The sequence below is a fragment of the Burkholderia sp. SRS-W-2-2016 genome (assembly GCF_001931485.1).
GTDB lineage: Bacteria > Pseudomonadota > Gammaproteobacteria > Burkholderiales > Burkholderiaceae > Paraburkholderia.
Genome location: NZ_MSDV01000046.1, coordinates 1 through 113,941 on the forward strand (window position 1 = coordinate 1; position 113,941 = coordinate 113,941).

A 113,941-nucleotide genomic window follows, 5' to 3' on the forward strand; every position below is an offset into this window, starting at 1 on the left:
GAAGTAGCGGCGGCGGAAGTAGCGGCGGCGGAAGTAGCGGCGGCGGAAGCAGCGGTGGTGGTAGCAGCGGCGGTGGCAGCAGCGGTGGCGGAAGCAGCGGCGGCGGCGGGAGCGGCGGCTGCGGTTGCGGAGGCGCCGGCGGCGGCCAGGGCGGCGGCTCCCGCGGTGGCGGGCAAGGCGGCGGTGGACATGGCGGTGGCTTCGGCGGTGGTGGCAAAGGCGGTGGTTTTGGCGGCGGCTTCGGTGGCGGGTTCGGCGGGGGCTTTGGCGGAGGCTTCGGCGGCGGTCACGGAGGCAAGGGTGGCGGCGGCAATGGCGGTGGCGGCAACGGCGGCGGGAACGGGCACTAGCAGTCGCCCGCTCGTTCGGTAAGGGCTGCGCGCCCTACCCGCCGGCGGCATGTCCCGGCATACTGTCCGCTATCCGCCGGCAACGGCGGTGACACTCGATCCCCCGGTCGAGCGTCACCGCCCGAGGCCGGTCGGAGCGGCCCGGCCGCCCGCGGCACCTGCGCCGACGGAGCCCCGCGGAGAACGCGCCTCAGACGCGTCCCGCGCCGTCACGCGCAGCCTGCCGCGAGCGCCGGGAACACAACCCCCATTGCGTGCGAGTGTTATGGAACCAATCCGAGACGACCGCCTCATATCAGATTCATCGTTCGATATGAGGGCCCACAACATGCAACGAAACGTCCCCCCTGCCGCGACACGCACGGTCGCCGCCGTGCTGATGGCTGCCGCGCTGGGCCTCGCATCGCTCGCCAATGCGCAAACGCCGGCGCCCAAAGCGCCGCAGCCGTTGGCGCAAACCCTGTCACAAGCCGCGCCGCCGGTCGACCCGAGCTTCTCCGCCTACTCGCTGATGCAGTCCTGCAAGCAGCGCACCGACAACGTCGCGCAAGCTCAATGCGTCGGCGCGATCCGCGGCATCATCCACGGCTATCAGTACGGCGTGCTGTTCCTCGGTCAACGCGGGACGCTGCCGGCGAACGAAACCCAGCGCGTGTCGCTGTGCCTGCGCGACGTGCCGGTGTCGTCGATCGTCGACGACTTCCTCGCGGACGCCGCCCAGGTCGACACGGAATCCCTGCAGCACACCCCCGCCGAAGTCGCGGTACTCGGCTCGGTGCATATGCATCACGCGTGCACCTGATCTGACGGCGTCGTTCGCAGCGCCTGGTTGGGTGGCCTGGTGAGGGCGCCTGGTTGGGTAGCCTCGTCAGGTAGCTTAGTAGCGTAGCCCGGTAGCTTAGCTGGGTAGCTCAGTCGGGTCGCTTGGTCGGATAGCTCAGGCAGGTCCCTCGGGCCATTCAGTTCGCATCCCGGCCCACTCAAGTCGCTCACACAGCTGACCCTCCGGGCGCCTTGCAAGCCGCCGCGCCACCCGGCGCGGCGGTCGCGCTTTCCTCTTCCCCACGACTTACAGCATTTCGAGCGCGCGCTTGCTGCGCGGCGGCTTGAAGTACGCATCGAGCGCGGCGAGCTCGTCAGTCCCCAACCGCAATTGCGATGCGCGATGGTTATCGCGCACGTGCTCGATGCGCCCCGACTTCGGAATCGCGCAGACCCCGGGCGTCAGCAGCACCCACGCCAGCGCGATCTGAAACACCGACACGCCGCGCGCGTCGGCGATATCGTCGAGCGGCGAGCGCTTCGGCAAGCGCGCATGATCGACCGGGCTGTACGCCATCGCCGGCATCCCGCGCGCGGCCAGCCACGGCAGCAGGTCGAACTCCGGGCCGCGCCGCGCGACGTTGTAGAGAATCTGATTGGTCGCGCATGCGTCGCCGCCCGGCGTGGCGACGAGTTCTTCCATATCGTCGGTGTCGAAGTTGCTGACGCCCCAGTGGCGGATCTTGCCGGCGCGGCGCAGCGCCTCGAAGCCGTCGATGGTTTCCGCGAGCGGCACCGAGCCGCGCCAATGCAGCAGATACAGATCGAGCCGGTCGGTCTTCAGACGCTTCAGACTCTGCTCGCACGCGGCGATCACACCGCGCCGGCTGGCGTTGTGCGGATACACCTTGCTGACCAGAAACAGCTGGTCGCGCAGACCCGCGAGCGCTTCGCCGAGCAGCGTTTCGGTCGCGCCGTCGCCGTACATTTCGGCGGTGTCGATCAGCGTCATCCCGAGCTCGACGCCGCAGCGCAGCGCGTCGATTTCGGCCGCGCGCCGCGCCGGCTGTTCGCCCATCTCCCACGTGCCCTGCCCCAATGCCGGAATGCGCTCGCCGCCTGGCAGGCTCACGCTTGCGATCTCGCTCGTCATACTGACTCCTCGAAGTAGTTCGGTTTGGTTTGGTTTGGTTTGGTTCGGTGCGCGGCGCCGCCCGGCCGGTCGACACGGGCGCTCAAGGCGGGCGCTCCAGATAACCGCTCGCGACGCGCGCCGCCGGCTCCCGGAAACATAGCGACGAGTGTAGCGATTCGGCGGCCCGGCGGCGGTGCGTCTGACGAAAGCCCGCTATAACGCGGCGCGCCGATGTTCTAGAATTGCCGCTTGCCCTTCTCGCGTTAGCCCCATGACCACTGCCTCGGAAGACCGCTGGCGCGATCTGCGCCCGGACCCGGAAAACGACACGCCGCTCTATCTGCAACTCGCCCGCAAGCTCGGCAGCGCGATTCACGAAAATCGCTGGAATGCCGGCGAAGCGCTGCCGTCCGAGCGCGTGCTGTCGGAAGCGCTCGGCGTGTCGCGCATCACATCGCGCAAGGCGATTGCGCTGCTGGTCGAGCAGGGCCTGATTCGCCGCACCCAGGGTGCGGGCAGCTTCATCACGCCGCGTTATGAAGATCCGCTGTCGCGGCTGTCGAGCTTCAGCGAAATGCTGCGGCGGCGCGGCTTCACGCCGAGCTCGCAATGGCTGTCGCGCGAAATTTCGCCGGCCAATCGCGACGAGGTGATCCAGCTCGGGCTGTCGCCGGCCGCGGCGGTCGCGCGGTTGCGGCGGCTGCGGCTTGCCGACGGGATCGTGATGGCGGTCGAGAACTCGACGTTTCCGGCCTCGGTGATTCCCGATCCGCAGGCGATCGGCGACTCGCTGTACACCTACCTGGAAAATCGCGGGCTGACGATCGTGCGCGCGTTGCAGCATTTCCGCGCGGTCAATGCGAGCGAGGAAATCGCGCAGCAGATGAGTATTGCGCCGAACGACGCGCTGTTGCTGATTACGCGGGTCGGCTATACGGCGGATCAGCGGGCGATCGAGTTGACCGATACGTATTGCCGTAACGATTACTACGATTTTGTGGCGGAGCTGCGGAAGTAGACGGCGGTCTGGGCATTAGGCTGCGTGCCGAACTCCGGCTGCGCGCTCGCCGATCGTCAGCTGGCAGTCCAAACGATTAGCGTTCGACGAGCTATTTGCCTGGCGGCTTGCCGCGCAACCATGCTCCCCCAGACACCGGCGGTGCCGTGCTTCGCCGCGGCGCCGAAGCGACCTTGCCACGCTCGCTGTCCGCTACAACCACGTCGCGTCGTGAGCGCCGACGCGCACCGGCGGCAACGCATAAAACGCCGGCGTCAATTCCAACTGCTCCGCCGGCTGCACCGCCAGCACACTGCCGAATTCCGACTGCACGCTCGCGACGCAATCGCGTACGTCGTCGAGCGACGGGTCCGCTGCCTGCTGGCCATTCTCAAGCAGCCCGAACGATTGCAGCCAGCGCCCCGTCTGCGCGAGCGACACCCTCACGTGCCAGCTGCCGCCCTCGCGAGCCCGGCGCGCGAGCGCGACCATCGCGCCGAACGCGGCCAGATAGCCGGTCGCGTGATCGAGCGCCTGACACGGCAGATGACGCGGCTCGTCCTCACCCGCCGCCGCGCGCTCATGCCAAGCGATCCCGCTCGCCGACTGCACGAGGCTATCGAAGCCGCGCCGCTGCGCCCACGGCCCGGTGTGCCCATACGCGCACACCGACACATAGACGATCCCCGGACGCACCCGCGCGAGATCGTCGGGACCGAAACCGCGCGCCGCCAGCGCGCCCGGCCGATACGCCTGCAGGAACACGTCGGCATCGCGCGCGAGTGTGCGTAGCGTGTCGCGGCCGGCCGCGTCGCGCAGATCGAGCAGCGCCGAGCGCTTGCCGCGGCCGTTGTCGATCACGAGCGGCGCGATGTTCGGCAGATGCGGCCCGTTGATCATCAGCACGTCCGCGCCATGATGCGCGAGCGCGCGGCCGGCCACCGGTCCCGCGATGATTCGCGACAGGTCCAGCACGCGCACGCCGGTGAGCGGGCGATCAACGATGGAAGCGGAGCCGGCGGCGGCGTGCCGCTCGGCATCGCGCGGCGGCTCGGGCGGTGCATCGCCGATGCGCTCGATTTCGAACAGCGGCAAGCCCGCGATCGCCTGCGCCTGTTCGAGCGCGGCCCATTCGTCCGGTATCCGAATCAATGCGGCGCACAGTCCCGCGTCGGCAAGCGCGCTATCGAGCGGCGCGCCGTCCCAGCCGCGAATTGCCGCGGCCACGGCCGCGCGTCCGTTGTCGCAGCCGAGTAGTTTGAGCACGCCTTGCAGATGATGCGGGAAATTCGTGTGCAGCTGAATCCAGCGACCATCGCGCGTTTCGTAGAAACCGGTGACCGGATCGCGCAGCGCGGGCGGCGGGCCGCCGTCGATGCGCAAATAGCGTTCGCTGCGAAACGCCGCCAGCGCGCGCCGCATCTGTACCGACACCTGCTGCCGGCGGCCGCTGCGCAAGCGCCAGTATTCGGCCGCGGCGAGTCCCGTCGCGGCGATCGTCGCCGACGCGAGAGTGCCGACCCGGTACACCGACGGCAACTCCGGGTCCGCGCCGCTCAGCGAAACCGAGTGCAGCGCGACCGGATCGCAGCCGGCGAGAGTCCAGATGTGTTTGAGAGCGAGTTCGGGCGTCATGGGATCGAACGCGTTCGTCACGCGGTCAGAGAGAAAGTGTCCCGAGTCTAGAATTGCCGATTGCCGCAATCAACCTTGATTATCATAATCAACATATATTGATTTGTTCGGTTTCCCCGACTCCTTATGCCCAACCCAAACTTCCTGACCGCCGCCGAAGCCGCCGCGACGCTCGGCGTCAGCGTGGCCACGCTGTATGCGTACGTGAGCCGCGGGATGCTCGGTTCATCGGCGGATGCGCACAGCCGGCACCGGCTCTACGATGCGGCCGAGGTGCGCCGCCTCGCGCGACGCAAGGCCGACGGCAAACGCGCCGGCAAGGTCGCGCAGAAGGTGCTCGACTGGGGCGTGCCGGTGCTCGAATCGTCGATCACGCTGGTCGCGGACGGTCGTCTGCTGTATCGCGGACACGATGCGATCGAGCTCGCGCGCGGCGCGTCGCTCGAAGAGGTCGCCGCGTTGCTGTGGGAATGCACCCCGCGACGCATCGCCGATGCGCCGCCCGTGCCGCTCGCGCCCGCGCAATGGGCCGCGTGGCTGAAGCTGTGGAGCGACAGCACGCCGCTCGATCGCGCGCTCGTGCTGTTGCCGGCCGCCGCCGCGCAAATGCCGCGCGTGTGGGCGCTCGGGCGCGACGCGCAACTCGACACCGCATGCGCGGTGATGCGCCTGCTGGCGGCCGCGATGCTGCCGGCGGCACCGTCGAACGAACCGCTGCATCGGCAGATCGCCGCGGGATGGGGAGTGCGCAACCGGCAACAAGGCGCTCTGCTGCGCGCGGCGCTGGTCGCCTGCGCGGATCACGAACTGAACGCCTCGACGTTCACGGTCCGCTGCATCACGTCGACCGGTACGCATCTGTTCGGCGCGGTCGCGGGCGGCCTCGCCGCGTTGGCCGGGCCGCGCCACGGCGGCGAGACGGTGCGGATCGCGGCGCTGCTCGACGAGGCTTCGCGCGCGCCCGACCTGGACCGTTACCTCGCGAATCGTCTCGCGCATCACGGACCCGGTGCGCCGGGCGCGGTGCTGTCCGGCTTCGGTCATCCGCTCTATCCGGACGGCGATCCGCGCGCGCGGCTATTGCTGTCGATGCTCGCCGACTGCGCGCCGGCCCGCTCGCCGCTCAATGACGTGCTGAATCTGGCGCGCGCGGTGCGCGACACGACCGGTGCGGAACCGACCGTCGATTTCGCGTTGGCCGCGCTCGAGCGCGTGCTTGGCCTGCCGGCGGGCGCCGCGTTCACGCTGTTCGCGGTGGGACGAGTGGTCGGCTGGATCGCGCACGCGATGGAGCAGACCCGCGACGGCCGGTTGATCCGGCCGCGGGCGCGGTATGTCGGGGAGTATCCGGCCGGGGACGCGGGGTAGCGAGAACGGGGGTTGTGCGCCCGGCACCGCGTCAAACCACGCCCGGCCGCCGCCCGAACCATCCCTGCAGCGCGCCGCCGAAAAGCGCGCTACCCACTCCGCGCGCGGAACCGCTCGCCAGCGCAAACCGCGCACCCGCCTGCCCCGCGCTGATCCACGCGGTCGCGCCGCGCGCGAGCTCGATCGACTGCCCCGTCGCGAGCCAATGGTCCTCGTGCTCGCCGGCGACGGTCAGCCAGATCTCGCCCGAGACCACCTTGAAAACCGACGGCCGCGCGACACGCCAGGCCGCCGCGGGCTCGCCATGTTCCAGCTCGAAAATCCGGACTTCTCGCATTGCCGCTCTCCTTGAAGAACTTTTCTGTTGTACCGATTATTGACGTGCGATGATCGGAGACCCATGAACAGTTCCGAACACTTTCATCGAAACTGTTCAGTCAAAAAACCGGACAGTTGGCATGCGGCGCTCGCCGCGCGATGCCTCGGCCGGATAAGGAAAGCCAGCCATGAAGCTCGATATTCAGCTCGATCGCGACAACGGCGTCCCCCTCACCGAACAGATCGTCGCGGGCGTCACTGCATGGATCCGCTCGCGCAATGCGCACCCCGGCTCGAAGCTGCCGTCGATCCGTCAGTTCGCCGCCGAGTTCGGCGTCAGCCGCTTCCCGGTGATCGAGGCTTACGACCGGCTGGTGTCGCTCGGCCACGTCGACTCGCGCCACGGCTCCGGCTTCTACGTCGCCGCTCGTCAGCCGGCCGACGAACGCTGCCAGGGCGCGTCGGACCCACGCCGCGCCGAAGTGGAATCGGGCCATCTGCTGCACGAGTTCAACTATCCGGGCGAAACGCTCAAGCTGAGCACCGGCTTCATCCCGGCAAGCTGGCGCGACATGGACAGCCTTGCGCAGGCGATCCGCCACGTGTCACGCACCGACCCGGCGAGCATGGTCGATTACGCGATGCCGATCGGTAATCCGGTCCTGCGCGAGCACCTGAGAACCCGCATCGGCCAATTGGGTATTCAGGCCGACACCTCGCAAATCCTGATCACCAACGGCGCGAGTCAGGCGTTCGATCTGCTGCTGCGCTACATGCTCAAGCCAGGCGACACCATCTTTGTCGAGGACCCCGGCTACTACAACCTGTACGGCCTGCTGCGACTGCACGGGATGAAGCTGATCGGCATTCCACGCACCCGCAGCGGTCCCGATCTCGACGTGATGCAGGAGCAGCTCAAGCTGCACCGGCCGCGGCTGCTGCTGATCAACACCGTGTTCCACAATCCGACCGGCACGACGGTCGCGCCGCAGGTCGCGTTCCGGCTGCTGCAACTGGCGCGCGAGCACGGCTTCCAGATCATCGAAGACGACATCTACGCCGATTTCCAGACCGACGTCACCGATCGCCTCGCCACGCTCGATCAACTCGAGCAGGTGATCTATGTGGGCGGCTTGTCGAAGACGCTGTCGTCGTCGCTACGGATCGGCTGCGTGGTGGCGAGCCACGCGATCATCAAGGATCTGGTCGATATCAAGATGCTGACGAGCCTCGGCGGCTCGCGCTTTGCCGAAGCGGTCGCGGTATCGATGCTGGAGCGCGGCGCGTACCGCAAATATCTGGAACGACTGCGCCGCCAGATGCGCGCGGCGCTGGGCTCGACCGTGCAGACGCTCGAGGACGCCGGCTGGGAAATTTTCGCGGAGCCGGCCGGCGGAAAATTCGTGTGGGCCCGCGTGCCGCATGTCGCCGATGCCGAGCGCCTCGTGAAGTGCGGCGAGCCGCTCGGGGTGACGGTGCTGCCCGGGCAACACTTCCGTCCGAACCGCGAGGTGAGTCCGTGGATCCGGGTGCATGTGGCCTTTGGCAACGAGCCGCGCGCGCTGGCTTTTTTCCGCGCGGCCGCGGCGTTGCCGCCCGACCAGTAAGCACACCCTGCCGCGTGGCCGCCGCAATGCATGACGGCGCGCGCACTCGCCCGCCGCGTGCTGCGCGGCGCCCCGCTTTTCCCTAGAATAGCGAGTCCCAGTCCGCCCCTGCGCGCCCAGCCGCCCGCCATGTCCACGACGCCGACTCCGCCCGCCCTCTCCCCCGACACCGAAACCGCTCCGGGCCCATCGCCCCGCTCGCTCACTGTGATGCTGTGGCTCGTCGCCACCGGCTTCTTCATGCAGACGCTCGACTCGACGATCGTCAACACCGCGCTCCCCGCGATGGCGACGAGCCTCGGCGAGTTGCCGCTGCGGATGCAGTCGGTGGTAATTGCCTATTCGCTGACGATGGCCGTGATGATCCCGGTGTCCGGCTGGCTCGCGGACAAGCTCGGCACGCGCCGCGTGTTCTTCAGCGCGATTCTGGTGTTCGCGATCGGCTCGCTGTTGTGCGCGAACGCGCACACGCTGAACCAGCTGGTGTGCTTCCGCATTCTGCAAGGCGTGGGTGGCGCGATGCTGCTGCCGGTCGGGCGACTCGCGGTGCTGCGGACCTTTCCGGCGGAGCGTTATTTGCCGGCGTTGTCGTTCGTCGCGATTCCCGGCCTGATCGGGCCGCTGATCGGGCCGACGCTGGGCGGCTGGCTCGTGAAGATCGCGTCGTGGCACTGGATCTTTCTGATCAACGTGCCGGTCGGCATTGTGGGTTGCATCGCCACGTTCATCTTCATGCCGGATAGCCGCAACGAACACACCGGCAAGTTCGACCTCGGCGGTTACCTGCTGCTCGTGGTCGGCATGGTGGCGATTTCGTTCGCGCTCGACGGCCGCACCGAGTTCGGCATTCAGCACGCGACCGTGCTGGTGCTGCTGATTCTGAGCCTTGCGTGCTTCGTCGCCTACGGCCTGCACGCGGTGCGCGTACCCGCGCCGATCTTCCCGCTCGACCTGTTCAAGATCCACACGTTCAGCGTCGGTCTGCTCGGCAATCTGTTCGCGCGGATCGGCAGCGGCTCGATGCCGTATCTGATTCCTCTGCTGTTGCAGATCAGTCTCGGCTATAGCGCGTTCGAAGCCGGCCTGATGATGCTGCCGGTCGCCGCCGCCGGGATGGCGACCAAGCGACTCGTGACCACACTGATTACCCGATACAGCTACCGGCGCGTATTGATGGCGAACACGATCCTGGTCGGGCTGATGATGGCGAGTTTCGCGCTGACCAGCACCAATCAGCCGTTGTGGCTGCGTCTCGTACAACTGGCTGTGTTCGGCGGCGTGAACTCGATGCAGTTCACCGCGATGAATACGTTGACGCTGAAAGACCTCGGCACCGGTGGCGCGAGCAGCGGCAACAGCCTGTTCTCGCTCGTGCAGATGCTGTCGATGAGCCTCGGCGTGACCGTAGCCGGCGCATTGCTGACAACCTTCACCGGGATCATGCACCGGGTGACCGCCGCCAATTCGCTGCCGGCCTTTCATGCGACGTTCCTGTGTGTCGGCATCATTACCGCGTGCTCGTCGTGGATCTTCGCGCAGTTGTCGCCGGACATCCGCACGCCCGCGAAGAAGACCGATCCTTCGGAGCGGACCTGAGGGTTTGGCGCGACGCCGCTGCGGATCGGAGCCGGAGCGCTCGCAAACGGCCTTCTCCGACGCGCACGCCCGCACACCGCCACCGACCCGCAACAGGGCATGCACCGCACCAGCACCGTGCGAGTCGTCGCGTTCGCACGCCGACGGGCGCACAATTAGCGTCTCGACGCACGGCAGCTGGACGCTCCGCCTGTGTTTGCGCACGCGCATAGTTCTTGCTCGCCTATCCTGTAAACTCTCGGCCGGCACGTGCGAAGCCGTGCCGAGCACTGCAAGCACCGCCACCTCCACACGACCGACATGATGAGCATGATCGAACTCGATCCTCCCGGCTTCCAGCCGCCACGCCCGATGGCCGGCGATGAAGGCTCGCGGCGTACCGTTCTGTACGGCGGCTACACCGTGTTCAGTGTGTTCCAACCGGTTTTCTCCGTGTCGCACCGGCGCGCGATCGGCTATCACGCGTCGCTGCGCGCGCACGACGAGCACGCGCGGCAAGTACCCTCGCACGAGGTCTTCACCCAGGCCGCGCGCCGTGGCGACCTGCTGGAGCTCGGGCGACTCGCCGAATCCCTGCACCTCGGCAATTTCAATGCGTTCGACAGCCACGACGAATGGCTCTTTCTGAGCCTGCATCCGGCCGCGTTGATGGACACCAGCTACGGCGACGCGTTGCTCGCCGGTCTGAAGGCACTCGGTCTGCCGCCGCAACGCGTCGTGCTCGAAGTCTCCGAACAGGCCGGCGGCGAAACCACGCGCTTCGCGGAAATCATCGATTCGCTGCGCAAGTCCGGCTTTCTGATCGCGCTCGACGGCTTCGGCGCGAAGCATTCGAATATCGACCGCGTGTGGAATCTGCGGCCGGACATCGTCACGCTCGACCGCTGCATCCTTGCGCAAGCTAGCGAACACTCGCATATCGAGCGCGTGTTGCCGGGTCTCGTTTCGCTGCTGCACGAGTCCGGGCAACTGGTGCTGATGGGCGGCCTGAGCACCGAACGCGACGCGCTGATCGCGCTCGAGTGCAACGTGGACTTCGTTCAGGGCACCTTTTTCGCGGGCCCGAGCGTCGAGCCGGTCAAACCGCAAGTCGCCGCCAGCCTGATGGATTCGCTGTCGGCGGCACTGCGTGAACGCGTTGCCGCTCGCGAAAAGGCACAATCCGCTCGCCTTGCACCGTATGTCACCGCACTCGAGACCGCCGCCGCGCAACTGCTTGCCGGCGAGCCGATCGCCGATGCCACCGCACCGCTGCTCACCCTCGGCGAGACGGCCCGCTGCTTCGTACTGGACGGCTCGGGCCGCCAGATCGGCGACAACCAGTTGCCGCCGGGCAGGACGTCGCAACGCGCGAAACGCTTCCGCCCGCTGCTGCATTCCGAAGGCGCGAGCTGGGAACGCCGGCCGTACTTCATTCAGGCGATGCGCCAACCCGGGCGCGTGCATCTGACGCCGCCGTACCTGTCGATCAACGAAGCACACCTGTGCGTCACCGCTTCGATTGCTGCGCATACTCCGCATGGCACTCAGGTGTTATGCGTTGACATCAACTGGGAAGTCGCGGCTCACCGTAACTGAAGCTGAAGCGCCCGGCTGGTCCCTGATCCGGGCCAGCAGTTGACGGACCGCTTCCCGCCCCAGCACCTGGTTGGCCGCCTGCAGGCGGGTGGCGCTGGTCACGATGCGCACCGACACGATCCGCGCGGACTCATCCGTTGCGCCGTCCGTCAGTACGTCGATCACGCCGACCACATCGCCGTCGCAAAACAACGCGATACACAGCGCCCCCGCCATCGACACCACCTCCGCGTGACCCGCTTGCCGCGCGAGCGCTGCGATCGCCCCCATCCATCCCGGGCCGCCAACCGGTTCGCTGCTGTGCGGCGATGCGGTTGCTGATGTGCGGGACAGCGCGCTGAGAGACGCGCTGCAGTTGACGCCAGCGGGGTCTTTCACCGACGGTTCGAACGGCGCGTGCAGTGGAGTACGTGCCGGCTCATGCAGTGGCGGAACCTGTGGAGGAACCAGCGACGCGCCCAGCGGCGCGTCGCTAATCAGTTCGGGCGTGTTGCTGAAGAGCCGCAGCAGGCCGGTCCGGTCCTGTGCTTCCAAAGCCGCGCGCAAACGCTCGACGATGCTCGCATGCACCACCGGATCGGGCCGCTCCAATGGCGCGCCCGCACGGCGCAACCGCGCCTTGGCCCGATGGACGATCTGCCGGCAAGCGGCCGGTGTGCGCTCGAGAATCGACGCAATCTCCGCATAGTCGCAATCGAACGCTTCATGCAGGACGAATGCCGCGCGTTCGTCGGGCTTCAGGTGCTCGAGCAGCAGCATCACGCCGTACGACATATCCGCCGCGCGCAACGCCAGCTCCTCCGCCGATGGCGCGACCTGATCGAGCCACGGTTCCGGCAACCAGCCGCTCGCCTGCGACGCGCGCTCGCGCTGCGCGTGCCGCAGCCTGTCGATGGCGGTGCGCGTGGTCAGTGTGGTCAGCCACGCAGCCGGCGTTTGCACCGCCTGCGTGTCGGTCAGATGCCATTTGAGCCACACGTCCTGCACCACGTCTTCCGCTTCCGCGCGGCTGCCGAGCATCCGGTACGCAAGCGCCAGTAACCGGGCGCGCGCCGCTTCGAAGCTGGATGCCTTGTCGATTCCCTGTTCCGTCATGCGTAGACCTCCAGATTCGTGCGGTGAAAAAGAAGCGGCTGCCTGGCCGCAGTGCAGTTCAGGCGCGCACCAGCGACGGCATTCCTGAGCTTGACGCGCCGGCTACTGGAGATGTGACAGCGAAACAGAAAAATAATCCTGTCACACGAGCGGCCGCTGCTTCGTCAAATGAACAACAACCGGCGTGCGGCGCGAGCAGTTCAGCGCCCGGCGCCGCCTGCGCGATCGCGCGCCCCAATCGCCATAGAACGAGGAGCCTATGTCGTTCAGCTATCCATCCATTTCCGGTCTGGGCCTCGTGCCAACCGTGATCGAACAGTCGGGGCGCGGCGAGCGCGCGTATGACATCTACTCGCGCCTGCTGCGCGAACGCATCGTGTTTCTGATCGGGCCGGTGAACGAGCAGTCGGCCAGCCTGATCGTCGCGCAACTGCTGTTTCTCGAATCGGAGAACCCGGACAAGGATATTTCGTTTTACATCAATTCGCCGGGCGGCTCGGTGTACGACGGCCTCGCGATTTACGACACCATGCAGTTCATCAAGCCGGAGGTCTCCACGTTGTGCACCGGCTTCGCCGCGAGCATGGGCACCTTCCTGCTCACCGCGGGTCAGCGCGGCAAACGCTACGCACTCCCGAACGCCCGGATCATGATTCACCAGCCGTCCGGCGGCGGTCAGGGCACCGCCGCGGACATCGAGATTCAGGCGAAAGAGGTGCTGTACACCCGCGCGCGGCTGAACGCGATGATGGCCGAGCGAACCGGGCGCAGCGCCGAGGAAATCGCGCGCGACACCGACCGTGACAACTTCATGTCGGCGCTCGAAGCGAGAAACTACGGGCTGATCGACGAAGTGCTGGAAACGCGGGCGGCGCTGGGCCCCGCACTTCGTCATGAACACGCCTGACGGAACGAACATGGGCCCGTTTGCCGGAGAGTCGCGCGCACCCGTCGGTGCGTTCCGACCACAAAAGCTGCTCACCTTCGCTGGAGTCGCTATCATGTCGCGATTCGTCGAGTTCGACGACCGCTTCAATGGAGAGATACATGGCGGCATCCAACGAAAACGTCAGCATGGCGCTGTTTTGCGACTTCGAAAACGTCGCGCTCGGCGTGCGCGACGCGAAGTACGACAAGTTCGACATCAAGCTGGTACTCGAACGCCTGCTGCTGAAGGGCAGCATCGTCGTCAAGAAAGCGTATTGCGACTGGGACCGCTACAAGAGTTTCAAAGGGGCGATGCACGAGGCCAATTTCGAGCTGATCGAAATTCCGCACGTACGCCAATCGGGCAAAAATTCCGCCGACATCCGGTTGGTAGTCGACGCGCTCGACCTCTGCTACACGAAATCGCACGTCAATACGTTCGTGATCATCAGCGGCGACTCGGATTTTTCGCCGCTCGTGTCGAAATTGCGCGAGAACGCGAAGCAGGTGATCGGCGTCGGCGTTCAGCAATCCACGTCGGATCTGCTGATCGCGAACTGCGACGAGTTCTTCTTTTACGACGACCTCGTGCGCGAAAGTCAGCGCGCGGTCGCGCGGCGCGAGTCGTCGCGCCAGCAGCCGAACGCGCAGCAGACAGCGAAACGCGCGCCGGACGAAGAAAAGGCCCGGCCGAAGGAAGACCTCGAAAAACGCCGCAGCAAAGCGGTCGAAATTGCGGTGCAGACGTTCGATGCACTCGCGTCCGAACGCGGCGACAGCGGCAAGATCTGGGCGTCCGTGCTGAAAAACGCGATCAAACGGCGCAAACCCGATTTCAACGAGACGTACTACGGTTTTCGCGCGTTCGGCAATCTGCTGGAAGAGGCCCAGGCACGCGGGCTGCTCGAATTCGGCCGCGATGAAAAGTCCGGTGCGTATGTGTACCGAAGCACGGCGGTGAGCGTCGCGGGCGAGGCCTCCGGTGAGACCTCGAATGAAGCCGCAAACGAAGCCGCAAACGAAGCAGCGAATGAAACCGTGAACGAGACGGTCGAAGCGCAAACGGATGAGCCGGCGGCGGTTCATCCGCATGAAGCTCAGAGCGCGCCAGCGGCGTCCTCCGAGTCGGGCGGCAAGCACAAGTCGCGTCGCAAGGATCGGGGTAATCGCAAGGCGGGTCGTGCGCAGCAGGAAGCCGCTCGTGACGAATCCGCTCGCGAGCAGCCTACTCATCGGGAAACCAGCGTTGTCGAGCCGGTTGTTGCCGCGCAATCAGAAGCCGCCGCAGATGGCGAACGTACTGAACATGTGACGCGCGTCCCGCAGCAGCAGGCACATCGGGACACGCACGAGCAGGCACCGTTCGCGGCGGACTTGTTAGCCGAGCACTCTGGAGCCCGCTCCAGCGCAGCAGAACGGGATGTTGCCGCGAAACCAGCCGCCATCGGTCACGAAGACGAAGCGGCCCCGCTCGCAGACGTCGGGCAGGCAGACCAACCGCAAACCGCGAAAAAACGCGCGCCGCGCAAAACGGCTGCAAAGAAGGTGAAGAAGAGCACGCCGCGAACGCTCGATGAAGTGCCCGAAATCGCTGCACCACCCGAGGACGCTCCTTCGGCGGCCAGTGCGAAACAGGCGTCCGCGGCGGCTAAAAAGACCGCTCGCAAGACCGCGTCGCGCGGTCGTCGTCCGCGTAAGGCTGCAGCAACGGACAACGCTGAATAAACGCGAAACAACGCGTTCGATAAGCTCCGCAACAAGCCGGACACCGCGCGCGCTTCGTCGCTTCGACATCCAAATTGGAGCGCGCGTGGTTCATTCAGGTTTCCGTAACAATACAAACTACAGGCGGCGCTACCGCTTCGCTTAGCGCCGACCTGCCAACTGTCAACGAGTCTTCGCAACGCCCGCTTGCCGCACTCCCCCGCGCCGATGAATCATCGTCCGGCGCGCAGCAGGCAGTTCTGTTACTCAGATCAGAAGAAAGAAATAACCGCTCAGTAGTACGGATAAGGCGAATACATGACCGGCGGCGGCGGCGCGTAATAAGGCCGGGGCGCGACGTACACCGGCTGCGGCGCGTAATACGGCTGCGGTTGCGCAATGGTGTCGCCCTTCGAGGTCATACACTGCGCGTAGGCCGCATCGTATTGCGCCTGCAGGCCGGAGGCCGAGTATTGGGCGCCATTCGCACCGTTCGCGCCACCGATCAGCAAACCGCTGCCCGCGCCGATCGCCGCACCCGCCCCCGCATTGCCCGCTGCCGCACCGAGCAGCGCGCCAATTGCCGCGCCGCCGAGCGTGCCAAGCGCCGCGCTGTTCACACTGTTCGTCGTGGCGGCCTGGGCGGCGCCGGACGAATTGGTCGAGTGGTTCGCGTAATCGCGACACTCGTAGTCGTGCTGCTGGAACTGGCTGAGCGGCTCGCCGCGGTACGGCATCGCGACCACGCTCGGGCCGCTCGGCGGCACCACCGCGCAACCGCCGAGTGCGAGCGCGACAACGGCGACGGGAACAGCGAGGCGAAGCGGTTTATTGCTGGAAATCATGGTAGTGCACTTCGAAGGATTGGAATTCAAACGTTAGGCTAATCGCTAAATTCCTTGGTTACCGCTTCGTTACAGAAAGTTTTTCGCTCACGCATCGTTGCGCGGCCTACGAGGCGAGAAAGCGCGGCGAACCCATGCGCCTGTCTTGCCCAACATGAAAGCAATTAGCAAGCTGACCAAAACAGGCGGGCTCGCCCGACCGCTTCGCTCCGCACGCCCACCCACCCGCAGTTACCAACTGTGACAATCTTCTTGCCGCTGGCGGCAAGAAAGATACCCGCAACCCACGCGCGCGCAAGCGCCGGCAACGCGTCAGGAAAATAAACGCCCGCCCAAAAAACAGAAAGCCCTCACAAGGAGGGCTTTCTCATGTTGCTGCCGCAATCGATCGCAACCGGCGAAATCAGCTCGAACCAGTCGAACCTCGCGTCATGTCACGATCGCGCGCGGCGCGCGGCAACCGGCTCTTACGCGAAGTTCTTCGCTGCGAAGTCCCAGTTGACGATGTTCCAGTACGCTTCGACGAACTTCGGACGCGCATTGCGGTAGTCGATGTAGTACGCGTGTTCCCACACGTCGATCGTCAGCAGTGCCTTCGCGTCGGTGGTGAGCGGCGTGGCGGCGTTGCTCGTCGACACGAGGTCGAGCGAACCGTCGGCCTTCTTCACGAGCCATGCCCAGCCCGAGCCGAACGTGCCGACCGCGGTCTTTGCGAATTCTTCCTTGAACTTGTCGAACGAACCCCACTTGGCGTTGATCGCGTCAGCGAGCGCGCCGGTCGGAGCGCCGCCACCTTGCGGCGACAGGCTGTTCCAGAAGAACGTGTGGTTCCACACCTGAGCCGAGTTATTGAAGATGCCGCCCGACGACTTCTTGACGATCTCTTCCAGCGACAGGTTTTCGAATTCCGTGCCCTTGATCAGATTGTTCAGGTTGGTCACATAGGTCTGGTGATGCTTGCCGTAGTGAAACTCGAGCGTCTCTTCCGACATGTGCGGTGCGAGCGCGTTTTTCGCGAACGGCAGCGGCGGGAGCGTATGTTCCATGGTGCTTTCCTTCTCTGTATCTGTTGTGGGGAGTCTGCGGATGACGCTTTCGAGCACTCGATTGTAGGCGAGTTGGAATAACCCCGCAAACCAACGGACTTTATGCCCAGCATGACAAACACGCGGTGCGTAAGGCCTCCGGAACGGGTGCGCACACCGCGTGCCAAAGCCCCGCGAAGCGCTCGACAACACCCCGCCGAGCCGGCGCCGAATCAGCGGTGAAACGTCAGAAAGCGTCGGTCAGACGGGGTTGCACATCGGCGAGCGCGATGTCGGCCGAGCCGTCGGCGAGGTGCATCGTCAGACGTCGGCCGGGCTTCAGCGACGACGGCGCGCGAATCGCGCGACCGCTTTGGGCGTCGAGCACCGCCGCATAGCCGCGTTCGAGCGTGCGCTGCGGACTGAGCACTTCGAGCCGCGCGGCCAGCGTGTCGATCCGCGCGTGCTGACGTTCGTGCTGGCGCAACAACGCCGCATTCAAACGCTGCGCAAGATTGCTCACGCGCGCCTGTTCGGCCGCGAGATCCGGACGCCAGCGCTGCCAGCGCATCTGCAAGAGCGCGAAGCGGGCCCGCGCATCGCGTACCGGCCGCGCGCCCGCCGATGCGAGCCGCACGCGCAACTGTTGCAGATGCGTGCGTTGCCGCGCGAGCCGCTCGGCCGGCGACACCAGCCGGCGCGCGAGCCAGTCGAGTTGCTGCGCGCGCCGCTCCATCATGCGGCCGAACGCGCGAGCGAGCGTCGCGTGCCGGTGATCCAGCTCGCGCAGCAGCATCACGCGCTGCGGACTGACGAGTTCGGCGGCGCCGGTCGGCGTCGGTGCGCGCACGTCGGCGGCAAAATCGGCAATCGTGAAATCGGTTTCGTGACCGACACCGCTGACCACCGGAATCGCGCTCTCCGCGATCGCGCGCGCGAGCACTTCTTCGTTGAACGCCCACAGGTCTTCGATCGAACCGCCGCCGCGGCACACGATCAGCACGTCGACTTCGCGCCGCGCGCCGGCCGCCTCGACCATCGCCGCGAGCTTCGCGCTGACGCCCGCGCCCTGCACCGGCGCCGGATAAACGATCACCGGAATATGCGGCGCGCGCCGCGACAGCGTGGTCAGCACGTCGCGCAACGCGGCCGCCTGCAACGACGTGACGATGCCGATCGCGCGCGGATGCGTAGGCAGCGCGCGCTTGCGCTCGGCGGCAAACAGCCCTTCGGCCTCGAGCTGCGCCTTGAGCCGCAGAAACGCTTCGTACAGACGGCCCTGGCCGGTGCGGCGCACCGCTTCGACATTCAGTTGCAGTTCGCCGCGCGGTTCGTACATCGTGACGAGCGCGCGCACTTCGATGCGGTCGCCTTCGCGCGGCGTGAATTCCGCGTATTGCGCGCGGCCGCGAAACATCACGCAGCGCATCTGCGCCTGGGCGTCCTTGATCGAGAAATACCAGTGACCGCTCGCGGCACGCGTGAAATTTGACACTTCGCCGGCCACCCAGACGAGCGGAAACGAGCGTTCGAGCATCGAGCCGATCGCGCGATTGAGCGCGGAAACGGGAACGACGACCTCACCGCCGGGCGTCGCCGGCGAAGCAAAGGGGCTTTCGGGATTCATGCGAGGAATAAATTGAACTGGCCGGACAGACGATAGACCGACCGGCCAGCGGCGTCCAGCGTGATCGCAGAACTGTTAAAAGTGTCCACATGGCGGGAACCGCCTGACGAATTACGCCAGAGCCTAAATCAACGCGCGAGAATTTAGGGCATGCCTTTGATTTATATGGCGTTTATAACTTTGCGAGGCGGCTCGGCACCGACCCGGAGGCGGCGCGGCGGCGCTTCCCGGCGATCGGAAGGCCGGTTCTCCACAAAGTTATCCACAGACTGTGGGCAACCGCACATAGCGTCGGCCGGCGTGCGGCGCACCGCGGGTGTCTTGCCGGGCGGGCCGCCGCCGCGCTAGAGTGGCGGGTTCGACGGCATGCACAAGCGTGCCCGCCAGCGTGTGCCGGGTGGCCGCGCCGGCGCATCGAGCAACACATGGCCCCGGCGCCCGCCTGTCACCGAACCGGCCAGACGCGCGCTGAAGCAACCGGCCGACCGGCGCGAGCCGCGCCGGTCTCGCGTCGACCCGCCGCAACTTTCGAATGTCCGGAGAACCGTGTTGATGCAGATCCCGCGTATCGCACACGACACCTTCACGCCGCCGCTTCGCCCGCATCCGGCGAACCGCGCGCAGGCTGCCACCGCGGCCCGCCCATGAGCGAACTCAAGCACCGTCTCGAAGCGCGCCTCGCGCGCGAATGGCAACAGCGCGGCCAGCTCGCATGGGCGCTGACGCCGCTCGCCTGCGTGTTCGGCGCGGTCGCGGCCGCGCGCCGCGCCGCCTTTTCGTTCGGCTGGCTGAAGTCGGTTCGCATCGGCGTGCCGGTCGTGGTGGTCGGCAACGTGACCGTCGGCGGCACCGGCAAGACGCCGACCGTGATCGCGCTCGTCGAAGCGTTGCGCGCCGCCGGCTTCACGCCGGGAGTCGTGTCGCGCGGCTATGGCGCGCGGGTCAGCACGCCGACCGCGGTGACGCCGGGCTCGTCGGCCCGCGTCGGCGGCGACGAGCCGTTGCTGATCGCGCGCCGCACCGGTGCGCCGGTGTGGGTCTGCCCGGACCGCGTGGCCGCCGCGCTGGCGCTGTGCGCCGCGCATCGCGACGTCGACGTGATCGTCAGCGACGACGGCCTGCAACACTACCGTCTCGCGCGCGAGGTCGAGCTGGTCGTATTCGATCACCGGCTCGGCGGCAACGGCTTCCTGCTGCCGGCCGGACCGCTGCGCGAGCCGCTGTCGCGCCGCCGCGACGCGACGCTGATCAACGATCCGTATGCGCGCACGCTGCCCGCGTGGCCGAACACCTTCGCGCTGCAACTCGCGCCCGGCGACGCGTGGCATCTCGACAATCCGGCGCTGCGTCGCCCGCTCGCGCAGTTCGCCGGGCAGCGGGTGCTGGCCGCTGCCGGCATCGGCGCGCCGGAGCGCTTTTTCGCGACACTGCGCGCGGCCGGCCTCGCGCCCGAGACTCGCGCGCTGCCCGATCACTACGCGTTCGAGCGCAATCCGTTCACCGAGATCGACGCCGACGCGATCCTGATAACCGAAAAGGATGCGGTAAAATTGGGGTCCTGGCACGACGCGCGCATCTGGGTTGTCCCGGTCGAAGCCGCGCTCGATCATCGCCTCACTGCATTAGTTGTGGAGAAAGTCCGTGGACGCTCGCCTGCTTGAAATTCTCGTCTGCCCGATCTGCAAGGGCCCGCTCAGCTACGACCGCGCCGCGCAGGAACTGATCTGCAACGCGGACAAACTCGCTTATCCGATTCGCGACGGCATCCCCGTGATGCTGGTCGACGAAGCACGGCAAACGGTCGAAGGCACGCCGGTCGATCTGAATCCGGGCTCGGTCGCCTGACGCGCGGCGCTTGTCGCGCACGCGTTGCGTTGCGGTACGCGGCGTCGCGCTGAAGCTGAAGCTGAAGCTAAGTGCCACTGCCCGCCGCGCCGATCCCCTTCCTTCCGCGTTGTTTGCGTTGCCGGTATTAATCTGAATTCGCGTACGCGCCGCCCGCGCGACCGCTTTCCGCCTCGCCCCTATCGCCGCCGTCCCTGCTCCGATGACCCACTCCGCCACGCCTCCGTTTATCGCCGTCGTACCGGCCCGCCTCGCGTCGACGCGTCTGCCCAACAAGCCGCTCGCGGACATCGGCGGCAAGCCGATGGTCGTGCGCGTCGCCGAGCGTGCGCGCGAATCGGGCGCGCAGCAGGTGCTGGTCGCCTCCGACTCGCAGGAAGTACTCGATGCCGCGCACGACCACGGCTTCGACGCCGTGCTCACGCGCGCTGATCATCCGTCGGGCACCGACCGGCTCGCGGAAGTCGCGACGCGCTTCGGCTGGAGCGACGACACGATCGTCGTCAACGTGCAGGGTGACGAGCCGCTGATCGATCCGGCGCTGGTGCGCGGAGTCGCCGGGCATCTCGCGGCCACCAGCGGCTGCGCAATCGCAACCGCCGCGCATCCGATCACCGACCCGGCCGAAATTTTCAATCCGAACGTCGTCAAGGTCGTGCCCGATGCACGCGGCGTCGCGCTGTACTTTTCGCGCGCGCCGATCCCGTGGGCACGCGACGCGTATCAGCCGCACTGGCCCAACGTCGCAGCGCTGCCGACGCCGCCTGCACCCGCCGTCGTGTACCGGCATATCGGCCTGTATGCGTATCGCGCGAAATTCCTGCGCAGCTACCCGAGCCTCGCGATCTCGCCCATCGAGCAGGTCGAAGCGCTCGAGCAGTTGCGCGCGATGTGGCATGGCGAACGCATCGCGGTACTCGTCACGCATGACGTGCCGCTGCCCGGTGTCGATACCCCCGCCGATCTCGCGCGCGTACGGGCTTTATTCGGGTCTTGAGCGCCGGAAGGCATGGCATAATCGGACGGTTGTGCGCGCCTCCCATAATGTGTGACATCCAGGTTGATTCCGGTCGCGCCATTGCAACCTCGCAGCGCCGTCCTGCTGGACGTGCAGCGCGAGACAGACAATGGCAACCGATACGGACCCTGTGAGCATCGCCGGGAGCACGCCGCGCCAACAAAGAATTCACATAGATCTGGAGATATCACATGCGTTTGATCCTGTTGGGTGCACCGGGCGCGGGCAAGGGCACTCAGGCAAACTTCATCAAGGAAAAATTCGGCATTCCGCAGATTTCCACCGGCGACATGCTGCGCGCGGCCGTCAAGGCAGGCACGCCGCTCGGCCTCGAAGCGAAGCGCTTCATGGATGCGGGCGAGCTCGTCACCGACGAACTGATCATCAATCTCGTCAAGGAACGTCTGCAGCAGCCGGACTGCGCGAACGGCTATCTGTTCGACGGCTTCCCGCGCACCATTCCGCAAGCGGAAGCGATGAAGCAGGCCGGCGTCGCGATCGACTACGTGCTCGAAATCGACGTGCCGTTCGACGAGATCATCGTGCGTATGAGCGGCCGTCGCTCGCACCCCGCTTCGGGCCGCACCTATCACGTGACGTTCAATCCGCCGAAGGTCGAAGGTGTCGACGACGTGACCGGCGAGCCGCTGATCCAGCGCGACGACGACAAGGAAGAGACGGTCAAGAAGCGCCTCGAAGTGTACGAATCGCAGACCAAGCCGCTGATCGAGTACTACAACGGCTGGGCGAAGAACGGCGATGCATCGACATCGTTGAAGGCGCCGGAATACCGCCGCATCTCGGGCCTCGGCAGTGTCGACGACATCCGTGCCCGCGCGTTCGACGCACTGAAGTAAGCGTCAGCCGCTGTTTGCATTCGATAAAAAACCCGCCCACGTTGGCGGGTTTTTTATTGGCGCCGCGGCGCGGTGGATCTCGGCAGGCCGTGTGCAATACGCGATTCGAAGCGGTTTCATCAGGAGAATAGTTAGTTTTCCGTAGCGCTTCGAACAGCCGCCTCCGCCAGCGCGGCTACGCGTTGCCCTACTGCCCGCGTCGCTTTCCGCGTTGCAGCATAGCCGCTACAATCGATCGAGCGTCGACGCGGCTTCGATCGACACAGCACTGAACAACCGTAGCAAAGGAGAAGACATGGAGATTCGTGACAACGTGTTCCTGATCACCGGCGGTGCATCGGGTCTGGGCGCGGCAACCGCGCGCCTGCTGGTCGAGAACGGCGGCAAGGTCGTGCTCGCCGACCTGAATCTGGACGCCGGCGAAGCGCTCGCGAAGGAACTCGGCGGCGTGTTCGTCAAATGCGACGTGAGCCGCGAAGAAGACGCGCTCAACGCCGTCGCAGCCGCGACGAAACTCGGCACGCTGCGTGGCCTCGTCAATTGCGCGGGCGTCGCGCCGGCCGCGAAGACGGTCGGCAAGGACGGACCGCATGCGCTCGACCTGTTCACGCGCACGATTTCGATCAATCTGATCGGCACGTTCAACATGATCCGGCTCGCCGCCGCGGAAATGTCGAAGAACCAGCCGAACGCGAATGGCGAGCGCGGCGTGATCATCAACACCGCGTCGGTCGCCGCTTACGACGGCCAGATTGGCCAGGCGGCCTACTCGGCGTCGAAGGGCGGCGTGGTCGGCATGACGCTGCCGATCGCCCGCGACCTGTCACGCAACGCGATCCGCGTGATGACGATCGCCCCCGGCATCTTCGAAACGCCGATGCTGCTCGGCATGCCGCAGGAAGTGCAGGACGCGCTCGGCGCGATGGTGCCGTTCCCGCCGCGCCTCGGCAAACCGGCCGAGTATGCGATGCTGGCCAAGCAGATTTTCGATAACCCGATGCTCAACGGCGAAGTGATCCGTCTCGACGGCGCGATCCGGATGCAGCCGAAGTAAGGAGCGTTCGAGCGCTTGCCGCGCATGCCGCTTCGCGCGGCGTGCAATGCGAAGACGCAAGGCGCAAGACGCAACGCGCGACAGAATCGGTCGGCAACAAAAAACGCCTGCACATGGAAAGCATGTGCAGGCGTTGTCTTTTGTGCAGCCGCGAATGGCGCTTATGCGGATAAAGCTCGCGCCCTACTCGCTGCCATCGTGCCGCGTACGCTGCCGCAACTCATGCAGCTGCGACTCGACCACCGTCGCATCTTCCGCATCGGGGCGATCGCCCAGATAGCTTTCGAGATCTTCGAGCGCCGGGCGCAGATAATCGAGCCGCGCATACGCGAAACCGCGATCGCGCACTTCCTCGATATTGTCCGGCAGCAGAATGACCAGTCGCTGCTGCACCGCGAGCAGACGCTGCCAGCGCTCGGTCTGCAGATAGATCGCCTTCAGATTGCGCAGCATACGCGCGACGATCTCGCGGCGCGTGGCCGGCTGCAACAGCATCCGCAGCGCGCGCCCGACCGAGTCGCCGGCCGACGCAACGTACGGCTCCAGCATCTCGACCATCTGTGCTTCGGACAGCGAATGACCGCTGGTGGGATCGAGCATCACGTCGCCGTCGGGGGTCGTCACGCGCAACAGGAAGTGCCCCGGAAACGACACGCCGCGTACCGGAATGCCGATCTGTTCGGCCATCTCCAGATACAGCACCGCGAGCGAAATCGGAATCCCGCGACGGCGCTTCAGCACGACGTTCAGATGGCTGTTGTCGGGGTCGTAGTAGTCGTTCAGATTGCTCGCGAAACCGAGCTCGCGAAAGAAGAAACGATTCAGCACGCCGACCTTCTGGCGGATGTCGGCGTCGTCCGGGATGCGGCGGCGCAGTCGCAGCACCAGTTCGTCGATCTCGGCGAGCGCCGCCTGCAGATCGAGGTCCGGATAAGCGTCCTGCGCGAGCGAGAGCGCCGCCTCGGTCAACGGCAGGCTCTCGTCTTCGGCGACGAGCGTGCTGAAATAGTCGAGAACCCGCGTCATCGTGATCACTTCACTCGCCTTTTGAAATACGCGTATTTGAAGCCCATCAGCCAAAGCATACCGAAATATAGCGCGGCGAACAGCACGAGACACGCGCCGAGCAGCACCATCCGGTTGACCGGCTGGGTATGCATACCGATCCAGTCGAAACTGACCGACAGCCAGCGCATCGTGCCGGCCAGCACGAGGCACGCGCCGAACAGTTGCACGAAGAATTTGAGCCAGCCGCGCGACGGCATATAGATACCGCGCTTGCGCAAACCGACGAACAGCAGCAACGCATTCACGCACGCGCCGAGCCCGACGCTCAAGGTCAGGCCCGCATGCGCGAACATCGGCACGAACACGTAGTTGCTCAGCTGCGTGACGATCAGCACGCCCACGCCGATTTTCACCGGCGTCTTGATGTCCTGCTTCGCGTAGAAACCGGGCGCAAGGATCTTGATCATGATCAGGCCGATCAGCCCGACGCCGTACGCGGCGAGCGCGCGGCTCACCATCACGACCGAGTTGCCGTCGAACTTGCCGTAGTTGAACAGCACCGCGGTCAGCGGCTGCGCGAAGAAGAACAGCGCGACCGCGCTCGGCGCCGCGAGCAGGAACGTGACGCGCAGCCCCCAGTCGAGCAGCGACGAATATTCGTGCGCATCGGCGTCGACGTGCGCCTTCGACAGGCTCGGCAGCAGGATCGTGCCGAGCGCGACGCCGAGCAGCGCGGTCGGAAATTCCATCAGCCGGTCCGCGTAGTTGATCCACGACACCGCGCCCGGCCCGATATGCGACGCGATGTTGGTGTTGATGATCAGGCTGATCTGCGCGACCGACACCGCGAACATCGCCGGCACCATCTTCGAGAGCACCCGCTTCACGCCGCGATGCGCGAGCGCGCGCAACGGATTCAGGCCGATGCGCGGCACCATGTCGATTTTCTTCAGGCCCGGCAACTGCACGATGAACTGCAGCACGCCGCCGACGATCACCGCCCACGCAAGCGCATAGACCGGCGTTTTCAGGTACGGCGCGACGAACAGGGCCGCCGCGATGAACGACACGTTCAGCAGCACCGGCGCGAACGCGGGCAGCGAGAAGTTCTTGTACGTATTCAGCACGCCCGACGCAAGCGACGTCAGCGAGATGAAGATGATGTACGGGAACATGATGCGGGTCATCGTGACCGCGAGCTGGTACGCGTGGCCCTCGTGCGCGAGACCCGACGCGACCACGAACACGACGCCCGACGCGCCGAGCACGCCGAGCAGCGACAGCACCGCGAGCGCCCACGCGAGCACGGTCGAGGTCGCGTCGACGAGCGCCTTGGTGGCGTCGTGCCCCTGCTGGTTCTTGAACTCGGCGAGGATCGGCACGAAGGCTTGCGAGAACGCACCTTCGGCGGAAATACGGCGCAACAGGTTGGGGATACGGAAGGCGACGTAAAAAGCGTCGGTGTATTGACTGGCGCCGAACGCACGGGCGATCAACGTTTCACGGGCCAGTCCGGTCACGCGCGACAGCAGCGTGAAGCCGCTGACCGTCAGCAGGGCTCGGAATAGATTCATGGGGCGCTTATTATACGGGTCCCGCCAATGCGGGCGACGAGCCTGGGGAGCGATTCGGACCGATTTGGCGCGCGGACGTTCGCTGGGCAGCATTGTAAAGCGCGATTTTTTGTGTTTTTCTGTGCTTGCGACCGCGGCTCGACGCCGGGTTGACGCTTGATGGACGTCCGGTTGCCGCCGGGTCGACACCGGCCCCGGCCGGGCACCGCCCCCCTCCCAACACGCGATCAAGCTTTCTCGTTGCCACCTGCCTGTTTTTGTTGCTATAATCGTCGGCTTTCGAAGCTCGCTCAGTTTTCGAACGGTTTTCGGCCGGCATTACCAGTTGGTCAGGTTGGCGCCAAGCCACCCGTCAATGTCGAACACCCAGGAACACGAGCCCGCCTTCGCGTAGTTCAATCGATTTTTTCGACACTTTTGCGCTCCTGGGCAATCGCTTCCAGGGGTTCGGATCGAGAAGCAGCACCTCGCCTTTCAAATTACTTCGAAGGCCGGGTACTGGAAACAGGAACAGGATAAGGAACCGTCATGGCTAACTCCGCACAAGCACGCAAGCGCGCCCGCCAGGCCGCGAAGGCAAACTCGCACAACTCGGCACTGCGCTCGAAGTTCCGCACGGCTATCAAGGCCGTCCGCAAGGCAATCGATGCAGGCGACCAGGCTAAGGCCGCTGAAATCTTCAAGGCATCGTCGAAGACCATCGACATCATCGCCGACAAGAACATCATTCACAAGAACAAGGCAGCTCGCCACAAGAGCCGTCTCGCTGCAGCCATCAAGGGTCTGCAAGCGCCCGCAGCGCAGTAATTCCGGTCAGCCCGCTTCGGTGGGCTACCTCCTGTTTCCGCTGCACAAGAAGCCCGCTTTGGCGGGCTTTTTTGTTTGGCGCTTCCGTTTTCGCGCCTCCCTGCCCCGCTCTTTTGAGTCGGCCATAAAAAAACCCGCAGTTTGCGGGTTTTTGTTTTTCTGCCGTCCGGCGAGCCGGCGCTGCGGCCCGGCTGCGCTAGATCACATGCCGCTTCGCCTGTACCGGCGGCGCATGCTCGAGCTCCAGTTCGCACGCCTCGGTGACGACCAGATCGTTGTCTTTCGCGAAGTTGAGCACGAAATCGAAGGCCATCGGCTCGATGTCGCGCAGCCGCGAATCGAGAATCACGCACTTGAGGTCGCCGATCATGGTGGGGCGCACGTACACCGAGTACTGCATATACGCGTTGGGCCCCTTCCTCACACCGGGCCCGAACGACGACATCACACCCGCGAGCCGCTCCGACCAGTCGCTCGGCCGAAACCTCTTTCCGGTCGACGTGATGCCCTGAATGAAATATTCGATTGGAGCTGTTTCGGCCATGTAGGAATACCTGTGTGACTGCCCGGCGGAATGACGGCTAACCGGCGATACGCCGGTCATACGCTCGAACTCGCCGCAAGCGGCATGCACGGCAGGCGGCGGAACCGCCTGCTACATACGACCTGGCGCTGACGCAACAATGACGAACCGCACCACGAGAACCGCTGCGGAGGACCGGCTGAACCGCTCTGACGCCTGCCGAGACGGCCACGCCGTGACAGGCTTTCCGCGCCATACGCGCCGCGTTTCCTGATACGAAACGCCGGCTTGCTGGGCTGTGGGATAACCCTGAGATTATAGCGCAGCGGGCCTTTTTCCGCACCGCACACAAGTGACCGGCGACGCTCGCGGAACGCTTTCAGTGAGCTTGCCCGGCCTGCCGGCCGACTCGTCAAACTCGGCGAAATCCTTTATGCTGCATTGAGTTACCACCAAACGACGGCGGCGCAGTCCGGCAATCCTGCCGGGTGAGACCGCCGTATTTGTTTCATGACTGCCAAGAAAATTCGCCACTACCTGCAGTTCAAGGATTTCTCGCTGGAAGACTACGAGTACGTGCTGGAACGCGCGCGCATCCTGAAACGCAAATTCAAGAACTACGAGACTTATCACCCGCTGCACGACCGCACGCTGGCGATGATCTTCGAAAAGAATTCCACCCGCACGCGTCTGTCGTTCGAAGCCGGCATCTTCCAGCTCGGCGGCCACGCGGTGTTCATGAGCACCCGCGACACCCAGCTCGGCCGCGGCGAACCGATCGAAGACGCCGCGCAGGTGATCTCGCGGATGGTCGACATCATCATGATCCGCACGTTCGGCCAGGACATCATCCAGCGCTTCGCCGAGAATTCGCGCGTGCCGGTGATCAACGGACTGACCAACGAATACCACCCGTGCCAGGTGCTGGCCGACATCTTCACGTACTTCGAGCATCGCGGCCCGATCCGCGGCAAGACGGTTGCGTGGGTCGGCGACGCCAACAACATGCTGTACACGTGGATCGAAGCCGCGCAGATTCTCGGCTTCAAGCTGCGCCTGTCCACGCCGCCCGGCTACAAGCTCGACCGCGCGCTGGTCGCGGCGGAAAGCGCGCCGTTCTACGAGGAATTCGACGACCCGAACGAAGCCTGCGCGGGCGCCGACCTCGTCACTACGGATGTCTGGACCAGCATGGGCTTCGAGGCCGAGAACGAAGCGCGCAAGAAGGCCTTCGCGGACTGGTGCGTCGACGCCGACATGATGGCGCGCGCGAATCCGGATGCCCTATTCATGCACTGCCTGCCCGCGCATCGCGGCGAGGAAGTCAGCGCGGAAGTGATCGACGGGCCGCAGAGCGTCGTGTGGGACGAAGCGGAAAACCGCCTGCACGTGCAAAAGGCGCTGATGGAGTTCCTGCTGCTCGGCAAGCTGAATCACTGACGCTGGAATCCGTGGCGGGGCCTTGAAGACGAGGCACTATCGGAACCGGAATACGAAAAAGGCGCTGGGAATTACTTCCCAGCGCCTTTTTCTTTTGGTCGCCGCGCTTCTGGCACGGCAAGTCACTGATCGGCTACAGGCAAACCGGCTCCGCCTCCAGTTCCACGCCGAATTTCTCCCGCACGTCTTGCTGGATCGCCCGCGCTAGGGCCAACACCTCGGCACCGCTCGCGCCGCCGCGATTGACCAGCACCAGCGCCTGGCGGTCGTGCACAGCAGCCGCGCCGAGCGCGCGGCCTTTCCAGCCGCATCGATCGATCAGCCAGCCAGCGGCCAGCTTCACGCGGCCGTCGGCTTGTGGGTAGGAGACCAGCTCCGGCTCGCGATGCTTCAGCGCGTCGAACTGCGCGGCGTCGATCACCGGATTCTTGAAGAAGCTGCCGGCATTGCCCAGCTCCAGCGGATCGGGCAGCTTCGCACGCCGCACCGCGACGACCGCATCGAAGATCGCCTGCGCGGTGGGCGTCGCCGTGGCGGCCGCGTCATCCGCCTGGTCCGCGCTCGCCGCGTAACCGCGCGCGGCCAGTTCGCGGGCCAGATCCGCGTAGCCGGCGCGCGGCTGCCACGCTTTCGGCAAACGGAAGGTCACCGACGTGATCACGAACCGCTCGCGCCCTTCCCGCTTGAAAAAGCTGTCGCGATAGCCGAAGCGGCATGCGTCGGCGTCGAGTTCGACCGCTTCGCCGGTGGCCAGCTCGATCGCCCGCAGCGACACGAAGCGCTCGCACATCTCCAGCCCGTACGCGCCGATGTTCTGGATCGGCGCCGCGCCGACCGTGCCCGGAATCAGCGCGAGGTTTTCCAGACCGGGCAAGCCCTGCTCGAGCGTCCACGCGACGAACTCGTGCCACGGCTCGCCGCCGGCCGCCTCGACGTACCACGCGTCGTCGTCCTCGCGCACCACGCGGCGCCCGCGCAGCGCGACCAGCAGCACGAGTCCGGCGAAGTCGCCGGTCAGCACCACATTGCTGCCGCCGCCGAGCACGAGGCGCGGCAGGCCGGCCGCGCGCGGATCGCGCACCGCGGCCAGCAGTTGCTCCTCACGCTCGATCCGGCACGCGAACTGCGCGCGCACGTCGAAGCCGAACGTGTTGTGCGCCTTCAACGGATAGCCGGCGATCAGCGAGGCAACGGCGGGAGCAGACGCGGAGGCAACAGCAGGAGCGGGGGCAGCAACGGCGGAAGCGGAAGCAGCAGAGACAGCACGGCCAGCGGCGGAATCGGATTGGGACATCGGAATGGCAACAGGAAAACTACAAATCGCGACAAATCGCGGCAAGCCGCAATGAGCGACAACCAGCGGCGGCGAACGGCGACGAATCCAGGCGAATCACGCCAACGCGGCGCCACCCGGCGCCGGATCGCTCGCCCGCGCGGCGCTGCGCGGCGGCCTTGGGCAAAAGGGAGCGGCGTCGGTAAAATGACGTCCGGTCCGTGATTATAGCGAGTGCCCCGCGCGCAGCCGACCGGCCGCGTCGCGCACCGCAGCACTATTGGGAGAGAGCAATGCCATCGTTTGACGTCGTCTGCGAAGCGAACATGATCGAAGTGAAGAACGCCATCGAGCAATCCAACAAGGAGATTTCGACGCGCTTCGACTTCAAGGGCTCCGACGCGCGCGTCGAGCACAAGGAAAACGAAATCACCGCGTACGCCGATGACGAGTTCAAACTCGGCCAGGTGAAGGACGTGCTGCTGTCGAAGATGGCCAAGCGCAACGTCGACGTGCGCTTCCTCGACTACGGCAAGATCGAGAAGATCGGCGGCGACAAGGTCAAGCAGGTGATCAAGATCAAGAAGGGCGTGTCCGGCGATCTGTCGAAGAAGATCGTGCGTCTCGTCAAGGACAGCAAGATCAAGGTGCAGGCGAGCATCCAGGGCGATGCGGTGCGGATCACCGGCGCGAAGCGCGACGACCTGCAAAGCGTGATCGCGATGCTGCGCAAGGACGTGACCGACACGCCGCTCGACTTCAACAACTTCCGCGATTAAGCGGCGCTGCGCGCGGGGCCCGGTTTTCCGACTCGCGCGCACCGACACGCAAAAAAGCCGCCTGACGGCGGCTTCGCATCAATACATCGTTCGTTGCACGACGTTTTTCGTAGCGCGAACCGCGCCGCTACCGCGCACGGTGTACGGCGCAAGAAGTCACCGCCGAGGTCGTCAGCCGCCTCGCGGCCAGCAACGAGTCGCTGGCACTCTCCGTACGTTACAGATCGTTCCCCGCCGTCGGCGTCGCGGCCTTCTTCTTGTCGCCGATCCGGCTCTCCTGCCCGCGCATCAGCTTCGCGATATTGCCGCGATGGCGCCACACCAGCAGCACGCTCATCGCCAGAACGGACAGCGCGACGATGCGCGGTCCGAACAGGAACACGTAAAAGAGCGGCGCGAACAATGCGGCGCACAGCGCGGCGAGCGACGAATAGCGCGTGAAGAACGCGACGATCAGCCAGGTCAGCAAGGTCGCGACGCCGAGCGTCGGATTGATCGCGAGCAGCACGCCGGCCGCGGTCGCGACGCCCTTGCCGCCCTTGAAGCGGAAGAACACCGGATACAGGTGGCCGAGGAACACCGCGATCGATGCGATCGCGATCGAGCGCTCGTCGAGCCCGAACCGCGCGCCGAAATGCACGACGACCCACACCGGCAGCCAGCCTTTGAACGCATCGCCGATCAGCGTCAGGATCGCGGCTTTCTTGCTGCCGCTGCGCAGCACGTTGGTCGCGCCCGGATTGCCCGAGCCGTACGAGCGCGGGTCGTCGAGCCCCATCGCGGCGCTCACGATCACGGCAAACGATAACGATCCGATCAGATAGGCAACGACGGCGACGATCAGGTTTTGCATCTCAGGACTCTTATAGGTATCGCGGCATGACACTCGACACCCGAACCGCATCGGGGCAAGCCGCCTGGAACTGGGGCGGCGCACATTCTACCGAACGTGCGTACGCGAAAAACATTCAGGCAAACGACAAGCGCTCGCGCGTCAATCGACGCTCGCGCACTGCACCGGCTTCGCCGCGAGCAGCTCGGTCAACACCCGCGGCTCGATGCTGACGAGAAAGCCGCGGCGCCCGCCGTTCAGCCAGACTTTGTCCATCTCGAGGATGCTGGCCTCGACGTACACCGGCATCTGCTTGCGCGTGCCGAACGGCGACGTGCCGCCGATCAGATAACCGGAATGCCGGTTCGCGACGTCGGGCTTGCACGGCTCGACGCGCTTCGCGCCGATCTGCCGCGCGAGGTTCTTGGTGCTGACGGTACGATCGCCGTGCATCAGCACGATCAGCGGCTTCGCGTGTTCGTCTTCCATCACCAGCGTCTTCACGACGTGATGCTCGTCGACCCCGAGCTGGCGCGACGATTCCGCAGTGCCGCCGTGCTCGACGTAGTCGTAAGGATGTTCGCCGAACGTGATGCCGTGACGGCGCAGCAGCTGCGTCGCGGGCGTTTCGGACACGTGTCTGGATTTGCTCATCGGCGCATTGTAATGGCGAGTTTGCGGCGCCGCCATTTGCCGAACGGCTAATTGTGCGGGGTTCAGGCTTGTGGCACGATCGTTCGGGAATGTGCGCCGACCGAGTTAATGGGATTAGAGGAGACAGCGTTGAATCAAGCACCACCCACCCGCCCCACCATCGACATCCCCGCGCTACTCGCCGCCCTGCCCGCGCGCATCAGCGAGATTCCGGCGCTCGCCGCCGCGCGCGATCCGCAGCACGTCGCGCTGATCGAGGACGCGCGCCGCCTGACCAGCGCGCAGCTGCTGCAAGCGGTCGACGCCGCCGCCGCGCTGCTGCGCGACTGGGGCGTGCGCGGCGGCGATCGCGTGATGATCGTCGCGGAAAACAGCATCGCGCAGATCGTGCTGCTGTTCGCGACCGCGAAACTCGACGCGTGGGCGCTGGTGTCGAACGCGCGCCTGTCGGCGGCCGAACTCGATGCGATCCGCGCGCACGCGCAGCCGCGCGTCGTCGCTTACGGCGTGGAAGGCTCGCCCGATGCGCGCGAGCACGCGCAACGCCATCAGGCCGCCACCGCGCCGGCGCTCACGCCGGACATCGGCGCATGGGCCTACGCGCCCGACGCCACCGTGCAGCCCGAACCGGTCGAAGCGAGCAACGAGCGCCAATGCGCGGCGCTGATCTACACGACCGGCACCACCGGCACGCCGAAGGGCGTGATGCTGTCGCATCGCAATCTGCTGTATATCGCGTCGGTGTCGAGCCGCCTGCGCAAGGTCGGCCCCGACGACGTCGTCTATGCGGTGCTGCCGATCTCGCACGTGTACGGCTTCGCGTCGGTGTGTCTCGGCAGCCTGCATGCGGGCGCGACGTTGCGGCTCGCGACGCGTTTCGTGCCGGAGGCCGTGCGCCGCGCGCTCGCCGAAGAACGCGTGTCGATCTTCCAGGGCGTGCCGGCGATGCACGCGAAGCTGCTCGAACATCTGCAAACGCACGGCCACTCGTGGTCCGCGCCGCAGCTGCGCTTCGCGTATTCGGGCGGCTCGCCGCTCGACGCCGCGCTGAAAGCGCAAGCCGAAGCGCTCTACGGTATGCCGCTGCACAACGGCTACGGGATGACCGAAAGCAGCCCGACCGTATCGCAGACGACGCTCGACGCACCGCGCGCCGATTGCTCGGTCGGCGACGTGATTCCGGGCGTCGAAGTGAAATTCGTCGGGCTCGACGGCGCCGAAGCGGCGCCCGGCGAAGTCGGCGAATTGTGGGTGCGCGGACCGAACGTGATGCTCGGCTACTACCGCAACCCCGAGCAGACTCGCGCGACCGTCACCGCGGACGGCTGGCTCAAGACCGGCGACCTCGCGCGCCGGTTGGCGGACGGCTCATTGCATATCGTCGGACGCAGCAAGGAGCTGATCATCCGCTCGGGCTTCAACGTCTATCCGTCCGAGGTCGAGCATGTGCTGAACGCGCATCCGCAGGTCGTGCAGTCGGCGGTGATCGGACGCGCGGTCGAAGGCAACGAGGAAGTGGTCGCGTTCGTCGAACTGATGTCGGGCGCGACGGTGACGCCGGCCGAGTTGATCGCGTGGTGCGGCGAGCGGCTCGCGCCGTACAAGCGGCCGGCCGAACTGAAGGTGCTGGACGCGCTGCCGGCGGCATCGACCGGCAAGATTCTCAAGCACCGGTTGCGCGAGTTCGTCTGACGCGGCAAATGCGGCAAACGCGGGCCATCCACCCGCGCCCGCGCATCGCCACGATCGACGCTCGGCAATCACCCGCGCGGATGATGCTGCGCATGCAGCGACTTCAGGCGCTCGCGCGCCACATGCGTGTAAATCTGCGTGGTCGAAATATCGGTATGCCCGAGCAGCAGTTGCACGACCCGCAGGTCCGCGCCGTGATTGAGCAGATGCGTCGCGAACGCATGCCGCAGCGTGTGCGGCGACAACGGCGCATCCACACCGGCCGCCGCCGCGTGCCGCTTGATGATGTTCCAGAACTGCTGCCTCGTCATCCCTTCCGCGCGCGTCGTCACGAACAGCGCATCGGCCGCGCGCGCGCCAAGCAACGCCGGACGCGCGTCGCGCAGATAACGCTCGATCCACGCGTGCGCTTCTTCGCCGAACGGAATCAGCCGCTCCTTCGAGCCCTTGCCGGTCACCCGCACCACGCCATCGTTGAGCCCGACCTCGACCGTCTTCAACGTGACGAGTTCGGTCACGCGCAGACCGCTCGCGTACATCAGCTCCAGCATCGTGCGGTCGCGCAGACCGAGCGGCGTGCCGATGTCCGGGGCGCCGAGCAGCGCTTCGACCTGCGCCTCGCTGAGCGTCGACGGAAAGCGCTGCGGCTGTTTCGCCGACACGATGCGCAGCGTCGGATCGCTCGCCGCGCGATGCTCGCGCACAGCCCACGCGTAGTAGCGGCGAAACACCGACAGCCGCCGGTTCGCCGAGGTCGCCTTGTCGTTCTGACGGGCCACGCTATACGCGTTCAGGTCGGCTTCGCTGACGGTATCGAGCGAGCCGTTGCGGGTGTGCGCGAGCCATTCGCAGAAGAGCCGCAGGTCGCGACGATACGCGTCGAGCGTGTTGCGCGACAGACCGTGTTCGAGCCACAGCGCGTCGCAGAACGCATCGATCGACGCGTTGCTGGCCGTTAGCAGCGGTGCGGCTGCGGGGTTCGCTTCCGCGCTTGCGTCATCGATGTGCGCGGCGGTTCCGGTAATGCTTGCGTCGATGCTCATGCGTACGGCACACCCTCATGCGTGAGCAGCCAGCGCTTCACGTTGCGAAAAAAACCGTCGCCGCCGTGATGCGCGAAGCCGCCGATACCGCTCGAACTCACCACCCGGTGACACGGAATCACGATCGGAAAGAAATTCGCGCCGCACGCCTGGCCGACCGCGCGCGGCGCGCTGCCGAGCTGTTTCGCAAGTTGTCCGTAGGTCAGCACGACGCCCGGCGGAATCTCGCCGATGGCCTGCCACACGCGACGCTGATACACGGTGCCGACGTCGGCGAGCGGCAGGTCGAAGCCCGCCGACGCGCGCTCGAAATAGCGTTCGATCTGTTCGACCGCCGCGCGCGCGAGCGGCGTATCGGGCTCGACATTGCGGCTCGACTCCGGCAGATAGACTATCTCGCGCACGGCCTCGCCTTCGAGACGAATGCCGACCTTGCCGAACGGCGCATCGATCACTGCGTTGAACATGATTGCGTGCTCCTCAGTCGCGCGGTGTGACAACGGGCTGCGTGGGTGCGCCCCGCGCGATCGTCGCATAACGAGGGCACCCGCATGCGGTGCAGGCACGCTACGACAAAACCCGGCCGCCGCGAATTGCCGCTACTTTACGCCGCTTCGAGCGCCCACTCCACATGCTCGCGCACGAGCGCCGACGGATCGTCCGCGCGTTGCCGCAACGCCTGCACGATCGCCGCGCGCGCATCGGCGGACAGACTCGCGGGCGCGGCGCGCAGCGCGTTGCCCATGCCGACCGCGAGATTGCGCAGCCAGCTTTCGTAGCCGATCCGGCGAATCGCGCTGCCCTGCATACGGGTATCGAAATCGTCCGCGCTCCATGCGAACAGCTCGACCAGCGATGCGCGATCGAGCCCGTGCCGCACGTCGAAATCGGCGACCGGCGCGGCCTGCGCGAACTTGTTCCACGGACACACGAGCTGGCAATCGTCGCAGCCGTACACACGGTTGCCGATCAGCGGCCGCAGGTCTTCGGGAATGCTGCCTTTCAATTCGATCGTCAGATACGAGATGCAGCGGCGCGCGTCGACCTTGTATGGCGCAACGATCGCGCCGGTCGGGCACGCGCCGATGCAGCGCGCGCAGCTGCCGCAATGCGAGCCGGGCGTTTCGGGAGCGGTCTCGGGTGAGGTTTCGGCGTCGGTCGGCAGCGGGAGATCGACGTAGATTTCGCCGAGGAAGAACAGCGAGCCGGCATCGCGTTGCAGCAGCAGCGTGTGCTTGCCGCGCCAGCCGATGCCGCCTTTCTGCGCGAGTTCGACTTCGAGCACCGGCGCCGAATCGGTGAACACGCGACAGCCGAACGGCCCGATCGCCGCGGCGATCCGGTCGGCCAGCTGTTGCAGACGGTTGCGCATCACCTTGTGATAGTCGCGGCCGCGCGCGTAGATCGACACCACCGCCGCCGATGGATCCGCGAGCCGCGCATGCTCGGCCGCGCGCCAGTCGCGCGCCGCCGCAAGCGCCCCGTCAGCCGTCTCCTGTACCGCTTCTCCGGCCGACGTGTTCGCCGGCAAATAAGCGATCCGGGCGGTGATCACACGTCGCGTGCCGGCCACAAGCTCGGCCGGCCGCGCGCGTTTCATCCCGTGTTTGGCCATATAATCCATCTCGCCGTGGCACCCCGCTTCGAGCCACGCTGCAAGCGGCGCTTCGGCGGCCGACAGGTCGGTATCGCTGATGCCGATCGCCCCGAAACCGAGTTCACGGCCCCACGTCTTGATGTCGAGCGCGAGCGCGGCGAGCGCCGCCGCATCGATACGGAGTTCAGTCCGCGCGGCATCATCGGCCGCCGCGGGCGTGCTGGAAACAGGGGACGTCGGACTTCGGTTCATCACGCCATTTTACGAGAATGCCTGTCAATCCCGATCACGCGACCCTGCCGTCCGCTCCCGTTCTGCTCGAACGCACTATCGCGCTCGCGGACGAAGCCGCCACCCAGGCGTTCGGCGCGCGCTTCGCGCAGGCGCTCGAAAGCGTGCGCGCGGCGGCGCTAGCGCAAGCGGCTCAAGCGCCGGCCCAAACGTCAACCCACGCGCCGGCGCAAACACCTGGCAGCGCGAACCATCGCGCGTTCACCGGCTTGCAGGTGCAACTGCTCGGCGACCTCGGCGCCGGCAAAACCACGCTCGTGCGCGCGACGCTGCGCGGTCTCGGTCACACCGGCCGCGTGCGCAGTCCCACCTACACGCTGGTCGAACCGTACGTGCTCGAACGCCCCGCCGGGGAACTCGCGCTCTATCACTTCGATCTGTACAGATTCACCGATCCGGCCGAATGGGCCGACGCGGGCTTTCGCGAATATTTCGACAGCGGCGCGGTCTGCCTCGTCGAATGGCCGCAACGCGCGGGCACGCTGCTGGGCGTGCCGGATCTCGTCTTCTCGCTCGAACTCGCAGGCGACGCGGATGCGCGCAGACTCGTCGCCCGGGCCTATAGCGAATCAGGAAAGGCATGTCTCGAAAGATGTTGATCAAACCGTTTCACTCGATCGAATCGGCGGCGACCGCCACGCATAACTGGCGCCGCCGGCAGATGCTGCGCGCCGGCGCGTCGACGCTGCTGCTCGGTCTGGTCGCGCCGCGTCTCGCGTTCGCCAGCTCGGTGCTCGGCGTGCGCGTGTGGCCCGCGCGCGACTACACCCGCGTGACGATCGAATCCGATCAACCGCTGCAGAACACCCAGCAACTGTTGCAGGGACCGGACCGGCTGGTCGTCGATCTGAGCGGCCTCGATCTCGATCAGGAATTGAAGGACCTGGTCTCGAAGATCACGCCGAACGATCCGCAGATTTCGTCGGTGCGGGTCGGTCAGTATCAGCCGCACGTGGTGCGCATGGTGTTCGATCTGAAGGGCTCGGTGAAGCCGCAGGTGTTCACGCTGCCGCCCGTCGGCACGTACAAATACCGGCTCGTGTTCGACCTGTATCCGGCCGTCGCACCGGATCCGCTGATGGAACTGCTCGCGCAGAGCGAGCACAAGCAGGACGCGCTGAACGCGGAAAACAACGCGCCGCCGCCGGCGACGCTATCCGGTCCCGGCACCACGCCGCCGCCCGCCGACAACAGCGAGGCGTTCTTCGAGCGCTATGCGCAGAACGGCGGAGCGGGCAGCACCGGCAATGGCGGCACGCCGGCCGCGCCGCATGCGCATGCGCCCACCCGTGGCGCGACGCCGGGCACGGCTCCAGGCACCGGTTCGGGCACGCCGCCGATCATCGCCAGCAGACCTGCTACCCCACCGGCCATGCCCGCGACGCCGAGCGCGCCGCCCGCCGCGATCGCGCGCAACAAGGGCAGCGGCGGCACCGCGCCGCGCGACGGCGGCGACGAGCTCGCCGGCAACGACGACAACTACGGTTTCACCACACCGAAATCGAACCGCAGCAACACGGTGCGTCTGCTCACCGTCGCGATCGATCCGGGTCACGGCGGCGAAGATCCGGGCGCGATCGGCGGCTCGGGCACCTACGAGAAACACATCGCGCTCGACATCGCGAAAAAGCTGCGCGCGAAGATCGACGCGCAGCCGAACATGCGCGCGATGATGACGCGCGACGCCGACTTCTTCGTGCCGCTGAACGTGCGCGTGCAGAAGGCGCGCCGGGTCGGCGCCGACCTGTTCGTGTCGATCCACGCGGACGCGTTCACGACGCCGGAGGCGCGCGGCTCGTCGGTGTTCGCGCTGTCGGAGCACGGCGCGACGAGCGCGGCCGCGCGCTGGATGGCGAACAAGGAAAACTCGTCCGACCAGATCGGCGGGATCAACGTGAAGTCCGCCGACGCGGCCGTCAATCGCGCGCTATTCGACATGTCGACGACCGCGCAGATTCGCGACTCGATGCGCTACGGCAACTTCGTGCTGAAGGAAATCGGCGACATCAACAAGCTGCACAAGGGCTCGGTCGAGCAGGCCGGCTTCGCGGTGCTGAAGGCGCCGGACATTCCGTCGATCCTCGTCGAAACCGCGTTCATCAGTAATCCGGACGAAGAGAAGCGCCTGAACGACGACGCGTATCGCGACAAGATGGCGAGCGCGATCATGACCGGCATCCGGCGTTATTTCGCAGCGAACCCGCCGCTCGCGAAGAGCCGCATGACGTGACGACCCACGCGCGTGACACGCGGCGTTCGCAGCAATAAAAAACGGCCTTACGGCCGTTTTTTTATTTGCGCGTGACCCAAGCCCGCCCTCTGCAAACGCGAACACTGTGGCTCACCGCGCCGGCAGCAGCCGCTGCACGACCCAGCCGCCGAACACGTTGACCGCGAGCCCCGCCATCACCAGCAACGCGCCGGCCACCTGGACCAGCGACAACTGCTCGCCGAGCAGCAGCGAAGCCGACGCGAGTCCGACGATCGGCACCAGCAGCGAGAACGGCGCGACCTGGCTGGCCGGATAGCGCGACAGCAAGCGGCTCCACAAGCTGTAGCCGACCAGCGTCGCGATAAACGCGAGATAGACGACCGCGAAAATCGACAGCGCGCTGATCCCGGTCAGCGCGGCGGCGATCTCGTGCGGCCCTTCGAACACGAACGACGCCGCAAAAAACGGCAGCGGCGGAATCAGGCTGCCCCACACGACGAGCCCGACGAGATCGACCTTGCCGACCTTCTTCGTGACGATGTTGCCGAGCGCCCACATGCACGCGGCGCACAGCGTCAGCACGAAGCCGGCTACCGACATCGTATGGCCGCCTTGCAAACCGATCACCGCGAGCCCGGCCGCGGCGATCAGCAGACCGACGACGTTCGGCACACGGAAGCGCTCATGCAGGAACAGCGCCGCGAAGATCAGCGTGAAAAACGCCTGCGCCTGCAGCACCAGCGACGCGAGGCCCGCCGGCATGCCGACGTACATCGCCGAGAACAGGAACGCGAACTGGCCGAACGAGATCGTCGCGCCATACGCGAACAGCCAGCGCCACGGCATCTGCGGGCGCTTGACGAAGAACACCGCCGGCACCGCGGCGAGCGTGAAGCGCAGCGCGCCGAGCAGCATCGGCGGCACGCCGTGCAGGCCCACCTTGATCACGACGAAGTTGACGCCCCACGCAACCACGACGACCAGCGCGAGCAGCAAATCCCTGGGCGACATCCCGGCTCTCCAAAAATAGTGATGAATGACGATTCGATCCGGCAGTGTAGCGGACGCTGCATGACGGCGTGAGCGGACAAATCGCAGGCACCCACGCCCCGCTCGCGCGGTTACCGTCAAGCACGCGCGACGCGCAGTAGAATCGCCCATTGAACCTCTCTCCCGCCACTTCTCCGTCGAGCCTGCTCATGACTACCTCGATCAAAGCCGTTCTGAAACCGCATATACGCGACATCGGCAATCTGGCCGTGCGACGGGTGCTGCCGGCAATGGCCGCGCGCCTCGTCGGCCCGTTCATCTTCTTCGATCACATGGGTCCGGCGACGCTCGAACCCGGCACGGGTCTCGACGTGCGCCCGCATCCGCATATCGGCCTTGCGACCGTCACCTATCTGTTCGACGGCGCGATCATGCATCGCGACAGCCTCGGCTCGGAGCAAAAAATCCTGCCCGGCGACGTCAACTGGATGACCGCCGGACGCGGCATCGTGCATTCGGAGCGCACGCCGCCGGAAGACCGCGCGCGCGGCCAGACCGTTCACGGCATCCAGACCTGGGTCGCGCTGCCGCTCGCCGATGAAGACACCGAGCCGTCGTTCGCGCATCACCCGGCCGCGACGCTGCCGGTCGTCGAGCGCAACGGCGTGACGCTGCGCGTGATCGCCGGCACCGCGTTCGGCGCGACCTCGCCGGCGACGACCTTCTCGGGCACGCTGTACGTCGCCGCCGAGTTCACGCCGGGCAGCGCGTTCGCGCTCGAACCGGAGCACGAGGAGCGCGGCGTGTATCTGGTGGACGGCGATCTGGAAATCGACGGCACGCCGCTCGAAGTTGCCCAGATGGCCGTGCTCGCACTCGACGAAACCGTCACGCTGGCCAGCACCCACGGCGCGCGCGTGATGCTGCTCGGCGGCGAGAAGCTCGACGGCGAACGGTTTATCGAATGGAATTTCGTCGCCAGTTCGCGCGAGAAGATCGAAGCCGCGAAGCTTGCGTGGACCAATCAGGAAATGGGCCACGTGCCCGGCGAAACCGAATGGATTCCGCTGCCGGTACGCAAGTGAACGAGCGCAAATGAGCGCACGCGGCGCGCTCGCGAGAGCGCAGCGTTGGGCCGCGCATCGACAGCCCGTATTGAAGTAACACGATTCGGCCCCAACTAGCCGCAATCCCGAAATTATCGACGAGGACGTAATGGACACCACTCTGGCCACTTTCGAACAGGACGTCATCAAGGCGTCGCTTCTGGCGCCCGTACTGGTCGACTTCTGGGCGCCGTGGTGCGGCCCCTGCAAGAGTCTCGGCCCGCTGCTCGAAAAGCTCGAAGCCGAGGCCGCCGGCAAATGGAAACTCGTCAAGGTCAACGTCGACGAGAACCACGAACTCGCCACGCATTTCCAGGTGCGCAGCATTCCGCACGTGATCGCGTTCGCTGAAGGCCAGCCGGTCGATCAGTTCGTCGGCGTGCTGTCGGAAGGACAGCTGCGCGAGTTCCTTGAACGGCTGGTGCCGCAGGGCGCGCCGGCCTCGCGCGTCGACGCGCAGACCGCGCTGGCCGAAGGCCGCCGCGAAGATGCGTACGCGCTGCTGCAGGATGCGCTCGCGTACGACCCGGGCTTCGACGACGCGCGCATGGACCGCATCGAAATGCTGCTCGAAGACAACCGCATCGACGAAGCACGCAACGAAGTCGATCTGCTGTCGCCGAAAACGACCCAGGGGATCGACGCGCGCTTCAACGCGATCAAGACCCGGCTCGACGCGGTCGATGCCGCCGCCGAACTGCCGCCGACCGACGCGCTCGAAGCACGCGTCGCGCAGCATCCGGAAGATCTCGAAGCCCGTTTCGATCTGGCGAGCGCGCTGATCGCGCGGCGCAAATACGCGGGCGCGCTTGAACATCTGCTGGAAATCGTGCAACGCGATCGCGCGTTCCGCGAGGATATCGGCCGCAAGACGATGCTGTCGGTGTTCGATCTGGCCGCGCATCAGCCCGAACTGGTCGCGCAATGGCGGCGCAAGCTGAGCGCGTCGCTGAACTGATCCGCTGAACTGATCAGTTGATCTGATCGATTGAAATGCTTCTGTCAGGTAGCGGCTTTCTTCAGAGAGCCGCCGCCTGAATCCCTACCCCGCCGCCCGCTTCCCCAACTCCCGCAACACATACGCCGCCGCCGCGAAACCGAAGCTCGCGGTCACGCACACGCTCGAACCAAAACCCGCGCAATTGAGCCCGACCGGCCCGGTATGGCCCGGCGACGTACTGACGTGCTCGGCTTCCGTATCGATATCGCAGACCGCCGCTTCCGGATAGATCAGCGGCTCGTCCGAATACACCGCGCTGACCTTGAATTTCGCTTTCGGCCCGCGCGGAAAGCCATGCTGCTTGCGCAACTGGCCGCGCACTTTCGAGAGCAGCGGATCCTGGATCGTCAACGCGAGATCGTCGATACGGATGCGGGTCGGGTCGAGCTGGCCACCCGCGCCGCCAATCGTGATCAGCGGCTGCTTGCGCTCGACGCACCACGCGATCAGCGCGGTTTTCGTCCGCACGCTGTCGATCGCGTCGATCACGTAATCGAAGCCGCCGCCGAGCGTGGCCGCGAAATTGTCCGGCTCGACGAAGTCCTCGATCAGCCGCACGTCGCAGTACGGATTGATCGCCGCGATCCGCTCTGCCATCGCCTCGACCTTAGGTTTCCCGTAGTTGCCGTCGAGCGCGTGGATCTGCCGGTTAGTGTTGCTCTCGGCGACATTGTCGAGATCGATCAGCGTCAGCGTGCCGACCGCGCTGCGCGCGAGCGCCTCGGCGACCCACGAGCCGACTCCGCCGATGCCGATCACCGCGACATGCGCGCCCTCGAACGCGGCGAGCGCGGGTGCGCCATACAGACGCGCGATGCCGCCGAAACGGCGCGCGCGGTCGGCGGTTTCATTCGCATCGGGGCTGGTAGTAAGATCGGATTGCGCAGTAGTGCTGGACATGGTGGCAGGACTCGAAAACACGGGCGGAACGAAAAAAAGCAGCTACGCCACGGTAAAACACGGGCGCGCGCAGCCGGTATTTTGCCTGATCGGCCGCGCCGGGCGTGGCGACTCGCGGGACCGCGCGGAATCGAACGCCGCCGCGCGAGTGTGCAGCTTCGCACCAGAGCGGCGCGCAGTGCATCACAGGTTGATGTAATCGCAGGCAAAAAACTGGCCGCCTGGCTATACTTTCCTGACTGTAGCGTTTGCATAAGAACATGATCTCACTCGCCGAGCTTCGAAAAAACTATTCGCTGGGCTCTCTCGACGTAGCCGACGTCGACCACGATCCGCTTCGTCAATTCAACACGTGGTTCCAGCAGGCGATCGACGCCAAACTCCCCGAGCCGAACGCGATGACGCTGGCCACGGTCGACTCCCGCGGCCGGCCTTCGGCACGCATCGTGCTCATCAAGGGTGTCGACGAACGGGGCTTCGTGTTCTTCACCAATTACGAAAGCCGTAAGGGTCGCGAAATAAACGCGAACCCGCACGCGAGTCTGCTGTTTCACTGGATCGAACTCGAGCGCCAGGTGCGCATCGAGGGCCGCGTCGTCAAGACGAGCGAACAGGACAGCGACGCTTATTTCAATTCGCGGCCGCTCGGCTCGCGAATCGGCGCATGGGCATCGAATCAGAGTCAGGTGATTGAAAGCCGTTCGCAGCTCGAAGTGCGCGAACGCGAAATCAGCCTGCAATACGGCGACAATCCTCCGCGTCCGCCGCACTGGGGTGGCTACCGCCTCGTGCCCGACGCGATCGAATTCTGGCAAGGACGCCCGTCGCGTCTGCACGATCGCCTGCAGTTCACGCGCGTGGACGAACGCAGCCCGTGGCAGATCGCCCGCCTGTCGCCCTGAACGAATAAAAAGATCACGCCGGCGCGTGCCCTGATAGCGGCACACGCCGGCCGGATTGCGTCGCGCGACCCGCGCAAAAAAGCGTTGCGCCCTGCGATCCACACAAGCTTTGCTTTAATTCAACGAACACGGAGAGATCGCATGTTCTGGGAGAAGAAGCTGGCGCAGTGGGTTGAAGATGTCAAATCCAAAGCTAACCTGCCTGCACGCCTCGTGCTGTGGGACGGTCAGCAACACGACTTCGGGCAGTTCGCCGCGCCCCGGGTCACGCTACACGTGAAGAGCGCTACCGCGCTGCCCTATCTGCTCGAACCGAGCCTCGACAATCTCGGCGAGGCGTATGTGAAGGGCAAGATCGACATCGAGGGCAAGCTGTCGGACATCATCAATATCAGCTATCAGCTCGCGCGCAGCACCGTGACGAGCGCAAGCAAGCTGGCGCGCGTGCGACGCTACTTCAATCACTCGAAGACGTCGGATAAAAAGGCGATCCAGTATCACTACGACGTGTCGAACGAGTTCTACAAGCTGTGGCTCGACGAGAACATGGTCTATTCGTGCGCGTACTTCGAGACCGGCACCGAAGACCTCGCGACCGCGCAGATCAAGAAAATCGATCACATCCTGACCAAAATCCAGGTGCAGCCCGGCCAGCGTCTGCTCGATATCGGCTGCGGCTGGGGTGCGCTGGTGCTGCGCGCCGCGCAGAAGTTCGGCGCTAACTGCGTCGGCGTGACGCTATCGCAGAACCAGTTCGATCTCGCCACCGCGCGCGTCAAGGCGGCCGGACTCGAAAACCAGATCGAAATCCGCCTGCAGGACTACCGCGACCTGCAAGGTCAGTTCGACCGCATCACCAGCGTCGGCATGTTCGAGCACGTCGGCCGCAAAAACCTGCCGGGCTACTTCCAGAAGATGCACGACCTGCTCGCGGACGACGGCATCGCGATGAACCACGGCATCACGTCGAGCGACGCCGATAGCGGCGAAACCGCGCTCGGCGGCGGTGAGTTCATCGACCGTTATGTGTTCCCCGACGGCGAGCTGCCGCACATCAGCCTCGCGCTCGAATCGATGCAGCGCGGCGGGCTCGAACCGGTCGACGTCGAAAGTCTGCGCCGCCACTATGCGCGCACGCTCGACCTGTGGGCCGAGAATTTCGAGGCCAATGCGGACGAAGCCCGCAAGCTCGTCGACGACGAAAAATTCCGCATCTGGCGCGTGTATCTGGCCGGCTGCGCGTATGCGTTCGAAAACGACGACGTATCGATCTTCCAGGTGGTGTGCCGCAAAGCCGGCCGCAGCGCGACGACCCTGCCGTGGTCGCGCCGCTACATGTACGAAAAACCGCTGTGACGCGCTTGCGCCGCGGCCGCGCGCATGAGACGCTCGCCGCGGCGCAATCCTGAACAGCAGACCGGATATCGATGGACCAGAGTGGCACGAATGATGTTGAAGAGCCGTTGAACGGCGACGGCAATGGCGACGACAGCGGCAATGGCGGCGGTGCGGAGCAGGCTGCCGGCGACGCCGGGCAGTTCGATCTGTTCGGGATGCCGGTAGAGCCTGCTGCGAAGGGTAAGGCCGAGGCCGCGTCTTCGGATGCCGTTGCGAACGCGTCGCCGTCTGCCGGGTCGTCCGCCGCAGATTCCAGCGCGACAGACACTGCGCCCTCCGCGGCACCAATCGCCGCCCCTCAGCCCGAGCGCAAGCGCGCGCCGAAAAGAAACAGGGCCGACACCCCCGCGTCACTTTGGGAAGACGACGCGGCGCCCGTCGAAGAATCAGCCGATGAGTCCGCCGGCGCCTCCGGCGATCACCCCTCCCCCGCTCCATCCGCGCCCCCGAAAAAACGCCGCAGCCGCGAAATCCTCGCCGCGCCGCCGCCGCCGGAACTACTCACGCTCGCCGGCCAACTGCCGCCGCAGATTCACCTCGGCACATCGACATGGTCGTTTCCAGGCTGGAGCGGCATCGTCTACGGCGACGACTACAGCAACAGCAAACTCTCGCGCGAAGGCCTGAGCGCGTACGGCGCGCATCCGCTGCTGAAGACGGTCAGCATCGACCGTTCGTTCTACCAGGCGCTGACCGTCACCGAGTATCTGCGTTACGCGCAGCAGGTGCCCGAGCACTTCCGCTTCATCGTCAAGGCGCCGATGACGATCACCGACGCGACCGTGCGCGCCGAACGCGGCGAGCCGGTGTCGCTGAACCCGTGCTTCCTGAACGCGCAGATGGCCATCGACGATTTCGTCACGCCCTGCCTCGAAGGACTCGGCGCGAAAGCCGGCGCGCTGGTGTTCCAGTTCTCGCCGCTGCCGGATCAGATGCTCGCGCAGCCGGCGGTGTTCGTCGAACGTCTCGGAGAGTTTTTCGGCGCGCTGCCGACGCTGCCCGACGGCAGTTGCTACGCGGTCGAGATTCGCGACGCGAGTCTGCTGACGCCGCGCTTCATCCGGATGCTGAAGGCGGCGGGCGTGCGCTACTGCGTCGGCATTCATGCGCGGATGCCCGATCCGCTGCGCCAGGCGGCGGCGCTCGCGCTGCTCGACGGCGAGCCGGCCGGTCCGCTGATCGTGCGCTGGAGTCTGCACGGCGGCTTCAAATACGAGCAGGCGAAGGCGAAGTACGAGCCGTTCAACCGGCTCGTCGACGAAGATCCGGCGACGCGCGCGTCGCTCGCCGAGGTGGCCGCGCGCTATGCGCTGGCCGGCCAGCCGGTGGTGATCGCAGTCAACAACAAGGCGGAGGGATCGGCGCCGCTTAGCTGCGTGAAGCTGGCCGAAGCGATCGCCGAAGCGTATGCGCGGCTCGCGCGGGAGCGGGACGCAAAAAGCGAAGCCGCGCGACCGGAATCGGAGAGCGACTAAGCGCCCCCCACTGCACCCTCACCCCGCCTTGATCCGATGCGCGAACTTCTGGCGGAATTTCGCGACCTTCGGCGCGACCACGAACGAGCAGTAGCCCTGATTCGGATGCTGCGCGAAGTAGTTCTGGTGATACGCCTCGGCCGGCCAGTAGTTGCCGTCGAGCGGCAACACCTCGGTCACGATCTTGCCGTCGTAGATACGTTGCTCGCCGATCTCGCGAATCGCCTGCAGCGCGGTGTCACGCTGCGCATCGGTATGCGTGAAGATCGCCGAACGGTATTGCGTGCCGACGTCGTTACCTTGCCGGTTCAGCTGGGTCGGATCGTGAATCGCGAAGAAGATGTCGAGAATCTCGCGATAGCTGATCTTCGCCGGATCGAACTCGACCTTCACCACCTCCGCGTGACCGGTCTCGCCGTCGCAAACCTGCTCGTAGCTCGGCGCGCGCGTATGACCGCCCGCATAGCCGGACTCGACCGCATTGACGCCTTCGACGCCCAGATACACCGCTTCCAGGCACCAGAAACACCCGCCACCGAGCGTTGCCGTCTCGTTCATAAGCTTCACCCCAGAATCAGATACAGAAAAATGACCGGCAGCCCGCACTGCGACCGCCACCGGATCGGAATATATGGCCGAAAACGCGTCTGAAAAGGTCGTGGACGCGCGCTGCCGCCTTTAGCGAATCGTGCGGCTCAGACTATCGAGTATAGAAACGGCCGCGCGCGTTGGGTGAAGAAGAATCGGCGGTGCGACATCGGACGCTGAGCCCGGCATGCGCGTTGCAAGCGGGCACGCATTCCCCGCGGCGCCCGCCTCGATTGCAGTTAAAATTGCGGAAATCGACGATTTTCACCATGACTTTCGAATCATTCGCTTCCAGCCGCGCAGCTCTGCGCTCCTATTCGCGCCTGCGCCGGGCCTCCACACTGCGCGTGCCGGGGACCCTGCCCCGATGAAGCGCGCGAGTCCTCCCAACTTCGACCAGACCGCATTCAAGCAGGCGCTCGGCCAGTTCGCGACCGGCGTCACCGTGATCACCACGCGCGCGGCGACCGGCCAGTTGATCGGCATCACCGCCAGCTCGTTCAACTCGGTCTCGCTCGATCCGCCGCTGGTGCTGTGGTCTCTCGCGACCCGCTCGGCGTCGATGCCGGTGTTCCGCGCGAACAGCCACTACGTGATCAACGTGCTGGCCGCGTCGCAGCTCGATCTGTGCAAGCGCTTCGCGACTGTGAAAGGGGATCGTTTCGAAGGCGTGTCGCACGCGGCGGGCGACTCCGGAATGCCGGTGCTCGACGGCGCGCTCGCGTGGTTCGAATGCCATAACCGCAGCCGCTACGACGAAGGCGACCACGTGATTTTCGTCGGCGAGGTGGAGCGTTGCGGCGTGCATGAGAATGCCGCCGAGATTTCGCCGCTGGTGTTCCAGAGCGGCAAATTCCACGGTCTCGATCCGCTTTGAGCGAAGCGCCGCGCGAACAGGCGCGGCATTCAGATCACCCGGGCAGCGCGGCAAACAGCGCAAGCGGCGCAAGCGGGTGAGCGGCGCAAGCGATATCAGCGCACCGCGCCGCCGCAGTAAATTGCGCGCGTCACCCCATTCGCACAACCGGCGGCAGCCCCGCCGCGATCACCGGTCGTTATGCGCGGCCCCGTGCCCGCTCGTCTTCTTCACCAGCGACACCGGCACGCCCGAATCTTCCTTTAGCGTCTCGAGCACGATGTTCGAGCGGATGTCCATCACGCCCGGCGCCTTATACAGGCGGTTGAGCACGAAATCCGAATAGTGTTTGAGATTGTGCGCGAGGACCCGCAGCAGGTAATGGGTCTCGCCGGTGACGACGAACGCGCCGACCACTTCCGGCCAGTCGCGCAGTTCGTCGGCGAAGCGCTCGTGCCAGTTCTGCTGGTCGTTGCGCATCGACACCTGCACGAATGCTTCGAGTTCGAAGCCGAGCACTTCGCGGTTCAGGCACGCGCGATAGTGTTCGATGACGCCCTGCTCCTCCAGCAGACGCAAGCGTCGCAAACAGGCCGATGGCGATAGCGAGATGCGCTCCGCGAGATCCAGATTGCTGATCCGTCCTTCCTGCTGAAGCACCGTCAAAATACGGCAATCGGTGGCGTCGAGCGAGATCGCGTTCATATTCGGTCTCCCTTTTCCGTTTGACTCAAATTATGTTCCAAGACACGGCGAAGAAGGAGATTATTTCGCAATCACATTGCGCGGGCTCACTACTATCATTCCCCCATAGACACTTTCCGCGACAGCCGCCATGCGCACCCTCTGGGACATCACCCCCGCCGTCGACAGCAACACGCCCGTCTGGCCAGGCGACACGCCGGTCGGCATCGAGCGCGTGTGGCGCATGGAGGCGGGCTCGCCGGTCAACGTCGCGCGTCTGACGCTGTCGCCGCACACCGGCGCGCACACCGACGCGCCGCTTCATTACGACGCGGACGGCGCCGCGATCGGCGACGTGCCGCTCGATACGTACCTCGGTATATGCCGGGTGATTCATTGCATCGGTGCGTCGCCTGTTGTGACGCCACAACACCTGGCCGGCTCGCTCGACGCGCTGCCGCCGCGAGTCTTACTACGCACTTACAAAAACGCGCCGACGCGCGAGTGGGACAGCGGTTTCTGCGCGGTCGCGCCGGAGACCGTCGACCTGCTCGCCGCGCACGGCGCGAAGCTGATCGGCATCGATACGCCGTCGCTCGATCCGCAGGAATCGAAAACCATGGACGCACACCACCGGATTCGCGCGCACCGGATGGCGATCCTCGAGGGGATCGTGCTCGACGCGGTCGAGCCCGGCGACTACGAACTGATCGCGCTGCCGCTGAAGCTGACCACGCTCGACGCGAGCCCGGTGCGCGCGGTGCTGCGCGCGCTGCCCGGCACAGACTGAGCCGAGCGGACCGATCGAGCCGAACCCACGCGTCAGACCAACACTACAGACCCACCCTCCCGACCGTATCCCGGACCCACCATGAACCATCGTGACGAAGCTCAGGCGCTCGATAACGCCGACCCGCTCGCGCCGCTGCGCGACCAGTTCGCGCTGTCGCCGACCACCATCTACCTCGACGGCAACTCGCTCGGCGTGCCGCCGTCCGCGGCCGCTCAGCGCGCGCAGACCGTGATCGGCGCCGAATGGGGCGAAGGCCTGATCCGCAGCTGGAACAGCGCGGGCTGGTTCGCGCTGCCGCGGCGTCTGGGCAACAAGCTCGCGCCGCTGATCGGTGCGGCCGAGGACGAAGTCGTGATCACCGACACGATCTCGATCAACCTGTTCAAGCTGCTGTCCGCCGCGCTGCGGGTCGCCAATGCGCGCGATCCGAAGCGTCGCGTGATCGTGTCCGAGCGCTCGAACTTCCCGAGCGACCTGTACATCGCGCAAGGCCTGATCGAGCAGCTCGATCGCGGCTACGAACTGCGCCTCGTCGACGATCCTTCGGAGTTGCCCGCCGCGATCGGCGAGGACACCGCAATCGCGATGATCACCCACGTGAACTACCGCACCGGCTACATGCACGACATGGCCGCGCTGACCAAGCTGATCCACGACAAGGGCGCGCTCGCGCTGTGGGATCTCGCGCACTCGGCGGGCGCGGTGCCGGTCGATCTGAACGGCGTCGGCGCCGACTACGCGGTCGGCTGCACGTACAAGTATCTGAACGGCGGCCCCGGCTCGCCCGCGTTCGTGTGGGTGCCCAAGCGCCATCAGGCCGAGTTCGCGCAGCCGCTGTCGGGCTGGTGGGGGCATCGCGCGCCGTTCGAGATGAATCCGTCGTATCAGCCCGATCCGGGCATCGCGCGCTATCTGTGCGGCACGCAGCCGATGGTGTCGATGGCGCTGGTCGAATGCGGGCTCGACGTATTCCTGCAAACCGATATGCAGGCGATCCGCCAGAAGTCGCTCGCGTTGACCGATCTGTTTATCGAGCTGGTCGAGTCGCGTTGCGGCGAATTTCCGCTCACGCTCGTCACGCCGCGTGAGCACGTGCAGCGCGGCTCGCATGCGAGCTTCGAACATCCGCATGGTTATGAGGTGATGCAGGCGCTGATCGCGCGCGGCGTGATCGGCGATTATCGCGAGCCGCATGTGCTGCGCTTCGGCTTTACGCCGCTGTATACGCGCTTCGTCGATGTGTGGGATGCGGTCGAAACGCTGCGCGACGTGCTCGCTCGCGAAAGCTGGCGGGCGCCAGAATTCGCCGCGCGCGGCGCGGTGACCTGAGGAGTCCGCAATGAACGATCACATGCAGACGCCGGGCTTGCCGGAAGAACCCGCGGCGCAGGGTTGCCCGTTCGGGTATGGGCAGAACGCGGCGGCGAACCGTGCGGCGAATCCGGGCGCGGGCGCGAACACGGCCGGCGCGGCGACGAACACGGCCGGCGCGTCCAGTGCTTCCAGTGCCTCCGCCGACACCGGCTGGCACGACGCGCAACTCGACTTCTCCGAGTCGATGAGCTACGGCGATTATCTGTCGCTCGGCAAGGTGCTCGACGCGCAGCATCCGTTGTCGCCGGATCACAACGAGATGCTGTTCATCATCCAGCATCAGACCAGCGAACTATGGATGAAACTCGCGCTGTACGAACTGCGCGCGGCGCTCGCGGCCGTGCATCGCGACGAGTTGCCGCCCGCGTTCAAGATGCTCGCGCGGGTCTCGCGGATCATGGAGCAGCTGGTGCAGGCGTGGAGCGTCCTCGCGACGATGACGCCGTCCGAATACACCGCGATGCGGCCGTACCTGGGCAGTTCGTCGGGCTTCCAGTCGTATCAGTACCGGCAGATCGAATTCCTGCTCGGCAACAAGAACGAGCAGATGCTGAAGCCGCACGCGCATCGCGACGACGTCTACGCCGAGGTGAAGGCCTCGCTCGAAGCGCCGTCGTTCTACGACGAAGTCGTGCGCCTGCTCGCGCGCCGCGGCTTCGCGATCTCGCCCGCGCGGCTCGAGCGCGACTGGACCCAGCCGACCGAACACGACGCATCGGTCGAAGCGGCCTGGCTCGAGGTCTATCGCAATCCGTCCCAGCATTGGGAGCTGTACGAGATGGCCGAGGAACTGGTCGATCTCGAAGACGCGTTCCGGCAATGGCGCTTCCGCCACGTGACGACCGTCGAGCGCATCATCGGCTTCAAGCAGGGCACCGGCGGCACCAGCGGCGCGCCGTATCTGCGCAAGATGCTCGACGTGGTGCTGTTCCCCGAGCTGTGGCACGTGCGCACGATGCTGTGAGTCTTTATCGCGCCGTATAACCGCCATCGATCGGCAGGCACACGCCGCTGATCATCGACGCCGCGTCGCTCAGCAAAAACATGATCGGCGCGGCCACCTCCGCCGACTCGGCGAAACGCCGCAGCGGAATCGCGGCCAACGCCGGGTCGCGCTTGACCGGATCGCTCCACGCGAGCACCGCCATCGGCGTCAGCGTAACCGTCGGGTTCACGCTGTTCACGCGAATCCCGTGCGGCCCCAGCTCGATGCACAGCGCGCGCGTGACCGCATCGAGCGCGGCCTTCGACGCCGAATAGCTCAGATGATCGTCGAGCGCGACCAGCGCCGCCTGGCTCGACACGTTGACGATGCTGCCCGCGCGCTTGGCCGCGAGCATCGCGCGCGCGACGTGCTTGGCGACCAGCACCGCGCCGCGCGTATTCACCGCGAGCACGCGATCGAAGCTGTCGGCGGTCGTATCCACCGCGCGTTCGAGAAGCGCGATCCCCGCGCAATTGACCAGTCCATCGAATACGGGCAACTCGGCGAGCGCCGCGTCGATCGCGGCGGGATCGCCGACGTCGAGCGTCAACGGCTCGCAGCCGGTTTCCTCGGCAAGCCGCGCCAGTTCGTTGACGTTGCGCGCGGCCGCGACGACCGACGCGCCGCTCGCGCACAGCGCCTCGACCGTCGCGCGGCCGATTCCGCTGGAGGCGCCCGTCACGAGGATCGAGCGGCCGGAAAAATCGAAGGTAGCGTTCATGATGTTTGCAGCCGATGCATGACCGGCTTCAACGCCGGATAGAGGTCCTTGTACACGCCAAAGCGCTGCTCGTATAACACCATCCGCGCGGCGTCGGGCTGCGCGCGTTCGACCAGCGTGACCCAGCCGCGCTGCGCGGCCTCGCGCGACACCAGTCCGGCGCCGACTCCGGCGAGCAGCGCGGCGCCCATCGCGGCCTCCACGTCCTGCTCGATCGTGTAGACCGGATAGCCGGTGACGTCGGCGATGATCTGCATCCACAGGTCCGAATGCGCGGCGCCGCCGACCACGATCAGTTTGTCGTCGAGCGACTGCGCGCCCTGGCGGCCCGCCTCGATGTTGTGCTTCAGCGCGAACGACACCCCTTCGAGCACCGCGCGATACAGATGCGCGCGGGTATGAAAGAGGCTCAGCCCGACGAACGCGCCGCTCGCCTGCGCATCCCACACCGGACTGCGCTCGCCCATCAGATACGGCAGGAACAGCACGCCGTCGGCGCCGGCCGGCACCTGCGCGGCGGATTCTTCCAGTAGCCGGTGCGGATCGCCGTGCGGGCTCGCGCGCGCGGCCTCGATCTCCGCGTGACAGAACTGCTCGCGATACCACGTCACCGATGCGCCCGCGGTGATCGCGCCGCCGAATACGTAGATATCCTGAGCGCCGTTGAACACGTGCGGCATGCTGATCAAACCGTGGCGCGCGTCGACCTGCTGGTTGATATAGCCCCAGCACATGCTGGTGCCGATCATCGCGACGTGCTGGCCGGCGCGCGTGACGCCGGCCGCGAACGTCGCCATCGCCGCATCGACGCCGCCCGCGACGATCGCGGTGCCCGCGTCCAGTCCGAGCTGCGAGCTCCATTGCGACAGCAACCCACCGACCACCTCCGACGATTCGACCAGCCGCTCCGGCATCATCGTCGCCGGAATGCCGAGCATGTCGAGTGCTTCGTCGGACCAGTCGCGCCGCGCGATGTCGTACACGCCGCCGATATTGCCGGCCGAACTGTGATCGACCGCGATCTCGCCGGTCAGCAGATAGATCACGTACGCGTTCGGCGGCAGGAAGTAGCGCGTATGCGCCCACACGTCCGGCTGGTTGTCGCGCAGCCACAGCATCTTCGTGTAGCCGTAGTAACTGTCGACGCCGTTGCCGGTGATCGCATACAGCCGTTCGAGATCGACGTTCTCGCGCACCCACTCGACCTGCGCGGTCGCGCGCCGGTCCATCCAGATCAGGCACGGCGCGAGCGGGCGCATCTCGGTGTCCACCGCGATGCCCGAGCCGCCGTACAGGCTGCTCACGCACAGCGCCTTGATCGAACTCGCGGCGATGCCCGCCGCCTTCGCATCGCTCACGCAGGCGGCCACGCATTCGAGCACCGCATTCAGCCACACCGCGGGCCACTGCTCGGCCCACAACGGCTTCGGCGTGTCGGGCTGATACGCACACGAGTGCTGCGCGACGATCGCGCCGTGCTGATCGGCGAGCAGCGCCTTGGTGCTCTGCGTGCCGATATCGACGCCGATGACGTAGTTCATAGAGTCTCCGTTGACAGCTGCCGCGCGCGAATCACGCGCTCGCTTCACTCATCACCCTCACCCGCGCGGCTTCAGCAGCACCTTGATCGAATCGAGCGAGTTCGCGATCCGGATCGCGTCGTCCCACTCTTCCAGCGAAAAGCCGTGCGTGACGATCCCCTTCGACGTGACCAGTCCACGCGCGAGCAGATCGATCGCGATCGGATAGCAGTACGGTCCGAGGTGCGCACCGCGCACGTCGAGTTCCTTGCGATCGCCGATCACCGACCAGTCGAGCGTCGTATCGGCGCCGAACACCGAGAATTCCACGAAACGCCCGAGCTTGCGGATCAGGTCCATCCCCTGGTTCACGCCGATCGGCGCGCCGGTCGTTTCAATATAGACGTCGCAGCCGTAACCGTCGGTCAGCGATTTGATGATCGCGAGCGCGTCGTCCTTCTGCGGATTGATGGTCACGTCCGCGCCGTATTCGCGCGCGAGCGCCAGCCGTTCCTCGACCAGATCGATCACGACCAGCTTCTTCGGCGTCTTCAGATGCGCGACCTGGGTCATCATCAGACCGAGCGGCCCGGCGCCGGCGATCACCACCACGTCGTCGAGCTGCACGTCGCCGCGATTGACCGTATGAATCGCGCAGGCGAGCGGCTCGATGATCGCCGCGTCTTCGAGTGAGATGCCGTCCGGAATCTTGTGAACGATCGCGGTCGGCGGAATGCGCATGTACTCGGCCATTCCGCCGTCGGCGACTTCGCGCTGGAAGCCGAAGATGTTGTGCACTTCGCACATCCAGTACTGGCCGGATTTGCAATAGCGGCATTTACCGCACGGCACGATCTGTTCGGCGATCACGCGATCGCCCTTCTGCACGCCGAAATGTTCGGCCGCGCCTTCGCCGAGCTCTTCCACGTAACCGAAGAATTCGTGGCCCGGAATTACCGGCGCCTTGACCCACGGGCTCGGACCGCCCCAGAACATCTTCGCGCCCGAATGGCATTTGCAGTCGCTCGCGCAGATCCCGCACGCGGCGATCCGGATCACCAGTTCGTGCGCGCGCGCGGCCGGCTTTTTCACCTGTTCGACGCGGTAGTCTTTCGGCGCATGACAGACGATGGCGGTCATGTTCGTCGTATCGGATTGAGTCGTCATTGCATGGTCCCGGCAATAGAGATAGAGAGAAAGTGGATTGGACGAAATTGGACGAAGCGCGCGCGTTACTTTCTGCGGTCGCGGCTGATATAGATCGCGAGCAGAATGATTCCGCCCTTGATCACGTTCTGCACGTACGGATTCACGCCGACCATGTTCAGGCCGTTATTCAGGACTCCGAGCAGCAGCGCGCCGATCAGCGTGCCGATGATCGAACCGCGCCCGCCGGAGATCGACGTACCGCCCATCACGACAGCGGCGATCGCATCGAGTTCGAAGCCGACACCGGCGTTCGGCTGGCCGCTCATCAAGCGCGCGGTGAGCACGATCGCGGCGAACGCGGAGGTCAATCCGGCGATCGTGTAGACCAGCAGCTTCACGCGCGCGACCCGCACGCCTGACAGGCGCGTGGCCTGTTCGTTGCCGCCGATCGCGTACACGTAGCGGCCGAACGGCATCCTTTCGAGCAGCACCCATGCGACCACGTAGATCACCGCCATGATCACGACCGGTGCCTGGACGCCGAGAATCTTGCCGCTGCCGAAGAAGCTGACCCATTCGGGCAAGCCGTCGATCGGATAGCCGCCGGTGTAGATCAGCGCGAGACCGCGCGCGATGCCCATCGTCGCGAGCGTGACGATGATCGGCGGCATTCCGGCGAACGCGACGAAAAAGCCATTGGCCGCGCCGAAGCCGAGGCCGACCGCGAGACCGATCGCGAGCGCGGCGACCGCGTTCATTCCGGCGACCATCAGCCCGGCCGTCAGCGTGCCGGCCAGCGCCATCACCGAGCCGACCGACAGATCGATGCCGCCGGTCAGGATCACGCAGGTCATGCCGACCGCGATGATCGCGTTGATCGACACCTGGCGCAGCACGTTCTCGATGTTCGCGGCCGACAGAAAACTGTCGCTCGCGAACACCATCACGATGCACACGGCGAGCAGCCCGATGAACGGATAGAACAGCGTCGAGCGTTTCAGCGCGGCCCACGTGAAGCGCACCGGCGCGCCGGGCGTATCGCTCGCGACGGTCGAAGTTTTCGGCGAGGTGTCAGGCATGTTCATGATTGGCTCCGAGCGAACCGGCGGTCGCATAGGTCATCACGGCATTCGATTCGATCGCGTCGCCTTCGAGCAGCGCTTCGATGCGGCCTTGCCGGAACACGGCGACGCGGTCGCACATGCCGACGATCTCCGGCAGCTCGGACGAGATCATGATGATCGAATAGCCGCGCGCGGTGAGTTCGCGCATCAGCAGATAGATTTCGGCCTTCGCGCCGACGTCGATCCCGCGCGTCGGTTCGTCGAAGATCAGGATGTTGGTGTGGTGGTTCAGCCAGCGCGCGATCACGACCTTCTGCTGGTTGCCGCCCGACAGCGTCGCGACTTCGGTGTGCATCGTCGGCGCCTTCACGCCGACGCGCTTCATGATGTCGGCGGTCGCGCGCGCCTCGCTGCGCTGGTCGATGAAGAAACGCAGCGAGCGGTATTTGCCGAGGTTGTTGATCGAGATGTTCTGCTTGATCGAGAAGTCGGTGATGAGGCCCTCGGTCTTGCGGCTTTCCGGCAGGATGCCGACGCCCGAGCGCAACGCGTCGGCCGGATCGGCGAGCTTCGCGGCCGCGCCGTTGATGCGAATCTCCTTCGCGTACGCACGCTCCGCGCCGATCACCGCGAGCGCGGTTTCGGTGCGCCCCGAGCCGACCAGTCCCGCGAAGCCGAGAATCTCGCCTTCGCGCAGTGTGAAACTCAGTTCAGGGCTGTCCTTGAACAGCTGCAAGCGCACCACGTCGAGCACGATCTTCGCGTCCGCGCGCGCTAGCGGTTTCGGCGGAAAGCTGCTTTCGATACGGCGCCCGACCATCATCTGCACGAGCCGGCTCACGTCGGACTCCGCGACCGTGGTGGTGCCGACATACTGGCCGTCGCGCAGCACCGTGATGCGGTCGCACACCTCGAAAATTTCTTCGAGGTGGTGCGAGATAAAGATCATCGCGACGCCCTGCTGCTTCAGCTCGCGCATGATCGCGAACAGATGCGCGGCCTCGGCCGGCGTCAGCGTCGCGGTCGGTTCGTCGAGAATCAGAATGCGCGCATCGAGCGATAACGCCTTGCCGATTTCGACGAACTGCTGCTGCGCGACCGACAGCTCGCGAATCGGCACCGACAGATCGATCGCGACGCCGAGGCGCTGGAAAATCGCCGCTGCCGCGCGCCGCATCCGGCCGCGTTCCAGCAGCCCGAAACGGCTGCGCAGTTCGCGGCCGAGAAAGATGTTCTCCACCGCGTTCAGATACGGAATCAGGCTGAACTCCTGAAACACGATGCCGACGCCGGCGGCCACCGCGTCGTGATAGTTCGCGAAGTGGCGCGCCTGACCGTCGAGCGTGATCGTGCCGTCGTCCGGCTGATAGATGCCGCAGAGGATTTTCATCAGCGTCGACTTGCCCGCGCCGTTCTCGCCGAGCAACGCATGGATCTCGCCGCGCGCGACTTCCAGATGAATGCCTTGCAGCGCCTTCACGCCGGGAAAGCTTTTGCTGATGTTCTCGAGCTTCAGAATCGTGTCCATCGGATGCTCCCGTGCCGCCGGCTGCCGTCGCATGCGGATCGCTGCGGACGGCGGCCGGCGCGTGCTTCGCGCGTGTTGCCTGAGACGTTTGAGTCGCTTGAGTCGCTTACCAGCTAAAGCCCTTCGCATTGGTCTTGTCGATCAGCTTCACGTCGACCGGAATCGCCTTCGGCACATTGGCGCCCCACTTCTTCGCGAGCGCGATCCGCACCTGATCGGCCGGGAATTGCGCGGAGGTCGCGACGAACTTCGAATTCGGCTTCTGGATCGCGGCGATCGCTTCGGGCGCGCCGTCCACGCTGGTCAGCTTGATGTCCTTGCCCGACGATTCGATCGCCGACAGCGAGCCCATCGCGCCGCCGTCGTTCACGCTGAACACACCCTTCAGATTCGGATGCGCCTGGATCATGTTCTCGGTGACGGACAGCGCGGTCGCGCGTTCCTGCTTGCCGTTCTGCGTATCCACGAGCTTCACGCCCGGCGCCTTCGCGAGCGCCGCCTTGCAGCCGCGCACCCGTTCGAGAATCGGCACGACCGGAATGCCGTCGAGAATCGCCACTTCGCCGCTGCCGCCGATCGACTTCGCGAGGTACTCGCAGGCCATCACGCCGGCGTCGTAGTTCTTCGAGCCGACGAATGAATCGACCGGACCGTTCGCGTTCGCATCGACCGCGACGACCACCACGCCCGCCTTCTTCGCCGACGTAACCGCCGACTGGATCCCGGTCGAGTCGGTCGGATTGACCAGCAGGATGTCGATCTTCTTTTGCAGCATGTCCTCGACGTCGCTGACCTGTTTGCTGACGTCGTGATGCGCGTCGGTAACGACCACCGTCGCACCGATCGACGCGGCCGCGTCGTTCAGCGCCTTTTGCATCGTCACGAAGTACGGGTTGTTCATCTCCTGGAAGGTCATGCCGATTTTCAGCGGCGCGGCCTGCGCGCCGGCCGCGGCGAGTGCGAGCGACAGAGCGCAGCCGAGCGCGGCGACGCGGCGCGCGACTTTGGGCAACGGGAACGAAGCGGTGGCTACGCCGAAAACGGCCTGCACACCGGACTGCGAGCGACGCTGAAAAACCGATGACTTCATGGTTGTCTCCATTTTTTGAAGTGAGCACGCCCGTCACGCTGTGCGGACACAGCGCGAGGCGCGTTGAAACGCGAGTGGATGGGACTACGAACTACCTGAGCGCACTAGCCACAGCTAGCCACGGCGAACCACGGCTAGCTCGGCGGATAAGCGGGACGCGGCGGCGGCAGGCCCGGCGCGAGCACGATCGCCGGCGCGTTGTCGATGCCCCGGCCATGCGCGGCCGCTTCCTCGGAAGCGTCACGGCTTGCATCGTTCAACTGCTGATAGCGTCGAAACGTCGACGGCGCCATCCCCTTCACCGCGAGAAACTGCCGGTTGAAATTCGACAGATTGTTGAAGCCCGACTTGAAGCAGATATCGGTCACGCTCAGCTCGGCGTCGGTCAGCAGCTGACACGCGAGATTGATGCGCATCCGGTTCACGTACTGCACGAACGGCAGCCCGGTATGGCGGCGGAAATAGCGCGAGAACGCGCTGACGCTCTGGCCCGCGAGCTGCGCAAGCTCCGACTCGCGCAACTCGTTCGCGAGGTTCTTGCCGATATACGCGAGCACGTGATTGATGCGGGTCGCCGCGAAGCTGGTCGGGTCGGCCTGATACGCGGGCGACGCGAGCGTGTCGCGATCCTGCGCGTTCATCAGGATTTCGAGCATCGACATGAACAGCACCAGCCGGCGCAGGCCGCGCGCGGCGAGCAGTTCGAGAAACAGCGGCTTGATCCGCGCGGAGGTTTCCGCGCCGAACGACAGCCCGCGCCGCGCGTCGGCAAGCATCGTCTCGACCTGGCGCCACTCCGGAAAACTGCCGACGCAATTCGATACGAACTCCTGACCGAACTGCACGACCAGATTGCGCTGCGCGACGCTCTCGCCTTCGGGCACGTCGCTGACCCAGTTATGCGGCAGGTTCGGCCCCATCAGCACCAGATTGCCGGGCGCGAAGCTGCCGATGTAATCGCCGACGAACATCTTGCCGCTCGTCTCGACGATCAGATGAATCTCGTACTCCGGGTGAAAGTGCCAGCGCACCGTGCGATACGGATAGCCATGCGACCACACCTTGAACGATTCGTCGTGGCGCACCGCCACGATTTCGAGATCGGGTTGCACTGTCTGCCTCCATGAAGCGGGCCGCGGATCGAACGCCACCGGGCACCGCCGATCTTGATCTTGTACAGCGAAAGTTAATCGCCAAACGCGTTGGCCACCACTCGAAAAGACACCGAGGATCGATACTTTTTTGCACCCGGGCGAGCCTGCGCGCCGCAAAAGTCAAATTTGATGCAATGCAATATGGATAAGCGCGCGCCCGGCAAAGCCGGCCCCGCTCTCCATGCCGCGCTGCGCCACGAAAACTCCGCGCGGTCGCCTTGACTTTCGTTTCGGCGGGTACGATCATTCGCTCACACACAGAGCAAATGATCATAACAGCGTTAGGGCGATGCATTGCACAGGACCGCGGCAAGGGCCCACGCCCCCACCGCGGTCGACAACGGAGACAACCATGAACAGCGGGCAAGGCAGCGGCGTGGCCGCACACGTGATCCTGCACATCGGCGCGGGATCGTTTCATCGCGCGCATCAGGCCTGGTATCTGCACCGGCTCAACGACGCGAAGCTGGCCGGCGAACCGCACTGGTCGCTGACGGTCGGCAATATCCGCAGCGACATGAACGCGGTGCTCGACGCGCTGGCCGCGCAGCACGGCGTCTACACGCTCGAAACCGTCACGCCGCAAGGCGAGCGCGCGTACGAGACGATCCGCTCGATCGAACGCGTGCTGCCGTGGAGCGCGGACCTCGCCGGCCTGATCGAAGCGGGCGCCGATCCGGCCTGCAGGATCATCGCGTTCACGGTCACCGAAGGCGGCTACTACCTCGATGAACACGACCGGCTCGACACCGCGAACCCCGATCTCGCGGCCGACCTCGCCGGCGGCCACACCACCAGCCACACCACCATCTACGGCGCGCTCGCGGCGATTCTCGACGCCCGCATGAAACGCGGCGCGGGCCCCGTCACGCTGCAAACCTGCGACAACCTGCGCAGCAACGGCGAGCGTTTTCACGCGGGCATGAGCGAGTTTCTCGAACGGCGCGGCGCCAAAGACCTCGCGCAGTGGTTCGACGCCAACACGTCGTCGCCGTGTTCGATGGTCGACCGGATCACCCCGCGGCCGACGCCCGACGTGCGCGAACGCGTGCAGGCCGCGACCGGCATCGACGACAACGCGCCGGTGATGGGCGAAGCGTTTATCCAGTGGGTGATCGAAGACCGCTTCAGCGCCGGGCGTCCGCAGTGGGAAAAGGTCGGCGCGGAGCTGGTCGATTCGGTGCTGCCGTACGAGGAAGCGAAGATCCGCATCCTGAACGCGCCGCATAGTTGCATCGCGTGGGCGGGCACCTTGGTGGGGTTGAAGTTCATCCACGAAGGCACGCTCGACGCCGACATCCGCCAGTTCGCGTACGACTACGTGACCGAGGACGTGATCCCGTGTCTCACCCCGAGCCCGCTCGATCTCGAACGCTATCGCGATGTCGTGCTCGAACGCTTCAGCAATCCGCACATCCTCGACACCAACCAGCGCGTGGCCGCCGACGGCTTCTCGAAGCTGCCCGGCTTCATCGCGCCGACGCTGGCCGAGTGCTTCGAGCGCGGCGTCACGCCGGCCGCGACCGCGATGCTGCCCGCGCTGTTCTTCCGCTTTCTCGAACGCTGGCACACCGGCAAGTTGCCGTACGCGTATCAGGACGGCGTGATGGACGAGAAGGTCGCGCATGGTTTCTTCAACGCGTCCGATCCGCTGCGCGCGTTCGCCGCCGACAAACTGCTGTGGGGCGGAATGGCGCAAACGCCGGAACTGGAATCCGCGCTCGCCGGCGCACTGGCGCGTGTCGATGCGTGGCTCGCGAAACGCGGCGCGCTATGAGCGTGCCAGGCTTAATGCCCATGACAGCGCGCGCGCTCAGCGGCTAAAGTAGCGCATCCCCCAACGACGAAGGTTTCGCGCCCATGTACCTAGGCATCGACCTCGGCACGTCCGAAGTGAAAGTTCTGCTGCTCGCCTCCGACGGCCGTGTGGTCGGCACCGCGGGCACGCCGTTTACCGTTTCGCGTCCGCATCAGCGCTGGGCCGAACAGAATCCCGAAGACTGGTGGGCGGGCACCCGCGCGGCGCTCGCCACGTTGCGCACGCGCCATCCGATTGAGTTCGCGCAGATTCGCGGCATCGGCCTGTCCGGGCAGATGCACGGCGCGGTGCTGCTCGACGCGCACGACAACGTGCTGCGTCCCGCGATCCTGTGGAACGACATGCGCAGCGACAAGGAATGCGCGGAGCTGACCGAACGCGCGCCGCAGCTGCACGAGATCGCCGGCAATCTGGCGATGCCCGGTTTCACCGCGCCGAAGCTGCTATGGGTCGCGCGTCACGAGCCGGACATTTTCGCGCGCACCGCCTGCGTGCTGCTGCCGAAAGACTATCTGCGCCTGCAACTGACCGGCGGTAAGGTGTCCGATCCATCGGATGCGGCCGGCACGTTGTGGCTCGATGTCGCGAAGCGCGACTGGTCCGATTCGCTCCTCGCCGCGTGCAACATGACGCGCGCGCAGATGCCGGCGCTGCGCGAAGGCAGCGCGCCGGCCGGCACGCTGCTGCCGGAACTCGCGCGCGAATTCGGCCTGAGCGAAGACGTGATCGTCGCGGCCGGCGGCGGCGATAACGCGACCAGCGCAATCGGCATCGGCGCGACGCAGCCAGGCGACGGCTTCGTGTCGCTCGGCACGTCGGGCGTGCTGTGCGTGGTCGGCGACAGCTTCCGGCCGAACCCGGCCTCGGCCGTGCATGCGTTCTGTCATGCGATTCCCGATCGCTGGCATCAGATGAGCGTGGTGTTGTCGGCGGCCAGCTGTCTGCGCTGGGTCTGCAAACTGACTTCCACCGACGAACCGACGCTGCTCGCCGAAATCGAAGCGCTGCCCGCCGACGCGCTGACCACCGCGCCGCTGTTCCTGCCGTATCTGTCGGGCGAGCGCACGCCGCACAACGACCCGTACGCGCAAGGCGTGTTCTTCGGGATGAATCACGCGACCGATCGCGCGCTGCTCGGCTACGCGGTGCTCGAAGGCGTGACGCTCGCGCTGACCGACGGCCTCGACGCGTTGCGCGCGGCCGGCACCGAAGCGAAGGTGCTGTCGCTGCTCGGCGGCGGCGCCCGCAGCGATTACTGGGCCCAACTGCTCGCCGACGCGCTCGACACGGTCACCGTCAAGCATGGCGGCGGCGAAACCGGCGCGGCGCTCGGCGCGGCCCGGCTCGGCTGGCTCGCCGCGGGCGGCGACCCGGCCGCGGTACTGACCAAGCCGCCCGTCGAAAAGGAGTTCACGCCGAATCCGCGCCGCCACGCGGAGTTGCGCAGCCGGCTCGAAGCGTATCGCGCGCTGTACCGGCACGTGCGGCCGCTGTTCGATCCCGCGCGCACGCCGCTCGCCTGAGCGTTGAACGGCAGCCGGCCCGCACGCTTGCGCGGCCGGCGGCTATCATCGGCACACTCCAAGCAAAACTCGAGCGAATCCTATCGTGCCCAGGTCCACAGAAAAACTCGATCTCGCCACGCGCGCCGCGTGGCTCTACTACGTCGCGGGCAACACCCAGAACGAAATCGCCGAGAAGCTGCAGGTGTCGCGCCCGGTCGCGCAGCGGCTGGTCGCGTTCGCGGTCGAAAAGAATCTGATCCGCGTGCGCGTCGATCATCAGCTCGCCGATTGCCTGTCGCTCGCCGATCAGCTGTCGAAGCGCTACGGCCTCTCCATGTGCGAGGTCGTGCCGATCGACGGCGACACGCCCGAGGAGCTGGACCGCAAGCTCGCGGTGGCCGGCGCGCAGGTGATGGAGCGCTATCTGAGCGCGGAAAAACCGATGGTCGTCGCGGTCAGCAGCGGCCGCACGCTGAAGGCCGCGGTCGATCAGATCGCCCAGCTCGACCGGCCGCAGCACCGGCTGGTGTCGATGGTCGGCGCGATCGCGCAGGACGGCTCGTCGAACCGTTACGACGTCGCGCTGCACATTTCGGAGAAGACCGGCGGCAAGCACTTCCTGCTGCCCGCGCCGCTGCTCGCGGACAGCGAGGCCGAGCGCGCGCAGTGGTGCAATCACCGGCTGTACCGGATCGTCGAGTCGCTGTCGGCCGAGGCCGATGTCGCGTTCGTCGGGATCGGCAATATCGGCATGACCTGCCCGCTGCACGAGGACGGCTTCATCACCGAGGCGGAAGTCAACGAGTTGCTGCAGAACGGCGCGGTCGCCGAAATGCTCGGCCTGCCGATCGACGCGGCCGGCGCGCACGTCGAATCGCCGACCGGCCGGCGCGTGACCAGCATCGCGCTGGACGCGCCGCCGGCCCGCCCGACGATCGGTTTCGCCGGCGGCCAGCGCAAGCGCGAAGCGCTGATCGCGGTGCTCAAGGGCGGCTGGCTGTCGGGGCTGGTGACCGACGAGCTGTGCGCGCGGGCGGCGCTGGCGGCCGGATAACCCAGGCGAGCGCCGGGCGAGCAACAAAAAAAAGCGGCTCACGTGTGAGCCGCTTTTTTCATCCGCCGGTCGCGTTCAAGCCGCCAGCACTTCGACGATCTTGCGCTGGAACGCCTTGCCGTCGCTATCGAACAGGTGGCAGTGGTCGGGCGTCGCGCCGAGCTTCTGCACATTGCCCTTCGCGTGTCGTTCGAGCGGCGGAATCCGCGCGATCAGACCGTCGGGCGCGACGCTCGACTCCGCATACAGATACGCGGCGTCGCCGAGCGATTCGACGGTCATCGTGCGCGCGTCGATCCCGTCCTCGTTCGTGCTCACGTGCAGATGCTCGGGGCGAATCCCGACCGTCACCTTGTCGCCCTGCTTCGCCGAACCCGGCTCGACCGACACGCGCTGCGTCTCGCCGGTGTCATAGCGCACGGTCACGCCGTCGCGCGACACCGACTGCACGGTGCCTTCCATGAAGTTCATCTTCGGCGAGCCGATAAAGCCCGCGACGAAGCGATTGGCCGGCGCGTGATACAGCATCGTCGGACTGCCGACCTGCTCCAGATTGCCCGCCGACAGCACGACGATCTTGTCGGCCAGCGTCATCGCCTCGACCTGGTCGTGCGTCACGTAGATCATCGTGGTCTTCAGCTCGTCGTGCAGCCGCGCGAATTCGAGGCGCATCTTCACGCGCAGCGCGGCGTCGAGATTCGACAGCGGTTCGTCGAACAGGAACACCTTCGGCTTGCGGGTGATCGCGCGGCCGATCGCGACGCGCTGGCGCTGCCCGCCGGACAGCTGCTTCGGTTTGCGATCGAGCAGATGGTCGATGTGCAGGATCTTCGCCGCGTTGCGCACCGCCGCGTCGATCTCCGGCTTCTTGGTGCCGGCGAGCTTCAGCCCGAACGCCATGTTGTCGTACAGCGTCATGTGCGGATACAGCGCGTACGACTGGAACACCATCGCGATGCCGCGCTTGGCCGGCGGCACGTCGTTCATGCGGGTGTTATCGATGTTCAGATCGCCGCCGCTGATGTCCTCCAGACCCGCGATCATCCGCATCAACGTCGATTTGCCGCAACCGCTCGGTCCGACGAACACGACGAACTCGCCATCCGCGATGTCGAGATTGATGTCGCGCATCACTTCGTTGTCGTCGTAGGCCTTTCGGATGTTGCGCAAGGTTACGCTTGCCATGATGTGTCTCCGTGTAATGCTGTCCGATACGTCGTGCTGCTTATTCCGGTTGGCCTGTTTCAGCCGCTTTGTTTCAGCCGCTCTGTTTCAGCCGGTTTGTTTCGGTGTACTGGGTTGTCAACGCGCCGCCGCGGTCGCGCTGACTGTCCATTGCGCGACCAGCTCCGGCAACTCGCGCATGTCGTCGAACACGTGCCGCGCGCCGGCCGCATGCAGGCGGTCGATCTGCGCATCGCTCGCATGGCCGCCGCCGATAAAGCCGAGCACCGCCATCCCCGCCGCCGCCGCCGCGCTCACGCCGGTCACGCTGTCCTCGACCACGAGGCACGCGCCCGGCGCGAGCCCGAAGCCTTGCGCGGCCGCCAGATAGACGTCGGGCGCGGGCTTCGGATTGGCCACCGCGTCCGCGCAGAACAGCCGCTCGCCGAAGAAGCGCTTCAGGCCGGTACGCGCCAGCACCGACTCGACATACGGGCGGAAGCTGTTGCTCGCGCAGCCCTTCACGAGCGGCACCTGGGCGAGCGCCGCGTCGATGCCGTCGACCGCCGGCGCCTGCATCGCGGCCGCTTCGACCGAGCGGCGGATCGCGTCGATGTCGGCGACGCTCAGCGTCCTGCCGAGCTGCGTCGCGGTGTCCTGCAACACGCGCTCGATGCGCAAGCCGAGCAGCGGCAGCAGCACCGGTTCGACGTCCGCGCCGGGCCAGCGCGCCTGCAGTTCGCGCACCAGCTCGCGCGCGGCCACCGCCTCGCTGTCGATCAGCACGCCGTCGCAATCGCAGATCAGCGCGAAGCGCCCCACGGCCGCCGGGTCTGCCGTCATTTGACCGCCCCGAACGTGAGGCCGCGCACCAGTTGCTTCTGCGACAGCCAGCCGACGATCAGGATCGGCGCGACCGCCAGCAGCGACGCGGCCGACAGCTTCGCCCAGAACAAACCTTCAGGGCTCGAATACGACGCGATGAACACGGTCAGTGGCGCGGCGTTCGAACTCGACAGGTTGATGCTCCAGAACACTTCGTTCCACGAAAGAATCACCAGCAGCAGCGCGGTCGACGCGAGCCCGGGCAACGCCATCGGCATCAGCAGATAGACGATCTCCTGCCAGGTCGCCGCGCCGTCGATCCGGCCCGCTTCGAGAATGTCGCGCGGAATCTCGGCGAAATAGGTGAACGCCATCCACACCGCGATCGGCAGATTGATCAGCGTGTAGACGATGACCAGCCCCGACACCGTATCGAGCAGCCCGCTGTTTTTCCACAGCAGATAGATCGGCACCAGCACGCCGACCGACGGCATCATCTTGGTCGACAGCATCCACAACAGCACTTTCTGCGTGCGGCGGGTCGGGAAGAACGCCATCGCGTACGCGGCGGGCACCGCGAGGATCAGGCACAGCAGCGTGACGCCGACCGAGATCAGCACCGAATTCCACGCGAACGCGAAGTAGTTGCTGCGCGCGAACACCTCGCGAAAGCTCTCGAGCGTCGGCACGAAAAACAGCGACGACGCGTATGCCTGCTGCTCGGTCTTGAACGCGGTGATCGTCATCCAGAAGATCGGGAAGAACAGCAGCAGCGCGACCAGCCACGCGAGCACGCCGGGAATCGCCCGCAGCACCGGTTCGAACGGCGACTTGGCCGGCACCGCGACCGGCTGTGTGGTCGCCGGAGTAGAGGCAACGTGGCTCATTTTTCGTACTCCCCTTTCAGGTTCTTCGCCAGCATCCGCACGAGGAAGAACGACACGATGTTGGCCAGCACGACCGCGAGAATGCCGCCCGCCGAGGCGAGACCGACGTCGAACTGTTGCAGGCCCAGCGAGAAGATCAGGTACGACAGGTTGGTGGTCGCGTTGCCCGGACCGCCGCCGGTGGTCGTATAGATTTCGGCGAAGATCGACAGCAGGAAAATCGTCTCCATCATCACGACGACCGCGATCGCGCGCCGCAGGTGCGGCAGCGTGATGTAGAAGAACATCGAGAACGGCCCGGCGCCATCGATCTTCGCCGCTTCCTTCTGCTCCTGATCGAGCGACTGGATCGCCGTGAACAGAATCAGGAACGCGAACGGCAGCCACTGCCACGCGACGATCATGATCACCGCGGTCAGCGGATAGTCGGCGAACCAGTCGATCGGCGTCATGCCGAGCGCGAGCATCCCTTGCGCGACCAACCCATACACCGGGTGCAGGATCATGTTCTTCCAGATCAGCGCGCTGACGGTCGGCATCACGAAGAACGGCGCGATCGCCAGCAGGCGCGCGACGCCCTGCCCGTAGAACTTGCGATCGAACAGGATCGCCATCAGCACGCCGCCGCCGACGGTGATCACCAGCACCGCGACGATCAGCTGGATCGTGTGCACGATCGACGGCCAGAACGACGGATCGGTGGCCAGATAGCGGTAGTTGTCGAGGCCCGCGAAACCGCGCACATCGGGGTTCAGCAGGTTGTAGCGCGAGAACGAAAACCAGATCGTCATCGCGAGCGGAATCGTCATCCACAGCACCAGCACGCCGACCGACGGCGCCACGAGCCAGCGGGCCGCGCCGGCCCTGCGGTCTTCGCGTTGTTTTTCTGTCTGGGGATGGGTTTGCATCATCGGTACGCGCAAAGGACGCATGATGGACCACCTGTACGGTAAGGCGCGGGCCGCATCGCTCGATGCGGCCGGCCTGGCGCGAGACCCGTTGACCGGGTGTCCGCGCTGATTAGTGAAGCTAACTACTACCGAGGCCGGCCACCGGCGCTCACCAGAGCGGCCGGCTGCCGGCTTCGGTCATGTCACTTCTGATAGCCGGCCTGCTTGACCGCGCGATCGGCGGCCGCGTTGCCGGCCGCCAGCGCCTGGTCGACCGTCATCTGCCCGGCGATCGCGCCGGAGATGCTCTGCCCGACCACCGTGCCGAACGACTGGAACTCAGGAATCCCGACGAACTGCACACCGGTGTACGGCACCGGCTTGAGCGTCGGATGATCCGGGTCCGCGGTCTCGATCGCCTTCAGCACGAAGTCGCCGAACGGCGCGGCCTGCTTGTACTCGGGCCGTGCGTAAGTGGACTGGCGGGTGCCCGGGGGCACCGAGGCCCAGCCCTCGTCCTTCGCGACCAGCTCGATGTATTCCTTCGAGGTCGCCCACGCGATGAACTTCTTCGCCGAATCGGCCTGCTTCGACGACTTCGGAATCGCCAGCGCCCACGCCCACAGCCAGTGCGAGCCCTTCGGCGTGACCGCGATCGGTGCCGCCGCGAAGCCGACCTTGTCGGCGATCTGCGACTGCTGCTTGTTGTACAGAATGCCGGCCGCGACCGTCGCGTCGATCCACATCGCGCACTTGCCCGACGACATCAGCGTGAGGTTCTCGTTAAAGCCGTTCGAGCTCGCTCCGGGCGGGCCGTCTTTCTTCAGCAGATCGACGTAGAACGTCATCGCCTTTTTCCATTCCGGCGAGGTCAGCTGCGCGTTCCATTTCTCGTCGAACCAGCGGCCACCGAAGGTGTTCACCACCGTCGTGCCGTACGCCATGTTCTCGCCCCAGCCGGCCTTGCCGCGCAGGCAGATGCCGTACTGCCCCTTCGATTTGTCGGTGAGCTTGTCGGCGAATTGCGCGATCTGCTCGTAGGTCGGCTGGTCGGGCATCTTCAGGCCGGCCTTCTCGAACAGGTCCTTGCGGTAATAGGTCATCGAGCTTTCGACGTAGAACGGCAGCGCATACAACTGGCCGTTCGCGGACAGCCCGTCGCGCGCGGTCTTCACCACGTCGTTCAGATCGTAATTGGCGGGCAGATTGGTGATCGGCGTGAGCCAGCCGCGCTTGCCCCATTGCGGGGTTTCGTACGCGCCGATCGTCATCACGTCGAACTGGCCGCTGCCGGTCGTGATGTCGGTGGTCGCGCGCTGGCGCAGCACGTTTTCCTCGAGAATCACCCAGTTCAGCTTGATGTCGGGATTGGCTTTTTCGAACGCCGGCGAGAGCTTCTTCAGCTCGATCATGTCCGGATTGTTCAACGTCGCGATCGTCACCGTGCCCGCCGACGCGCCCAGCGCGAAGCAGGCGGCCGCGCCGGCACTGGCTGTCTTTAGCGCGAATTTGAAAGCTGGTTTCATCGTTGTCTCCTTTCTCGTACGTTATGTGGTGCTGCGTTCGTTGACGAAATCGCCCGCCATCAGCAAGCGGCGGGCCCGCTTCCAGTTCCGGTTCAGCTCATCCAGTTGCCGCCGTCGACGTTCAGCGTTTGCGCGGTGATGTAGTCGGCGTCCGCCGATGCGAGAAACAGCGCGGCGCCGGTCAGATCGTCGGGCACGCCCATGCGGCCGAGCGGCACCGCCTCGCCGACAAGGCGCTTTTTCTCGCCGAGCGGCCGGTTCTCATAGCGCGCGAACAGCGCGTCGACCTCGCCCCACATCGGCGTATCGACGACGCCCGGCGCGATGCCGTTCACATTGATCTTATGCGGCGCCAGCGCGAGCGCCGCGGACTGCGTATAGCTCAACACCGCCGCCTTGGTCGCGCAGTAGTGCGAAACAAGCGCCTCGCCGCGCCGGCCCGCCTGCGACGACATATTGATGATCTTGCCGCCGCGGCCCTGCTCGACCATCTGCCGCGCGACCGCCTGCATCAGGAAGAACAGGCCCTTCACGTTGACCGCGAACAGGCGGTCGAACACGTCCCAGGATTCGTCGAGGAGCGGGCGCATGTCGAACAGCGCCGCGTTGTTGAAGAGGATGTCGATCTGGCCGAAGGCGGCGAGCGTGCTCGTGACGATGCGCTCGATGTCCTCGCGCCGCCGCACGTCGGCGCTGACCGCCAGCACGTGCTCGCCGTAACTGGCGCGCAGCGTTTCGCCGATGCTCTCGACCGGCTTCACGTCGACCAGCACGCAGCGCGCGCCTTCGTCGAGATAGCGCCGCGCGACCGCTTCGCCGATGCCGCTGGCCGCGCCCGTCAAGATGGCCACTTTGTCCTGCAATCGCGCCACTGCCTGTCTCCGGTTCGTTGTGCTTGCTGTCGCGCGGTGAGCGAACGCCCATTGCGTGATCATTTGCTCTGTTAGTGGTCGAATGATCGGATACGGACCGGGCCATGTCAAGGTGAACGGGCAGATTTCGATGGTGCAGCGCGGCAGGGGTTGGCGTGGACTGCGGCTGCGGCGGGGGCTGCGGCGGGGGCTGCTGCTATGGCTGCGGCTCCGACGGGCGCTGGCGGCGGAGCGAGCGTTACGGCGAGCACCAGCGCGGACGCCGGGAATGAAAAGCGCCCGCTGACAAAAAGGCGCGATACGTTATATCATTTCGGCCTTGCCGCGCGTTGGGCTTCCGAAGTCCGTTAGTGCGCCCCTCGCCCATCAGGAGATCCACGCCGATGACCACCCTGCCCGCCGACCGGCACGCCATGCGGCTCGCGCACGCCGAAGCGCACGCGCGGGCTCAGGGCCTCGCGCTGACACCGCTGCGCCACCAGGTGTACGCGGCGATTCTGGCGAGCGAGCGGCCGATCGGCGCGTACGAACTGCTCGACGCGCTCGCCCCCGAGCGCGGCCGGATGCCGCCGACCACCGTCTATCGCGCGCTCGAGTTCCTCGTCGCGCATGGCTTCGTGCATCGGATCGAATCGAAGAACGCGTTCGTCGCCTGCTGCGAAGTCGGGGTTCCGCATCGCAGCCAGTTTCTGATGTGCGATCGCTGCGGCGCGACCGTCGAGATTCCCGGCGCCGAACTCGCCGATCAGCTGTCGCACAGCGCGCCCGCGCACGGTTTCGAGGTGCATCGGCAGGTGATCGAGCTGAGCGGCTTGTGTGCGCAATGTGCGCGCGCGGCGAAGGACGGCGGGGACGCTGCCGGGCCATCGACCTCATGAAGCCGGCCGCCGACGTCGCACGCGAGCCGGACCCGTCATTGCCACCGCCGGTGGTTCGAACAACTCTCAAGCAGCAGGACACAACGATGAAAAGAATCAGTTCGATGTTCACGACGGCGCGACGCGCGCTGAAGCTGTCGACGGGCTTGCCGGCGAGTCTGACTGCGAAGTTGCCTGAGAACCGGACCGCGCAACGGTCGGCGAATTTGTCCGCGAATTTATCCACGAATCTGGCCGGAAATCTGGCCGGAAATCTGGCCGGAAATCTGGCCGGGAATCTGGCCGCCTGGCTGCCCGCTTATCTGCTCGCAGCCGTCGCGCTCGCGTTCGGCCACGCCGCCTTCGCCGCCGACGCGAAAACCGCGCCGGCCGCCGCCACCCCGATCCCGGTCGTCGCGGCGGAAAACTTCTACGGCGACGTGGTCCGCCAGCTCGGCGGCGAGCGCGTCGCGGTCACCAGCATCCTCAGCAATCCCGACCAGGACCCGCATCTGTTCGAAGCGAGCCCGGCCACCGCGCGCGCGTTGCAGCACGCGAGCCTCGTCGTCTACAACGGCGCCGACTACGATCCGTGGATGGCCAAACTGCTGGCCGCATCAAAAGGCGCGCAGCGCACCGTGATCGTCGCGGCCGACCTGACCGGCAGGAAAGGCGGCGACAATCCGCACCTGTGGTACGACCCGGCGACGATGCCGAAAGTCGCGCGCGCGGTGAGCGCCGCGCTCGTCGCTGCTGACCCGGCGCACAAGTCGGCGTACGATGCGAACCTCGCGAAGTTTCTCGACTCGCTCAAACCCATCGACGCGAAGGTCGCCGCGCTGCGCGGCCGCTACGCCGGCGTGCCGGTCACCGCGACCGAGCCGGTGTTCGGCTACATGGCGGACGCGATCGGTCTGCAGATGCGCAACCAGCGCTTCCAGCTCGCCGCGATGAACGACACCGAAGCGAGCGCGGCAGACATCGCCGCGTTCGAACGCGATCTGCGCGAGCGCCGTGTGCGCGTGCTGATCTATAACAGCCAGGCAACCGAGGCCCTGACCCAACGCATGTTGAAGCTTGCGCAGCAATCGAAGGTGCCGACGCTGAGCGTCACCGAAACCTTGCCGGCCGGCAAGACCTATCAGACGTGGATGCTCGCGCAGCTCGACGCGCTCGAACGGGCGCTCGCCGCGGGCGAAGCCAACGCCAAAGGAACCACCCCATGACATCGACTGGCCAGCAAGCGCCAGCGGGTACGCCCCCCCTCGCCCGCGGTAACGCGCCGGTGCTCGAACTCGAGCACGTAACGCTCGACCTCGGCGGCCGCACGATCCTGCGCGACACCAGCTTCGTCGTGAATCAGGGCGAATTCATCGGCGTGCTCGGCCCGAACGGCGCCGGCAAAACCACGCTGATGCGCGCGGTGCTCGGCCTCGTGCCGGCTGCGGGCGGCGCGATCCGCGTGCTCGGGCAGACGGTCGAGCGCGGCAACGCGTCGATCGGTTATATGCCGCAGACGCGCAGCGCACTCGCCGGACGCCGCGTACGCGGCCGCGATTTCGTCGCGATGGCCGCCGATGGGCATCGCTGGGGCCTGCCGCACGCGGATGCGAAAACCCGCGCGGAAGTCGACCGGGTGCTCGATCTGGTCGGCGCGAGCAAGCTCGCGCTGCGGCCGCTGTCGGAACTGTCGGGCGGCGAGCGCCAGCGCCTGCTGCTCGCACAATGCCTGCTTGGCAATCCGAAGCTTTTGCTGCTCGACGAACCGCTGATCAGTCTCGATCCGCATCATCAGAAAAGCGTCGTCGAACTGGTGCGGCGCGTGCAGCAGGAACTCGGCATCGCGGTGCTGTTTTCCGCGCACGAACTGAATCCGCTGCTCAATTCGCTCGACCGCGTGCTGTATCTCGGCAGCGGCGTGGCCGCGCTCGGCACCGTCGATGAAGTGATCACCCGGCCGGTGCTGTCGCGCCTGTACGGTTCGCCGATCGACGTGATGCGCGTGAATGGCCGCATCTTCGTGATGTCGGGCGGCGTCGAGGTCGAGAAGCACGATCACGAGCACGAACACGACGAGGACGGCGGCCATTCGCACGGTCACTCGCACGACCACGGGCATTCGCACCATCACTCCCACCAGCACGATTCTCGCGACGGACACAAGCACGATGTTTGAATACGATTTCATGGTCAACGCATTCGCGGCGTCGGGGATCGTCGCGGTGCTGGCCGGGGTGGTCGGCTATTTTCTGGTGATGCGCGGCCAGACCTTCGCGGGTCACGCGCTGTCGCACGTCGGCTTCACCGGCGCGACCGGCGCGGTGCTGATCGGCATCTCGCCGATCTGGGGGATGATCGGCTTCACGCTGGCGGCCGGCGTCGGCATGGGCGCGCTCGGCGAGCGGCTCGCCGGACGCGATGTCGCGATCGGCGTGATCCTGTCGCTGTCGCTCGGCTTCGGGCTGCTGTTCCTGCACTTCTTCACCGCGTACGCGACCCAGGTCACCGCGCTGCTGTTCGGCAACGTGCTCGGCGTGAATACGTCGACGCTCGGCGTGCTGGCCGCGTTGGGCGTGGTCAGCCTCGCCGCGCTCGCGGCGATCATGCGGCCGCTGCTGTTCGCGTCGCTGCAGCCGGAACTCGCCGAAGCGAAGGGCGTGTCGCTGCGCCGCGTGTCGGTGCTGTTTCTGGCGATCGCCGCGCTGGCGGTGGCCGCGTGCACGCAGATCGTCGGCGTGCTGCTGGTGTTCACGCTGATGGTCGGCCCGGCCGCCGCCGCGCAGAACCTCAGCACGCGGCTCTCGACCGGGCTGGTGCTGGCCGCGCTGTTCGCGCTCGCGCAGGCGTGGCTCGGTTTGACACTCGCGTTCTATACGGACTGGCCGACCAGCTTCTGGATCACCGTGCTGTCGGCGCTCGTGTATGGCGGGAGTTTGTTGAAGCGGCATTGAGCGCGGCGCGGGACGCGTTGAATGCAAAACGGCGGCACGGTGACGTGCCGCCGTTTTGCATTTCGGGCTGCGCGGTTATTGCCGCGTAGGTGTTGCTGGGCGATTGCGGCTACGAGCTGGCTGCGGTGCTGGGCGGTTACTTCTGCCCGTCGCGCTCCGATGCGCCGCCGCCGAACCACGGCTCGACGCAGCCATACAGCTCGACGAAGCGCGCATAACGCGCGGCGAGCGCCGCATCGCCGCGCGGACCGGCGACGCGTGTCGCGCCCGGCGCGAGCGCGGCCAGATCGCGCGTCTGCCAATGCCCGCACGCTAGAGCGCCGAGGATCGCCGCGCCGCGCGGCGCCGCGTTCGGGCAGTCGAGCGCGTACAACTCGACATCGAGCGCATCGGCGAGCAGTTGCCGCCAGCGCGCATCGACCGAGCCGCCGCCCGCGAGCTTCAGCGCGGTCACGCTCGCGCCGCTCGCACGGATCGCGTCGAGCCCCGCGCGCAGCGAAAACGCGACGCCTTCGAACGCGGCGCGCATCATCGCACCGCGCGTGTGTTCGAGCGATAAACCGAGCCAGCCGCCCCGCGCCTGCGGGTTGAGCCACGGCGTGCGTTCGCCGGTCAGGTACGGCAGGAAAGTCAGGTTCGATGCGCAAACGGGCGCCGCAACGCCGGACGCCCCGTCAGCGGCCAGATAGTTCGGATCCCCAAACGCTTCCCGGTAAGCATCCGCCCACTCAAACGACAGCCACCCGCGCACCCGCTCCAGCGCGATGCCGACGTTCTGCATCGCCGCCATCCGGTACCAGTGATCGCTGGCCGCGCGATAGCAATGCAGACCTCGCAGCGCCGCCGGTTCGTCGTTCGCGAGCACGACGATCTGGCCGCCGCTGCCGGTGGTCAGCAACGCGTCGCCGTCGGCTGACAGTCCGCTGCCGAGCGCCGCGCACGGCGTGTCCGCGGCGCCGGTCGCGAGCACGATGCCGGCGCGCAAACCGAGTTCTCGCGCGGCCCGCTCCGACAGCGTGCCCGCGGCCGCATACGACGGCGCCAACGGCGCGAACCACTCGCGCGGAATCGCCAGCCGCGCCAGCAGCGCGTCGTCCCACCCGCCGGCGGGACTGGCGAGCGCGGTCGCGCACGCATCGGACGCATCGGTCACGCACGCGCCGCCGAGCGCGACCCGCAGCCAGTCCTTCGGCTGCAACGCCCAGCGCGTACGGCGCGCACTCTGCGGTTCGTGGCGCAAAATCCAGCGCAGCAGCGGCCCGGCCATGCCGGGCGCGACCGGGTTCGGCTGCGGCTCGGGCCACGCGTCGAGCAGGTCGAGCGCGCGCGAGTCGGGCCACAGCAGCGCGGGCCGCACCGCGGCGCCGGCCGCATCGACCAGCACGACGCCATGCATCTGCCCGGAAAAACCGATCGCGCGCACGCCGTCGCGCAACTCGCGCGGCAGTTGCGCGAGCGCGTCGACGAGCGCGCGCCACCAGATGCGCACGTCGATTTCGGCCCATCCGGGATGGGGCGTATCGAGCGCATACGCGACACTCGACACCGCCTGCTCGCGCCCCTCCTCGTCGACGATTGCCGCTTTCAGGGAGCCGGTGCCAAGATCGATGCCGAGAAAACTCATGGGTGTCGGGACGTCGGTCAGGACGTCGAAATGAAGATGAGTGGAGATGAGAAAGCCCGGCTTCGCGGGTTAACCCCGTCCCGCCGCGACGCGCGTCGAAACAGGACTATGTGCGGGCCGTGATACACGTCATTGATTCTCACATATATGCCGGCGCGCAACGAATCGACAGTCCGCGCGCGCCGTGCCGCGCGGATTCGCCGCCCCACGGGGCCCGGCGCCGCTGCGCGATTAATCGCCCACCGGTGCACCTTTAATTCACCTTTCAAACGACGCCCCCGCATATCGTCGCCGGGAATGCCGGAATAGCCGCCAGCGGTCTTGTTGCGCTTTTTCGTCCCCGATACCTTGGAGTCATCCCAAACGAGATGGTGGAGAGAGACGATATGCAAGCGAACACGGTTCACCCGTGCGACGAGCGCCTACCCGCGGGCCAGTTGCTCACCCTCGGTATCCAGCACGTACTGGTCATGTACGCGGGCGCGGTCGCGGTGCCGCTGATCGTCGGCGCGGCGCTGAAACTGCCGAAGGATCAGATCGCCTTTCTGATCAGCGCCGATCTGTTTTCGTGCGGGATCGCCACGCTGATCCAGACGCTCGGGCTGTGGATCTTCGGGATCCGCCTGCCGGTCATCATGGGCTGCACGTTCGCCGCGGTCGGGCCGATGGTCGCGATCGGCACCAATCCTTCGCTGGGCATCCTCGATATCTTCGGCTCGACGATCGCGGCGGGCGTGATCGGCATTGTGCTCGCGCCGGCGGTCGGCAAGCTGCTGCGCTTTTTCCCGCCGGTCGTGATCGGCGTGGTGATCTCGGTGATCGGGCTGTCGCTGATGGAAGTCGGCATCAACTGGGCGGCCGGCGGCGTCGGCAATCCGGAGTACGGCAATCCGGTCTATCTCGGCCTGTCGCTGCTGGTGCTCACGCTGATCCTGCTGATCAACAAGTTCGCGAAGGGCTTCATCGCCAACATCGCGGTGCTGCTCGGCATCGTCGCGGGCTTCGTGATCGCGCTGCTGCTCGGCCGCGTCAACATGGACGGCGTCACCCACGCGCCGTGGGTCGGCTTCGTGATGCCGTTTCATTTCGGACTGCCGCACTTCGATCCGCTGTCGATCGCGACGATGGTCACCGTGATGTTCGTCACCTTCATCGAATCGACCGGCATGTTCCTCGCGGTCGGCGACATGGTCGATCGGCCGGTCGATCAGAAGACGCTGGTGCGCGGGCTGCGCGTCGACGGGCTCGGCACGCTGATCGGCGGGATCTTCAACTCGTTTCCGCATACGTCGTTCTCGCAGAACGTCGGGCTGATCGGCGTGACCGGCGTGAAGAGCCGCTTCGTCTGCGCGACGGGCGGCGTGATTCTGGTGCTGCTCGGGCTGTTTCCGAAGATGGCGCAGGTGGTCGCGTCGGTGCCGCCGTTCGTGCTCGGCGGCGCCGGCATCGTGATGTTCGGGATGGTCGCGGCGAACGGCATCAAGGTGTTGTCGCGGGTCGATTTCGTGCGCAATCAGCACAACCTGTTCATCGTCGCGGTCAGCATCGGGCTCGGGCTGGTGCCGGTGGTGTCGCCGCACTTCTTCTCGCAGCTGCCGCCGGCGTTGTCGCCGCTGCTGCATAGCGGGATTCTGCTGGCGTCGGTGTCCGCGGTCGTGCTGAACCTGATCTTCAACGGCGTGAAGAGCGAGAAAAAGGCCACGTGCGAGATTCGCCGCGCCGGCCACGATCTCGATGCGCGCGCGGGCGGCGAGCCGCAACACAACGAGATGCTGCGGGCCGCGGATCTGCATTGAGCGAGGGGCGGCGCCGGCGGCACGCGATGAGTGCCCACTGAGACTCACGAAGCGCTCGCCGGGGCCAACCGCTTCGATCCGCGCGGCGCCGAATGCCGCGCATAAAAAAACGCCACGGCATGCCGTGGCGTTTTTGCTTTGCGTCAGCGCTTCATCGAGCTTGCGCGCTCACCCCGCCGTCGCCGCCGAAGCCGCGACCGGCGCGCTCGCCGCACCGTAGTCGACCGGCGCGTCCGCGGGACGCGGCTGGTCGCCGGTGTGCTCGATCCAGCCGCCGCCGAGTGCCTGGTACAGCGTCACCAGGTTCTGCAACCGCTCCATCCGCGCGGTCACCAGCGCGCGCTGCGCCTCGTACAACGCGGTCTGCGCGGTCAGCACCGTCAGATAGCTGTCGACGCCGTTCTTGTAACGCAGGTTCGACAGATCGAGCCGGCGCTGCTCGGCCGCCGTATCGCGTTCGAGCGCCGCGATCTGCTGATCGTAGGTGCCGCGCGCGGCGAGGCCGTCAGCCACTTCCCGGAAGGCGGTCTGGATCGCCTTTTCATACGTGGCGATCTGTTCTTTCTTCTGGATGTTGGCGAGATCGAGGTTCGCGAGGTTCTGGCCGCCCTCGAAGATCGGCAGCGTGATCGACGGCGCGAAGCTCCACGCCGCCGAACCCGGCTTGAACAGCCCGCCGAGCGTCGGGCTCAGCGTGCCGAAGCTGCCGGTCAGCGAGACCTTCGGGAAGAACGCCGCGCGCGCCGCGCCGATATTCGCGTTGGCCGCGAGCAGGTTCTGCTCGGCCTCCATGATGTCGGGACGACGCGTCAGCAGATCGGACGGCAGCCCGGCCGGAATATCGGTCAGCAGGTGCTGGTCGTTCGACGGCAAGCCGCGCGGCAGATCGGCCGGCAACGGCTCGCCGACCAGCAGCACCAGCGCGTTTTCGGCCTGCGCGAGCAGACGCGCCTGCGCTTGCAGGTTCGCGTTCGCGGTCTCGACGACCGTTTCCGCCTGACGCAGATCGAGTTCCGTACCGGTGCCGTTGTCGAACTGGACCTTGGTGATCCGGTACGACTCCTTCGCGTTCGCCAGCGTGTCCTCGGTGACCTTCTGCAGATCGTCGAGTTCGAGCAGCGTCATGTACTGGTTCGCGACCTGCGAGACCAGCGAGATTTCCGCCGCCTTGCGCGCCTGCGTGGTACCCAGGTAAGTGGCCAACGCCTGGTCCTTCAGGCTTTGCACGCGCCCGAAGAAGTCGATTTCCCACGACGCGTTCAGCCCGACCGAATACGTGGTGGAGAGCGTCTGGCCGTTGAAGGTCAGATCGGCCGGAGTGCGCTGGCGGGTCCCCGACGCGGCCGCGTCGAGCGTGGGCAGCAGGCCCGCGCGCACGATCCGGTACTGCGCGGCCGACGCCTGCATGTTCAGCACCGACACGCGCAGATCGCGGTTGTTCTTCAGCGCGATCGCGATCAGCTCCTGCAGACGCTGATCGACGAAGAAATCGCGCCAGCCGATGTCGGCCGCGGCCTGGCCGTTCGCGCTGCGCGCGCCGGCCGTGCCCGGCTGCTGGTCATACACGCCGCCGCTCGGGAAGGTGGCTGTCGTGGGCGCGGCCGGACGCTCGTAATGCGGCGCCAGCGTGCAACCCGCAGCGAGAAATGCCACCGCCACTGCAATCAAAGAGTGTTTTTGCATCTCAATGCCCATCCTTGCCCGAGTCCTTGCCGGCATCCTTGCCCTCCGGCGCGTTGCCCGAGTCACCCGCCGCGCCGCCTTGCGGATCGTGCGGATGATGCTGTTCGTAGTGCTTGAGCGCCTCGTCCGGGTCTTCCTTCTCGCCGCCGAACTTCGCGCGAATCACCACGAAGAACATCGGGATCATGAAGATCGCGAGGAAGGTCGCGGTCAGCATCCCGCCGATCACGCCGGTACCGATCGCGTGCTGGCTGGCCGAGCCGGCGCCGTTACTGATGGCGAGCGGCAACACGCCGAGAATGAACGCGAGCGAGGTCATCAGGATCGGGCGCAGACGCAGACGGGCAGCTTCGAGCGCGGCCTCGACCGGCCCCATCCCTTCGCTTTGCTGCAGTTCGCGCGCGAACTCGACGATCAGAATCGCGTTCTTCGCCGACAGACCGACGGTGGTCAACAGACCCACCTGGAAGAACACGTCGTTCTCGAGCCCGCGCAGCGTCGCGGCCAGCAGTGCGCCGATCACGCCGAGCGGCACCACCATGATCACCGAGAACGGGATCGACCAGCTTTCATACAGCGCCGCCAGACACAGGAACACGACGAGGATCGAGATGCCGTACAGAATCGGCGCCTGCGAACCCGACTGGCGTTCCTGCAGCGACAGACCCGTCCACTCGTAGCCGACACCCGCCGGCAGCTTGGTGACGAGCGATTCCATCGCCGCCATCGCCTGACCGGTCGATTTGCCCGGTGCGGCCGCGCCCTGGATTTCCACCGACGAGATACCGTTGTAGCGCTCGAGCTTCGGCGAACCGAAAATCCACTCGGTGTTCGCGAAGGCCGAGAACGGCACCATCGCGCCCGCGCTGTTGCGCACGAACCAGGCGCTGACGTCTTCCGGCTTCATCCGGAACGGCGCGTCGCCCTGCAGGTACACCTTCTTGATCCGGCCGTCGCTATCGAGGAAGTTGTTCACGTACGCCGATGCCCACGCGACCGAGAAGGTCGTGTTGATATCGGACACGGACACGCCGAGCGCTTCCGCCTTCTCGCGATCGATATTCACCTTGAACTGCGGCGTATCGTTCAGGCCGTTCGGACGCACCTGTGCGAGCGTCGGATCCTTCGCGGCGAGACCGAGCAGCATGTTGCGCGCTTCCATCAGCTTCGCGTGGCCGAGACCGGCGCGATCCTGCAACTGGAAGTCGAAACCCGCGGCGGTGCCGAGTTCGGGAATGGACGGCGGATTGACCGGGAACACCGTCGCGTTCTTATAGCCCGCGAAGTGCATGTACAACCGGCGCACCAGTGCCTGCACCTTCTCGTCCGCATGCTGGCGTTGCGCGTAGTCCTTCATCCGCACGAACACGAGACCGGCGTTCTGGCCACGACCCGCGAAGCTGAAGCCGTTCACCGTGAAGGTGGACTCGACGATCGCCTTCTCGTCGTGGAGCAGGTAGTCGGACACGTCCTTCAGCGCGCGCGCGGTGGTCTCCTGGGTGGAGCCCGACGGCGTTTGCACCAGCACGAACATCGTGCCCTGGTCTTCGTCAGGCAGGAACGACTTCGGCAGTTTGACGAACAGCAGACCCACCGCGAAGATCACCACCATATAGATGATGAGCCAGCGGCCCGAGCGCTTGATCACGTGGTGCACGCCCGAGTGATACTTGTCGCGGCTCGAGTTGAAGGTACGGTTGAACCAGCCGAAGAAACCGGTGGCCTTTTCGTGATGCCCCTTCGGAATCGGCTTGAGGATCGTCGCGCACAGCGCCGGCGTCAGAATCAACGCGACCAGCACCGACAGCACCATCGCCGCGACGATCGTCAGCGAGAACTGCCGGTAAATCGCGCCGACCGAGCCGCCCGAGAACGCCACCGGCACGAACACCGCCGACAGCACCAGCGCCACGCCGATCAGCGCGCCGGTGATCTGGTCCATCGCCTTGCGGGTCGCTTCGCGGGGCGATAAGCCCTCCTCCTGCATCACCCGTTCGACGTTTTCCACCACCACGATCGCATCGTCCACCAGCAGGCCGATCGCGAGCACCAGACCGAACATCGACAGCACGTTGATCGAGAAGCCGACCATGCTCATGATCGCGAACGTGCCGAGCAGCACCACCGGCACCGCGATCGTCGGGATCAGGGTTGCGCGCAGGTTCTGCAGGAACAGGTACATGACCAGGAACACCAGCACGATACCTTCGAGCAGCGTCTTGACCACTTCCTCGATCGACAGACGCACGAACGGCGTGGTGTCGTACGGATACTGGACCACCAGACCGTGCGGGAAATACTTCGACAGTTCGGCGACCTTCGCGCGCACCGCCTTCGCGGTGGCGAGCGCATTCGCGCCGGTTGCCAGCTGGATACCGAAGCCGGCGGTCGGCTGACCGTTGTACTTGGTGTCGAAGTTGTAGTTTTCGCCGCCGAGCTCGATCCGCGCGACGTCGCGCAGGCGCACCTGCGAGCCGTCCTTGTTGACCTTCAGCAAAATGTTGCCGAACTGCTCGGGAGTGTTGAGCAGCGTGGCCTGCGTGATGGTGGCCTGCAACACCTGACCCGGCACCGACGGCGTGCCGCCGAGCGCACCGCCCGCGACCTGCACGTTCTGCGACTGCAACGCGGTTTCGACGTCGACCGGCGTGAGGCTGAAGTTATTCAGCTTGTTCGCGTCGAGCCAGATCCGCATCGCGTACTGCGAGCCGAACAGCGTCACCGTACCCACGCCGTCGATACGGCTGATCGGATCCTGAATGTTCGACGCGACGTAGTTCGCGAGGTCGTACTTGGTCATGCTGCCGTCTTCGGACACGAACGCCATCACCAGCAGGAAGCTGCTGCTCGACTTCGTGACCTTGGTACCGAGCTGCTGCACGACCTGCGGCAGCAGCGGGGTAGCCAGTTGCAGCTTGTTCTGCACCTGCACCTGCGCGATGTCGGGATTGGTGCCGGCCGCGAACGTCAGCGTGATGGTGGCCGTGCCCGAGTCGTCCGAAGTCGACGCGAGGTACAGCAGGTGGTCGAGACCACTCATCTGCTGCTCGATCACCTGCGTGACGGTGTTTTCCACCGTCTTCGCCGAGGCGCCCGGATAGTTCGCGCTGATCTGCACGGCCGGGGGCGCGATGGTCGGGTATTGCGCGATCGGCAGTGTGAACACCGACGCGATACCCGCGAGCATCAGAATAATGGCGATCACCCATGCAAAAATCGGGCGATCAATAAAGAACTTTGCCATGAGGCGGGCTCCCTGTTATTACGCGCCCGACGCGGCGGAGGCGGGTTGAGCCGCGGGTTGCCCCGGGGCTGCGCCGCTCGCCGCCGGCGCGCCGCCTGCGGCCGCGCCGGAAGCCGGCGTGGCCGGCAGCTGCGCCGCCACGGGCTTGACTTCCTGGCCGGGGCGCGCCTTGTCGACGCCCTGCACGATCACGCGATCACCCTGCTTCAGACCGTCCGAGATCACCCAGTACGTACCGAAGGTGCCGGCGGTCGCCAGCTGACGCAGTTCGACCTTGTTGTCGGCACCGACCACCAGCGCGGTGGGCTGCCCCTTCTGGTCGTGCGTGATGCCGACTTGCGGGACGATCAACGCGTTCTGGTTGACGCCCTCTTCGATCTTCGCGCGCACGAACATGCCCGGCAGCAGCACCCGGTTCGGGTTCTTGAAAATCGCGCGCACCGTGACCGAGCCGGTGCCCTGGTCGACGGTGACGTCGGTGAACTGCAGCTTGCCCTTCTCCGAATAGACGCGACCGTCTTCGAGTACCAGCGACACTTGCGCGGCGCCCGGGCCGGTCGTCTTCAGACGGCCTTCCTGCATGTCGCGGCGCAGCTTCAGGCCGTCGAGGCTCGACTGCGTGAGGTCGACGTAGACCGGATCGAGCTGCTGGACCGTGGCCATCAGCGTCGCGGCGCTCGCCTGCACGAACGCGCCCGGCGTAACTTGCGACACGCCGATCTGGCCGCTCACCGGCGAGGTCACGTCGGTATAGCCGAGGTTGATCTGCGCGGTGTCGACCGCGGCCTTGCCGGCGGCGACGTCGGCGACGGCCTGGCCTTGCGCGGCGACCGCGTTGTCGTAGTCCTGCTTGCTGACCGCGTTGGCCGCGACCAGCACCTTGTAGCGGCTCGCCTGCGCGGTGGTCGACGCGAGGTTCGCCTGCGCCTTCGCGAGCGTGGCCTTCGCGTTGTTCAGCGACGCGATGTACGGCGCCGGATCGATCTTGTACAGACGCTGGCCGGCCTTGACCTCGCTACCCTCGGTGAATTCGCGGCGCAGCACGATGCCGTCGACCCGTGCGCGCACCTGCGCGACGAGGAAGGCACTGGTACGGCCGGGGAGTTCGGTGACGACGGGCACAGTCGTCGGCTGGAGTGTGACGACGCCGACTTCGGGCGCCTGTGGCGGCGGGGCTGATTGTTTTGGTCCGCATGCCGCCAGCAAAATGGCAGCCGTCGCGGCACTGATTAAGCGGAATGGAACCCGTTCGACGCGCATGGAGCAACCTCTGTCAAAGACTGAGAATGAAAAAGTGCGCGCATCCCTACCCCGGGGACGACAGCGCACACAGGCGTCTTGCGACGCTTGACCGGACGCCCAGCGCTGCCAACCGCGCTGCAAGGGCACCCTGCTGAGAAATGCGCCAACCCGGGAATGCCGCACGGCGCCTGCCGTTCGGGGCAGGCGCGGGAGTGTTTTGAAAGGCAACAGTGACGGATATTAACCGGTCGTCACGGCTTGGGCCATCCGATCGTGGGGTGCTATTATATATACATTCACGAATGCATGTAAAAGTGCATTTACGTCGCTTGCTGGCCGGGGACTCGCAAGATCGCTTCGTCATTCGCTCAAACGTAGTTGGATTGTCACCGGACTGACTTAAATGCGGTCCGTGGAAGCCCCACAATCAGTGCAGGTCATACCTATATGGTCAGAAGAACCAAAGAAGAGGCATTGGAGACGCGCAACCGGATTCTCGACGCGGCCGAGCTGGTCTTTTTCGAGAAAGGGGTCTCGCGCACGTCGCTGGCCGATATCGCGCAGGCGGCCGGGGTCACGCGCGGCGCCATCTATTGGCACTTCGCGCACAAGAGCGATCTCTTCACGGAAATGTTCGACCGCGTGCTGCTGCCGCTCGACGAGCTGAAAGCGGCGTCGCTCGATCCGAACGAGCCCGATCCGCTGGGGCGGCTGATCGAAGTGTGCGTGGTGTGTCTGCGCGACACCGTCAACGACCCGCGCCGCCGGCGCGTGTTCGACATCCTGTTTCTCAAATGCGAGTTGGTCGAGGACATGGGTCCGATGGTCGAGCGCTACCAGACCAATATGCGCGAGGGGCTCAAGAAGATCGAAGGCGGTCTGCGCAATGCGGTGTCGAAGGGGCAACTGCCCGCCGAACTCGACACCCGGCTCGCGGCGACGATGGTGCATGCGTTCGTCGGCGGCGCGCTGCGCGACATGCTGTTTTTGCCCGACGCGACGGATTTCGGCGCGCATGCGGAGCAGATGGTCGAAGGGATGTTCGACGCGTTGCGGTTGAGTCCGGCACTGCGGAACAAGGCCGCGTCCTAGACGGTGGCTTACGAGTTAGCTCACGACAAGGGCGGTTCGGGATGAACCGCCCTTGTCGTTTCTGGGCGCGGCCGGCGCGCACCGCGTCCCTTCCCTATGCCTCGCTCACGCCACCGCGCTGCGAGCCCGCGCCGTCTGATTCGACGTATAGATATTGCCGCGCTCGAGCGGGGCGCCGCTTTGCAGCGACGCAAGCCACTGGTCCGTGCTGGCGACCGCCGCGAAGCGCGACTGCAGCACCACGCTGAACACGCGATGAATCTCCTCCGCGCTCGCGAACCCCGCACTGTTCTCATACGGCACCGAACCGGTCGCGTCGTGCAGGAACTCGACCGCGAGCCCCGCATGGACCGCGTGGTTGATCGTCGACGCGTCGCAGTTGTGCGTCATGTAGCCGGTCACGGTCAGCGTGTCGATCTCGCGCGCGGCGAGCCAGTCGGCCAGATCGGTGCCGGTGAACGCGCTGGGCAGCGACTTCTCGATCAAATGATCATGAGCGCGCGAGCTCACGACCGCGTGCAACTGCGCCCCGACGCTGCCGCGCGCGAACAGCGGCGAGGTCGCCGGCGCGATGTTCTGCACGACCACGACCGGCACGCCGGCGGCGCGCGCGGCATCGATCGCGCGGCCGATGTTGGCGAGCGAAGTCTGCACGTCGGGAAATTCGATCGGCAGATCGCCGCTCACGTATTCGTTCTGCACGTCGATGACGATCAGCGCACGGCGCGGCGCGACGGTGGTCATGGCAAGGCTCCTTGTCGAAAGATGGATGACGCGGGCGGCGTGGCGGCCGAGGTGAGACGGTCGGCACGCCGCCGCAATGAACTCATTGTTGCTCCCCCGCCGTTCACGCGACAGCGACCCGCATGACAAGCTTCGCTAGAATCGGGCCATCGTGTATCCCGGAGGCGCTGGCCATGACCACTCCCGCATTGCGCGGCGACAGGCGCGACGGCACGCCCCGTCACGTCGTCGCGGTCATCGCGTTCGACCGCATCAGTCCGTTCCACCTGTCGGTGCCCTGCGTGGTGTTCGGCGAAGACCGCCGCGGCGGCGGCGTGCCCGACTTCGACTTCCGCGTCTGCGCGGCGGAAAGCGGCCCGCTCACGACGACCGCCGGCTTCTCGATCGCGCTCACGCATGGGCTCGACGCACTCGCCGACGCGCAGACGATCATCGTGCCGAGCTGGCGCGATCCCGACGAAACCCCGCCCGCCGCGCTGCTCGACGCATTGCGGGCCGCGCACGCGCGCGGCGCGTTGCTGGTCGGGCTGTGTCTCGGCGCGTTCGTGCTGGCCGCGGCCGGCATCCTCGACGGCCGGCCCGCATCGACCCATTGGGCGTGGGCCGACGACTTCGCGCGCCGCTACCCGCGGGTACGGCTCGACCCGGACGTGCTCTACGTCGACGACGGCGACGTGCTGACCTCGGCCGGCACCGCGGCCGGCCTCGACTGCTGTCTGCACGTGCTGCGCAGGATCTGCGGCGCGCAGACCGCGAACTATGTGGCGAGGCGCCTCGTGGTATCGCCGCACCGGCAAGGCGGCCAGGCGCAATACGTGCAGCAGCCGATGCCGCCGAATCCGCGCGGCGACCGGCTGTCCGGTCTGCTCGACTGGGTCAGCGGCAATCTGGCCGCGCCGCATACGCTCGACACGCTCGCCGCCCGCGCACTGATGAGCCGCCGCACGTTCACGCGACGCTTCCGCCTCGCGACCGGCACGACGGTCGGCGCGTGGCTGCTCGCGCAGCGGCTCGCGCGCGCGCAGCAGTTGCTGGAAAGCAGTGATGAGTCGGTGGAGGCGATCGCGGCGAGCGCGGGGTTCGGCTCGGCGGCCTCGCTACGGCAGCATTTCGCGGACGCGTTTCGCACGTCGCCGTCGGCGTGGCGGCGCGATTTTCGCGGCGTCAATGCTCGCTGATCCAGCGCACCAGATACAGCAGCAGCGCGACCACGAAGATCATCCCTGCCCATGCCCAGTGCGGCACGACGTGTTGACCCGGCTCGTGGTGCGAGCCGCCCTGCGACCAGCTATGCGACGCGCTCGCCGCGCGCCCGCTGAGCGCGCTGCCGTGCTCGACGCGCGTGCGGCGCGCGATTGCGCCGAGCGAGATCGGCCGCAGAAACACGTGCTGGCGACGCGGCGCCGCCCCGCGCGCGCGGTTCGGCCCCGTGCCGTGCTTGGCGCGCACGACCGCGTCGAATTCGGTGAAGAAATCGTCGGCCAGTTGATGCAAGGCGTTTTCGAGCTGGCGCACCGGTAGTTCGGCGAGCGGTCCGGACGAAGTCGCCCAGATCGTGTAATCGATCCGCGTGCCGCGCTCGCGGCCGCCGCCATACGCGCTCTCGTCCCCGCGCAGACGCACTTCGATCTGGCCGCGCAACGCGCCGACGCCTTCGGCGCGTGCCTTGAAGTTGATCGTGCGGCGCTGCGCGTCGGCGGGGCCGGAATCCTGGCCGGCGACATGAGCGCGCGCTTCGTAACGGGCGCGCAACGGGCCGAGCGGCACCGTCATGGTCAGCGCGTATTCGCCGTGGGCAAGCCGGGTGAACGACTCGCAATTGTCGAGACTGGCACGCAACAGCGCGAGATCCTGCAACGCGTCCCAGACTTCGGCCGGCGCGAGCGGAATCCGTACCGCCTGGTTCAGTTCCATGACAGCCTCCCCCGATGAACGCGCGGGCCGCGGGATCAGGACGTCTGATCGATGCGATCGACGCGCGATGTGTAAAACGCCAGATAGCCCTTGATCTGTCCGACCTGCTCGAACGGCGCCTCGTAACTCCACACCGCGTTTTCGATCAGACCGTCTTCGGTGCGCAGATGGAAGTACGATGCGTCGCCCTTGAACGGGCAGTGCGAGCTGTGCGTCGAGCGTTCGAGCCGGGCCATGTTCACGTGCTCGCGCGGAAAATAGACCACGTCCGGCAGGCCGGTTTCGCACAGCGTGAGCGCCGCCTGGGTGTCGGCCATCGTCACGCCGCCGTGAATCACGCGCACGCGGTGGCTATTCTCGTGAATCACGATGGTGTGGCCACCAGGCTTTTGCTCAGATGTCGACGCATCGCTCATGTCCGGACTCCGTGATGGATGGGCACTCAACGCGGGCGCTTGCCGCAGCAACGGCAAAGCCACGGGACACGCCCGTGGCTTCATTATCGGCGAAACTTCAGCCGCCTGCGCGGGCTTCCCTGCGCGCCGGGCCGGCGCGCGAGGTTGCGCCGCTGTTACCCGCTGTTACGCCGTTACTTGCCGCTCCAGATAAACGCGGATTTGACGTTGCCGTGCGCCGGCACCGTCACCGTGTGGGTCTGCTCGCGGTCGTTGTACTTCGCGTGCACGGTGTAGCGGCCCGGGTGCAACCGGACCAGCATGAACGGTCCGCGCGACGTGGTGTTCAGCACCTCGCCGTTATGCGCATCGACGATACGCACCTGCACGTCGGCGAGAAAATTGGAGGTCGGGCCGGTGAAACGCAGCGTCAGCGGCCACTCGCTTTGCGCCGCGCGCAGCGCGCGCGATTCGTCCTGGCCGACGCCGCCGGACACATACGACACGTCGCCCTGCTGCTGCACTTGCGGCAGGCCGCCGCCGTTGGTATTGCCCGCGCTGGTGTTGTCGGTGGCGGAGCCGCCGCTCACGCCCGCCTGCTGCGCGTATGCACCGCCCGCCAATCCGAGCGTGAGCGCCGCGCACAGCGCGGCGGCTACGATCCTTTGCTGATTGCGTTGGGTTTTCATCGGTTCGCTCTCCTTGTTAAAGTCCTCGCCCCGTCGTTCGACGGACCCAAATCGGAAACCACGCAACCTGCGTGCCAGGCGTGCGCTCGCGGCGACACACACGCGCGCCGGCCGCGGCTCGAGGGCGCGCGGCGTATCTACAGCTTAGGCGCTTTGTATGACGCCCCTCCGGTCGACCGACGAAAAAAAAGCCGGTCCTTGCAGTTAATGCAAAGGACCGGCAATCACTACTTACAGCTCTCGTGTGGTTGGGCGATCCAGCAAATCGCCCGGGACTGGATCAGCCGAGATCAACGGGCACGAAAATCTGTGCGTTGTCTCGCTGGATCAGGAGCGCGATGCTATTGCCCGCGCCCGAAATCATCTGCTTCAGTTGATCGACGTTGGTGATCGAACGGCCGTTGACCGCGAGGATCACGTCGCCGGGACGGATGCCGGCGGTGGCCGCCGCGCCGCCCGCCTGCTGCACCAGCAGCCCGTGCGACACCGACGCGCTGCTCTTCTCGTCCGGCGTCAGCGCGCGCACCGCGACACCGAGGCGGCCTTGCAGCTGGGTCTGCTGATCGGCCTTGTCCGCCGACGCGACCTTCGCGTCCGAGAACGAACCGATGGTCACCTTGATGTCCTTGTTGGCCTTGTCGCGCCACACCTTCAAGGTCGCCGAGCTGCCCGGCGCGATGCCCGCGATCTTGGCCGGCAGATCCGTCGAATCGCTGACTTCATCGCCGTTCACCGCGACGATCACGTCACCCGGCTGCAGGCCGGCCTTGGCCGCCGGACCGCCGGCATCGACCGAGCTGACCAGCGCGCCTTGCGGCTTCTGCAAGCCGAACGAATTGGCGAGCGTCTGGTTCAGGCCCTGCACCGCGACGCCGAGACGGCCGCGGCTCACGTGACCGGTCTTGACCAGATCGTCCTTGACCTTGATCGCTTCATTGATCGGGATCGCGAACGACAGACCCTGGAAGCCGCCGGTCTGCGAATAGATCATCGAGTTGATGCCGATCACTTCGCCCTGCAGGTTGAACAGCGGACCGCCCGAGTTGCCCGGGTTCACCGGCACGTCGGTCTGGATGAACGGCGTGTAGTTCTCGTGCGGCAGCGAGCGCGACTTCGCGCTGATGATGCCGGAGGTCACGGTGTTGTCGAAGCCGTACGGCGAGCCGATCGCGACGACCCACTGACCGACCTTGCTCTGGCGCGGATCGCCGATCTTCACGCTGGGCAGATTGCTCGCGTCGATCTTCAGCACCGCGACGTCGGACTGCTTGTCGGCGCCGACCACCTTCGCCTTGAACTCGCGCTTGTCGGTCAGCTTGACGGTGACGACGTTGGCGCCGTCGACCACGTGCGCGTTGGTCAGGATGTAGCCGTCGTTGCTGATGATGAAGCCGGAACCGAGGCTCGCGCTCGGCTGATCGGGCGCGTCGCCGCCGCCGTCACCGCCGCCACCGCCCTGCATGCCGGGCACGCCGCCGAAGAAGCGCTTGTAGAACTGGAAGAACGGATCGTTCGGGTCGATCGGCAGCTGGTTGCCGTTCAGGTTGCCGCGGTTGTTGCCGCGCAGCGCGGTCTCCTTGACCACGTGCTTCGCGCTGATATTGACGACGGCCGGGCCGTAGGTTTCGACGAGGCCCGAGAAATCGGGGATACCGGTTTTGGCGGCGGCTTCGGCGGGCATCAGCGCGGCCGCTTCCGCGGGCGAGATGACCTGAGGGGCCGGCACATTGCGATGGCCCGCCACATAACCGGCGGACAGTGCGCCGGCGATAGCTACCGCAACGGCGCCGCGGGACAAGGTTTTCGCGTTCATCATGAGCTCCTGACTGGAGAGAGTGACTTTGAATGTCGAGGAGCGTAAGGGGCGTCACTTAAAAGAGTCTTAAGCAGAGCCTGAGCGCGGGAACCTTTATGGGATGGGCCTCCGGGGCCGATGTGCGGCGCGTTGCGAACGGTATTTTGTTCGGTTCGGAAGACCGCACGCCGTGCGTTTTCAGAACCGCACGGTGACCTGCAAGCCGCCCGCGGGCGACGTATCGAGCGACACGTCCGCGTGGTGTTGGGTGGCGATGCGGCGCACGATCGCCAGACCGAGGCCGCTGCCGGCGACGTCGGTACGCGCGCGGTCCGCGCCGGCGCCCGCGCGATAGAACCGGTCGAACACTCGCTCGCGATCGGCCGGGTCGATGCCCGGACCGCTGTCGGCGATCCGCACCACCGGACGGCCGTTCTCGACCTGCAGGCTGACGTCGACGCGACCGCCGTGCGGCGTGTATTTGGTCGCGTTGTCGACGAGGTTGTTGAACATCACGCGCAGCGCTTCCGCGTCGCCGTTCACGCTGGCGGCCTCGCTCGCCTCGATGCCGAGATCGACGCCGCGGCTCAGCGCGAGCGGCGCGTAGGTCGCCACGCATTCCTGCAACAGCGCGCCCAGATCGAGCGGTCCGCTGACCGCGCGCTCGTCCGGTTCGGCGCGCGCGAGCGCGAGCAACTGCTCGGCAAGGCGCGTCGCGCGGGTGACGCCCGCCTGCAGATCGGCGAGCGCTTCGCTGCGCGTGCTGTCGTCTTTCGCACGCGCGACGAGTTGCGCCTGAATCTGCACCGCAGCGAGCGGCGTGCGCAATTCGTGCGCGGCATCGGCGACGAACGCCTTCTGGATATCGAGCGCGTTGGCGAGCCGCGCGAGCAGGCCGTTCAATGCGCGCACCAGCGGCTGCACTTCGAGCGGCAGACGCTGGTCGGGTAGTGGATCGAGCGCCTCCGGATGACGCGTGTCGAGCGCACTCGTCACGCGCCGCAACGGCCGCAGCCCGCGCCCGATGATCACCCACACCGCCAGCCCGAGCAGCGGCAGCAGCACGATCAGCGGCCACAGCGTGCGCAGCGCAACGTTCGCCGCGAGCCGGTTGCGCACCGACAGCGGCTGCGCGAGCTGCACCACGTTATCGCCGACGATCGCCCCATACACGCGCCATTCGCCGCGCTCGGTGCGCTCGGTCGAAAAGCCGAGCTCGGCGCGCGGCGCGAGCGGCGCGCGCGGCCGCGAGTAGTACATCAGCATGCCGTTGCGGTTCCAGATCTGCAGCACGATGCCTTCGTCGCCGGTATCGCGGCCGAGCACCTGCGAGAACGGCTCCGCCGGCAGCGCCGCGGCGATCTGCTCGAGCTGGTAATCGAACAGCTCGTTCGCTTCGGCCAGCGCCTGCCGGTAGATCAGCCAGCCCGCGATGCCGACGCCGAGCAGCACCAGCGCAAGCAGCCACACCAGCAGCTGATGGCGAATCGAGCGCATCGGCTCAGGCGTCCTTCGCGATCATGTAGCCGAGCCCGCGCACGTTGCGGATCAGTTCGGCGCCGAGCTTCTTGCGCAGCGCGTGGATATAGACCTCGACGGTGTTGCTGCCGATTTCCTCGCCCCAGCCGTACATCTTTTCCTCCAGCTGGCTCTTCGACAGCACCGCGCCGGGGCGCGCGAGCAGCGCTTCGAGCAGCGCGAATTCGCGCGCGGACAACGCGACCGGCGCGCCGTCGAGCGTGACCTGGTGCGAAGCGGGGTCGAGCGTCAGGTTGCCGTGGCGGATCGTCGAATCGCTGCGGCCCGAATGGCGGCGGATCAGCGCGCGCATCCGCGCACCGAGTTCGTCGAGATCGAAGGGTTTGACGAGGTAATCGTCGGCGCCGGCGTCGAGGCCCTTCACACGATCGGCGACCGCGTCGCGCGCGGTGACGATCAGCACCGGCAACGCGTGGCCGCGCGCGCGCAGCGTGCGCAGCACCTCGAGGCCGTCGCGTTTGGGCAGGCCGAGGTCGAGCAGCGCGAGGTCGTACGGCTGGCCGGCCGCCGCGCGCAGCGCCGCTTCGCCGTCCTCGACCCAGTCGACCGCAAAGCCCTCGCCGCGCAGCGCCTTGCGCACGCCCTCGGCAATCATCCGGTCATCTTCGACTAGCAGGATGCGCATGGTTGTCCGTTCCGAAACGTTTGATGATGCCGCATTCTAGCGCCCGCCTCCGGGCTGCGCGGCGCCGGGCGCTTTTTTCGACGCAGCCGCGCGGCATGTCACTACAATGGTCGCTTTGCGTCGCGCGGCGGCTGGCGCGGTGGCTGGTGCGGTGGCTGGCTGACGGCTGCCGGGTGGCTGGCTGCCGACCCGCCGGCGGGTGACTCGCGCAGCGTGCATGCGCCGGATCGCTTGCGTTGCCTGGCGGCCGACACGCCGGATTCACCAGCCAGCTCGTGCATCGCGCTGGCGGTCCGGCGCTCTGGCGGCCGGCACGCTTGCCGCGCACCTGTCCGACCCGCACCGAAACCAAACTTCGCTGTGAAATCTTGCCCGCTTTTGCCCGCTTCCTGGTCCGCTTCCTGGTCCGCTTCCCTGCTTCTTCTCCGTTCATGACGCTCGCCTTCCTGTCTTCCGTCGCCCGCCGTCTCCCTGTTCACGCAGCGCCGCTGCCCCGCCGGCTCGCGCCGCGCGTCGCGGTCGGCCTGCTGGCCGCCGCGCTCGGCGCGACCGCGCTGCTGCCGCAAGTGGCGCAGGCCCGCGCGAAGGCCGCGCATCCGAGCGTCAACGTCACGACAGTGCTGCCGCAGCCGGTGATGGCCGGGCTGCAACGCGCGCATGTGCCGCTGTCGTCGATCAGCGTGGTGGTCGAGAAAGTCGGCGACCGCACGCCGATCCTCGCGCTGAACGCCGGCAAGCCGATGATGCCCGCCTCGACGATGAAGCTCGTCACCACCTATTCGGGCCTGTCGATCCTCGGTCCCGACTATCGCTGGCGCACCAGCGCGTACGCGGACGGCACGCTCGACGCGAGCGGCGTGCTGCACGGCAATCTGTACATTCAGGGCACCGGCGACCCGAAGCTGGTGCCGGAAGAGCTGATCGACCTCGTGCAGAAAATCCGCAAGGCGGGCATCAACGGGATCGACGGCGCGCTGGTGCTCGACAAGCGCTACTTCGACCCGTCGACACGCGACCTGCCCGCGTTCGACGACGACGTCACCGCGCCGTACAACGTCGGCCCCGATCCGCTGCTGTACGCGTTCAAGGCGCTGTCGTTCACGCTGACCCCGTCGCCCGACGGCACGGTCGCGATCGACGTGCTGCCCGCGCTCGCGCAACTGCGCATCGACAACCAGTTGCGCGCGACCAACGGCCCGTGCCGCGGCGAGCTGCCGACCCCGAGCGTGACGCCGCAGCCGGACGGCACGCTGGTCGCGTCGTTCGTCGGCGACTTGCCGGCGCGCTGCGACGCGCGCACGGTCAACGTCGCGGTGCTCGATCATTCGACGTTCTTCGCCGGCGGCTTCCTCGCGCTGTGGCAGCAGACCGGCGCGACCTTCCACGGCGCCACCCGCGAAGGCGCGGTGCCGCGCGGCGCGAAGCTGGTCGCGACGCACGAAAGCCCGGTGCTGTCCGACGTGGTGCGCGACATCAACAAGTTCAGCAACAACACGATGGCGCGCAACCTGTTCCTGACGATCGGCGCGGTGGAGGACAAGTCCCCGGCAACGACCGCGAACGCCGCGCGTGCGGTCGAGGATTTCCTGCGCCGCGACAGCCTGAACATGGAGTACCTGACGCTCTCGAACGGCTCGGGCCTGTCGCGCGACGAGCACATCACCGCGCTCGCGCTCGCCGATCTGTTGCAGCGCGCGAACGCGAGTCCGGTCGCGCAGGCGTTCGTCGAGTCGCTGCCGATCGCCGGCGTCGACGGCACGATGCGCAACCGTCTGACCAACCTCGGCGCGGGCGGCAACGCGCACATCAAGACCGGCACGTTGCGCGACGTGCGCGCAATCGCCGGCTACGTCGCATCGGCCGACGGCAATAGTTACGTGGTCGTCAGCCTGATCAACGATCCGCATTCGGAAGCGGCGCGCGCCGCCCACGATGCGCTGCTCGAATGGGTCTACGAAGGTCCGTCGCAGGGCTTCACGAAAGTCTCCGCGCCGATCGAAGAGCCGCGCGCGAAGCCCAGGAAAAACCCGCGCAAACACGCCGGCCACTGAGGATTACTTCTAGCGAAGCCACGCGCGGCAAGCGGCTAAGCGTGTACGCTGTCGGGCAGCATGCGGCGACGCGAAACCAGCGAAATCATCCGCGCACCGCACAGCCGCACGTGCCGCGACGTCCCCAGGACGCGCGGCCCACACGAACGATAACGACACCACCCGGCGCGTACCGCGCGACGGTCAGGGACCAGGAACGGAGACACGATGCAATTCGATGCCGAATTGCTGCTGCTCGCCATGGCGCCCGTCTTTCTCGGCTGCATCGGCTGGGAGGCGTGGCACCTGCGGCGCACGCGGCCGGCCGAGCGCCTGTACAGCTGGCGCGACACGCTGTGCAACGCCGCGCTCGCGTTGCTGCAGCAGGCCGCCGACAAGCTCGCGTGGCTCGCGATCATCCCCGTCTACGCGTTCTTCTACACGCACTTTCGCATCCATACGTGGCCGGCCACGTGGGTCTCGTTCGTCATCCTGTTCATCGCGCAGGACCTGCTCTATTACGTGTTTCATCGCTGTAGTCACCGGGTGCGCTGGTTGTGGGCCGCGCACGTCGTGCATCACTCGTCGGAGCGGATGAATTTTTCGACCGCGTTCCGCCAGAGCCTGATGTATCCGATCGCCGGCATGTGGCTGTTCTGGATTCCGCTCGCGATCCTCGGCTTCCCGCCCAAGCAGATCGTCGCGATCGTGCTGATCAATCTCGGCTTCCAGTTCTTCGTGCATACCCAGGTGATCGGCAAGCTCGGCTGGCTCGAATACGTGTTCAATACGCCGTCGATCCACCGCGTGCATCACGCGCGCAACGACCGCTACATCGATCGCAATTACGCGGGCGTGCTGGTGATCTGGGACCGCCTGTTCGGCAGCTACGTCGAGGAAGATCCGCGCGATGCGCCGGTCTACGGGATCGTCGAGCCGCTGCACACGTACAACCCGCTGAAGGCGACGTTTCACGAATGGGCGTCGATGGCCGCCGATTTCGCGAGCGTGCGCGGCTGGCGCAACAAATGGCGCGCGCTGTTCGCGCCGCCCGCGTGGGCCGCCGCTTATCATGCGCAGCGCGCGGCGGCCGGGTCGGTGGAAAGCGCGGTCGCGCCGTTAGTCGCAGTGCCGGCGCATGCGCCCACGGGCAGCGGACCGCTTCACCGCCCGGGCAACCCGCTCGGCAATGCAACAGAGAGCAATCAGGTTTGAACACACAACATACGGCCGCGTTTCGGACCCCGCGCAGACCGTAGAAGATTCTGTAAGCTGTCGCCACGCCGCGGACGCGGCAGGCGCTGCCTGCAACACATGGCACAAGGGCCACACATACGAGGAGATGCAGTCAACATGAATCAAACCGCTTCGAAGAAACATCCGTGGATGCGCGCCACGCAGATCGCCGTGGCGAGCGCAGCGTTCGCCGCGCTGGCGGCGTGCGGCGGCGGGGGTGACGACAACAATTCGAGCAACAGCAGCACGCCGGCCGGCGGCGTCAAGCTGCAGATCGTGTCGTTCGGCGACAGCCTGTCGGACGTCGGCACGTATCAGGCGGCGGTGCAGGCGAATGTCGGCACCGGCGGCGGCCGCTTCACGACCAATCCGGGCGAAGTCTGGACCCAGAAGGTCGCCGAATACTACGGCGACACGCTGACCGCCGCGAATGTGGGCGGCTTCGGCAATGCGCCCACCGCAACCGGCGGGCTCGGCTACGCGCAGGGCGGCTCGCGCGTCGATCTGCAGCCGGGCCAGGGCTACGCGCCGAACAACCTGGCCGCGACCACGCTGCCGATCACGGCTCAGGTGACCCAATACATCGCCGAGCACAGCAGCTTCAATTCGAACCAGCTGGTGCTGATGAACGGCGGCGCGAACGATATCTTCACGCAGGTGCAGGCAGTGTCGGCTGCGGGGACGGCCGCGGCGGCAGCGGTGCTGCAAGGCGGCGGCAGCGCAACCGACGCGCAGACCGCGGCAGCCACCGCCATGGCGAGCGCGAGCCAGAGCGCCGGCGTGGCCATCGTGACGGCGGCGAAAACCTTCGCCGCCACGGTGCAGAAAGTGATCGCGTCCGGCGCGACGCACGTGGTGGTGGCGGACGTACCGGACATCGCCAAAACGCCGCAAGGTCTCGCGGCCGGCGCAACCGGCCAGGCGCTCATCGACGGGCTGGTGAAGGCGTATAACGGCACGCTCCAGCAGGCGCTCGCGTCGAACACGCAGGTCATCTACGTGAGCACGTACCAGTGGCTCGATCAGATGCTGGCGAGCTACCAGTCGCTCGGCTTCACGGTCTCGAATACGGGCACCGCGTGTAACCTGACGTCGATGACCACGGCTGCGACCGCCTACGCGACGAAGAACCCGAGCGTGCTCGCGTCCGGCCAGACCGCGGCATCGTGGGGCAGCGCGTTCGGCTCGTCGCTGTTCTGCTCGCCGCAGACCTATACGGTGGCCGGCGCGGACCAGACCTACATGTTCGCCGACCTCGTGCACCCGAGCACCCATCTGTACGCGCTGTTCGCGCAGCAGGTCGAGAAGCAGGTCGCCGCTAGCGGGCTTGGGAAGTAAATGGGGTTTGGCTGCGGGGTCGGCGGTATGGTTGATGACCCCGCGGCAGCCTTTGACGCACGCCTGAATGCAAAAAGGCCCGGCTCGTTGAACGAGTCGGGCCTTGTCTTTTGGCGCGTGCCGACCGCTCGAAGGGCCGGTCACTGTGCGTAGTCTTACGCTCGGTTTTTGCGCCGAGGTCTACGCTCAGCTCTGCGCTTCGAACGCCGCCGCCGCGCGCCCGAGCCGGTCGTTGACCGCGATCCATTCGATCGTATCCGGCAGCTTTTCGATCAGAATCCGCGTGACGTTCGCGCGATCGAGCGCGCGCAGCAAACCGTACAGCTCGCGCGCATACGCGTGCGGATCTTCCGGCGCGGCGACGAAATGCACGCCTTCGGCATCGGCCCACTGCCCCGCCCGCGACGCCCGCGCGACCAGCGCGACACGCTCGCCCGGCTCGCGCACCGCGAGCAGCGGCTCCAGTTCGCCGAACGGCAGCAGCGCGAGCGGCGTACGCGGCGCGTAATGCGCTTTGAGCGTACCCGATGCGCGCGGCGCGGTCGCATCCGAGCCGTCGGGCAGACGCGGCGCCTCGCCGAGCACGTCGGCGATATCCTGCGGCGTCACGCGGCCGGGCCGCAGCAACGCCGGAAAACCGCGCGACAGATCCAGAATCGTCGATTCGATGCCGACATCCGACGCGCCGCCGTCGAGCACATGAATCGCACTGCCGAACTCGTCGCGCACATGCTGCGCGGTGGTCGGGCTCACATGCCCGAAGCGGTTCGCCGACGGCGCCGCGACGCCGCCATGACCGCCGCGTAGCGCGCTAAACGCTTCGAGCAGCGCCTGCGCGACCGGATGCGACGGACAGCGCAGCCCGACCGAATCCTGGCCGCCGCTGACCGCCGCCGGAATCCGCGCGGCGCGCTTCAGGATCAGCGTGAGCGGCCCCGGCCAGAACGCGTCGATCAGGCGCTGTGCGTCGGCCGGCAAATGCTCGACCCAGTAGTTCGGATCGCCGTGCGGCGCCAGATGCACGATCACCGGATGATTGGCCGGCCGCCCCTTCGCCGCGTAAATGCGCGCGACCGCGTCCGGGCTCTCGGCGTCGCCGCCAAGGCCATAGACGGTCTCGGTCGGAAACGCGACCAGCTCGCCCGCGTCGAGCAGCGCCGCAGCGTGTTCGATCTGCGCGGCGCTGACCGGCAGCGCGCCGGCAGCGGCTTCGGCGGGTTTGTGTTGATCCGGCATCATGCGCGCGTCAGCTGGTGGCGATATGCAGCAGCCGCGCGCAGTCGCGCGCCGCCGTGCGGGCTTCTTCGAGCGTCGGCGCGGTGAAGTTCACGTGGCCCATCTTGCGGCCGCAACGCGCCTCTTCCTTGCCGTACAGATGCAGGCGCGCGGCCGGCATCGCGGCGACCTCGTGCCACGGCGGCGTGACCGGCGCGGCCTTCGGGCCGCCCGGGAACCACACGTCGCCGAGAATGTTCAGCATCACCGCCGGCGAATGCTGGCGCGTATCGCCGAGCGGCATGCCGGTCATCGCGCGGACCTGCTGTTCGAACTGGCTGGTCGCGCACGCGTCGACCGTGTAGTGGCCGGAGTTGTGCGGACGCGGCGCCATTTCGTTGGCGACCAGCGAACCGTCTTCGAGAATGAAGAACTCGACGCACAGCACGCCGACGTAGCCGAGCTTGTCGGCGATCTGCACCGCCGCCTGCTGCGCCCGCTGGACCAGCGCGGGGGTCGCGTCCGGCGCCGGCACGATGGTGTGCGAAAGCACGCCGTCGCGATGGGTGTTCTGCGCGAGCGGATAGACGACCGACGCGCCGCTCGAGCCGCGCGCGATCAGCGCCGACACCTCGAACTTCAGCGGCAGGCGCTTTTCCAGCACGCACGGCACGCCGCCGAGCGACGCATGCGCCTCGCGCACTTCGTCGGCATTGCGTACGCGAATCTGGCCCTTGCCGTCGTAACCCATCCGGGCGGTCTTCAGGATGCCGGGCAGCACCGCTTCGAGCGCGTCGTCGCCGAGCGCGGCCAGCGCATCCGACGACTCGATCACCACGTGCGGCGCGACCGTCACGCCCGAGGCCGCGATAAAGCGCTTCTCGGCGATGCGGTCCTGCGCGACCGCGACGCAGCGGCCCGCCGGGCTCACGAAGGTGGTCTTCGCGAGGAAGTCGAGGCTCGCGGCCGGCACGTTCTCGAATTCGGTCGACACCGCCGCGCACAGCCGCGCGAGCTCGGTCAACGCCGCTTCGTCGGTATAGGCCGCGCGCAGATGACGGTCGGCGACCGCGCCGGCCGGGCTCGTCTCATCCGGATCGAGCACGGCGACGCGATAGCCCATCGCCTGGGCGGCAAAACAGAACATGCGGCCGAGCTGGCCGCCACCGACCATGCCAAGCCATGCGCCGGGCAGAATCGGTGAAACCGGGGTGTTGTCAGGGTTCATCTTGGTGGTCGGTCGCGGCCGTCTGCGCGTTGCGCTCGTACTGCGAGCGGCGGGCAAACGGCCGGGGGTCGAGGGTCAAACTATTGGGGACGTCGTTCAAACACGGCGCGCTTACAGCGCCGGCAACACCATTGCGTGAGCCGCTTCATTCTGGCGCACGCGGAAAGCCGCGAGTTTCTCCGCGTATTCGCTGCTAGTGCCGGAGAGCAGCGACACCGCGAACAGCGCCGCGTTCGCCGCGCCCGCCTCGCCGATTGCAAACGTCGCGACCGGCACGCCCTTGGGCATCTGCACGATCGAATGCAGCGAATCCACACCCTTCAGGTACTTGCTCGCGACCGGCACGCCAAGCACCGGCACCGTGGTCTTCGCGGCCAGCATGCCCGGCAGGTGGGCGGCACCGCCAGCACCGGCGATGATCGCGCGAATGCCGCGCTCGCGCGCGCTTTCAGCATAGGCGAACATTTCGTCGGGCATGCGGTGCGCGGACACCACCTTCGCTTCGTACGGCACGCCGAATTCCTGCAGAATCGCCACGGCGTTTTTCATCACTTCCCAGTCGGAACTGGAGCCCATCAGCACGCCGACGACCGGCGCGTCATGCTTGTGGGCGGTTTGTGCTTCACTCATCTTTACGGCTTCCTTGTTTCCGGACGGTGCGCGCCCCGCAAGGCGCGCGCGATCAGTCGACGCTCAGTCGAGCTTGTGGCCAGTCAGGCGCTCGAGCGCTTCCTGGTACTTCTCGCCCGTTTTGACGACCACCTCGTCCGGCAGCTTCGGCGCCGGCGGCTCTTTCTTCCACGGCTGGGTTTCGAGCCAGTCGCGCACGAACTGTTTATCGAACGACGGCGGGTTGGTGCCGACCTGGTACTGGTCCGCCGGCCAGAAGCGCGACGAATCGGCGGTCAGCGCCTCGTCCATCAGGTACAGCTTGCCGTGGTTGTCCAGACCGAATTCGAACTTGGTGTCCGCGATGATGATGCCGCGGGTCGCGGCGAATTCAGCGGCTTCCTTGTACAGGCGGATCGAGATGTCGCGGATCGTGGCCGACAGTTCGGTGCCGATGCGGCGTTCCATCTCGTCGTACGTGATGTTTTCGTCGTGGTGGCCCATCTCGGCCTTGGCGGCCGGCGTGAAGATCGGCTCGGGCAGCTTCTGCGCGTTCTGCAGACCCGCCGGCAGTTGCACGCCGCACACCGCGCCGGTGGCCTGGTAATCCTTCCAGCCGCTGCCGGCCAGATAGCCGCGCACCACCGCTTCGACGAGGATCGGTTCGAGGCGCTTGACGACCACCGCGCGGCCCTTGACCTGCTCGACTTCGTCCGGCGCGACCACCGACTCGGGCGCGACGCCCGTCAGGTGATTCGGCACCACATGCTGCAGCTTCTCGAACCAGAAGTTCGCCATCGCATTCAGCACGCGGCCCTTGTTCGGAATCGGCTCGCCCATGATCACGTCGAACGCCGACAGACGGTCGGTCGTAACGATCAGCAACTGGTCGTTGCCCACCGCATAGTTGTCGCGGACTTTACCGCGGCCGAGCAGCGGCAGCGAGCGGAGCGTGGATTCGTAGAGGGTAGACATCGTCGTGGTTCGCTAAAAATGGGGCAGAAAATGTGACCGGAACAAAAGGGAAACGCCGTTCCCCCGATGATGCGGGAACGGCGCTCGGACCACAACCTGGCCGGATGGCCAGGCGCGGAGCCAGAACTACTGCTTAGCGGACGACTTGCGCGAGCTCGCCCGACTTGTACTTCTCCGCGATTTTATCAAGCGAAACCGGCTTGATCTTGCCGGCCTGGCCTTCGCAGCCGAATTGCGTGTAGCGGTCGATACAGATCTTCATCGCCGCTTCGCGCGCCGGCTTCAGGTAATCGCGCGGATCGAACTTGCCCGGATTGGTCGCCATGTAGCGGCGGATCGCACCGGTGATGGCCAGACGCAGGTCGGTGTCGATGTTGACCTTGCGCACGCCGTGACGGATGCCTTCCTGGATTTCCTCGACCGGCACGCCATAGGTTTCCTTCATGTCGCCGCCGAATTCGCGGATTTCCGCGAGCAGTTCCTGCGGCACCGACGACGAACCGTGCATCACCAGGTGCGTGTTCGGAATGCGCTGATGGATTTCCTTGATGCGCTGGATCGACAGGATGTCGCCCGTCGGCTTCTTGCTGAACTTGTACGCGCCGTGCGAGGTGCCGATCGCGATGGCCAGCGCGTCGCACTGGGTCAGCTTGACGAAGTCGGCGGCCTGCTCCGGATCGGTCAGCAGCTGTTCGCGGGTCATCGTGCCTTCCGCGCCGTGGCCGTCTTCCTTGTCGCCCTTCATCGTTTCGAGCGAGCCGAGCACGCCCAGTTCAGCTTCGACGGTGACGCCGATCGAGTGCGCCGCCTCAACCACTTTGCGCGACGTTTCGACGTTGTACTCGTACGATGCAACCGTCTTGCCGTCCGCTTCGAGCGAGCCGTCCATCATCACGCTGGTGAAGCCGCTGCGGATCGCCGCCATACAGACCGCCGGCGACTGGCCGTGGTCCTGGTGCATCACGACCGGGATATGCGGATACGACTCGACCGCCGCTTCGATCAGGTGGCGCAGGAACGGCTCGCCCGCGTACTTACGCGCGCCGGCCGATGCCTGCATGATCACCGGCGCGTTGACCTTGTCGGCCGCCGCCATGATCGCCTGCACCTGCTCCAGGTTGTTCACGTTGAATGCCGGAAGGCCATAACCGTGTTCCGCGGCATGGTCCAGCAGTTGACGCATTGATACGAGAGGCATGCTGTAACTCCTTAGATTGAAACGAATTCTTTTGCCGTCGGCATCTTTTGCGGCGATTTTATCGCGAAGCAGGCGGTGTTCCCGCGCCGGTGTGGGCGCCGTTGGTGCGCCGTCGCACATGCGGCGAGCGGGAGCGCATCGGGCGCGGCCCGCCTGCTTCGCTCGATTCAGCCTGTGCCGATCAAGCGGTGCTGCGTGATCAGTACGGTTCGCCGACCCGCACGATCTTCAGCGTGTTGGTGCCGCCGGCCTGCCCCATCGGCTCGCCGACCGTCAGCACGACCATGTCGCCGCGCGACGCATAGCCCTTGCCGACCACGGTTTCGAGCGCCTGTTGCAGCGCGGTGTCGCGGTCGGTGTTGGTATCCAGATGGAGCGAGGTCACGTTGCGGTACAGCGCCATCGCGCGCTCGCTGCCGACTCGCGGCGTCAGCGCGAAGATCGGCACATGGCTCCAGTGACGCGACATCCACAGCGCGGTCGAGCCGGACTCGGTCAGCGCGACGATCGCCTTCGCGCCGAGGTGGTAAGCGGTGAACAGCGCGCCCATCGCGATCGACTGGTCGATCCGCGTGAACGTGCGGTCGAGGAAATCCTTGTCCAGTTCCGACTGCTCGGACTTCTCCGCTTCGACGCAGATCGCGGCCATCGTTTCGATGGTCTGCACCGGGTACTTGCCCGCCGCCGATTCCGCCGACAGCATCACCGCGTCGGTGCCGTCGAGCACCGCGTTGGCGACGTCCGACACTTCCGCGCGGGTCGGCACCGGCGCGTGGATCATCGACTCCATCATCTGGGTCGCGGTGATCACGAACTTGTTCGATTCGCGGGCCATCCGGATCATGCGCTTTTGCAGCGCGGGGACCGCGGCGTTGCCCACTTCGACGGCCAGGTCGCCGCGCGCGACCATGATGCCGTCCGACGCGTCGAGGATGCCCTGCAGCGCCGGAATCGCCTCGGCGCGCTCGATCTTCGCGATCATCTTCGGCTTGATCCCGTACGGCGCGCCGGCGATGTTGGCCAACTGACGGGCCATTTCCATGTCGGTCGCGTTCTTCGGGAACGACACCGCGATGAAGTCGACGCCGAGCGACATCGCGGTGCGGATGTCTTCCATGTCCTTCGCGGTCAGCGCGGGCGCCGACAGGCCGCCGCCCTGGCGGTTGATGCCCTTGTTGTTCGACAGCTCGCCGCCGATCTTCACGACCGTGTGGATCTCGTTGCCAATCACGCGCTGTACGTTCAGCACGATCAGGCCGTCGTTGAGCAGCAGCACGTCGCCCGGCTTCAGGTCGCGCGGCAGATCCTTGTAGTCGAGGCCGACGCGCTCGTCGTTGCCGAGCTCGCAGTCCGCATCGAGGATGAACGGATTGCCGGCCAGCAGCGTGGTGCGGCCGTTGTCGAATTTACCGACGCGGATCTTCGGGCCTTGCAGGTCGGCCATGATGGCGACCTCGCGGCCCGCCTGGCGAGCCGCCTCGCGCACGAATTCGGCGCGCTGGCGGTGGTCGTCGGCGGTGCCGTGGGAGAAATTGAGCCGCACCACATCCAGTCCCGCGTGAATCATTTGCAGCAGGATTTCCGGCGTACTGGAAGCCGGACCGATGGTAGCGACAATCTTGGTGGCGCGATGCATGAGTCTCCTCGTCTGGATAGGATCGCTGGGATAAGCGCTGCGGGTCTGCTGCGGAGTCTGCGCATCGAACGATGCCGCTGGGCGCGCGCCGGTTATGACCGGCGTCGCTTTGTGGAGTGAGGCGGGTGTTGCGGTATTCGGGACCGGCGCCTGGAGGGCCGGTGCGGATGGGTGCTGGTCGCCGGTCGGTTGTGCCGGCGCGGTGGAATCGGTGCGGGCGGCCGGCGCGCTGGCCGGCTGGTCCGTGAGCGATTTCGCTTGGGTCGATTCCGTCTTGGTCGATTCTGTCGCGGCGGCTTTCGCCGCCGCCGCAGTGCTCACGCGCTGCGCGCGCTCCCCTGCCGTTGCTGCCGCATTACCGCGCGGCGCTTTCGCGCCACGCGCCCTGGTCGACTTCACGGTTGGGGAGCGCGTCGCCACGTTAAGCCCGCGATTCCAGAACTTCGACCGCCGGCAGCTTCTTGCCTTCGAGGAACTCGAGGAACGCGCCGCCGCCCGTCGAGATATAGCTGACCTGCTGCTGGATCCCGTACTTGGCGATCGCCGCGAGCGTGTCGCCGCCGCCTGCGATCGAGAACGCCGCCGAGCGCGCGATCGCGTCCGCGAGCGTCTTCGTGCCGTTGCCGAACTGGTCGAATTCGAACACGCCGACCGGGCCGTTCCATACGACCGTGCCGGCCTTTTCGAGCTGCGCGGCGAGCACCTTGGCGGTGTCCGGTCCGATGTCGAGGATCATGTCGTCGTCCTGGACATCCGCGACGGCCTTCACTTCTGCCTTGGCGGTCGGCGAGAATTCCTTGGCGGTGACCACGTCGGTCGGGATCGGCACCGAGGCGCCGCGCGCCTTCGCCGCGTCGATGATCGCCTTCGCTTCGTCGACGAGGTCGGCCTCGGCGAGCGACTTGCCGATCTTCAGACCGGCCGCGAGCATGAACGTGTTGGCGATGCCGCCGCCCACGATCAGCTGGTCCACCTTGTCGGCGAGCGACTTCAGGATGGTCAGCTTGGTCGACACCTTCGAGCCGGCGACGATCGCCACCAGCGGACGCTTCGGCGCGCCCAGCGCCTTGCCGAGCGCTTCGAGTTCAGCGGCGAGCAGCGGGCCCGCGCACGCGACCGGCGCGTACTTAGCGATGCCGTGGGTGGTCGCTTCCGCGCGGTGCGCGGTGCCGAACGCGTCGTTCACGTAGACGTCGCAGAGCTTCGCCATCTTCTGCGCGAGCTCGTCGGAATCCTTCTTTTCGCCCTTGTTGACGCGGCAGTTTTCGAGCAGCACCACCGAGCCCGGCGCGACGTTCACGCCGTTTTCGACCCAGTTCGCGACCAGCGGCACGTCGCGGCCGAGCAGTTCGGCCAGACGCTTCGCGACCGGCGCGAGCGAATCTTCAGGCTTGAAGTCGCCTTCGGTCGGACGACCCAGGTGCGAGGTGACCATCACGGCGGCGCCGGCGTCGAGCGCGGCCTTGATGGCCGGCACGGAGGCGCGGATGCGGGTGTCTTCGGTGATGTTGCCTTGATCGTCCTGCGGCACGTTCAGATCGGCACGGATGAATACGCGTTTGCCGGACAGCTTGCCTTCGGCGATCAGGTCGGAGAGACGCAATACCTTGTTCATGGGCTTGAGTAGGCGAGTTGATGAGAAGGCGGTGGCGGACTGCGCTGGGCGATTCGCGGCCAGTACCTGCGCTTCGGCCCAACGGCTCCGCGGGATCGGGCGCCGGCGGCCGGCCGCGCGGGCTGCCGCGGGCTGCATGACGGCGGCGCACTCATCCCGAAAAGCGGCATTTTAACTGATCCCACCACCCTTCTGACCCGCGATGGCGCGAATCTCCCGTATTTGGCCGCACCGCCGAGGATGCCGCAGTGCAGCATGAGCCGCCGCGGGCCGTCACATGAAGACCCGCATCAGCGTGAACACCGCCATCCCGGTCACGATCGTGCCGAGCATGGTGCGCCGCCACAAAAACCAGCCGAGCCCGGCCAGCGCCGCGTACAGCTCATGGTTGGACGGCGCGAACGACAGCCCCGCGGGCGTCGACAGCACCTCCGGCACCACCACCGCGGCGAGCGCCGCGGCCGGCGCGTAGCGCAGCATCTTCTGCACGCGCGCCGGCAGCACGGTGCGCTCGCCGCCGATCAGGAACATCGCGCGCGTGAACGCGGTGACGAAGGTCATGCCGAAGATCGCGAGCCAGATCTGCGTGGAGGTCATCGGGCGTCTCCCGGGTTGCCGCCGGCGCGGCGGATGCGGCGCAGGTCCGCGCGTTCGACCACCAGATCGGCGACGCTGCCGGCGGCAATCGCCGCGAGCACCGCGAGCAGCAGCGCGAGCCGGTACGGCAGCTCGAAGGCGAGCAGCGCGACGATCGCCGCGACGATGACCGCGACCAATGTGGAGCGAGTCGCGATCGCCGCGACCATCACCGGCAGGAGCGCGAGCGTGCCGGCCAGCCCGAGCCCCCAGTTGTCCGGAATCAGGCTCGCCAGCAGGATGCCGATGATCGACGACACCTGCCACGAGAGCCAGCTCGCGACCGCCATCCCCCAGAAGTACGCCTCCTTGCCCGGCACGTAGCCGGTCGCGAAGCTCTTCTTGACGAACAGCAGATAGATCACGTCGCCGTTGAAATAGCCGAGCACGATGCGTCGCCACATCGACAGATAGGAGAAATGCGGCGCCAGACCGGCGCTGAAGATCACGAAGCGGGTATTGACCATCGCCGCGGTGGCGAGCACGGTCCACACCGGCAGCTTGGCGGCGAGCAGCGGCAGCACCGCCAGTTGCGACGAGCCGGCGTAGCACAGCAGCGACATCGTCAGCGCCTGCGGCAGCGTCAGCACGGACTTGCTCATCGCGATGCCGGTCACGAGGCCCCACGAGAAAATCGCCATCAGCGTGGGCGCGTAGTCGCGCAGGCCTTCACGGAAGGCGCGGCGATCGGTATCGGACAGTCGGGCGAGCATCAGGCAAAGGGCGCGGGCGCGGGAAACGCCGTCAGGAAGGCCCGGTCGGCGCCGGCTTGCGAGCTCGGCCGGCGTCTCCGGAGTCGATTTATGTGTGCGCTGGATTATAGCGTCCGCGCTATGCGCCGGCAGCGCCCGAATGCCCGTTGCGTGTGCAAATGACGCTAAAATAGCGCTCCTCGGCTAGGCCCCCCCGCGCTCGTAGCCGCACCTCACAACGCACCTGCTGGAGAATCGTATGTCAATGGCCGACCGCGACGGCAAGATCTGGATGGATGGCAAGCTCATCGACTGGCGCGATGCCAAGATCCACGTGCTCACCCACACGCTGCACTACGGCATGGGCGTATTCGAGGGCGTGCGCGCCTACAAGACGGCCGACGGCGGCACCGCGATCTTCCGCCTGCAGGAGCACACCAAGCGCCTCCTGAACTCGGCGAAGATCTTCCAGATGGACGTGCCGTTCGACCACGAAACGCTCGCCGCCGCGCAGCGCGAGGTGGTCCGCGAAAACAAGCTCGAGTCCTGCTACCTGCGCCCGATCATCTGGGTCGGCTCGGAAAAGCTCGGTGTGTCGGCCAAGGGCAACACGATCCACGTCGCGATCGCCGCGTGGCCGTGGGGCGCGTACCTCGGTGAAGACGGCATCGCCAAGGGCATCCGCGTGAAGACCTCGTCGTTCACGCGCCATCACGTGAACGTGTCGATGGTGCGCGCGAAGGCGTCGGGCTGGTACGTGAACTCGATTCTCGCGAACCAGGAAGCGATCGCCGACGGCTACGACGAAGCGCTGCTGCTCGACGTCGACGGCTACGTGTCGGAAGGCTCCGGCGAGAACTTCTTCCTCGTCAACAACGGCAAGCTGTACACGCCCGACCTGTCGTCGTGCCTCGACGGCATCACGCGCGACACCGTGATCACGCTCGCGCGCGACATGGGCCTGCAGGTGATCGAAAAGCGCATCACCCGCGACGAGGTCTACACCTGCGACGAAGCGTTCTTCACCGGCACCGCCGCCGAAGTCACGCCGATCCGCGAACTCGACAACCGCACGATCGGCGCCGGCGCGCGCGGCCCGATCACCGAAAAGCTGCAGTCGGCCTTCTTCGACGTCGTCAACGGCAAGAGCGCGAAGTACGCGCACTGGCTCACGAAGATCTGACCCAACAACGTCCGAGAGGCGCCCGCGCCGCCGCGTGGCGGCGCGCTGCCCGCACCCTGCATACAACGAGAAAGTCTCATGAGCGATATCAAGGAAATGCCGCTGGTCGAACTGACGGCAAAAGATCTGCCGGCGTACTGCCCGAACCCGGCCATGCCGCGCTGGAGCGCGCATCCGCGCGTGTTCATCGACGTCTCGCACGGCGAAGCACGCTGCCCGTATTGCAGCACGCGCTACAAGCTGCGCGACGGCGAAGTGATCAAGGGCCATTGAGCCCGGGGCTCGAGTGGCTGCGAGCCGGCTTGGCTAGCGCGCGCGTAGGTTCAACCGGCGCGCGCGGCTCGCCAGCCAAACCCGCTGCTTCGAGCACTCGCACAGCGCAGTCCCACTAGAAGCCGTGCCGCCGTCGCGGCGCGTCCGGGCAACCGGTCACGCGCCGCAACGGCTCTCATTTCCCCTTTTACCCCTCCGAACGCCACGCGCGCCGCGCGCGGCGCTTCGTTTCGACACCGGACCTCACTCTGATGCGTCGCGCGTTGGTTATCGCACCGAACTGGATCGGTGACGCATTGATGGCGCAGCCGCTGTTTGCGCGCCTCGTGAAATTGCATCCGCGCATCGTCATCGACGCGGTCGCGCCCAGCTGGGTCGCGCCCGTGCTCGAACGGATGCCGGAAATCCGCGACGTCTACGCAACCGACCTCGCCCACGGCAAGCTGCAGATGCTGCGCCGCTGGCAGTTGTCGAGCGATCTGCGCGACGTCGGCTACGACGCGGCCTATGTGCTGCCGAACTCGTTCAAGTCGGCGCTGATTCCGTGGCTCGCGGGCATTCCGCTGCGTATCGGCTACACCGGCGAGAGCCGCTACGGTGTGCTCAACGTGCGCCACGCGAATCCGCGCAAGGACGAGCGTCCGCCGATGGTCGGCCATTACGCGGCGCTCGCCTACGCGCCCGGCGCGAAGGTCCCCGAGGATCTGCCGCTGCCGCGTCTCGACACGGACCTGAACGAAGCGTCGCGGGTCTCCGCGCGCTTCAATCTCGACACCCGGGTGCCGCTGCTGGTGTTCTGCCCCGGCGCCGAATACGGTCCGGCCAAGCGCTGGCCGCCCGAGCATTTCGCGTCGCTCGCGCAGATGGTCGGCCAGTCGTTCCCGTACACGCAGATCGTCGCGCTCGGCTCGCCGAAGGACGCGCCGCTCGCCCAGGCGATTGCCGAGAAGGCGCCGAACGTGCGCAATCTGTGCGGCCAGACCGCGCTCGGCGAGGCCTGCGCGCTGATCTCGCGGGCCAACGCGGTGGTCACCAACGACTCCGGTCTGATGCACGTCGCCGCCGCGCTGCGCCGCCCGCTGGTGGCCGTGTACGGCTCGACCGATCCGCGCCACACCCCGCCCTTGTCCGAGCTCGCGAAGGTACAATGGCTCCATCTCGAATGCAGCCCCTGTTTTGAGCGCGAGTGTCCGCTCGGCCATCTGAACTGCCTGAAGCAGTTGAGCGCCGAGCAGGTTTTCGGCGATCTGCGCGGCATGCTGCTCGCGCAGCGCTGAGCCGGCCGGCACTCGTAAGCAACACCGCACGCCCCCGAGCGCGTCGCGTCATGTTCGCGCCTTGCCGCGCGCGCAAGCTGACGCCCGGGAGCGACGGTCCGGAGCACTGGACCGTCCCGCTACGCTGACCCGCAACCGCGCGCCGCGCACACGAGACTGACGAGCCATGCCACGTTTTGCCCATATCTTCGAAGCCGCCGCCGATACCCTGAACGCCTACTATCAGGCCGTCGCCGAGGTCAATATCGACGGCTTGATGGGCTTGTGGATCGACGAGGAATTCGTCAGCTGCATCTGCGCCGACGGCTCGCATCTGCATGGCCTCGAGAACATCCGCACCGGTTTGCAGAACCAGCTCGAAGCGCAGCCGGTGTCGATCGAGCCGCTCGACATCCGCGTCTACGACAGCCTCGGCACCGTCGTCTACGCGATTGCCGAAGCGCACCGCCCGGCCGATCCGGCCGCGATACCCGCGATGGTCTTCACGACCTACGTGATGGTTCACGAACGCGGCGAGTGGCGCATCGCGCACATTCACGCGAGCCCGATGCCGAACGAGACCGCGAGCCAGTTCGCGACCCGGATGCGGCACGGCCAGGGGCCGCTGCACTGACACGCGGCGCCGCCGTTTCAATTTCACGTTTGTTGGTTTTTCAGCCGGTATGAGTTCGACGCCAGATCAATCCACCTCCCCCACCGCCCGCGTCGCGGCGGCCGTCGAGGCGAGCGTCGAACTGCTGTACCGCGCGCCGCTGTGGCTGCCGAACCGGCATGCGCAGACCATCGTCCCGTCGCTGTTCGCACGCCGCCCCGCGGTGCCGTTCCGGCGCGAGCGCTGGGACACGCCGGACGGCGATTTCATCGATCTCGACTGGGTCGCGCACGAAGCCGCGCCCGCCGCCACCGCGCCGCTGTTCGTCCTGTTTCATGGACTCGAAGGCAGCTCCGGCTCGCACTACGCGGCCGCGCTGATGGAAGCCGCGCGCCAGTACGGCTGGCACGGCGTGGTGCCGCACTTTCGCAGTTGCAGCGGTTCGCTGAACCGGCTGCCGCGCTTCTATCATCTGGCCGACAGCAACGAGGTCGACTGGATCCTGCGCCGTCTCGCGGCCGCGCATCGCGGGCCGGTGGTCGCGGCCGGCGTGTCGCTCGGCGGCAATGTGCTGCTGCGCTGGCTCGGCGAGCGGCGCGAGGATGCGGTGCCGGTCGTCGCCGCGGCCGCGGCGATTTCGACGCCGATCGACGTGCACGCGGGCGGGCGCGCGCTGTCGCAGGGCTTCGGTCTCGTCTACACGCGCAGCTTCCTGAAGACCCTCAAACAGAAGGCCAGCCAGAAGCTCGAGCAGTTCCCCGGCCTGTTCGACCGCGACGCGATGCTCGCGAGCCGCACGATGTACGAGTTCGACAACGTCGTGACCGCGCCGCTGCACGGCTTTCGCGATACCGACCACTACTGGAGCAGCGCGACCACCCGCCCGCTGCTGCCGCACATCGAGGTGCCGACGCTGGTGCTCAATGCGCGCAACGACCCGTTCCTGCCGGCCACGGCGCTGCCGTCGCCGCGCGAGGTGTCGAAGGCGGTCGAGCTGTATCAACCCGAGCACGGCGGCCACGCGGGCTTCATGACCGGACCGTTTCCGGGCCGCATCGACTGGCTGTCGCGGCGCGTGTTCAGTTACCTGGAGCGTCACGTCGATCATGGATGACATCGTCAGGCAGTCGCTGGCCAAATGGCCCAACGTGCCGAGCTGCACCGGCTGGCTGATGCTCGATCGGCGCGGCAACTGGCGCATGCGCGACGAAGCGGCCCAGGCGAGCGGCGCGGCGGGCACGGCGATCCGGCACGACGCGCTGCTGGGCTTCATCAACCGCAATTACGAGGTCGATGAACGCGGGCAGTGGTTTTTTCAGAACGGGCCGCAGCGGGTGTATGTCGAGCTTGGCTATACGCCGTGGGTCGTCAGGCTATCGGTCGATGCCGGCGGCGCGCTCGCGCTGCACGACCAGGGCGGCGGCGGATTCGAGCCGGCGGCGGTGTTCGTCGATGAAGACGGCGGGATTCTGTTCGCCGACCACGCGCAGCCGGCGCGCATCGCGGTGCTGCACGATCACGATCTCGAACTGTTCGCCGATCACGCGACGCTTGCCGACGATGGGTCGATGAGCGGCGAATTCCACTGGAATGCACAAACCTCGCTGCCGCTGCAAAGCATCCGGCGTGACGAGGTGGCCGCGCGGTTCGGGTTTATCGCGAGTCCGGCGGCAGCGGCGGCGACGTAAGTGCAAGCGTAGGCCCGACGCGCGCGGCCGCCCCTTCAGCTTCCATCAGCTCCGCTAACCTTTCTCGTCCAGCCGCTCTTCCTTGTAGCGGCTCTCCATTTCGTGCAGACGCGCATCGACGGTCGCGAGATCGTAATAGCCGATCGTCTTCAGATCGCGCGCGTCCTTCAATTGGCGGATCGCCGACGGCCACGCGCCGTCGAGCGCGAACTTCTCCGCCATCGCCCGATGCTGCATCAACACGTCGCCGCTGCCCGCGCTCGCCTGCGCGAGATACAGCCACCACGCGGGCTGATCCGGATGCGCGCGGGTCTCCTGTTTCGCGAGCGCCTGCGCATCGGCGAAACGGTGCAGCGTCAGCAGCGTGCGGATGTGCATGTCGATCGCCGCGTTCGAGTCCGGCCAGCGCTTCTGAGCGAGCGCGGCGAGCCGTGCCGCGTCGTCGTCGTGACCGGCGCGGCGGGCGATGTCGGCCGCCAGCACGTCGAGGCTCGGCGCACTGCGCTCAGGCTCGCCGGCGTCGCGCGCGCCCGCCGCGAACGCCGCGCGCGCCGTTGCCAGCGAGGCCACCGCGTCGTCGTAACGGTCCAGCAGCATCTGCCCATACGCGATCCCGTACCAGTTCGCCGCGACGTTCAGCGCGGTGCGCTCGTCGATTTCCGCGCGCAGCCGCGAAATCTCGTCCGCGTATTCGTTGCGCGCGTGGTCCTGCAATAGCCGCGCGCGGGCCCGCACGAAACCGTATTCGGGGTCCTGATGCGGCTGGCGATACGGCGCGCGACGCGCGCGATCGTCCATGTCGGCGATCCGGTCGCCGGTCAGCGGATGGGAGCGCGCATATGCGGGAATGCCGTTGTCGTTCATCGCCGCGCGATCGAGCCGGCCGAAGAACGACGACATCGCATACGGGTCGTAGCCTGCGCCCGCGAGCAGCAGAAAGCCGACGCGGTCCGCCTCCTGCTCGGCCGAGCGCGAGAAGCGCAACTGGCTGTCGACCGCGTACGCCTGGCTGCCGATCGCGATCGCGCCGCCCAGGTCGCCGCTGTGCGCGAGCCCCCCCGCCAGCACGCCGAACAGCATGCCGAGCAGCGCCGCGTAGCCGCTGCGCTCGCCGGTCGAGATCATCCGCGAGATGTGCCGCTGCAACACGTGGCCCATCTCGTGGCCGAGCACCGACGCGAGTTCGGACTCGGTCTGCGTCGCCGCGATCAGGCCGGTGTTCACGCCGATGAAGCCGCCCGGCAGCGAGAACGCGTTGATCTGCGCGTCGCGGACCGCGAACAGGTCGAAGTCCGGACGATAGCCGCCGATATACAGCGCGCTGGCCGCCGCCGCGAGCTTGCCGGCCACCGAATTGAGGTAGTCGCGCACCAGCCAGTCGTCGAGATAGTCGGGGTCGCGCCGCACTTCGCGCATCACGCGTTCGCCGAGCTTGCGTTCGGC

General features: G+C 66.3%; 102 protein-coding genes (1 of these 102 cut by a window edge). 47 read left to right on the forward strand and 55 right to left on the reverse strand.

Annotation, left to right across the window (positions count from 1 at the left end; genetic code table 11):
* Positions 1-347: hypothetical protein (locus BTH42_RS35535; RefSeq protein ID WP_372237273.1), on the reverse strand; the 347-nt coding region annotated here is incomplete at its 3' end.
* Positions 348-678: 331 nt separating this feature from the next.
* On the opposite strand from BTH42_RS35535, the gene BTH42_RS19700 reads away from it, so the two are divergent.
* Positions 679-1,152: a hypothetical protein gene (locus BTH42_RS19700; protein WP_075302491.1), complete on the forward strand. Its 474-nt coding sequence runs from the start codon at positions 679-681 to the stop codon at positions 1,150-1,152.
* 267 nt (positions 1,153-1,419) lie between these two features.
* Here the strand turns inward: BTH42_RS19700 and BTH42_RS19705 are convergent, their stop codons facing one another.
* Entirely contained in the window at positions 1,420-2,265 is an 846-nt protein-coding gene (locus BTH42_RS19705) for an aldo/keto reductase (RefSeq protein WP_075302493.1), read from the reverse strand.
* A gap of 253 nt (positions 2,266-2,518) precedes the next feature.
* On the opposite strand from BTH42_RS19705, the gene BTH42_RS19710 reads away from it, so the two are divergent.
* Positions 2,519-3,265 (forward strand): GntR family transcriptional regulator, encoded by a 747-nt coding sequence (locus tag BTH42_RS19710; protein ID WP_075302495.1) that lies wholly within the window; start codon positions 2,519-2,521, stop codon positions 3,263-3,265.
* 192 nt (positions 3,266-3,457) lie between these two features.
* Here the strand turns inward: BTH42_RS19710 and BTH42_RS19715 are convergent, their stop codons facing one another.
* A complete protein-coding gene (locus BTH42_RS19715) occupies positions 3,458-4,879 on the reverse strand; it encodes a CoA transferase (RefSeq protein WP_075302497.1) in 1,422 nt (473 codons plus the stop codon).
* A gap of 126 nt (positions 4,880-5,005) precedes the next feature.
* Between BTH42_RS19715 and BTH42_RS19720 the strand changes: the two genes are divergently transcribed.
* A complete protein-coding gene (locus tag BTH42_RS19720; RefSeq protein WP_075302499.1) occupies positions 5,006-6,247 on the forward strand; it encodes a citrate/2-methylcitrate synthase in 1,242 nt (413 codons plus the stop codon).
* A gap of 31 nt (positions 6,248-6,278) precedes the next feature.
* On the opposite strand, the gene BTH42_RS19725 is transcribed toward BTH42_RS19720, so the two are convergent.
* The gene (locus BTH42_RS19725) at positions 6,279-6,584 is read right to left on the reverse strand and encodes a DUF2917 domain-containing protein (RefSeq protein WP_075302501.1); all 306 of its coding nucleotides are present in this window, start codon (positions 6,582-6,584) and stop codon (positions 6,279-6,281) included.
* Positions 6,585-6,753: 169 nt separating this feature from the next.
* On the opposite strand from BTH42_RS19725, the gene BTH42_RS19730 reads away from it, so the two are divergent.
* From BTH42_RS19730 to BTH42_RS19740, 3 genes are all read left to right on the forward strand, one after another.
* Positions 6,754-8,172 carry a PLP-dependent aminotransferase family protein gene (locus tag BTH42_RS19730; protein WP_075302503.1) on the forward strand — a complete coding sequence of 473 codons (1,419 nt, stop codon included), beginning with the start codon at positions 6,754-6,756 and terminating at the stop codon, positions 8,170-8,172.
* Between the two features lie 129 nt (positions 8,173-8,301).
* The gene (gene mdtD / locus BTH42_RS19735) at positions 8,302-9,768 is read left to right on the forward strand and encodes a multidrug transporter subunit MdtD (protein ID WP_075302505.1); all 1,467 of its coding nucleotides are present in this window, start codon (positions 8,302-8,304) and stop codon (positions 9,766-9,768) included.
* 303 nt (positions 9,769-10,071) lie between these two features.
* On the forward strand, positions 10,072-11,346 hold the full coding sequence (locus tag BTH42_RS19740; protein ID WP_075302998.1) for an EAL domain-containing protein: 1,275 nt from the start codon (positions 10,072-10,074) through the stop codon (positions 11,344-11,346).
* Here BTH42_RS19740 and BTH42_RS19745 read toward each other — a convergent pair.
* A complete protein-coding gene (locus BTH42_RS19745) occupies positions 11,302-12,441 on the reverse strand; it encodes a sigma-70 family RNA polymerase sigma factor (protein ID WP_075302507.1) in 1,140 nt (379 codons plus the stop codon). The genes BTH42_RS19740 and BTH42_RS19745 overlap by 45 nt on opposite strands.
* 259 nt (positions 12,442-12,700) lie before the next feature.
* Here BTH42_RS19745 and clpP point away from each other — a divergent pair, with 259 nt between their 5' ends.
* Positions 12,701-13,348 carry an ATP-dependent Clp endopeptidase proteolytic subunit ClpP gene (clpP, locus tag BTH42_RS19750; protein ID WP_075302509.1) on the forward strand — a complete coding sequence of 216 codons (648 nt, stop codon included), beginning with the start codon at positions 12,701-12,703 and terminating at the stop codon, positions 13,346-13,348.
* A 140-nt stretch (positions 13,349-13,488) separates the two neighbouring features.
* Complete coding sequence (locus BTH42_RS19755) at positions 13,489-15,093, forward strand: NYN domain-containing protein (RefSeq protein ID WP_075302511.1); 1,605 nt, start codon at positions 13,489-13,491, stop codon at positions 15,091-15,093.
* Positions 15,094-15,365: 272 nt separating this feature from the next.
* Here the strand turns inward: BTH42_RS19755 and BTH42_RS19760 are convergent, their stop codons facing one another.
* From BTH42_RS19760 to xseA, 3 genes are all read right to left on the reverse strand, one after another.
* The gene (locus BTH42_RS19760) at positions 15,366-15,917 is read right to left on the reverse strand and encodes a glycine zipper family protein (protein ID WP_075302513.1); all 552 of its coding nucleotides are present in this window, start codon (positions 15,915-15,917) and stop codon (positions 15,366-15,368) included.
* Between the two features lie 467 nt (positions 15,918-16,384).
* The gene (gene sodB / locus BTH42_RS19765) at positions 16,385-16,963 is read right to left on the reverse strand and encodes a superoxide dismutase [Fe] (protein ID WP_013090345.1); all 579 of its coding nucleotides are present in this window, start codon (positions 16,961-16,963) and stop codon (positions 16,385-16,387) included.
* A 226-nt stretch (positions 16,964-17,189) separates the two neighbouring features.
* Positions 17,190-18,569, reverse strand: coding sequence for an exodeoxyribonuclease VII large subunit (gene xseA, locus BTH42_RS19770; protein WP_075302515.1), 1,380 nt, complete (start codon positions 18,567-18,569; stop codon positions 17,190-17,192).
* Positions 18,570-19,213: 644 nt separating this feature from the next.
* On the opposite strand from xseA, the gene lpxK reads away from it, so the two are divergent.
* From lpxK to BTH42_RS19795, 5 genes are all read left to right on the forward strand, one after another.
* Positions 19,214-20,230 carry a tetraacyldisaccharide 4'-kinase gene (gene lpxK / locus BTH42_RS19775; RefSeq protein WP_075302517.1) on the forward strand — a complete coding sequence of 339 codons (1,017 nt, stop codon included), beginning with the start codon at positions 19,214-19,216 and terminating at the stop codon, positions 20,228-20,230.
* Complete coding sequence (locus BTH42_RS19780; RefSeq protein ID WP_007180583.1) at positions 20,211-20,414, forward strand: Trm112 family protein; 204 nt, start codon at positions 20,211-20,213, stop codon at positions 20,412-20,414. Before lpxK ends, BTH42_RS19780 begins: the two co-directional genes overlap by 20 nt.
* Positions 20,415-20,616: 202 nt before the next feature.
* Entirely contained in the window at positions 20,617-21,411 is a 795-nt protein-coding gene (gene kdsB / locus BTH42_RS19785) for a 3-deoxy-manno-octulosonate cytidylyltransferase (protein ID WP_075302519.1), read from the forward strand.
* Positions 21,412-21,623: 212 nt separating this feature from the next.
* Positions 21,624-22,289 (forward strand): adenylate kinase, encoded by a 666-nt coding sequence (adk, locus tag BTH42_RS19790; protein ID WP_075302521.1) that lies wholly within the window; start codon positions 21,624-21,626, stop codon positions 22,287-22,289.
* A gap of 295 nt (positions 22,290-22,584) precedes the next feature.
* Entirely contained in the window at positions 22,585-23,343 is a 759-nt protein-coding gene (locus BTH42_RS19795; protein WP_075302523.1) for a 3-hydroxyacyl-CoA dehydrogenase, read from the forward strand.
* Positions 23,344-23,526: 183 nt separating this feature from the next.
* Here BTH42_RS19795 and BTH42_RS19800 read toward each other — a convergent pair whose 3' ends face one another.
* Together BTH42_RS19800 and murJ are read right to left on the reverse strand one after the other, a co-directional pair.
* Positions 23,527-24,369 carry a SirB1 family protein gene (locus BTH42_RS19800; protein WP_075303000.1) on the reverse strand — a complete coding sequence of 281 codons (843 nt, stop codon included), beginning with the start codon at positions 24,367-24,369 and terminating at the stop codon, positions 23,527-23,529.
* A gap of 5 nt (positions 24,370-24,374) precedes the next feature.
* Complete coding sequence (gene murJ / locus BTH42_RS19805) at positions 24,375-25,925, reverse strand: murein biosynthesis integral membrane protein MurJ (protein WP_075302525.1); 1,551 nt, start codon at positions 25,923-25,925, stop codon at positions 24,375-24,377.
* A 528-nt stretch (positions 25,926-26,453) separates the two neighbouring features.
* Between murJ and rpsT the strand changes: the two genes are divergently transcribed.
* On the forward strand, positions 26,454-26,732 hold the full coding sequence (gene rpsT / locus BTH42_RS19810) for a 30S ribosomal protein S20 (protein WP_013090353.1): 279 nt from the start codon (positions 26,454-26,456) through the stop codon (positions 26,730-26,732).
* Positions 26,733-26,928: 196 nt separating this feature from the next.
* Here the strand turns inward: rpsT and BTH42_RS19815 are convergent, their stop codons facing one another.
* Entirely contained in the window at positions 26,929-27,276 is a 348-nt protein-coding gene (locus tag BTH42_RS19815) for a DUF3579 domain-containing protein (RefSeq protein WP_075302527.1), read from the reverse strand.
* A 489-nt stretch (positions 27,277-27,765) separates the two neighbouring features.
* Between BTH42_RS19815 and argF the strand changes: the two genes are divergently transcribed.
* A complete protein-coding gene (argF, locus tag BTH42_RS19820) occupies positions 27,766-28,695 on the forward strand; it encodes an ornithine carbamoyltransferase (RefSeq protein ID WP_075302529.1) in 930 nt (309 codons plus the stop codon).
* Positions 28,696-28,828: 133 nt separating this feature from the next.
* Here the strand turns inward: argF and murB are convergent, their stop codons facing one another.
* Positions 28,829-29,989: a UDP-N-acetylmuramate dehydrogenase gene (gene murB / locus BTH42_RS19825; protein WP_305954801.1), complete on the reverse strand. Its 1,161-nt coding sequence runs from the start codon at positions 29,987-29,989 to the stop codon at positions 28,829-28,831.
* A gap of 272 nt (positions 29,990-30,261) precedes the next feature.
* Here murB and BTH42_RS19830 point away from each other — a divergent pair, with 272 nt between their 5' ends.
* On the forward strand, positions 30,262-30,747 hold the full coding sequence (locus BTH42_RS19830; protein ID WP_075302531.1) for a YajQ family cyclic di-GMP-binding protein: 486 nt from the start codon (positions 30,262-30,264) through the stop codon (positions 30,745-30,747).
* Between the two features lie 217 nt (positions 30,748-30,964).
* On the opposite strand, the gene plsY is transcribed toward BTH42_RS19830, so the two are convergent.
* Together plsY and ybaK are read right to left on the reverse strand one after the other, a co-directional pair.
* Positions 30,965-31,600 carry a glycerol-3-phosphate 1-O-acyltransferase PlsY gene (gene plsY, locus BTH42_RS19835; RefSeq protein WP_075302533.1) on the reverse strand — a complete coding sequence of 212 codons (636 nt, stop codon included), beginning with the start codon at positions 31,598-31,600 and terminating at the stop codon, positions 30,965-30,967.
* Between the two features lie 141 nt (positions 31,601-31,741).
* On the reverse strand, positions 31,742-32,233 hold the full coding sequence (ybaK, locus tag BTH42_RS19840; protein WP_075303004.1) for a Cys-tRNA(Pro) deacylase: 492 nt from the start codon (positions 32,231-32,233) through the stop codon (positions 31,742-31,744).
* 129 nt (positions 32,234-32,362) lie between these two features.
* On the opposite strand from ybaK, the gene BTH42_RS19845 reads away from it, so the two are divergent.
* Positions 32,363-33,925, forward strand: coding sequence for a class I adenylate-forming enzyme family protein (locus tag BTH42_RS19845; RefSeq protein ID WP_075302535.1), 1,563 nt, complete (start codon positions 32,363-32,365; stop codon positions 33,923-33,925).
* 68 nt (positions 33,926-33,993) lie between these two features.
* On the opposite strand, the gene xerD is transcribed toward BTH42_RS19845, so the two are convergent.
* The 3 genes from xerD to queG form a co-directional block, all read right to left on the reverse strand.
* Positions 33,994-34,968: a site-specific tyrosine recombinase XerD gene (gene xerD, locus BTH42_RS19850; protein ID WP_075302537.1), complete on the reverse strand. Its 975-nt coding sequence runs from the start codon at positions 34,966-34,968 to the stop codon at positions 33,994-33,996.
* Positions 34,965-35,435, reverse strand: a complete 471-nt coding sequence (locus tag BTH42_RS19855; protein ID WP_075302539.1) for a methylated-DNA--[protein]-cysteine S-methyltransferase — start codon at positions 35,433-35,435, stop codon at positions 34,965-34,967. The genes xerD and BTH42_RS19855 overlap by 4 nt, the downstream gene beginning before the upstream one ends.
* A 137-nt stretch (positions 35,436-35,572) precedes the next feature.
* Positions 35,573-36,817, reverse strand: a complete 1,245-nt coding sequence (queG, locus tag BTH42_RS19860; RefSeq protein ID WP_075302541.1) for a tRNA epoxyqueuosine(34) reductase QueG — start codon at positions 36,815-36,817, stop codon at positions 35,573-35,575.
* A 17-nt stretch (positions 36,818-36,834) separates the two neighbouring features.
* On the opposite strand from queG, the gene tsaE reads away from it, so the two are divergent.
* Entirely contained in the window at positions 36,835-37,455 is a 621-nt protein-coding gene (gene tsaE, locus BTH42_RS19865) for a tRNA (adenosine(37)-N6)-threonylcarbamoyltransferase complex ATPase subunit type 1 TsaE (protein ID WP_075302543.1), read from the forward strand.
* Positions 37,437-39,086, forward strand: a complete 1,650-nt coding sequence (locus tag BTH42_RS19870) for an N-acetylmuramoyl-L-alanine amidase (protein WP_075302545.1) — start codon at positions 37,437-37,439, stop codon at positions 39,084-39,086. Before tsaE ends, BTH42_RS19870 begins: the two co-directional genes overlap by 19 nt.
* 111 nt (positions 39,087-39,197) lie before the next feature.
* Here the strand turns inward: BTH42_RS19870 and BTH42_RS19875 are convergent, their stop codons facing one another.
* Positions 39,198-40,079 (reverse strand): EamA family transporter, encoded by an 882-nt coding sequence (locus BTH42_RS19875; protein WP_075302547.1) that lies wholly within the window; start codon positions 40,077-40,079, stop codon positions 39,198-39,200.
* A 188-nt stretch (positions 40,080-40,267) separates the two neighbouring features.
* Here BTH42_RS19875 and BTH42_RS19880 point away from each other — a divergent pair, with 188 nt between their 5' ends.
* On the forward strand, positions 40,268-41,143 hold the full coding sequence (locus BTH42_RS19880; RefSeq protein WP_075302549.1) for a pirin family protein: 876 nt from the start codon (positions 40,268-40,270) through the stop codon (positions 41,141-41,143).
* Positions 41,144-41,273: 130 nt separating this feature from the next.
* Positions 41,274-42,122 (forward strand): thioredoxin, encoded by an 849-nt coding sequence (gene trxA, locus BTH42_RS19885; protein WP_075302551.1) that lies wholly within the window; start codon positions 41,274-41,276, stop codon positions 42,120-42,122.
* A gap of 84 nt (positions 42,123-42,206) precedes the next feature.
* Here the strand turns inward: trxA and tcdA are convergent, their stop codons facing one another.
* The gene (tcdA, locus tag BTH42_RS19890; protein ID WP_075302553.1) at positions 42,207-43,064 is read right to left on the reverse strand and encodes a tRNA cyclic N6-threonylcarbamoyladenosine(37) synthase TcdA; all 858 of its coding nucleotides are present in this window, start codon (positions 43,062-43,064) and stop codon (positions 42,207-42,209) included.
* A 260-nt stretch (positions 43,065-43,324) separates the two neighbouring features.
* Between tcdA and pdxH the strand changes: the two genes are divergently transcribed.
* From pdxH to BTH42_RS19905, 3 genes are all read left to right on the forward strand, one after another.
* On the forward strand, positions 43,325-43,966 hold the full coding sequence (pdxH, locus tag BTH42_RS19895) for a pyridoxamine 5'-phosphate oxidase (protein ID WP_075302555.1): 642 nt from the start codon (positions 43,325-43,327) through the stop codon (positions 43,964-43,966).
* A gap of 141 nt (positions 43,967-44,107) precedes the next feature.
* Complete coding sequence (locus BTH42_RS19900; RefSeq protein ID WP_075302557.1) at positions 44,108-45,322, forward strand: cyclopropane-fatty-acyl-phospholipid synthase family protein; 1,215 nt, start codon at positions 44,108-44,110, stop codon at positions 45,320-45,322.
* 71 nt (positions 45,323-45,393) lie between these two features.
* A complete protein-coding gene (locus BTH42_RS19905) occupies positions 45,394-46,839 on the forward strand; it encodes a DUF72 domain-containing protein (RefSeq protein WP_075302559.1) in 1,446 nt (481 codons plus the stop codon).
* A gap of 18 nt (positions 46,840-46,857) precedes the next feature.
* Here the strand turns inward: BTH42_RS19905 and msrA are convergent, their stop codons facing one another.
* Entirely contained in the window at positions 46,858-47,397 is a 540-nt protein-coding gene (gene msrA / locus BTH42_RS19910) for a peptide-methionine (S)-S-oxide reductase MsrA (protein ID WP_075302561.1), read from the reverse strand.
* 397 nt (positions 47,398-47,794) lie between these two features.
* Here msrA and BTH42_RS19915 point away from each other — a divergent pair, with 397 nt between their 5' ends.
* Entirely contained in the window at positions 47,795-48,304 is a 510-nt protein-coding gene (locus BTH42_RS19915; protein WP_075302563.1) for a flavin reductase family protein, read from the forward strand.
* A 168-nt stretch (positions 48,305-48,472) separates the two neighbouring features.
* On the opposite strand, the gene BTH42_RS19920 is transcribed toward BTH42_RS19915, so the two are convergent.
* Positions 48,473-48,988 (reverse strand): Lrp/AsnC family transcriptional regulator, encoded by a 516-nt coding sequence (locus BTH42_RS19920; protein ID WP_075302565.1) that lies wholly within the window; start codon positions 48,986-48,988, stop codon positions 48,473-48,475.
* 130 nt (positions 48,989-49,118) lie between these two features.
* On the opposite strand from BTH42_RS19920, the gene kynB reads away from it, so the two are divergent.
* The 3 genes from kynB to kynA all read left to right on the forward strand — a co-directional run bounded on the left by kynB (position 49,119) and on the right by kynA (position 52,098).
* Positions 49,119-49,757: an arylformamidase gene (gene kynB / locus BTH42_RS19925; protein ID WP_075302566.1), complete on the forward strand. Its 639-nt coding sequence runs from the start codon at positions 49,119-49,121 to the stop codon at positions 49,755-49,757.
* 81 nt (positions 49,758-49,838) lie between these two features.
* Entirely contained in the window at positions 49,839-51,089 is a 1,251-nt protein-coding gene (kynU, locus tag BTH42_RS19930) for a kynureninase (RefSeq protein ID WP_075302568.1), read from the forward strand.
* A gap of 10 nt (positions 51,090-51,099) precedes the next feature.
* Positions 51,100-52,098, forward strand: a complete 999-nt coding sequence (gene kynA, locus BTH42_RS19935; RefSeq protein ID WP_075302570.1) for a tryptophan 2,3-dioxygenase — start codon at positions 51,100-51,102, stop codon at positions 52,096-52,098.
* A 4-nt stretch (positions 52,099-52,102) separates the two neighbouring features.
* Here the strand turns inward: kynA and BTH42_RS19940 are convergent, their stop codons facing one another.
* The 7 genes from BTH42_RS19940 to BTH42_RS19970 form a co-directional block, all read right to left on the reverse strand.
* On the reverse strand, positions 52,103-52,840 hold the full coding sequence (locus tag BTH42_RS19940) for an SDR family oxidoreductase (RefSeq protein WP_075302572.1): 738 nt from the start codon (positions 52,838-52,840) through the stop codon (positions 52,103-52,105).
* Entirely contained in the window at positions 52,837-54,381 is a 1,545-nt protein-coding gene (locus BTH42_RS19945; protein WP_075302574.1) for an FGGY-family carbohydrate kinase, read from the reverse strand. Before BTH42_RS19945 ends, BTH42_RS19940 begins: the two co-directional genes overlap by 4 nt.
* A 57-nt stretch (positions 54,382-54,438) precedes the next feature.
* Positions 54,439-55,527 (reverse strand): alcohol dehydrogenase catalytic domain-containing protein, encoded by a 1,089-nt coding sequence (locus BTH42_RS19950; protein ID WP_075302576.1) that lies wholly within the window; start codon positions 55,525-55,527, stop codon positions 54,439-54,441.
* 65 nt (positions 55,528-55,592) lie between these two features.
* Positions 55,593-56,594 carry an ABC transporter permease gene (locus BTH42_RS19955; protein ID WP_075302578.1) on the reverse strand — a complete coding sequence of 334 codons (1,002 nt, stop codon included), beginning with the start codon at positions 56,592-56,594 and terminating at the stop codon, positions 55,593-55,595.
* Positions 56,581-58,101: a sugar ABC transporter ATP-binding protein gene (locus tag BTH42_RS19960; RefSeq protein WP_075302580.1), complete on the reverse strand. Its 1,521-nt coding sequence runs from the start codon at positions 58,099-58,101 to the stop codon at positions 56,581-56,583. Before BTH42_RS19960 ends, BTH42_RS19955 begins: the two co-directional genes overlap by 14 nt.
* A gap of 106 nt (positions 58,102-58,207) precedes the next feature.
* A complete protein-coding gene (locus tag BTH42_RS19965) occupies positions 58,208-59,191 on the reverse strand; it encodes a substrate-binding domain-containing protein (RefSeq protein WP_178392202.1) in 984 nt (327 codons plus the stop codon).
* Between the two features lie 134 nt (positions 59,192-59,325).
* Entirely contained in the window at positions 59,326-60,303 is a 978-nt protein-coding gene (locus BTH42_RS19970; protein WP_075302582.1) for an AraC family transcriptional regulator, read from the reverse strand.
* A gap of 394 nt (positions 60,304-60,697) precedes the next feature.
* Between BTH42_RS19970 and dalD the strand changes: the two genes are divergently transcribed.
* The 3 genes from dalD to BTH42_RS19985 all read left to right on the forward strand — a co-directional run bounded on the left by dalD (position 60,698) and on the right by BTH42_RS19985 (position 64,723).
* The gene (gene dalD, locus BTH42_RS19975; protein WP_075302584.1) at positions 60,698-62,122 is read left to right on the forward strand and encodes a D-arabinitol 4-dehydrogenase; all 1,425 of its coding nucleotides are present in this window, start codon (positions 60,698-60,700) and stop codon (positions 62,120-62,122) included.
* Between the two features lie 83 nt (positions 62,123-62,205).
* Entirely contained in the window at positions 62,206-63,687 is a 1,482-nt protein-coding gene (gene xylB / locus BTH42_RS19980) for a xylulokinase (protein WP_075302586.1), read from the forward strand.
* A gap of 85 nt (positions 63,688-63,772) precedes the next feature.
* Positions 63,773-64,723, forward strand: a complete 951-nt coding sequence (locus BTH42_RS19985; RefSeq protein WP_075302588.1) for a sugar-binding transcriptional regulator — start codon at positions 63,773-63,775, stop codon at positions 64,721-64,723.
* 75 nt (positions 64,724-64,798) lie between these two features.
* Here the strand turns inward: BTH42_RS19985 and BTH42_RS19990 are convergent, their stop codons facing one another.
* From BTH42_RS19990 to BTH42_RS20015, 6 genes are all read right to left on the reverse strand, one after another.
* Entirely contained in the window at positions 64,799-65,908 is a 1,110-nt protein-coding gene (locus tag BTH42_RS19990) for an ABC transporter ATP-binding protein (RefSeq protein ID WP_075302590.1), read from the reverse strand.
* 117 nt (positions 65,909-66,025) lie between these two features.
* A complete protein-coding gene (locus BTH42_RS19995) occupies positions 66,026-66,730 on the reverse strand; it encodes an HAD family phosphatase (protein ID WP_075302592.1) in 705 nt (234 codons plus the stop codon).
* On the reverse strand, positions 66,727-67,599 hold the full coding sequence (locus BTH42_RS20000; protein WP_075302594.1) for a carbohydrate ABC transporter permease: 873 nt from the start codon (positions 67,597-67,599) through the stop codon (positions 66,727-66,729). Before BTH42_RS20000 ends, BTH42_RS19995 begins: the two co-directional genes overlap by 4 nt.
* Positions 67,596-68,531, reverse strand: a complete 936-nt coding sequence (locus BTH42_RS20005) for a carbohydrate ABC transporter permease (RefSeq protein ID WP_075302596.1) — start codon at positions 68,529-68,531, stop codon at positions 67,596-67,598. The genes BTH42_RS20000 and BTH42_RS20005 overlap by 4 nt, the downstream gene beginning before the upstream one ends.
* A gap of 161 nt (positions 68,532-68,692) precedes the next feature.
* A complete protein-coding gene (locus BTH42_RS20010; RefSeq protein ID WP_075302598.1) occupies positions 68,693-70,015 on the reverse strand; it encodes a sugar ABC transporter substrate-binding protein in 1,323 nt (440 codons plus the stop codon).
* A 92-nt stretch (positions 70,016-70,107) separates the two neighbouring features.
* Positions 70,108-70,887: an L-iditol 2-dehydrogenase gene (locus tag BTH42_RS20015; RefSeq protein ID WP_075302600.1), complete on the reverse strand. Its 780-nt coding sequence runs from the start codon at positions 70,885-70,887 to the stop codon at positions 70,108-70,110.
* A 383-nt stretch (positions 70,888-71,270) separates the two neighbouring features.
* On the opposite strand from BTH42_RS20015, the gene BTH42_RS20020 reads away from it, so the two are divergent.
* The 4 genes from BTH42_RS20020 (at position 71,271) to BTH42_RS20035 (ending at position 74,695) form a co-directional block, all read left to right on the forward strand.
* A complete protein-coding gene (locus BTH42_RS20020; RefSeq protein WP_075302602.1) occupies positions 71,271-71,765 on the forward strand; it encodes a Fur family transcriptional regulator in 495 nt (164 codons plus the stop codon).
* Between the two features lie 86 nt (positions 71,766-71,851).
* Positions 71,852-72,970, forward strand: coding sequence for a metal ABC transporter solute-binding protein (locus BTH42_RS20025; RefSeq protein ID WP_256702102.1), 1,119 nt, complete (start codon positions 71,852-71,854; stop codon positions 72,968-72,970).
* Entirely contained in the window at positions 72,967-73,920 is a 954-nt protein-coding gene (locus BTH42_RS20030; protein WP_075302604.1) for an ABC transporter ATP-binding protein, read from the forward strand. The genes BTH42_RS20025 and BTH42_RS20030 overlap by 4 nt, the downstream gene beginning before the upstream one ends.
* Positions 73,913-74,695 carry a metal ABC transporter permease gene (locus BTH42_RS20035; RefSeq protein WP_075302606.1) on the forward strand — a complete coding sequence of 261 codons (783 nt, stop codon included), beginning with the start codon at positions 73,913-73,915 and terminating at the stop codon, positions 74,693-74,695. Before BTH42_RS20030 ends, BTH42_RS20035 begins: the two co-directional genes overlap by 8 nt.
* Before the next feature lie 136 nt (positions 74,696-74,831).
* Here BTH42_RS20035 and BTH42_RS20040 read toward each other — a convergent pair whose 3' ends face one another.
* Positions 74,832-76,319: a xylulokinase gene (locus BTH42_RS20040; protein WP_075302608.1), complete on the reverse strand. Its 1,488-nt coding sequence runs from the start codon at positions 76,317-76,319 to the stop codon at positions 74,832-74,834.
* A gap of 386 nt (positions 76,320-76,705) precedes the next feature.
* Between BTH42_RS20040 and BTH42_RS20045 the strand changes: the two genes are divergently transcribed.
* Positions 76,706-78,115, forward strand: a complete 1,410-nt coding sequence (locus BTH42_RS20045) for a nucleobase:cation symporter-2 family protein (protein ID WP_075302610.1) — start codon at positions 76,706-76,708, stop codon at positions 78,113-78,115.
* 168 nt (positions 78,116-78,283) lie between these two features.
* Here BTH42_RS20045 and BTH42_RS20050 read toward each other — a convergent pair whose 3' ends face one another.
* From BTH42_RS20050 to BTH42_RS20060, 3 genes are read right to left on the reverse strand one after another with little or no spacing between them, the layout of a single operon-like run.
* Positions 78,284-79,798 (reverse strand): efflux transporter outer membrane subunit, encoded by a 1,515-nt coding sequence (locus BTH42_RS20050; protein ID WP_143752137.1) that lies wholly within the window; start codon positions 79,796-79,798, stop codon positions 78,284-78,286.
* A gap of 1 nt (position 79,799) precedes the next feature.
* Complete coding sequence (locus tag BTH42_RS20055; RefSeq protein ID WP_075302614.1) at positions 79,800-83,042, reverse strand: efflux RND transporter permease subunit; 3,243 nt, start codon at positions 83,040-83,042, stop codon at positions 79,800-79,802.
* Between the two features lie 18 nt (positions 83,043-83,060).
* Positions 83,061-84,302: an efflux RND transporter periplasmic adaptor subunit gene (locus BTH42_RS20060; protein ID WP_075302616.1), complete on the reverse strand. Its 1,242-nt coding sequence runs from the start codon at positions 84,300-84,302 to the stop codon at positions 83,061-83,063.
* A gap of 429 nt (positions 84,303-84,731) precedes the next feature.
* Between BTH42_RS20060 and BTH42_RS20065 the strand changes: the two genes are divergently transcribed.
* Complete coding sequence (locus tag BTH42_RS20065) at positions 84,732-85,376, forward strand: TetR family transcriptional regulator (RefSeq protein ID WP_075302618.1); 645 nt, start codon at positions 84,732-84,734, stop codon at positions 85,374-85,376.
* 105 nt (positions 85,377-85,481) lie between these two features.
* Here BTH42_RS20065 and BTH42_RS20070 read toward each other — a convergent pair whose 3' ends face one another.
* Complete coding sequence (locus tag BTH42_RS20070; RefSeq protein WP_075302620.1) at positions 85,482-86,120, reverse strand: cysteine hydrolase family protein; 639 nt, start codon at positions 86,118-86,120, stop codon at positions 85,482-85,484.
* Between the two features lie 173 nt (positions 86,121-86,293).
* Here BTH42_RS20070 and BTH42_RS20075 point away from each other — a divergent pair, with 173 nt between their 5' ends.
* Entirely contained in the window at positions 86,294-87,298 is a 1,005-nt protein-coding gene (locus BTH42_RS20075) for a helix-turn-helix domain-containing protein (protein ID WP_075302622.1), read from the forward strand.
* Here the strand turns inward: BTH42_RS20075 and BTH42_RS20080 are convergent.
* The 6 genes from BTH42_RS20080 to BTH42_RS20105 all read right to left on the reverse strand — a co-directional run bounded on the left by BTH42_RS20080 (position 87,285) and on the right by BTH42_RS20105 (position 93,077).
* Positions 87,285-88,034, reverse strand: a complete 750-nt coding sequence (locus BTH42_RS20080; RefSeq protein WP_075302624.1) for a CoxG family protein — start codon at positions 88,032-88,034, stop codon at positions 87,285-87,287. The two genes, BTH42_RS20075 and BTH42_RS20080, sit on opposite strands and share 14 nt — an antisense overlap.
* Positions 88,035-88,069: 35 nt before the next feature.
* A complete protein-coding gene (locus tag BTH42_RS20085) occupies positions 88,070-88,450 on the reverse strand; it encodes a DUF427 domain-containing protein (protein WP_075302626.1) in 381 nt (126 codons plus the stop codon).
* A 173-nt stretch (positions 88,451-88,623) separates the two neighbouring features.
* Positions 88,624-89,118: a hypothetical protein gene (locus BTH42_RS20090; protein ID WP_075302628.1), complete on the reverse strand. Its 495-nt coding sequence runs from the start codon at positions 89,116-89,118 to the stop codon at positions 88,624-88,626.
* 280 nt (positions 89,119-89,398) lie between these two features.
* The gene (locus BTH42_RS20095; RefSeq protein ID WP_075302630.1) at positions 89,399-90,931 is read right to left on the reverse strand and encodes a DegQ family serine endoprotease; all 1,533 of its coding nucleotides are present in this window, start codon (positions 90,929-90,931) and stop codon (positions 89,399-89,401) included.
* A gap of 180 nt (positions 90,932-91,111) precedes the next feature.
* A complete protein-coding gene (locus BTH42_RS20100; RefSeq protein ID WP_075302632.1) occupies positions 91,112-92,410 on the reverse strand; it encodes an ATP-binding protein in 1,299 nt (432 codons plus the stop codon).
* Positions 92,411-92,414: 4 nt separating this feature from the next.
* Entirely contained in the window at positions 92,415-93,077 is a 663-nt protein-coding gene (locus BTH42_RS20105) for a response regulator (RefSeq protein WP_075302634.1), read from the reverse strand.
* 431 nt (positions 93,078-93,508) lie between these two features.
* Here BTH42_RS20105 and dacB point away from each other — a divergent pair, with 431 nt between their 5' ends.
* The 3 genes from dacB to BTH42_RS20120 all read left to right on the forward strand — a co-directional run bounded on the left by dacB (position 93,509) and on the right by BTH42_RS20120 (position 97,681).
* The gene (dacB, locus tag BTH42_RS20110) at positions 93,509-95,128 is read left to right on the forward strand and encodes a D-alanyl-D-alanine carboxypeptidase/D-alanyl-D-alanine-endopeptidase (protein WP_075302636.1); all 1,620 of its coding nucleotides are present in this window, start codon (positions 93,509-93,511) and stop codon (positions 95,126-95,128) included.
* A gap of 207 nt (positions 95,129-95,335) precedes the next feature.
* Complete coding sequence (locus tag BTH42_RS20115) at positions 95,336-96,322, forward strand: sterol desaturase family protein (protein ID WP_083654854.1); 987 nt, start codon at positions 95,336-95,338, stop codon at positions 96,320-96,322.
* A 138-nt stretch (positions 96,323-96,460) separates the two neighbouring features.
* Entirely contained in the window at positions 96,461-97,681 is a 1,221-nt protein-coding gene (locus BTH42_RS20120) for an SGNH/GDSL hydrolase family protein (protein WP_075302638.1), read from the forward strand.
* Positions 97,682-97,867: 186 nt separating this feature from the next.
* On the opposite strand, the gene BTH42_RS20125 is transcribed toward BTH42_RS20120, so the two are convergent.
* The 9 genes from BTH42_RS20125 to BTH42_RS20165 all read right to left on the reverse strand — a co-directional run bounded on the left by BTH42_RS20125 (position 97,868) and on the right by BTH42_RS20165 (position 107,506).
* On the reverse strand, positions 97,868-98,917 hold the full coding sequence (locus tag BTH42_RS20125) for an L-threonylcarbamoyladenylate synthase (RefSeq protein WP_075302640.1): 1,050 nt from the start codon (positions 98,915-98,917) through the stop codon (positions 97,868-97,870).
* A gap of 10 nt (positions 98,918-98,927) precedes the next feature.
* The gene (locus BTH42_RS20130; RefSeq protein WP_075302642.1) at positions 98,928-100,124 is read right to left on the reverse strand and encodes a 5-(carboxyamino)imidazole ribonucleotide synthase; all 1,197 of its coding nucleotides are present in this window, start codon (positions 100,122-100,124) and stop codon (positions 98,928-98,930) included.
* A gap of 111 nt (positions 100,125-100,235) precedes the next feature.
* Positions 100,236-100,754, reverse strand: coding sequence for a 5-(carboxyamino)imidazole ribonucleotide mutase (gene purE, locus BTH42_RS20135; protein ID WP_075302644.1), 519 nt, complete (start codon positions 100,752-100,754; stop codon positions 100,236-100,238).
* 63 nt (positions 100,755-100,817) lie between these two features.
* On the reverse strand, positions 100,818-101,708 hold the full coding sequence (locus tag BTH42_RS20140; RefSeq protein ID WP_075302646.1) for a phosphoribosylaminoimidazolesuccinocarboxamide synthase: 891 nt from the start codon (positions 101,706-101,708) through the stop codon (positions 100,818-100,820).
* 133 nt (positions 101,709-101,841) lie between these two features.
* A complete protein-coding gene (gene fba, locus BTH42_RS20145; protein WP_075302648.1) occupies positions 101,842-102,906 on the reverse strand; it encodes a class II fructose-bisphosphate aldolase in 1,065 nt (354 codons plus the stop codon).
* 199 nt (positions 102,907-103,105) lie between these two features.
* The gene (pyk, locus tag BTH42_RS20150; RefSeq protein ID WP_075302650.1) at positions 103,106-104,542 is read right to left on the reverse strand and encodes a pyruvate kinase; all 1,437 of its coding nucleotides are present in this window, start codon (positions 104,540-104,542) and stop codon (positions 103,106-103,108) included.
* A gap of 421 nt (positions 104,543-104,963) precedes the next feature.
* The gene (locus BTH42_RS20155; RefSeq protein ID WP_075302652.1) at positions 104,964-106,157 is read right to left on the reverse strand and encodes a phosphoglycerate kinase; all 1,194 of its coding nucleotides are present in this window, start codon (positions 106,155-106,157) and stop codon (positions 104,964-104,966) included.
* Between the two features lie 273 nt (positions 106,158-106,430).
* Positions 106,431-106,754, reverse strand: coding sequence for an AzlD domain-containing protein (locus BTH42_RS20160; RefSeq protein WP_075302654.1), 324 nt, complete (start codon positions 106,752-106,754; stop codon positions 106,431-106,433).
* Positions 106,751-107,506, reverse strand: coding sequence for an AzlC family ABC transporter permease (locus BTH42_RS20165; protein ID WP_075302656.1), 756 nt, complete (start codon positions 107,504-107,506; stop codon positions 106,751-106,753). Before BTH42_RS20165 ends, BTH42_RS20160 begins: the two co-directional genes overlap by 4 nt.
* Before the next feature lie 238 nt (positions 107,507-107,744).
* On the opposite strand from BTH42_RS20165, the gene BTH42_RS20170 reads away from it, so the two are divergent.
* The 6 genes from BTH42_RS20170 (at position 107,745) to BTH42_RS20195 (ending at position 112,498) form a co-directional block, all read left to right on the forward strand.
* A complete protein-coding gene (locus tag BTH42_RS20170; RefSeq protein WP_075302658.1) occupies positions 107,745-108,668 on the forward strand; it encodes a branched-chain amino acid transaminase in 924 nt (307 codons plus the stop codon).
* Positions 108,669-108,746: 78 nt separating this feature from the next.
* Positions 108,747-108,941: a zinc-finger domain-containing protein gene (locus BTH42_RS20175; RefSeq protein ID WP_006049970.1), complete on the forward strand. Its 195-nt coding sequence runs from the start codon at positions 108,747-108,749 to the stop codon at positions 108,939-108,941.
* Between the two features lie 251 nt (positions 108,942-109,192).
* Complete coding sequence (gene waaF / locus BTH42_RS20180) at positions 109,193-110,218, forward strand: lipopolysaccharide heptosyltransferase II (protein WP_075302660.1); 1,026 nt, start codon at positions 109,193-109,195, stop codon at positions 110,216-110,218.
* A 166-nt stretch (positions 110,219-110,384) separates the two neighbouring features.
* A complete protein-coding gene (locus BTH42_RS20185; RefSeq protein WP_075302662.1) occupies positions 110,385-110,831 on the forward strand; it encodes a nuclear transport factor 2 family protein in 447 nt (148 codons plus the stop codon).
* 49 nt (positions 110,832-110,880) lie between these two features.
* A complete protein-coding gene (locus BTH42_RS20190; RefSeq protein ID WP_075302664.1) occupies positions 110,881-111,924 on the forward strand; it encodes a hydrolase in 1,044 nt (347 codons plus the stop codon).
* Positions 111,917-112,498 (forward strand): DUF2946 family protein, encoded by a 582-nt coding sequence (locus tag BTH42_RS20195; protein ID WP_075302666.1) that lies wholly within the window; start codon positions 111,917-111,919, stop codon positions 112,496-112,498. The genes BTH42_RS20190 and BTH42_RS20195 overlap by 8 nt, the downstream gene beginning before the upstream one ends.
* A gap of 54 nt (positions 112,499-112,552) precedes the next feature.
* On the opposite strand, the gene BTH42_RS20200 is transcribed toward BTH42_RS20195, so the two are convergent.
* A protein-coding gene (locus BTH42_RS20200; protein ID WP_075302668.1) for a M48 family metalloprotease crosses the window boundary here: on the reverse strand, positions 112,553-113,941 show its 3' portion. 336 nt of this gene lie beyond the right edge of the window; only the last 1,389 of its 1,725 coding nucleotides appear in the window; the start codon falls outside the window, past its right edge; its stop codon occupies positions 112,553-112,555.

Bases quoted from the DNA above. Each gene is read 5' to 3' on its own strand.
- BTH42_RS20165 (WP_075302656.1), bottom strand. From the start codon at position 107,506: ATGCTCGCCCGACTGTCCGATACCGATCGCCGCGCCTTCCGTGAAGGC.
- BTH42_RS19965 (WP_178392202.1), bottom strand. From the start codon at position 59,191: ATGAAGTCATCGGTTTTTCAGCGTCGCTCGCAGTCCGGTGTGCAGGCC.
- BTH42_RS20185 (WP_075302662.1), top strand. From the start codon at position 110,385: ATGCCACGTTTTGCCCATATCTTCGAAGCCGCCGCCGATACCCTGAAC.
- BTH42_RS20160 (WP_075302654.1), bottom strand. From the start codon at position 106,754: ATGACCTCCACGCAGATCTGGCTCGCGATCTTCGGCATGACCTTCGTC.
- xseA (WP_075302515.1), bottom strand. From the start codon at position 18,569: ATGAATCCCGAAAGCCCCTTTGCTTCGCCGGCGACGCCCGGCGGTGAG.
- BTH42_RS20065 (WP_075302618.1), top strand. From the start codon at position 84,732: ATGGTCAGAAGAACCAAAGAAGAGGCATTGGAGACGCGCAACCGGATT.
- rpsT (WP_013090353.1), top strand. From the start codon at position 26,454: ATGGCTAACTCCGCACAAGCACGCAAGCGCGCCCGCCAGGCCGCGAAG.
- trxA (WP_075302551.1), top strand. From the start codon at position 41,274: ATGGACACCACTCTGGCCACTTTCGAACAGGACGTCATCAAGGCGTCG.
- BTH42_RS20195 (WP_075302666.1), top strand. From the start codon at position 111,917: ATGGATGACATCGTCAGGCAGTCGCTGGCCAAATGGCCCAACGTGCCG.
- BTH42_RS19800 (WP_075303000.1), bottom strand. From the start codon at position 24,369: ATGACGCGGGTTCTCGACTATTTCAGCACGCTCGTCGCCGAAGACGAG.
- BTH42_RS19795 (WP_075302523.1), top strand. From the start codon at position 22,585: ATGGAGATTCGTGACAACGTGTTCCTGATCACCGGCGGTGCATCGGGT.
- BTH42_RS20040 (WP_075302608.1), bottom strand. From the start codon at position 76,319: ATGAGTTTTCTCGGCATCGATCTTGGCACCGGCTCCCTGAAAGCGGCA.
- BTH42_RS20050 (WP_143752137.1), bottom strand. From the start codon at position 79,798: ATGCAAAAACACTCTTTGATTGCAGTGGCGGTGGCATTTCTCGCTGCG.
- BTH42_RS19875 (WP_075302547.1), bottom strand. From the start codon at position 40,079: ATGTCGCCCAGGGATTTGCTGCTCGCGCTGGTCGTCGTGGTTGCGTGG.
- BTH42_RS19830 (WP_075302531.1), top strand. From the start codon at position 30,262: ATGCCATCGTTTGACGTCGTCTGCGAAGCGAACATGATCGAAGTGAAG.
- BTH42_RS20140 (WP_075302646.1), bottom strand. From the start codon at position 101,708: ATGTCTACCCTCTACGAATCCACGCTCCGCTCGCTGCCGCTGCTCGGC.
- BTH42_RS20075 (WP_075302622.1), top strand. From the start codon at position 86,294: ATGACCACTCCCGCATTGCGCGGCGACAGGCGCGACGGCACGCCCCGT.
- BTH42_RS19745 (WP_075302507.1), bottom strand. From the start codon at position 12,441: ATGACGGAACAGGGAATCGACAAGGCATCCAGCTTCGAAGCGGCGCGC.
- BTH42_RS20120 (WP_075302638.1), top strand. From the start codon at position 96,461: ATGAATCAAACCGCTTCGAAGAAACATCCGTGGATGCGCGCCACGCAG.
- BTH42_RS20155 (WP_075302652.1), bottom strand. From the start codon at position 106,157: ATGAACAAGGTATTGCGTCTCTCCGACCTGATCGCCGAAGGCAAGCTG.
- BTH42_RS19870 (WP_075302545.1), top strand. From the start codon at position 37,437: ATGTCTCGAAAGATGTTGATCAAACCGTTTCACTCGATCGAATCGGCG.
- BTH42_RS20080 (WP_075302624.1), bottom strand. From the start codon at position 88,034: ATGGAACTGAACCAGGCGGTACGGATTCCGCTCGCGCCGGCCGAAGTC.
- BTH42_RS19700 (WP_075302491.1), top strand. From the start codon at position 679: ATGCAACGAAACGTCCCCCCTGCCGCGACACGCACGGTCGCCGCCGTG.
- BTH42_RS19710 (WP_075302495.1), top strand. From the start codon at position 2,519: ATGACCACTGCCTCGGAAGACCGCTGGCGCGATCTGCGCCCGGACCCG.
- BTH42_RS20055 (WP_075302614.1), bottom strand. From the start codon at position 83,042: ATGGCAAAGTTCTTTATTGATCGCCCGATTTTTGCATGGGTGATCGCC.
- BTH42_RS20035 (WP_075302606.1), top strand. From the start codon at position 73,913: ATGTTTGAATACGATTTCATGGTCAACGCATTCGCGGCGTCGGGGATC.
- tsaE (WP_075302543.1), top strand. From the start codon at position 36,835: ATGCCTGTCAATCCCGATCACGCGACCCTGCCGTCCGCTCCCGTTCTG.
- waaF (WP_075302660.1), top strand. From the start codon at position 109,193: ATGCGTCGCGCGTTGGTTATCGCACCGAACTGGATCGGTGACGCATTG.
- adk (WP_075302521.1), top strand. From the start codon at position 21,624: ATGCGTTTGATCCTGTTGGGTGCACCGGGCGCGGGCAAGGGCACTCAG.
- BTH42_RS19720 (WP_075302499.1), top strand. From the start codon at position 5,006: ATGCCCAACCCAAACTTCCTGACCGCCGCCGAAGCCGCCGCGACGCTC.
- purE (WP_075302644.1), bottom strand. From the start codon at position 100,754: ATGAGTGAAGCACAAACCGCCCACAAGCATGACGCGCCGGTCGTCGGC.
- tcdA (WP_075302553.1), bottom strand. From the start codon at position 43,064: ATGTCCAGCACTACTGCGCAATCCGATCTTACTACCAGCCCCGATGCG.
- pdxH (WP_075302555.1), top strand. From the start codon at position 43,325: ATGATCTCACTCGCCGAGCTTCGAAAAAACTATTCGCTGGGCTCTCTC.
- dalD (WP_075302584.1), top strand. From the start codon at position 60,698: ATGAACAGCGGGCAAGGCAGCGGCGTGGCCGCACACGTGATCCTGCAC.
- sodB (WP_013090345.1), bottom strand. From the start codon at position 16,963: ATGGAACATACGCTCCCGCCGCTGCCGTTCGCGAAAAACGCGCTCGCA.
- clpP (WP_075302509.1), top strand. From the start codon at position 12,701: ATGTCGTTCAGCTATCCATCCATTTCCGGTCTGGGCCTCGTGCCAACC.
- BTH42_RS19705 (WP_075302493.1), bottom strand. From the start codon at position 2,265: ATGACGAGCGAGATCGCAAGCGTGAGCCTGCCAGGCGGCGAGCGCATT.
- BTH42_RS19950 (WP_075302576.1), bottom strand. From the start codon at position 55,527: ATGACGACTCAATCCGATACGACGAACATGACCGCCATCGTCTGTCAT.
- BTH42_RS19740 (WP_075302998.1), top strand. From the start codon at position 10,072: ATGAGCATGATCGAACTCGATCCTCCCGGCTTCCAGCCGCCACGCCCG.
- BTH42_RS19715 (WP_075302497.1), bottom strand. From the start codon at position 4,879: ATGACGCCCGAACTCGCTCTCAAACACATCTGGACTCTCGCCGGCTGC.
- fba (WP_075302648.1), bottom strand. From the start codon at position 102,906: ATGCCTCTCGTATCAATGCGTCAACTGCTGGACCATGCCGCGGAACAC.
- BTH42_RS19945 (WP_075302574.1), bottom strand. From the start codon at position 54,381: ATGAACTACGTCATCGGCGTCGATATCGGCACGCAGAGCACCAAGGCG.
- BTH42_RS19900 (WP_075302557.1), top strand. From the start codon at position 44,108: ATGTTCTGGGAGAAGAAGCTGGCGCAGTGGGTTGAAGATGTCAAATCC.
- BTH42_RS20010 (WP_075302598.1), bottom strand. From the start codon at position 70,015: ATGAAACCAGCTTTCAAATTCGCGCTAAAGACAGCCAGTGCCGGCGCG.
- BTH42_RS20095 (WP_075302630.1), bottom strand. From the start codon at position 90,931: ATGAACGCGAAAACCTTGTCCCGCGGCGCCGTTGCGGTAGCTATCGCC.
- BTH42_RS19955 (WP_075302578.1), bottom strand. From the start codon at position 56,594: ATGAACATGCCTGACACCTCGCCGAAAACTTCGACCGTCGCGAGCGAT.
- ybaK (WP_075303004.1), bottom strand. From the start codon at position 32,233: ATGAGCAAATCCAGACACGTGTCCGAAACGCCCGCGACGCAGCTGCTG.
- xerD (WP_075302537.1), bottom strand. From the start codon at position 34,968: ATGAGCATCGACGCAAGCATTACCGGAACCGCCGCGCACATCGATGAC.
- BTH42_RS20100 (WP_075302632.1), bottom strand. From the start codon at position 92,410: ATGCGCTCGATTCGCCATCAGCTGCTGGTGTGGCTGCTTGCGCTGGTG.
- BTH42_RS20175 (WP_006049970.1), top strand. From the start codon at position 108,747: ATGAGCGATATCAAGGAAATGCCGCTGGTCGAACTGACGGCAAAAGAT.
- BTH42_RS20025 (WP_256702102.1), top strand. From the start codon at position 71,852: ATGAAAAGAATCAGTTCGATGTTCACGACGGCGCGACGCGCGCTGAAG.
- BTH42_RS20190 (WP_075302664.1), top strand. From the start codon at position 110,881: ATGAGTTCGACGCCAGATCAATCCACCTCCCCCACCGCCCGCGTCGCG.
- BTH42_RS20070 (WP_075302620.1), bottom strand. From the start codon at position 86,120: ATGACCACCGTCGCGCCGCGCCGTGCGCTGATCGTCATCGACGTGCAG.
- BTH42_RS20000 (WP_075302594.1), bottom strand. From the start codon at position 67,599: ATGAGCCACGTTGCCTCTACTCCGGCGACCACACAGCCGGTCGCGGTG.
- BTH42_RS20005 (WP_075302596.1), bottom strand. From the start codon at position 68,531: ATGCGTCCTTTGCGCGTACCGATGATGCAAACCCATCCCCAGACAGAA.
- BTH42_RS19920 (WP_075302565.1), bottom strand. From the start codon at position 48,988: ATGAACGCGATCTCGCTCGACGCCACCGATTGCCGTATTTTGACGGTG.
- dacB (WP_075302636.1), top strand. From the start codon at position 93,509: ATGACGCTCGCCTTCCTGTCTTCCGTCGCCCGCCGTCTCCCTGTTCAC.
- BTH42_RS19905 (WP_075302559.1), top strand. From the start codon at position 45,394: ATGGACCAGAGTGGCACGAATGATGTTGAAGAGCCGTTGAACGGCGAC.
- BTH42_RS19960 (WP_075302580.1), bottom strand. From the start codon at position 58,101: ATGGACACGATTCTGAAGCTCGAGAACATCAGCAAAAGCTTTCCCGGC.
- BTH42_RS19855 (WP_075302539.1), bottom strand. From the start codon at position 35,435: ATGTTCAACGCAGTGATCGATGCGCCGTTCGGCAAGGTCGGCATTCGT.
- BTH42_RS19990 (WP_075302590.1), bottom strand. From the start codon at position 65,908: ATGGCAAGCGTAACCTTGCGCAACATCCGAAAGGCCTACGACGACAAC.
- mdtD (WP_075302505.1), top strand. From the start codon at position 8,302: ATGTCCACGACGCCGACTCCGCCCGCCCTCTCCCCCGACACCGAAACC.
- lpxK (WP_075302517.1), top strand. From the start codon at position 19,214: ATGAGCGAACTCAAGCACCGTCTCGAAGCGCGCCTCGCGCGCGAATGG.
- BTH42_RS20020 (WP_075302602.1), top strand. From the start codon at position 71,271: ATGACCACCCTGCCCGCCGACCGGCACGCCATGCGGCTCGCGCACGCC.
- BTH42_RS19760 (WP_075302513.1), bottom strand. From the start codon at position 15,917: ATGATTTCCAGCAATAAACCGCTTCGCCTCGCTGTTCCCGTCGCCGTT.
- murB (WP_305954801.1), bottom strand. From the start codon at position 29,989: ATGTCCCAATCCGATTCCGCCGCTGGCCGTGCTGTCTCTGCTGCTTCC.
- BTH42_RS20105 (WP_075302634.1), bottom strand. From the start codon at position 93,077: ATGCGCATCCTGCTAGTCGAAGATGACCGGATGATTGCCGAGGGCGTG.
- kynB (WP_075302566.1), top strand. From the start codon at position 49,119: ATGCGCACCCTCTGGGACATCACCCCCGCCGTCGACAGCAACACGCCC.
- BTH42_RS19725 (WP_075302501.1), bottom strand. From the start codon at position 6,584: ATGCGAGAAGTCCGGATTTTCGAGCTGGAACATGGCGAGCCCGCGGCG.
- argF (WP_075302529.1), top strand. From the start codon at position 27,766: ATGACTGCCAAGAAAATTCGCCACTACCTGCAGTTCAAGGATTTCTCG.
- BTH42_RS20170 (WP_075302658.1), top strand. From the start codon at position 107,745: ATGTCAATGGCCGACCGCGACGGCAAGATCTGGATGGATGGCAAGCTC.
- BTH42_RS19755 (WP_075302511.1), top strand. From the start codon at position 13,489: ATGGCGGCATCCAACGAAAACGTCAGCATGGCGCTGTTTTGCGACTTC.
- BTH42_RS20030 (WP_075302604.1), top strand. From the start codon at position 72,967: ATGACATCGACTGGCCAGCAAGCGCCAGCGGGTACGCCCCCCCTCGCC.
- BTH42_RS20130 (WP_075302642.1), bottom strand. From the start codon at position 100,124: ATGAACCCTGACAACACCCCGGTTTCACCGATTCTGCCCGGCGCATGG.
- kdsB (WP_075302519.1), top strand. From the start codon at position 20,617: ATGACCCACTCCGCCACGCCTCCGTTTATCGCCGTCGTACCGGCCCGC.
- xylB (WP_075302586.1), top strand. From the start codon at position 62,206: ATGTACCTAGGCATCGACCTCGGCACGTCCGAAGTGAAAGTTCTGCTG.
- plsY (WP_075302533.1), bottom strand. From the start codon at position 31,600: ATGCAAAACCTGATCGTCGCCGTCGTTGCCTATCTGATCGGATCGTTA.
- murJ (WP_075302525.1), bottom strand. From the start codon at position 25,925: ATGAATCTATTCCGAGCCCTGCTGACGGTCAGCGGCTTCACGCTGCTG.
- kynA (WP_075302570.1), top strand. From the start codon at position 51,100: ATGAACGATCACATGCAGACGCCGGGCTTGCCGGAAGAACCCGCGGCG.
- BTH42_RS20060 (WP_075302616.1), bottom strand. From the start codon at position 84,302: ATGCGCGTCGAACGGGTTCCATTCCGCTTAATCAGTGCCGCGACGGCT.
- kynU (WP_075302568.1), top strand. From the start codon at position 49,839: ATGAACCATCGTGACGAAGCTCAGGCGCTCGATAACGCCGACCCGCTC.
- BTH42_RS19730 (WP_075302503.1), top strand. From the start codon at position 6,754: ATGAAGCTCGATATTCAGCTCGATCGCGACAACGGCGTCCCCCTCACC.
- BTH42_RS19880 (WP_075302549.1), top strand. From the start codon at position 40,268: ATGACTACCTCGATCAAAGCCGTTCTGAAACCGCATATACGCGACATC.
- BTH42_RS19940 (WP_075302572.1), bottom strand. From the start codon at position 52,840: ATGAACGCTACCTTCGATTTTTCCGGCCGCTCGATCCTCGTGACGGGC.
- BTH42_RS20045 (WP_075302610.1), top strand. From the start codon at position 76,706: ATGCAAGCGAACACGGTTCACCCGTGCGACGAGCGCCTACCCGCGGGC.
- BTH42_RS19815 (WP_075302527.1), bottom strand. From the start codon at position 27,276: ATGGCCGAAACAGCTCCAATCGAATATTTCATTCAGGGCATCACGTCG.
- BTH42_RS19995 (WP_075302592.1), bottom strand. From the start codon at position 66,730: ATGACGGCAGACCCGGCGGCCGTGGGGCGCTTCGCGCTGATCTGCGAT.
- BTH42_RS20085 (WP_075302626.1), bottom strand. From the start codon at position 88,450: ATGAGCGATGCGTCGACATCTGAGCAAAAGCCTGGTGGCCACACCATC.
- BTH42_RS19915 (WP_075302563.1), top strand. From the start codon at position 47,795: ATGAAGCGCGCGAGTCCTCCCAACTTCGACCAGACCGCATTCAAGCAG.
- queG (WP_075302541.1), bottom strand. From the start codon at position 36,817: ATGAACCGAAGTCCGACGTCCCCTGTTTCCAGCACGCCCGCGGCGGCC.
- BTH42_RS20125 (WP_075302640.1), bottom strand. From the start codon at position 98,917: ATGCCGGATCAACACAAACCCGCCGAAGCCGCTGCCGGCGCGCTGCCG.
- pyk (WP_075302650.1), bottom strand. From the start codon at position 104,542: ATGCATCGCGCCACCAAGATTGTCGCTACCATCGGTCCGGCTTCCAGT.
- msrA (WP_075302561.1), bottom strand. From the start codon at position 47,397: ATGAACGAGACGGCAACGCTCGGTGGCGGGTGTTTCTGGTGCCTGGAA.
- BTH42_RS20115 (WP_083654854.1), top strand. From the start codon at position 95,336: ATGCAATTCGATGCCGAATTGCTGCTGCTCGCCATGGCGCCCGTCTTT.
- BTH42_RS20090 (WP_075302628.1), bottom strand. From the start codon at position 89,118: ATGAAAACCCAACGCAATCAGCAAAGGATCGTAGCCGCCGCGCTGTGC.